Source organism: Blastochloris tepida (genome assembly GCF_003966715.1).
GTDB classification, from domain to species: domain Bacteria; phylum Pseudomonadota; class Alphaproteobacteria; order Rhizobiales; family Xanthobacteraceae; genus Blastochloris; species Blastochloris tepida.
The window spans coordinates 2,307,424-2,422,766 of the sequence record NZ_AP018907.1; the positions used below are offsets into that span (position 1 = coordinate 2,307,424).

The 115,343-nt window shown below is 69.8% G+C and carries 92 protein-coding genes (2 of these 92 only partly in view); 34 read left to right on the forward strand and 58 right to left on the reverse strand.

Annotation, left to right across the window (positions count from 1 at the left end; genetic code table 11):
• A protein-coding gene (locus BLTE_RS10695; protein ID WP_126400332.1) for a hypothetical protein crosses the window boundary here: on the forward strand, positions 1 to 821 show its 3' portion. It extends 343 nt beyond the left edge of the window; only the last 821 of its 1,164 coding nucleotides appear in the window; its start codon lies beyond the left edge, outside the window; the stop codon is at positions 819 to 821.
• A 56-nt stretch (positions 822 to 877) separates the two neighbouring features.
• On the opposite strand, the gene BLTE_RS10700 is transcribed toward BLTE_RS10695, so the two are convergent.
• Positions 878 to 4,171 (reverse strand): PAS-domain containing protein, encoded by a 3,294-nt coding sequence (locus BLTE_RS10700; RefSeq protein WP_126400335.1) that lies wholly within the window; start codon positions 4,169 to 4,171, stop codon positions 878 to 880.
• 901 nt (positions 4,172 to 5,072) lie between these two features.
• On the opposite strand from BLTE_RS10700, the gene BLTE_RS10705 reads away from it, so the two are divergent.
• Positions 5,073 to 7,229 (forward strand): sodium-translocating pyrophosphatase, encoded by a 2,157-nt coding sequence (locus BLTE_RS10705; protein WP_126400337.1) that lies wholly within the window; start codon positions 5,073 to 5,075, stop codon positions 7,227 to 7,229.
• Here BLTE_RS10705 and BLTE_RS10710 read toward each other — a convergent pair.
• From BLTE_RS10710 to BLTE_RS10730, 5 genes are all read right to left on the reverse strand, one after another.
• Positions 7,223 to 7,480: a hypothetical protein gene (locus tag BLTE_RS10710; protein ID WP_126400340.1), complete on the reverse strand. Its 258-nt coding sequence runs from the start codon at positions 7,478 to 7,480 to the stop codon at positions 7,223 to 7,225. The two genes, BLTE_RS10705 and BLTE_RS10710, sit on opposite strands and share 7 nt — an antisense overlap.
• 108 nt (positions 7,481 to 7,588) lie before the next feature.
• Entirely contained in the window at positions 7,589 to 8,683 is a 1,095-nt protein-coding gene (locus tag BLTE_RS10715) for a TRAP transporter substrate-binding protein (protein ID WP_126400343.1), read from the reverse strand.
• 463 nt (positions 8,684 to 9,146) lie between these two features.
• Positions 9,147 to 10,280: an Mrp/NBP35 family ATP-binding protein gene (locus tag BLTE_RS10720; protein WP_126400346.1), complete on the reverse strand. Its 1,134-nt coding sequence runs from the start codon at positions 10,278 to 10,280 to the stop codon at positions 9,147 to 9,149.
• Between the two features lie 118 nt (positions 10,281 to 10,398).
• Positions 10,399 to 10,608: a hypothetical protein gene (locus BLTE_RS10725; RefSeq protein ID WP_126400349.1), complete on the reverse strand. Its 210-nt coding sequence runs from the start codon at positions 10,606 to 10,608 to the stop codon at positions 10,399 to 10,401.
• A 93-nt stretch (positions 10,609 to 10,701) separates the two neighbouring features.
• Entirely contained in the window at positions 10,702 to 11,235 is a 534-nt protein-coding gene (locus BLTE_RS10730) for a thermonuclease family protein (RefSeq protein ID WP_126400353.1), read from the reverse strand.
• A gap of 185 nt (positions 11,236 to 11,420) precedes the next feature.
• Here BLTE_RS10730 and BLTE_RS10735 point away from each other — a divergent pair, with 185 nt between their 5' ends.
• Complete coding sequence (locus BLTE_RS10735; protein WP_126402153.1) at positions 11,421 to 12,965, forward strand: sensor histidine kinase; 1,545 nt, start codon at positions 11,421 to 11,423, stop codon at positions 12,963 to 12,965.
• A gap of 388 nt (positions 12,966 to 13,353) precedes the next feature.
• On the opposite strand, the gene BLTE_RS10740 is transcribed toward BLTE_RS10735, so the two are convergent.
• From BLTE_RS10740 to cobT, 10 genes are all read right to left on the reverse strand, one after another.
• Positions 13,354 to 14,274: an extensin-like domain-containing protein gene (locus BLTE_RS10740; RefSeq protein ID WP_126400356.1), complete on the reverse strand. Its 921-nt coding sequence runs from the start codon at positions 14,272 to 14,274 to the stop codon at positions 13,354 to 13,356.
• 90 nt (positions 14,275 to 14,364) lie between these two features.
• On the reverse strand, positions 14,365 to 14,676 hold the full coding sequence (locus BLTE_RS10745) for a helix-turn-helix domain-containing protein (protein ID WP_197723227.1): 312 nt from the start codon (positions 14,674 to 14,676) through the stop codon (positions 14,365 to 14,367).
• Between the two features lie 4 nt (positions 14,677 to 14,680).
• Positions 14,681 to 15,052 carry a type II toxin-antitoxin system RelE/ParE family toxin gene (locus tag BLTE_RS10750; RefSeq protein WP_126400362.1) on the reverse strand — a complete coding sequence of 124 codons (372 nt, stop codon included), beginning with the start codon at positions 15,050 to 15,052 and terminating at the stop codon, positions 14,681 to 14,683.
• Between the two features lie 267 nt (positions 15,053 to 15,319).
• Positions 15,320 to 15,583, reverse strand: a complete 264-nt coding sequence (locus BLTE_RS10755; RefSeq protein ID WP_126400365.1) for a hypothetical protein — start codon at positions 15,581 to 15,583, stop codon at positions 15,320 to 15,322.
• A gap of 188 nt (positions 15,584 to 15,771) precedes the next feature.
• Positions 15,772 to 19,512, reverse strand: coding sequence for a methionine synthase (gene metH, locus BLTE_RS10760; protein ID WP_126400367.1), 3,741 nt, complete (start codon positions 19,510 to 19,512; stop codon positions 15,772 to 15,774).
• A gap of 10 nt (positions 19,513 to 19,522) precedes the next feature.
• Complete coding sequence (locus BLTE_RS10765; RefSeq protein ID WP_126400370.1) at positions 19,523 to 19,960, reverse strand: VOC family protein; 438 nt, start codon at positions 19,958 to 19,960, stop codon at positions 19,523 to 19,525.
• Between the two features lie 17 nt (positions 19,961 to 19,977).
• Positions 19,978 to 20,229 (reverse strand): hypothetical protein, encoded by a 252-nt coding sequence (locus BLTE_RS10770; protein WP_126400372.1) that lies wholly within the window; start codon positions 20,227 to 20,229, stop codon positions 19,978 to 19,980.
• 40 nt (positions 20,230 to 20,269) lie between these two features.
• Entirely contained in the window at positions 20,270 to 21,178 is a 909-nt protein-coding gene (gene metF, locus BLTE_RS10775; RefSeq protein WP_126400375.1) for a methylenetetrahydrofolate reductase [NAD(P)H], read from the reverse strand.
• Positions 21,178 to 22,176 (reverse strand): metalloregulator ArsR/SmtB family transcription factor, encoded by a 999-nt coding sequence (locus BLTE_RS10780; RefSeq protein ID WP_126400378.1) that lies wholly within the window; start codon positions 22,174 to 22,176, stop codon positions 21,178 to 21,180. Before BLTE_RS10780 ends, metF begins: the two co-directional genes overlap by 1 nt.
• A gap of 339 nt (positions 22,177 to 22,515) precedes the next feature.
• Positions 22,516 to 23,562, reverse strand: coding sequence for a nicotinate-nucleotide--dimethylbenzimidazole phosphoribosyltransferase (gene cobT / locus BLTE_RS10785; RefSeq protein WP_126400381.1), 1,047 nt, complete (start codon positions 23,560 to 23,562; stop codon positions 22,516 to 22,518).
• A 404-nt stretch (positions 23,563 to 23,966) separates the two neighbouring features.
• Between cobT and BLTE_RS10790 the strand changes: the two genes are divergently transcribed.
• From BLTE_RS10790 to bla, 3 genes are read left to right on the forward strand one after another with little or no spacing between them, the layout of a single operon-like run.
• Positions 23,967 to 24,158, forward strand: a complete 192-nt coding sequence (locus tag BLTE_RS10790; protein ID WP_126400384.1) for a DUF1289 domain-containing protein — start codon at positions 23,967 to 23,969, stop codon at positions 24,156 to 24,158.
• Complete coding sequence (locus BLTE_RS10795) at positions 24,155 to 24,904, forward strand: retropepsin-like aspartic protease family protein (protein WP_126400387.1); 750 nt, start codon at positions 24,155 to 24,157, stop codon at positions 24,902 to 24,904. The genes BLTE_RS10790 and BLTE_RS10795 overlap by 4 nt, the downstream gene beginning before the upstream one ends.
• A complete protein-coding gene (bla, locus tag BLTE_RS10800; protein ID WP_126400390.1) occupies positions 24,901 to 25,773 on the forward strand; it encodes a class A beta-lactamase in 873 nt (290 codons plus the stop codon). The genes BLTE_RS10795 and bla overlap by 4 nt, the downstream gene beginning before the upstream one ends.
• A gap of 25 nt (positions 25,774 to 25,798) precedes the next feature.
• Here the strand turns inward: bla and BLTE_RS10805 are convergent, their stop codons facing one another.
• From BLTE_RS10805 to BLTE_RS10850, 10 genes are all read right to left on the reverse strand, one after another.
• Entirely contained in the window at positions 25,799 to 26,629 is an 831-nt protein-coding gene (locus tag BLTE_RS10805; protein WP_126400393.1) for a sulfite exporter TauE/SafE family protein, read from the reverse strand.
• A gap of 11 nt (positions 26,630 to 26,640) precedes the next feature.
• A complete protein-coding gene (dusA, locus tag BLTE_RS10810) occupies positions 26,641 to 27,636 on the reverse strand; it encodes a tRNA dihydrouridine(20/20a) synthase DusA (RefSeq protein WP_126400395.1) in 996 nt (331 codons plus the stop codon).
• Between the two features lie 229 nt (positions 27,637 to 27,865).
• Complete coding sequence (locus BLTE_RS10815) at positions 27,866 to 28,537, reverse strand: potassium channel family protein (protein WP_126400398.1); 672 nt, start codon at positions 28,535 to 28,537, stop codon at positions 27,866 to 27,868.
• Positions 28,530 to 29,861, reverse strand: coding sequence for a TrkH family potassium uptake protein (locus tag BLTE_RS10820; protein ID WP_197723228.1), 1,332 nt, complete (start codon positions 29,859 to 29,861; stop codon positions 28,530 to 28,532). Before BLTE_RS10820 ends, BLTE_RS10815 begins: the two co-directional genes overlap by 8 nt.
• Before the next feature lie 253 nt (positions 29,862 to 30,114).
• Positions 30,115 to 31,326, reverse strand: a complete 1,212-nt coding sequence (locus BLTE_RS10825; RefSeq protein WP_126400402.1) for a sodium ion-translocating decarboxylase subunit beta — start codon at positions 31,324 to 31,326, stop codon at positions 30,115 to 30,117.
• Positions 31,327 to 31,353: 27 nt separating this feature from the next.
• Positions 31,354 to 31,680 carry a hypothetical protein gene (locus tag BLTE_RS10830; RefSeq protein ID WP_126400403.1) on the reverse strand — a complete coding sequence of 109 codons (327 nt, stop codon included), beginning with the start codon at positions 31,678 to 31,680 and terminating at the stop codon, positions 31,354 to 31,356.
• Positions 31,681 to 31,850: 170 nt separating this feature from the next.
• Positions 31,851 to 32,258, reverse strand: a complete 408-nt coding sequence (locus BLTE_RS10835) for a biotin/lipoyl-containing protein (protein ID WP_126400405.1) — start codon at positions 32,256 to 32,258, stop codon at positions 31,851 to 31,853.
• Positions 32,255 to 32,386 carry a hypothetical protein gene (locus BLTE_RS18690; protein ID WP_280177349.1) on the reverse strand — a complete coding sequence of 44 codons (132 nt, stop codon included), beginning with the start codon at positions 32,384 to 32,386 and terminating at the stop codon, positions 32,255 to 32,257. The genes BLTE_RS10835 and BLTE_RS18690 overlap by 4 nt, the downstream gene beginning before the upstream one ends.
• Positions 32,387 to 32,411: 25 nt before the next feature.
• On the reverse strand, positions 32,412 to 33,974 hold the full coding sequence (locus BLTE_RS10840; RefSeq protein ID WP_126400407.1) for an acyl-CoA carboxylase subunit beta: 1,563 nt from the start codon (positions 33,972 to 33,974) through the stop codon (positions 32,412 to 32,414).
• A gap of 804 nt (positions 33,975 to 34,778) precedes the next feature.
• The gene (locus BLTE_RS10850) at positions 34,779 to 35,669 is read right to left on the reverse strand and encodes an IclR family transcriptional regulator (protein WP_126400410.1); all 891 of its coding nucleotides are present in this window, start codon (positions 35,667 to 35,669) and stop codon (positions 34,779 to 34,781) included.
• Positions 35,670 to 36,142: 473 nt separating this feature from the next.
• On the opposite strand from BLTE_RS10850, the gene BLTE_RS10855 reads away from it, so the two are divergent.
• Together BLTE_RS10855 and BLTE_RS10860 are read left to right on the forward strand one after the other, a co-directional pair.
• Entirely contained in the window at positions 36,143 to 38,275 is a 2,133-nt protein-coding gene (locus BLTE_RS10855; RefSeq protein WP_126400413.1) for an AMP-binding protein, read from the forward strand.
• 272 nt (positions 38,276 to 38,547) lie between these two features.
• Positions 38,548 to 39,948 carry a cation-efflux pump gene (locus BLTE_RS10860; protein WP_126400416.1) on the forward strand — a complete coding sequence of 467 codons (1,401 nt, stop codon included), beginning with the start codon at positions 38,548 to 38,550 and terminating at the stop codon, positions 39,946 to 39,948.
• On the opposite strand, the gene BLTE_RS10865 is transcribed toward BLTE_RS10860, so the two are convergent.
• The gene (locus BLTE_RS10865) at positions 39,938 to 40,951 is read right to left on the reverse strand and encodes a zinc-dependent alcohol dehydrogenase family protein (RefSeq protein WP_126402155.1); all 1,014 of its coding nucleotides are present in this window, start codon (positions 40,949 to 40,951) and stop codon (positions 39,938 to 39,940) included. The genes BLTE_RS10860 and BLTE_RS10865 overlap by 11 nt on opposite strands.
• Before the next feature lie 108 nt (positions 40,952 to 41,059).
• Between BLTE_RS10865 and pepN the strand changes: the two genes are divergently transcribed.
• Together pepN and BLTE_RS10875 are read left to right on the forward strand one after the other, a co-directional pair.
• Complete coding sequence (gene pepN / locus BLTE_RS10870; RefSeq protein ID WP_126400419.1) at positions 41,060 to 43,699, forward strand: aminopeptidase N; 2,640 nt, start codon at positions 41,060 to 41,062, stop codon at positions 43,697 to 43,699.
• A gap of 825 nt (positions 43,700 to 44,524) precedes the next feature.
• Complete coding sequence (locus BLTE_RS10875) at positions 44,525 to 46,798, forward strand: PAS domain-containing sensor histidine kinase (protein WP_174769543.1); 2,274 nt, start codon at positions 44,525 to 44,527, stop codon at positions 46,796 to 46,798.
• 292 nt (positions 46,799 to 47,090) lie between these two features.
• On the opposite strand, the gene BLTE_RS10880 is transcribed toward BLTE_RS10875, so the two are convergent.
• The 16 genes from BLTE_RS10880 to BLTE_RS10960 all read right to left on the reverse strand — a co-directional run bounded on the left by BLTE_RS10880 (position 47,091) and on the right by BLTE_RS10960 (position 67,607).
• Positions 47,091 to 50,063, reverse strand: coding sequence for a bifunctional [glutamine synthetase] adenylyltransferase/[glutamine synthetase]-adenylyl-L-tyrosine phosphorylase (locus BLTE_RS10880; RefSeq protein ID WP_126400422.1), 2,973 nt, complete (start codon positions 50,061 to 50,063; stop codon positions 47,091 to 47,093).
• A complete protein-coding gene (locus tag BLTE_RS10885) occupies positions 50,060 to 51,463 on the reverse strand; it encodes a sensor histidine kinase (protein ID WP_126400425.1) in 1,404 nt (467 codons plus the stop codon). The genes BLTE_RS10880 and BLTE_RS10885 overlap by 4 nt, the downstream gene beginning before the upstream one ends.
• Positions 51,447 to 52,172 (reverse strand): response regulator transcription factor, encoded by a 726-nt coding sequence (locus tag BLTE_RS10890; protein WP_126400428.1) that lies wholly within the window; start codon positions 52,170 to 52,172, stop codon positions 51,447 to 51,449. The genes BLTE_RS10885 and BLTE_RS10890 overlap by 17 nt, the downstream gene beginning before the upstream one ends.
• A gap of 334 nt (positions 52,173 to 52,506) precedes the next feature.
• Positions 52,507 to 54,057 carry a Do family serine endopeptidase gene (locus BLTE_RS10895; RefSeq protein WP_126400431.1) on the reverse strand — a complete coding sequence of 517 codons (1,551 nt, stop codon included), beginning with the start codon at positions 54,055 to 54,057 and terminating at the stop codon, positions 52,507 to 52,509.
• A 255-nt stretch (positions 54,058 to 54,312) separates the two neighbouring features.
• Entirely contained in the window at positions 54,313 to 55,281 is a 969-nt protein-coding gene (locus BLTE_RS10900; RefSeq protein ID WP_126396738.1) for an IS110 family RNA-guided transposase, read from the reverse strand.
• 266 nt (positions 55,282 to 55,547) lie between these two features.
• Positions 55,548 to 56,222 carry a response regulator transcription factor gene (locus BLTE_RS10905; RefSeq protein WP_126400434.1) on the reverse strand — a complete coding sequence of 225 codons (675 nt, stop codon included), beginning with the start codon at positions 56,220 to 56,222 and terminating at the stop codon, positions 55,548 to 55,550.
• Positions 56,223 to 56,270: 48 nt separating this feature from the next.
• Positions 56,271 to 56,771 (reverse strand): hypothetical protein, encoded by a 501-nt coding sequence (locus BLTE_RS10910; protein WP_126400437.1) that lies wholly within the window; start codon positions 56,769 to 56,771, stop codon positions 56,271 to 56,273.
• Between the two features lie 465 nt (positions 56,772 to 57,236).
• The gene (locus BLTE_RS10920; protein WP_126400440.1) at positions 57,237 to 58,178 is read right to left on the reverse strand and encodes a hypothetical protein; all 942 of its coding nucleotides are present in this window, start codon (positions 58,176 to 58,178) and stop codon (positions 57,237 to 57,239) included.
• A 274-nt stretch (positions 58,179 to 58,452) separates the two neighbouring features.
• Positions 58,453 to 58,851 carry a hypothetical protein gene (locus BLTE_RS10925; protein ID WP_126400443.1) on the reverse strand — a complete coding sequence of 133 codons (399 nt, stop codon included), beginning with the start codon at positions 58,849 to 58,851 and terminating at the stop codon, positions 58,453 to 58,455.
• Positions 58,848 to 60,203 carry a phage head spike fiber domain-containing protein gene (locus tag BLTE_RS10930; RefSeq protein WP_126400447.1) on the reverse strand — a complete coding sequence of 452 codons (1,356 nt, stop codon included), beginning with the start codon at positions 60,201 to 60,203 and terminating at the stop codon, positions 58,848 to 58,850. Before BLTE_RS10930 ends, BLTE_RS10925 begins: the two co-directional genes overlap by 4 nt.
• Positions 60,204 to 60,251: 48 nt before the next feature.
• On the reverse strand, positions 60,252 to 60,572 hold the full coding sequence (locus BLTE_RS10935; RefSeq protein WP_126400450.1) for a spike base protein, RCAP_Rcc01079 family: 321 nt from the start codon (positions 60,570 to 60,572) through the stop codon (positions 60,252 to 60,254).
• A 289-nt stretch (positions 60,573 to 60,861) separates the two neighbouring features.
• Positions 60,862 to 61,560 carry a DUF2793 domain-containing protein gene (locus BLTE_RS10940; protein ID WP_126400452.1) on the reverse strand — a complete coding sequence of 233 codons (699 nt, stop codon included), beginning with the start codon at positions 61,558 to 61,560 and terminating at the stop codon, positions 60,862 to 60,864.
• Positions 61,550 to 65,452 (reverse strand): baseplate multidomain protein megatron, encoded by a 3,903-nt coding sequence (locus tag BLTE_RS10945; protein ID WP_126400455.1) that lies wholly within the window; start codon positions 65,450 to 65,452, stop codon positions 61,550 to 61,552. The genes BLTE_RS10940 and BLTE_RS10945 overlap by 11 nt, the downstream gene beginning before the upstream one ends.
• 3 nt (positions 65,453 to 65,455) lie before the next feature.
• A complete protein-coding gene (locus BLTE_RS10950; RefSeq protein WP_126400457.1) occupies positions 65,456 to 65,887 on the reverse strand; it encodes an NlpC/P60 family protein in 432 nt (143 codons plus the stop codon).
• Positions 65,888 to 66,087: 200 nt separating this feature from the next.
• On the reverse strand, positions 66,088 to 66,981 hold the full coding sequence (locus tag BLTE_RS10955) for a DUF2163 domain-containing protein (RefSeq protein ID WP_126400460.1): 894 nt from the start codon (positions 66,979 to 66,981) through the stop codon (positions 66,088 to 66,090).
• On the reverse strand, positions 66,978 to 67,607 hold the full coding sequence (locus BLTE_RS10960; RefSeq protein WP_126400463.1) for a DUF2460 domain-containing protein: 630 nt from the start codon (positions 67,605 to 67,607) through the stop codon (positions 66,978 to 66,980). The genes BLTE_RS10955 and BLTE_RS10960 overlap by 4 nt, the downstream gene beginning before the upstream one ends.
• Before the next feature lie 368 nt (positions 67,608 to 67,975).
• Between BLTE_RS10960 and BLTE_RS10965 the strand changes: the two genes are divergently transcribed.
• Positions 67,976 to 68,224: an HP1242/YdcH family protein gene (locus BLTE_RS10965; RefSeq protein WP_126400466.1), complete on the forward strand. Its 249-nt coding sequence runs from the start codon at positions 67,976 to 67,978 to the stop codon at positions 68,222 to 68,224.
• A 39-nt stretch (positions 68,225 to 68,263) separates the two neighbouring features.
• Here BLTE_RS10965 and BLTE_RS10970 read toward each other — a convergent pair whose 3' ends face one another.
• Genes BLTE_RS10970 through BLTE_RS10985 form a run of 4 tightly spaced genes read right to left on the reverse strand, consistent with a single transcriptional unit; the run spans position 68,264 to position 70,404 of the window.
• Entirely contained in the window at positions 68,264 to 68,827 is a 564-nt protein-coding gene (locus BLTE_RS10970; RefSeq protein ID WP_126400469.1) for a phage tail tape measure protein, read from the reverse strand.
• Positions 68,827 to 69,012, reverse strand: a complete 186-nt coding sequence (locus BLTE_RS10975; protein ID WP_126400471.1) for a phage tail assembly chaperone — start codon at positions 69,010 to 69,012, stop codon at positions 68,827 to 68,829. The genes BLTE_RS10970 and BLTE_RS10975 overlap by 1 nt, the downstream gene beginning before the upstream one ends.
• Positions 68,991 to 69,380 carry a gene transfer agent family protein gene (locus BLTE_RS10980; protein ID WP_126400474.1) on the reverse strand — a complete coding sequence of 130 codons (390 nt, stop codon included), beginning with the start codon at positions 69,378 to 69,380 and terminating at the stop codon, positions 68,991 to 68,993. Before BLTE_RS10980 ends, BLTE_RS10975 begins: the two co-directional genes overlap by 22 nt.
• Positions 69,381 to 69,435: 55 nt before the next feature.
• A complete protein-coding gene (locus tag BLTE_RS10985) occupies positions 69,436 to 70,404 on the reverse strand; it encodes an IS110 family RNA-guided transposase (protein ID WP_126400477.1) in 969 nt (322 codons plus the stop codon).
• Positions 70,405 to 70,692: 288 nt separating this feature from the next.
• Between BLTE_RS10985 and BLTE_RS10990 the strand changes: the two genes are divergently transcribed.
• The gene (locus tag BLTE_RS10990; RefSeq protein ID WP_126400480.1) at positions 70,693 to 71,940 is read left to right on the forward strand and encodes a phage major capsid protein; all 1,248 of its coding nucleotides are present in this window, start codon (positions 70,693 to 70,695) and stop codon (positions 71,938 to 71,940) included.
• Between the two features lie 116 nt (positions 71,941 to 72,056).
• Here the strand turns inward: BLTE_RS10990 and BLTE_RS10995 are convergent, their stop codons facing one another.
• Positions 72,057 to 72,818 carry a S1 family peptidase gene (locus tag BLTE_RS10995; RefSeq protein ID WP_126400483.1) on the reverse strand — a complete coding sequence of 254 codons (762 nt, stop codon included), beginning with the start codon at positions 72,816 to 72,818 and terminating at the stop codon, positions 72,057 to 72,059.
• A 215-nt stretch (positions 72,819 to 73,033) separates the two neighbouring features.
• On the opposite strand from BLTE_RS10995, the gene BLTE_RS11000 reads away from it, so the two are divergent.
• From BLTE_RS11000 to BLTE_RS11020, 5 genes are all read left to right on the forward strand, one after another.
• On the forward strand, positions 73,034 to 73,597 hold the full coding sequence (locus BLTE_RS11000; RefSeq protein WP_126400485.1) for a head-tail connector protein: 564 nt from the start codon (positions 73,034 to 73,036) through the stop codon (positions 73,595 to 73,597).
• Positions 73,594 to 73,908 (forward strand): phage head closure protein, encoded by a 315-nt coding sequence (locus BLTE_RS11005; RefSeq protein ID WP_126400488.1) that lies wholly within the window; start codon positions 73,594 to 73,596, stop codon positions 73,906 to 73,908. Before BLTE_RS11000 ends, BLTE_RS11005 begins: the two co-directional genes overlap by 4 nt.
• A 194-nt stretch (positions 73,909 to 74,102) precedes the next feature.
• Positions 74,103 to 74,507 carry a DUF3168 domain-containing protein gene (locus BLTE_RS11010; protein ID WP_126400491.1) on the forward strand — a complete coding sequence of 135 codons (405 nt, stop codon included), beginning with the start codon at positions 74,103 to 74,105 and terminating at the stop codon, positions 74,505 to 74,507.
• 17 nt (positions 74,508 to 74,524) lie between these two features.
• The gene (locus BLTE_RS11015) at positions 74,525 to 74,932 is read left to right on the forward strand and encodes a phage major tail protein, TP901-1 family (protein WP_126400494.1); all 408 of its coding nucleotides are present in this window, start codon (positions 74,525 to 74,527) and stop codon (positions 74,930 to 74,932) included.
• A 260-nt stretch (positions 74,933 to 75,192) separates the two neighbouring features.
• On the forward strand, positions 75,193 to 76,161 hold the full coding sequence (locus BLTE_RS11020; protein ID WP_126399672.1) for an IS110 family RNA-guided transposase: 969 nt from the start codon (positions 75,193 to 75,195) through the stop codon (positions 76,159 to 76,161).
• A gap of 131 nt (positions 76,162 to 76,292) precedes the next feature.
• Here BLTE_RS11020 and BLTE_RS11025 read toward each other — a convergent pair whose 3' ends face one another.
• On the reverse strand, positions 76,293 to 77,663 hold the full coding sequence (locus BLTE_RS11025) for a DNA-packaging protein (protein ID WP_126400498.1): 1,371 nt from the start codon (positions 77,661 to 77,663) through the stop codon (positions 76,293 to 76,295).
• Positions 77,548 to 78,117: a hypothetical protein gene (locus BLTE_RS18125; RefSeq protein ID WP_160140590.1), complete on the reverse strand. Its 570-nt coding sequence runs from the start codon at positions 78,115 to 78,117 to the stop codon at positions 77,548 to 77,550. Before BLTE_RS18125 ends, BLTE_RS11025 begins: the two co-directional genes overlap by 116 nt.
• Positions 78,118 to 79,191: 1,074 nt before the next feature.
• On the opposite strand from BLTE_RS18125, the gene BLTE_RS11035 reads away from it, so the two are divergent.
• Together BLTE_RS11035 and BLTE_RS11040 are read left to right on the forward strand one after the other, a co-directional pair.
• Positions 79,192 to 80,616, forward strand: a complete 1,425-nt coding sequence (locus BLTE_RS11035) for an ATP-binding protein (protein ID WP_126400503.1) — start codon at positions 79,192 to 79,194, stop codon at positions 80,614 to 80,616.
• A gap of 125 nt (positions 80,617 to 80,741) precedes the next feature.
• Positions 80,742 to 81,215 carry an RT0821/Lpp0805 family surface protein gene (locus tag BLTE_RS11040; protein WP_126400506.1) on the forward strand — a complete coding sequence of 158 codons (474 nt, stop codon included), beginning with the start codon at positions 80,742 to 80,744 and terminating at the stop codon, positions 81,213 to 81,215.
• Positions 81,216 to 81,470: 255 nt separating this feature from the next.
• Here the strand turns inward: BLTE_RS11040 and ppk2 are convergent, their stop codons facing one another.
• Entirely contained in the window at positions 81,471 to 82,334 is an 864-nt protein-coding gene (gene ppk2, locus BLTE_RS11045) for a polyphosphate kinase 2 (protein WP_126400509.1), read from the reverse strand.
• Between the two features lie 243 nt (positions 82,335 to 82,577).
• On the reverse strand, positions 82,578 to 83,546 hold the full coding sequence (locus BLTE_RS11050; protein ID WP_126396710.1) for an IS110 family RNA-guided transposase: 969 nt from the start codon (positions 83,544 to 83,546) through the stop codon (positions 82,578 to 82,580).
• A gap of 295 nt (positions 83,547 to 83,841) precedes the next feature.
• Here BLTE_RS11050 and BLTE_RS11055 point away from each other — a divergent pair, with 295 nt between their 5' ends.
• The 6 genes from BLTE_RS11055 to BLTE_RS18130 all read left to right on the forward strand — a co-directional run bounded on the left by BLTE_RS11055 (position 83,842) and on the right by BLTE_RS18130 (position 94,014).
• Entirely contained in the window at positions 83,842 to 85,332 is a 1,491-nt protein-coding gene (locus tag BLTE_RS11055) for a hypothetical protein (RefSeq protein WP_126400513.1), read from the forward strand.
• 327 nt (positions 85,333 to 85,659) lie between these two features.
• Positions 85,660 to 86,859, forward strand: a complete 1,200-nt coding sequence (gene ccmI / locus BLTE_RS11060) for a c-type cytochrome biogenesis protein CcmI (RefSeq protein ID WP_244599957.1) — start codon at positions 85,660 to 85,662, stop codon at positions 86,857 to 86,859.
• A gap of 33 nt (positions 86,860 to 86,892) precedes the next feature.
• Complete coding sequence (gene ccmE, locus BLTE_RS11065) at positions 86,893 to 87,411, forward strand: cytochrome c maturation protein CcmE (RefSeq protein WP_126400516.1); 519 nt, start codon at positions 86,893 to 86,895, stop codon at positions 87,409 to 87,411.
• 43 nt (positions 87,412 to 87,454) lie between these two features.
• Positions 87,455 to 89,440 carry a heme lyase CcmF/NrfE family subunit gene (locus BLTE_RS11070; RefSeq protein ID WP_126400519.1) on the forward strand — a complete coding sequence of 662 codons (1,986 nt, stop codon included), beginning with the start codon at positions 87,455 to 87,457 and terminating at the stop codon, positions 89,438 to 89,440.
• A gap of 404 nt (positions 89,441 to 89,844) precedes the next feature.
• Positions 89,845 to 90,342 carry a cytochrome c-type biogenesis protein gene (locus BLTE_RS11075; protein ID WP_126402159.1) on the forward strand — a complete coding sequence of 166 codons (498 nt, stop codon included), beginning with the start codon at positions 89,845 to 89,847 and terminating at the stop codon, positions 90,340 to 90,342.
• Positions 90,343 to 90,714: 372 nt separating this feature from the next.
• Complete coding sequence (locus tag BLTE_RS18130; RefSeq protein WP_160140591.1) at positions 90,715 to 94,014, forward strand: caspase family protein; 3,300 nt, start codon at positions 90,715 to 90,717, stop codon at positions 94,012 to 94,014.
• 350 nt (positions 94,015 to 94,364) lie between these two features.
• On the opposite strand, the gene BLTE_RS11090 is transcribed toward BLTE_RS18130, so the two are convergent.
• Positions 94,365 to 94,886, reverse strand: coding sequence for a YcgN family cysteine cluster protein (locus BLTE_RS11090; protein ID WP_126400522.1), 522 nt, complete (start codon positions 94,884 to 94,886; stop codon positions 94,365 to 94,367).
• Positions 94,887 to 95,191: 305 nt separating this feature from the next.
• Here BLTE_RS11090 and BLTE_RS11095 point away from each other — a divergent pair, with 305 nt between their 5' ends.
• The 3 genes from BLTE_RS11095 (at position 95,192) to BLTE_RS11105 (ending at position 98,921) form a co-directional block, all read left to right on the forward strand.
• The gene (locus tag BLTE_RS11095; protein WP_126400525.1) at positions 95,192 to 97,378 is read left to right on the forward strand and encodes a transglycosylase domain-containing protein; all 2,187 of its coding nucleotides are present in this window, start codon (positions 95,192 to 95,194) and stop codon (positions 97,376 to 97,378) included.
• Positions 97,379 to 97,701: 323 nt separating this feature from the next.
• Positions 97,702 to 98,277: a DUF1214 domain-containing protein gene (locus tag BLTE_RS11100; RefSeq protein ID WP_244599958.1), complete on the forward strand. Its 576-nt coding sequence runs from the start codon at positions 97,702 to 97,704 to the stop codon at positions 98,275 to 98,277.
• A gap of 14 nt (positions 98,278 to 98,291) precedes the next feature.
• Positions 98,292 to 98,921 carry a DUF1254 domain-containing protein gene (locus tag BLTE_RS11105; protein WP_244599959.1) on the forward strand — a complete coding sequence of 210 codons (630 nt, stop codon included), beginning with the start codon at positions 98,292 to 98,294 and terminating at the stop codon, positions 98,919 to 98,921.
• Between the two features lie 7 nt (positions 98,922 to 98,928).
• On the opposite strand, the gene BLTE_RS11110 is transcribed toward BLTE_RS11105, so the two are convergent.
• Complete coding sequence (locus tag BLTE_RS11110) at positions 98,929 to 100,203, reverse strand: MFS transporter (protein WP_126400529.1); 1,275 nt, start codon at positions 100,201 to 100,203, stop codon at positions 98,929 to 98,931.
• Between the two features lie 232 nt (positions 100,204 to 100,435).
• On the opposite strand from BLTE_RS11110, the gene hisN reads away from it, so the two are divergent.
• Entirely contained in the window at positions 100,436 to 101,218 is a 783-nt protein-coding gene (gene hisN / locus BLTE_RS11115) for a histidinol-phosphatase (RefSeq protein ID WP_126400531.1), read from the forward strand.
• A 31-nt stretch (positions 101,219 to 101,249) separates the two neighbouring features.
• Here the strand turns inward: hisN and BLTE_RS11120 are convergent, their stop codons facing one another.
• Complete coding sequence (locus BLTE_RS11120) at positions 101,250 to 102,191, reverse strand: alpha/beta fold hydrolase (RefSeq protein WP_126400534.1); 942 nt, start codon at positions 102,189 to 102,191, stop codon at positions 101,250 to 101,252.
• Between the two features lie 355 nt (positions 102,192 to 102,546).
• Here BLTE_RS11120 and BLTE_RS11125 point away from each other — a divergent pair, with 355 nt between their 5' ends.
• Positions 102,547 to 103,017, forward strand: coding sequence for an Hsp20 family protein (locus BLTE_RS11125; protein ID WP_126400536.1), 471 nt, complete (start codon positions 102,547 to 102,549; stop codon positions 103,015 to 103,017).
• Between the two features lie 253 nt (positions 103,018 to 103,270).
• Here BLTE_RS11125 and BLTE_RS11130 read toward each other — a convergent pair whose 3' ends face one another.
• On the reverse strand, positions 103,271 to 104,341 hold the full coding sequence (locus BLTE_RS11130) for a hypothetical protein (protein ID WP_126400539.1): 1,071 nt from the start codon (positions 104,339 to 104,341) through the stop codon (positions 103,271 to 103,273).
• A 510-nt stretch (positions 104,342 to 104,851) separates the two neighbouring features.
• Here BLTE_RS11130 and gltB point away from each other — a divergent pair.
• Both gltB and BLTE_RS11140 read left to right on the forward strand, forming a co-directional pair.
• Complete coding sequence (gene gltB / locus BLTE_RS11135) at positions 104,852 to 109,570, forward strand: glutamate synthase large subunit (RefSeq protein WP_126402161.1); 4,719 nt, start codon at positions 104,852 to 104,854, stop codon at positions 109,568 to 109,570.
• A 4-nt stretch (positions 109,571 to 109,574) separates the two neighbouring features.
• The gene (locus BLTE_RS11140) at positions 109,575 to 111,002 is read left to right on the forward strand and encodes a glutamate synthase subunit beta (RefSeq protein ID WP_126400542.1); all 1,428 of its coding nucleotides are present in this window, start codon (positions 109,575 to 109,577) and stop codon (positions 111,000 to 111,002) included.
• Between the two features lie 138 nt (positions 111,003 to 111,140).
• Here the strand turns inward: BLTE_RS11140 and BLTE_RS18695 are convergent, their stop codons facing one another.
• Together BLTE_RS18695 and BLTE_RS11150 are read right to left on the reverse strand one after the other, a co-directional pair.
• Positions 111,141 to 112,460: an SGNH/GDSL hydrolase family protein gene (locus BLTE_RS18695; RefSeq protein ID WP_160140592.1), complete on the reverse strand. Its 1,320-nt coding sequence runs from the start codon at positions 112,458 to 112,460 to the stop codon at positions 111,141 to 111,143.
• A gap of 116 nt (positions 112,461 to 112,576) precedes the next feature.
• Positions 112,577 to 113,833 carry a lytic murein transglycosylase gene (locus BLTE_RS11150; RefSeq protein WP_126400545.1) on the reverse strand — a complete coding sequence of 419 codons (1,257 nt, stop codon included), beginning with the start codon at positions 113,831 to 113,833 and terminating at the stop codon, positions 112,577 to 112,579.
• 291 nt (positions 113,834 to 114,124) lie between these two features.
• On the opposite strand from BLTE_RS11150, the gene galU reads away from it, so the two are divergent.
• Both galU and BLTE_RS11160 read left to right on the forward strand, forming a co-directional pair.
• Positions 114,125 to 115,000 (forward strand): UTP--glucose-1-phosphate uridylyltransferase GalU, encoded by an 876-nt coding sequence (gene galU, locus BLTE_RS11155; protein WP_126400548.1) that lies wholly within the window; start codon positions 114,125 to 114,127, stop codon positions 114,998 to 115,000.
• Between the two features lie 141 nt (positions 115,001 to 115,141).
• A protein-coding gene (locus tag BLTE_RS11160) for an SPFH domain-containing protein (protein ID WP_126402163.1) crosses the window boundary here: on the forward strand, positions 115,142 to 115,343 show its beginning. The gene runs 800 nt beyond the window's last position; the window shows 202 of its 1,002 coding nt (coding positions 1-202); its start codon is at positions 115,142 to 115,144; its stop codon lies off the right edge, out of view.

Sequence of the window (115,343 nt, forward strand, 5' to 3'; positions counted from 1 at the left end):
TGTTCCACCGGCTGCATGGCGAGGCGGATTGCGCGGTGCGCCTCGATATTCCCGATGCCCGGACGATCGGGCTCGACCCTTCGCGCAGGCACCATGACGGCGGGGCGTTGGAGCGCTGCTATTTCGCCATCGGCGATGTGGTGATGCGCGCCTGCGGCCGCACGCTGTTCGTGCATGAGCGCGGCTTTCCGTTTGCGCTGGACGATCTCGCCGGCATCTGGCCGCGTCTGATGGCCGAGGCCGAGCGCCTGTTCGGCGAGGCCGCGCCTGCGGATTGGACGGCGTGCCTCTTTGCCTCAGGCGAGCATCCGCCCGGCCGGCCCGGCGCCGGCTTCGCGCTGCCGGGCGGCGCGCTGGTGTCGGTGAGCGCCGGCGACGACACGCTCGCCACGCCGCACACGCTGTGGCTGCTGCTGCATGAACGCCTGCACCACTGGCTTGGCTGCGCGATCGGCCGCGCCGGCCCGGCCGACGATTGGTTCTTCGAGGGCTTCACCAATTTCCTCACCTGCGAGGCGCTGCAGCGGGCGGGCCGGCTGTCGCGTCCCGAACTGGCGCGGCTGGTGCGGCTCAGCCGCCGCGCCGTCCGTGAAGCGACTGCGTCGATCGAGCCGCCGCTGGCGCATCGCGGCTTTCTCGCCGCCCGGCGCTGGCACGCGGCGCTGGTGCGCCAGGGCGCGGCGCTCCCCGAAATTCTGGCGCGGCTGGTGGCCGCACGGCGCGGCACGATGCTTGGCGGTGCGGACCTGCTGGCGGCGCTGGCACAGGCGAGCCCCGATGGCCATGTGCCCGAGGCGCTGCGCCGGCTGGCGGAGCAGTGAAGAGGTCTGGAGCATTCTCTTTCGCAAAACCGGCATCCCGTTTCGCGGAGAATGCTCTACAGCGCCAGCGTCCGGATGGTGGCGGCGAGGTTGATCGCGGTGGCGGGCTGCGGCCGGTCGAACAGATAGCCCTGCGCCTGGGTGCAGCCGGCGGCCCGAAGCAGCTTGAGCTGCTGCTCGGTCTCGACGCCTTCGGCGGTGGTGGCCATGCCCAGGCTGCGGGCGAGCCCGGCGATGGCGCAGACGATGGCTGCACAGTCCGGCCGCTCGGTGATCTCGCCGACGAACGACCGGTCGATCTTGACCTTGTCGAAGGTGAACATCCGGAGGTGGCTCAGCGACGAATAGCCGATGCCGAAATCGTCCAGCACCACCGAGACGCCGAGGCTGCGCAGCCGGCGCAGCTCGGCCAGGATCTCGTCGTCGTGCCGCAGCAGCACGGTCTCGGTCACCTCGATCTCGAGGCGCTGCGGCCTCACGCCGTGCTGCGTCAGCGCGCGGGCGACGCTGTCGAACAGCGTGCGCTTCTTGATGTGGCTCGGCGAGATGTTGACGGCGACCTTGACGTGGTCGGGCCACCGCGCCGCATCCCGGCAGGCGCGCTGGATCGCCCATTCGCCGAGTTGCACGATCAGGCCCGAATCCTCGGCGATGTCGATGAAGCGGTCCGGCGTCATGAAGCCGCGGGCGGGGTGCGGCCAGCGGACCAGCGCCTCCATGCCGCAGACGCCGCCATCGGCCAGCGACACGATCGGCTGGTAGTGCAGCTGCAGCGCATCGTCGGCGATGGCCTCGCGCAGCTCGCATTCGATCCGGCAGCGGTCGTGCGCCTCGCTGTCGAGCGCCTTGTCGTAGATGCGGAAGTCGTTGCGGCCGCCGCCCTTGACCTTGTAGAGGGCGAGATCGGCATTGCGCAGGAGCTGGTCCACCTTGTCGCCGTCCTGGGGCGCAATCACGATGCCGATGCTGGCGCCGACGGTGGCGTGGCGTCCTTCCAGATTATAGATCTCGCCCAGCACGGCGATGAGCCGGGTGGCGAGCGCAATGGCGCCTTCGCGCTGGTGGGGCACGCTGTCCTGGAGAATGGCGAACTCGTCGCCGCCGAGCCTCGCCACCACGTCGCCGGCCCGCACCTGCTGGCGCATCCGCTCGGCCACCATCTGCAGCAGGCGGTCGCCGGCCGCATGGCCGAGCGTGTCGTTGACCGCCTTGAAGCGGTCGAGGTCGATCAGGAGCAGGCCGACGTTTTCGCCGCGGCGGGCGGCGCGGGCGATCGCCGTTTCGACATGCGCCTTGAAGGCGGTGCGGTTGGCGAGGCCGGTGAGCACGTCGTGGTGGGCGAGATGGCTGATCTGGCGGGCGATGCGCTCGCGCTCGGTGACGTCCTCGTGCGTCGACACCCAGCCGCCCTCGGCGATCGGCGTGTTGACGATAAGGATGGAGCGTCCGTCGGCCAGCCGTACGGTGGTGCTGAAGGCGCGGCCCTGGCCGATCTCGCGCCGCAGCTCGCTCACGAACTCCTCGAAGCCGGGATCGCCGCCCATCCGGCGGCGGCAGGCGAGGATCGACTCGACACTGGCGCCGGCCTTCACGATGTCGGGCGACAGCCCGTACATCTCGACATAACGGTCGTTCCACACCATCAGCCGGCCTTCGGCGTCGAACATCGTCAGGCCCTGGCTCATGTGGGCGAGCGTGATCTGCAGCGCCGCCGACTTCTCGCGAGCGCGGCGCTCGCTGTCGCTCAGCAGCTTCTCGGCCGCCCGGCGCGCGGTGATGTCGACATAGGTGGTGATGAAGCCGCCGCCGGGGATCGGCGTGCCGCGCACCTCGATCACCGTGCCGTCCGGGCGCAGGCGCTCGAACATGTGCGGCTCGGCCCTGCGGGCCAGCTCCAGGCGCGCGCGCACCTGCTCGTCCGGATCGCCGGGGCCGTATTCGCCGCGCGCCGCATTGACGCGGAAGATCATCTCCAGCGTCGGCAGGCCCTCGGCGAACAGCGCGTCGGGCAGGTCGAGCAGCGTGCGGAACTGGCTGTTGCAGGCCACCAGATTGAGGTCGGCATCGAAGAACGAGATGCCGCCGGGAAAATTGTCGACCACCGCCTGCAGCGTCGCCGACTGGCGCTTGAGCTCGCTGACATCGACGCGCAGGCCCACCGTGTAGCCGGAGGGCGTGCGCCACTCGCGCAATTGCAGCCAGCGGCCGCCGGGCAATTGCTGGAGGGCGTCGCTGCAGCGCTGGCGGTGCAGCCGCAGGCGCTCGTCGAACCAGGCCGCCCTCTGGGCGTCGGTCTCCCCGGCCTGGGGGTACTGGCCGTTGCGCAGGCCGTAATACAGGATGGTCTCGAAGCGCTCGCCGGGGCGGATCGCCTCGGCCGACAGCGAATAGATGTCGCGATAGGCGTCGTTGCAGATCAGCAGCCGGTCGTTGCGGTCATAGACGGCGAAGCCGTCCGGAATCGCGGCGATCGCCTCGCTCAGCACGTCCTGCGCCTGCTTGCGGGCGGTGATGTCGGAGAACGAGGTGACCACCCGCGAGGGCATCGCGTCGCCCTGCTCGAAGATCGGCTCCGAATTGACCGAGATCCAGGTGATGGTGTCGTCGCCGCGGCGCAGCCCCATCACCACGTCGCGATGCTCCAGGCCGGTGGCCAGCGTGGCCATGGCCGGGAACTCCCGCACCGGAAAGTCGCTGCCGTCTTCGCGGATCGCCTGCCAGCGGAGCTTTCCGGCGACGAGCGTGTCATGGCTGAGGCCGAGGATGCGCTCGGCCGCCGGGTTGGCGGACACGATGCGCCCGCGCCCGTCGAGCACGAGAATGCCCTCGCCCAGCGCCATCATGGTCGAGCGGTAGAGCGCCTCGCTGCGGCGGTAGGCCTCCTCCACCTGCTTGCGCTGGGTGATGTCGATACCGATCGCGGTATAGCCGGCCGCGCCATCCCCGCCCCGCCGCGCGGTGACGGTGACGTCGGCCCACACATGGCCGCCCGCGGCGGTGCGCAGGCAGAGATCGCCCCGCCACGTCCCGGCGGATGCCAGCGCCCGGCGCATCCGGCGCACGGCCGCCGCGGCGCGGGCGAGCGACACGAACGCGCGAAAGCTGCGGCCGGTCAGGTCGGCGCGGGCATGGCCGCTGATGTCGCAGGCCTTGCCGTTGACCTCAATGATGCGGCCCTGAGCGTCGGCCACCACCACGAAGGCGGTGGCGTTCAGCGCATCCAGCAGGTGTGCGGAGTCGCCGGCCGGCGGAGCGCCGGACGGCGGCGTGCAGGGTCCCTCCCCGGCCTTCGGCGGCGGGGCGCAGATGGCGTCGTCGTTCGCCGCACCGATCCTGGGATTCGCAGTCACCGTCCGTTCCCGCGCCCTTGCCGCCGCACGAAATCAATCGCCGTGCAGTTTCGATCGCCGCGCAGTCGCCGGCCGGACGTCCTCTCGAACGTCATTTCGGGATATGGACTGCAACAAGCCTTGTTATTCTCATGACAATTCGTAAAGGCTGGATTTATTCGGTTTCAGAAAAGACAGATTACCGAATTCCGAAAGGAATAATTAAGCAAAAGACGTCGCTGCAGCGCAGCAAAGACTGCGGTCCAGTCGGTATAGCCGACACGTGTGCCGGCATGTTCGGCCCAAAGCATTCCGGGCAGGAATGGACCCCGGCCCTGCGGAAGAGACTGCGCAACTCAAGAGCTTATACCAACGGCCGCGAAAGCGGGCCGTTGGCTCCGGTCGCGGATTTTCGCGAAATCATTGATTTCACAAAAGAAAACCCGCGAGACTCGGCGGCCCCACGCGTCAGCGTCTGGGCCGCTGGCATTATACGGCTTCCTGTTGATCCCTTCGGGGCGCCGCAAACGGTGGCGCCGAAAATCCCTTGTTCGGCAACGGGGTTTGCACCGGTTGGAAGACCGTTCCCCGGCCCGGCCGACCGGGACCCGTATTATCCTTTAGTTTGGGGTTGCTGCCGAAACGCTGCGGGCCGCTACGCGCTCCCTCCCCGGTTTTTGCGGTAGCCTGCTGTATTGCCGTGGTTTTGTCCGCAATCATTCGCTGCACTGCAAACCCGAACCGACCGACTGTCCCCGGCGTGCTTGTGCGCGGCCATTGCGAAGAGTGGGCCATTTGCTAGAAAGCCGGCGCTTCTCGCCAGCAGCCGCGAGACCGTTCCAGCGGGGCGGGCGAACACGCCGGTCCTGCCGATCCGTTTGCGGCATGCGGCCCGGCCACTGACGAAACCAAGGTGGGGTGGATGACAGCTCTCGTACTCATAATCATCGGCGGCTTGCTGTCGATCGTATACGGCGTCTGGGCGACGAAGTCGCTCATGGCCGCCGATGCCGGCAATGCGCGCATGCAGGAGATCGCGGCGGCGATCCGCGAAGGCGCGTCGGCCTATCTCAAGCGCCAGTACATCACCATTTCGGTGGTCGGCGTGGTGATCTTCGGCCTCGTCGCGTGGCTGCTGTCGCCGACCGTCGCCATCGGCTTCGCCATCGGCGCGGTGCTGTCGGGCGCGGCCGGCTTCATCGGCATGAACGTGTCGGTCCGGGCCAATGTGCGCACCGCCCAGGCGGCCACCCAGTCGCTGGCTGGCGGCCTCGAGCTCGCCTTCAAGGCGGGCGCGGTGACCGGCCTGCTGGTGGCGGGCCTCGCTTTGCTCGGCGTCGCCGTCTACTTCACCGTGCTGACCCAGTTCATGGGCTATGCCCCCAGCGACCGCGTCGTGGTCGACGCGCTGGTGGCGCTGGGCTTCGGTGCCTCGCTGATCTCCATCTTCGCCCGTCTCGGCGGCGGCATCTTCACCAAGGGCGCCGACGTCGGCGGCGACCTCGTCGGCAAGGTCGAGGCCGGCATTCCGGAGGACGATCCGCGCAACCCGGCCACCATCGCCGATAACGTCGGCGACAATGTCGGCGACTGCGCCGGCATGGCCGCCGACCTGTTCGAGACCTATGCGGTGACCGCGGTCGCCACCATGGTTCTCGCGGTGATCTTCTTCGCCGGGCAGGAGGTGCTGAACTCCATCATCCTCTACCCGCTGGCGATCGGCGCGGTGTGCGTGGCGACCTCCATCGCCGGCACCTTCTTCGTCAAGCTCGGCCCCAGCCAGTCGATCATGGGCGCCCTCTACAAGGGCCTGATCGCCACCGGCGTGCTGTCGATCGCGGCGATCGCGCTCGTCAACGTCCTGCTGTTCGGCGGCTTCGCCACCGAGTTCAAGACCAATGGCGGTGTCGCCTTCACCTCGCTCGACCTGTTCGTCTGCGCGGTGATGGGCTTCGTCGTCACCGCGCTGATCGTGGTGATCACCGAGTACTACACCGGCACCGGCAAGCGCCCGGTGGTGTCGATCGCCCAGGCCTCGGTCACCGGCCACGGCACCAACATCATCCAGGGCCTCGCGGTCTCGCTCGAATCCACCGCGCTGCCGACCATCGTCATCATCGCCGGCATCCTGACCACCTACTCGATCGCCGGCCTGTTCGGCATCGCGGTGGCGGTCACCGCCATGCTGTCGCTGGCCGGCATCATCGTGGCGCTCGACGCCTTCGGCCCGGTCACCGACAATGCCGGCGGCATTGCCGAGATGGCCGGCCTGCCGAAGGAGGTCCGCAAGGCCACCGACGCGCTCGACGCGGTCGGCAACACCACCAAGGCCGTCACCAAGGGCTACGCCATCGGCTCGGCCGGCCTCGGCGCCCTGGTGCTGTTCGCCGCCTACAGCGAAGACCTGAAGTACTTCATCGCCAATTCGGCGACCTTCCCGTACTTCGAGGGCGTCTCGGTCGACTTCTCGCTGTCGAACCCCTACATCGTGGTCGGCCTGCTGTTCGGCGGCCTGCTGCCGTATCTGTTCGGCGCCATGGGCATGATGGCGGTCGGCCGCGCCGGCTCGGCCATCGTCGAGGAAGTGCGCAGGCAGTTCCGCGAGAAGCCGGGCATCATGGACTACAAGGAGAAGCCCGATTACGGCCGGGCCGTCGACATGCTGACCAAGGCGGCGATCAAGGAGATGATCATCCCGTCGCTGCTGCCGGTGCTGTCGCCTGTGGTGGTCTATTTCGCGATCTACTACATCGCCGGCGGCGGCGCCGCGGGCAAGTCGGCGGCGTTCTCGACGGTCGGCGCGCTCCTGCTCGGCGTCATCGTCACCGGCCTGTTCGTCGCCATCTCGATGACCTCGGGCGGCGGCGCGTGGGACAATGCCAAGAAGTCGTTCGAGGACGGCTTCACCGACAAGGACGGCAAGGTCCACCAGAAGGGCTCCGAGGCCCACAAGGCGTCGGTGACCGGCGACACCGTCGGCGATCCCTACAAGGACACCGCGGGCCCGGCCGTGAACCCGATGATCAAGATCACCAACATCGTCGCGCTCCTGCTGCTCGCCATCCTGGCGCATCACTGACGCGGGTTTCCGGTTGATCCCTTCGGGATACCGGAAACGCACTCGCCGAAAAATCCTTGATCCGGAAGGGATTTTTCGGCGATCGGAAAGCGGTTCTCCGGCTTGTTCAGCCGGAAACCGCATGAGCCTGACGACCGGTTGATACGGAAAGCGCCCGGCGGGAAACCGCCGGGCGCTTTTTCGTTGCCGATCGTGCTGGACGTGTTGGTGTCGGGCCGGGATCCTCTTGTGTGCCGCGTCATCTCGGGCAAGCAGCGAAGCTGCGTGACCCGGGATCGTGTGCAGAACGAGGCACCCCTTCCGGAGGACGGCCCCGGCTCGCGGGCCTTCGGCCCTTGGCCGGGGCGACAGGCACCCGCTCAGCCGCCGCGGGCGCGGGTGCGGATCATGAAGGTGTCGTAGGTGTATTCGGCCACCTGCCACCACAGATACTGGTCGGCGCGGGTGGCGACGACGCTGTCATAGATCTTCTTGAACTCGGGATTGGCGGCCGTCACCTCGGCATAGACCTCGTTGGCGGCCTTGTAGGCGGCTTCCATCACCGGCTGCGGGAACGGACGCAGCTGCGTGCCCGCCGCCACGAGGCGCTTCAGCGCCGCCGGGTTGAGCGAGTCGTAGCGCGAGCCCAGCCAGTCATTCTGCATGGCGGACGCCGTGCGCACCACCGCCTGATAGGACTTGGGCAGCTCGTTCCACTTCTCGATGTTGATGAGATTGTGGATCATCGAGGCGCCTTCCCACCACGCCGGGTAATAGTAGTACTTGGCGACCTTGTAGAGACCGAGCTTCTCGTCGTCATAGGGGCCGACCCATTCGACGGCGTCGATGGTGCCCTTTTCCAGCGAGGGATAGATGTCGCCGGCCGCGGTCTGCTGCGGCACCACGCCGAGCTTGGAGAGGATCCGCCCGGCGAAGCCGCCGACCCGGAACTTCAGGCCCTGCAGATCGGCGACGTCGCGGATCTCCTTGCGGTACCAGCCGCCCATCTGGGCGTTGGTGCTGCCGCCCGGGAAGCCGATGACGTTGTATTTGGCGAGGAACTCGTTGGCGAGCTCATTACCGCCGAGATGGGTGAACCAGGCGTCCGCCATGCGGGCATTGAGGCCGAACGGCATGCCGGTGAGCAGCGCAAACGTCGGGTCCTTGCCGAGATAGTAGTAGCAGGCGGTGTGGCACATCTCGACGGTGCCATTGGTGGTGGCGTCCAGCGCCTGCAGCCCTGGCACGATCTCGCCGGCCGCGAACACCTGGATCTGGAACTTGTTGTCGGTCATCTCGGCGACCGCCTTGGCGAACACCTCCGAGGACGCGAACAGCGTGTCCAGCGACTTCGGGAAGCTCGAGGCGAGGCGCCATTTGACCTCCGGGGCGGACTGGGCGATCGCCGGGGCGGCAAGCGAAGCCGAGGCGGCGGCTCCAATCCCGGCGGTTTTCACGAATTGGCGGCGGTCCATCTTCTCGTTTCTCCTCACTCAGGGCGCCTCGTTGTCCGGCTTCCGGCATCCCGAAGGGATCGGCCGGAAGCCGCATCAACCGGCCTGTGCCGGCGTTGCGGACGAATCGGCGACAGGCGGAGGCCGGCCGCGCCGGCCGGACGTTCCACCACAATGGGTATTTCCGTCCCTTCGCGCCGGGCCCGCCGGCGCAAACCGTGCTCCCAAGCCCCGGCGCACTCTATCCCATGTTCGGCGAAATGGAATCCGGCGCGCCCAGGGGGCGGCGGACGCGGACGCCCGCCGCAGCACCTTGCGGCAATTCGGATTTTCCGGACCGGCGAACTCCGGCAAGAGGGACCATACGGTTTCCGGCTGATCAAGCCGGACAACCGTATTCCGATCGCCGAAAATCCCGTTATCGAACAAAGGATTTTCGGCGAGATCGTTTCCGGTATCCCGAAGGGATCAACCGGAAACCGTATCAAGCCTCGATCACGATGCGCGGCGCCGGCCGCCCCACCGCGCCGGCGGAAAGCTGGCCCCACACCTGCTCGGCGATGGCGCGGTAGATCTCCGCGTGCGGCCCCTGCGGCTCGGACGCCATCAGCGGCCGGCCGGAATCGGAGGTCTCGCGGATGGCCATGTGCAGCGGCACCTCGCCCAGGAATGGCACGCCGAGCCGCCCAGCCTCCGCCCGCGCGCCGCCATGGCCGAAGATGTCCGACCGGGTGCCGCAGTTCGGGCACAGGAAATAGCTCATGTTCTCGACGATGCCGAGGCAGGGCACGTCGACGCGCTTGAACATCGCGATGCCGCGCCGGGCATCGATCAGCGCCAGATCCTGCGGCGTCGAGACGATCACCGCACCGGCCAGCGGCACCTGCTGGGCGATGGTGAGTTGGGCGTCGCCGGTGCCCGGCGGCATGTCCACCACCAGCACGTCGAGCGTGCCCCATTCCACCTCGCGCAGCATCTGGGTGATGGCGCTCATCACCATCGGCCCGCGCCAGATCATCGGCGTGTCCTCCTCGACGAGGAAGCCGATCGACATCACCTTGAGCCCGAAGCCGTCGAGCGGGCGCAGCATGCGGCCGCTCGCCATGTCCGGCCGGCCGTGGATACCGAGCAGCTTGGGCATCGACGGGCCGTAGATGTCGGCATCGAGCACGCCGATCTTGAGCCCGAGGCTCTGCAGGCCGAGCGCCAGATTGGCCGCGGTGGTCGACTTGCCGACGCCGCCCTTGCCGGAGGCGACCGCGATGATGTGGGACACGTTGGGGATGCCCTGGCTGCGGATGCCCGGGGCCGCCGCCGGCCGGGCCGGGGCCGCGCCGGCGGCCCGCTCACCGGCCGCGCGTTCATGGCCGGGGGCGCGCTCGGCGGTCAGCGCCACGAAGGCGTCGGTCACGCCCGGCACCGCCTTGGCCGCCACCTCGGCGGCCTGGCGCACCAGCTCCCACGCCTTGACCTGCGGTGCGGCGACGGTGAGCGAGAAGGCGACCTTGCCGTCGGTGACGACGATGTCGGAGAGCACGCCCGCCTCGGTCAGCGGGCGGCCGTCCGGGGTGCGGATGGCAGCGAGTGCAGCGCGCACCTGTTCGGCGGCGACAGACATGAGGTCCTCCTGATGCGGAATGCGGAACGCCGGCCGCGGCGGCCGGCTTCCGTGTGACATGGTCTTCGGCGGCGCAAGCCGGGCGGCCTGCAGCCAGGATTGCGCTCCCCGCTCGCGCTCAATCGCGCTTGAGGTAATGCCAGCCGAGATAGCCGCCAACGCCGAGCGCGATCACCAGCATGACGACGTTCTGGACGTCCTCGCTCAGGGTGGCTTCGCGCCGCATCTCGGCATAGCGCTGCGCCATGTCCGGATTGGTCGTGAACAGGATGGCGGACACGATGATCGTCGCGGCCAGGAGGCCGATCAGAAGATAACCCTGTTTCATGCCCCGAACATGGTGTGTTGCGCGGCGGACGTAAAGGGGTCGGACGGGTTCATACCGTTTCCGGTATCCCGAAGGGATCAACCGGAAACCGTGTCAATGCGGCGGGTGCGGGTGGCTGCGCCGCCATTCCGACGGCCGCACGAACCGGCCGGCCCACAGGCCGCGCCCGCCGATGCGGGCCTGGACCTCCTCGACGAAATAGCCGCTCTCGGCCACCGCGAGCCCGTCCCGCACCATCTGCCGGGCGAGGTCGGCGCCGCCCGCCTCGCACTCCGATACCGCCCGGCGGTAGCGGTCGGTGTCGCGCACCCGGCAGCGGATCAGGCGATACTCGGCCAGATCGGCCAGCCGGCGGCGGGCGGCCTCGCCGCACGGCCAGGACCGGCCGTCGCGCTCGCAGGTCTGCGACCGTTCGGGCGCGTCGATGCCGTAGAGGCGGATTTCGGCATTGCCGATGCGCAGGCTGTCGCCGTCGATCACCCGGGCGATGCCGGACACCTCACCCGATCCGCCGGTCCAGGTGGGCGAGCCGCCGAGCGTGCCGAGCCACGCCACGCCGAGCGCGAGAACAAGCGCGCCGGCAATGTCGAGCGGCAGCGGCCAGCGGCGGGCGAATCGGAAGGCCATGCGCCGAGATTACCGCCCCCCGCGTTAACGTCCCCCGCGTCAACGTCCCCTCGCTGCCGTGTTGAGGCGAAGGCGACAGCGTTAACCATGTCCATCAGGGGCGCCTTAACCATCTTCGTTCAATCTCGCTTCATGAACGGGGTGGGGAAGGCGTGGTGACGGCGACCGGTTCGGAGCGGCGCGAGATGGACGATGCCGTGCGCGCCGCGAACGAACGGCGGCGCGCTACGGCGCGGCGCGTGCGCGAGGCCCGCGACCGGCTGACCTCGACCACCGGCACCCGCCCGGCGTTCGACCTGGAGCTGACGCGGCTGTTCGCCAAGAGCCGGCTGACGGCGGCGCTGCCGATGCTGCTGCTGATCGTGGTGGTCGGCCTGTCGTCGGCGATGTGGAGCGGGCCGCTCACCGCCGCGGCGTGGACCGCCCTGGTGCTGGCGATCCACGGCATCGCCATCCTCGTCTGCCGCAAGTTCGTCGATTCGGACGCCAGCCCGATGCGGGTGCGGCAGACCCGCGTGCTGCTGACCGCGCTCGACTTCCTGCTCGGCGCCTCGTGGGTGGTGCACGTCATGCAGCTTCACGGCAACGGCACGCCCGGCGCCGGGGAGTTCACCCTGTTCGCCATGCTGCTGTTCACCACCGTGCTCAGCCTGCTGTCGGCCGGGCTGCCGAGCGCGGCGATCGCCGGCACGCTGCCGGTGACCGTGGCGCTGGTGACGATCTACGCCACCTCCGGCCGGCCGCAGGACTATGTTCTCGCCGGCATCGCCGCCGCCGGCCAAATCTATTACTACGCGCTGGCGCGCCACCTGCACGCCAACGCGCTGGCGATGCTGGAGGCGCGGGCCGAAAAGGAGGCGCTGATCGGCGAGCTGGAACAGGCCAAGGCGCGCTCCGACGAGGCGGCGCGCCGCGCCGAGGCGGCCAATGTCGCCAAGTCGCGCTTCCTGGCGCAGATGAGCCACGAGCTCCGGACGCCGCTCAACGCCATTCTCGGCTTCTCGGAGGTGATGAAGACCGAGGTGCTGGGCCCGCACAAGGTGGCGACCTACAAGGAATATTCCGCCGACATCCACGCCTCCGGCCAGCACCTGCTGACGCTGATCAACGAGATCCTCGACCTGTCGCGCATCGAGGCCGGGCGCTACCAGCTCAACGAGGAATCGGTGCCGCTGGTGGCGGTGGCGGAGGATTGCGTGCGGCTTCTGTCGATGCGGGCCAAGACGCGCGGCATCAAGATCACCGAGCTCTACGAGACCGACCTGCCGGCGCTGTGGGCCGACGAGCGCGCGCTGCGCCAGATCACCCTCAATCTGCTCTCCAACGCCATCAAGTTCACGCCGCAGGGCGGCGAGATCTGCATCAAGGTCGGCTGGACGGCCTCGGGCGGGCAGTACCTCACCGTCAAGGACAACGGCCCCGGCATCCCCGAGAACGAGCTGCCGGTGGTGCTGTCGTCGTTCGGCCAGGGCTCGAACGCCATCAAGAGCGCCGAACAGGGGGCGGGACTCGGCCTGCCGATCGTCCAGAGCCTGGTCGACCTGCACGGTGGCACGTTCACGCTGGCCTCCAAGGTGCGCGAGGGCACCGAGGTGATCGTCACCTTCCCGGCGAGCCGGGTGATGTCGGCGCTGCCGCCGGTGGACGACCCGGTGCCGCTGGTGCCGCCGGTCGAGCCGAAGCCCGCCGATACCCGCGCCAATCCGGCCAGGATGTTCGGGCTGTTCTGACCCGCGTGCCGTCCCGAACGGCGCGTACGGCGCAATAGCGAAGCGTATTGCGCCGATCCGTGACGCAAGGCTGATGGCGGACGTGGCGGATTACGCTTCGCTAATCCGCCCTACACACTGAAAATTTGGGCGGGGCGCGCGGGGTTTCTCTGTCGTCCCGGCAAGCGCGCAGCGCGCGCGACCCGGGACCGTCAGCCGGAAAGGAGGTCTTTTCCGGAGAACGATCCCGGCTCTCGCTGCGCTCGGCCGGGATGACGAAGCCCGAGCATCGTAGGGCGCAATCGCGAAGCGTATTGCGCCGAGACGAGCAGCGAAAGTGGCGGATTACGCTTCGCTGATCCGCCCTACTCGCTCTCGGCTTTGCCTCGGCCGGGAATGACCGCGCCGCTCAGTCCGAGCCGGGGATGGCGGTGGGCATCCGGCCGCCGGGCATCGCCTCGTCGATCGACTGCGGATCGATCGGCCGCTGCGCGACCGGCCGGGGCGGCGGCAGCGCACTCTGGCGGATCGCGCCGGTCGGCATCGCATCCGGCCGGCCGGCAGCGATGCCGGCAACGGGAACCGGGCCCCGGGCGGGATCCGGGCTCCTGTTGAGCTCCGGCCCCTTGCGCACCATCAGGTCGGCCGGCGACGGACCGGTCGGCAGCACGCCGGGCTTGCAGATGTCGCGCGACTTGCGGCGGGCCAGATCGACGTGGATGTGGTCGTAGTGGAAAATGTTGGAGCCGGGGCCGAGCACGGTGGTGAAGCGCCTGCAGGCGGCGCCGGCCACCTCGCGCAGGAAGCCCTTCTCCTCCGGCGTACCGCGGGTCCAGTGGTCGCGCACCGAGACCACCCGCTCGTCGGCCAGCCTGAACGAGCCGATGTCGAGCGCATTGCCGAAGGCGTGCTCGGAAATCTTGGCGCCCGCCTGGCCGTTCTGGCCGCGGCACGAATAGGACGACATCTGCCGGATCTCGACCACCGGCTGGCCGAACCAGCGCATCGCCGCGGGCTGGATGCTCTCCGACACCCACGCCTGCAATTGCGGGATGATCGGGCAGGCCAGGGTCGCCTGCGGCTTCACCGCGATGAAGCCGTCGGCGAAGGCGGAGACCTTGAACGGCCGGGTCATGCCGCAGGCCCCTTCCCCGTCGATCTCCGAGGCCGGCCGGATATGGTCGCTCGGCCTCACCTGCCCTTCGGAGATGCAGGCGACTTCGGCTTCCGTGCGCCAGGGCTCGCGCTGCTCGAACATGCGCAGCCCGCAGCCGGCAACGACGCTGGCGACGGCCGCCGCCACCACGATGCGGGGAATGACTCGCGACATGGCGCGGAGAATGCGGACGATTCCGTTGACGAATCCTCAACCACGGCAGCCTTCGCGCCATGCCGTCGCGGTCACAGCGCCGTGGCTCAATCAGAGAATGGCGGCGATGCCCTTCCGGCTCGCAAGCGTCAGCAGCTTCAGCGATGGCCCGCCGGGCTTCTTCTCGCCGCGCTCCCATTTGCTGACCAGCGAGGACGTGACATTGAGAGCCAGAGCGAAGGTCGCTTGGCTCATATTGGCCGCTTCTCGGATCGTGCGGATGTCGCTCGGCGTCAGGTCAACGACCGGCGTCAGGCACGCGACATCAAAGTTGCGCATTGTCTCCTTGTCGAGCGCGCCGACACGCTCGAGCCCGGCCATCGCCTGATGAATGGAGCGCAACGGCCGGCTGCGGTACTTCACCCCACTATTCATTGTTCAACTCTATCCATTCGCCGGCTGCCACCAGGGCGGCGATCTTGTCCTGAGGCAGAGCCGCAATGATCTTCGCCGCTTCGCGAAACGTGCTCTCCTCCACTGGCGTCAGGGACGATTTCTCGTTCTTCCCGAAGAGATGCACGAAGACTGCCAGATCACCTTTCCGAAAGACCGCAATCGCCCGGAACCCTCGCGACCGGCCCGATCGGATGCGCGCAACACGCTGCTTGATCAGAAACTTCCCCAGTTCGGCATCGATCAACCCCGCCTCGGCGCGAGAAACCGCCTCGAACAACGCCGTGTCTGGGACATCATTTCGACTTGCGTCCTTGGCGAAATCCTTGGTTTTGAAAGCCCGCATTGAAATCCTCTGAAGTATGATTCATTCGAAATGAGACCTGAAACGTAGATCAGCCCAAACGGACCACGTGGCTCTATAGCACCGAGTGCCATAGTGGTCAACGGCAGCAAGACGGGCCCGCAGGCGGCCTCGGCAGCGCGCAGGATGGAATGACTCTCGCGTAGCGGCGTTGCCGCCCTCGCCCCGCCGCCCGCCTTCATCGACCGTTCATAATTCGTTTGTGCGTTGCAAAAAGGAAACAGCGGCCGATCCCAGCGGCTTGCCGAATCACCCCGTCACAATAGAGGTATTATGGTAGAGATGCGCGCGGCGCTGCAGCGATGAATTCGTTTCGGCCGCCCGGCCGATCCTGGTAGTTTTCCGCTCGTTAACAAAGGGAGGTGCCTGGTGGACATCGCCTACAAGCTGAACGTCCTGGCTGCGGGAGTGGCCTTCGCCTTCGTCGGCGCCATTCTTCTGCGCATGATCTGATGCTTGTGTCGTGTCGCGCGGTTCCGCGGCAAACCGGACAAATCCGACCTCGAAATCCAACCCAATGAATACCGACCACGGCCGGGGTCCTCTGCCCCGGCCGATGCATTTTGGGGGAGCACTCTCATACGGTTTCCGGTTGATCCCTTCGGGATACCGGAAACGGTCTCGCCGAAAAATCCCTGATCTGAAAGGGATTTTTCGGCAAACAGCATACGGTTCTCCGGCTTGATCAGCCGGAAACCGTATCACTCCGCGGCGGCGCGGCGCAGGCCGGGCTGATAGGCCAGCACCGGCGCCAGCCAGCGCTCGGCTTCCTCCACGCTCCAGCCCTTGCGGCGGGCGTAATCCTCCACCTGATCGCGCTCGATCTTGGCCACGCCGAAATAGTGCGCCTCCGGATGGGCGAGATAGAGCCCGCACACCGAGGCGGCCGGCGACATGGCGAAGCTCTCGGTCAGCGTCACGCCGATCCGCTCGGCGCCCAGCAGGTCGAACAGAACCGCCTTCTCGGTGTGGTCGGGCTGGGCCGGATAGCCCGGCGCCGGGCGGATGCCGCGATAGCGCTCGGCGACGATGTCGTCGGGCGTCAGCGCCTCGTCGGCGGCATAGCCCCACAGTTCGCGGCGCACCTTGAGGTGCAGGTGCTCGGCGAAGGCTTCGGCCAGCCGGTCGGCCAGCGCCTTGAGCAGGATCGACGAATAGTCGTCGTGCGCGGCCTTGAAGGCGGCGCTCCTCGCCTCCTCGCCCAGGCCCGCAGTGACCACGAAGCCGCCGACATAATCCGGCAGGCCGTTCTCCAGCGGCGCCACGAAATCGGCGAGCGCGGTGTGGGCGCGCGTCTCGTCGCGTCGGGCGATCTGCTGGCGCAGCGTGTGCAGCGTGGCGAGCGGCAGATAGCGCGTGTCGTCGCGGAACAGCATGATGTCGTCGTCGATGCGGTTGGCCGGCCAGAAGCCGACCACCGCCCGCGCGGCGAGCCATTTCTCGGCGACGATGGTCGCCAGCATGGCTTTCGCGTCGGCGAACAGCGCGCGCGCCGCCGGCCCCACCGTCTCGTCGTCGAGGATCGCCGGATAGCGGCCCTTGAGATCCCAGGCGTGGAAGAACGGCGTCCAATCGATGAACGGCACCAGCGCCGCGAGATCGTAGTCCTCGAACACCCGCGTGCCGAGGAAGCCCGGCCGCGGCGGCGCATAGCCGGCGAAGTCCGGCTTGAACGGGTTCGCCCGTGCCGCCTCGATCGGCAGGCGCTCGTTGCGCATGGCGCCGCGCGCGTGTGCCTCGGCGATCTTCGCGTATTCCGCCTTGAGATCGGCGATGTAGGTGCCGCGGGTCTGCGGGTTCAGCAGTGAGGCGGCGACGCCAACGGCGCGGCTGGCGTCGGTGACATAGACCGCCTGGCTCTTCTCGTATTGCGGGGCGATCTTCACCGCGGTGTGGACGCGGCTGGTCGTGGCCCCGCCGATCATCAGCGGCACCTCGAAGCCCTGGCGCTCCATCTCGGTGGCCACTGTCACCATCTCGTCGAGCGAGGGGGTGATGAGGCCGGACAGCCCGATGATATCGGCCTTCATCTCGCGCGCGGCGTCGAGAATCTTCTGCGCCGGCACCATCACGCCGAGATCGACCACCTCGAAATTGTTGCACTGGAGCACGACGCCGACGATGTTCTTGCCGATGTCGTGGACGTCGCCCTTCACGGTGGCGAGCAAGATCTTTCCGGCTGACGAGCCCTCGCCGCTCTGGCCGCGCTCGGCCCTCTCGCGCTCCATGAACGGCATGAGATAGGCCACCGCCTGCTTCATCACGCGCGCCGACTTCACCACCTGCGGCAGGAACATCTTGCCGGCGCCGAACAGATCGCCGACCACGCCCATGCCGGCCATCAGCGGCCCCTCGATGACGTGCAGCGGCCGTTCGGCTTGGCTGCGCGCCTCCTCGGTGTCGGCCTCGATGAACTCGGTGATGCCGTGCACCAGCGCGTGCTCCAGCCGCTTCTCGACCGGCTGCTGGCGCCACGACAGGTCGGCTTCCTTGACGGCCGCGCCGCCCGTGCCCCGGAAGCGCTCGGCCAGCGCAACCAGCCGCTCGGTGGCGTCGGGCCCGCGGTTCAGCACCACGTCCTCGCAGGCCTCGCGCAGTTCGGCCGGCAGATCGTCATAGACCGCGAGCTGGCCGGCATTGACGATGCCCATGTCCATGCCGACCTTGATGGCGTGGAACAGGAACACCGCGTGCATCGCCTCGCGCACCGGCTCGTTGCCGCGGAACGAGAAGGACAGGTTCGACACGCCGCCCGAGACGTGGGCGTGCTTGAGATTCTCCCGGATCCAGCGCGTCGCCTCAATGAAGTCGACGCCGTAATTGGCGTGCTCCTCGATGCCGGTCGCCACCGCGAACACGTTGGGATCGAAGATGATGTCCTCGGGCGGAAAGCCGTGGGCGGTGAGGAGATCATAGGCGCGCCGGCAGATGCCGATCTTGCGCTCGAAGGTGTCGGCCTGGCCGGTCTCGTCGAACGCCATCACCACGGCGGCGGCGCCGTAGCGGCGCAGCGTCTCGGCGCGCTTCAGGAACTCCGCTTCGCCCTCCTTCAGCGAGATCGAGTTGACGATGGGCTTGCCCTGCACGCACTTCAGCCCGGCCTCGATCACCGTCCATTTGGAGGAGTCGATCATCACCGGCACCTTGGCGATGTCCGGCTCCGAAGCGACGAGGTGCAGGAACGTCACCATCGCCTCCTCGGAATCGAGCAGGCCCTCGTCCATGTTGACGTCGATCACCTGCGCGCCATTCTCCACCTGATCGCGCGCCACCGCGAGCGCGGTGGTGTAGTCGCCCTCCTTGATCAGGCGGCGGAAGCGCGCCGAGCCGGTGACGTTGGTGCGCTCGCCGACATTGACGAACGGGATCTCGGGCGTCAGCGTGAACGGCTCAAGCCCGGCGAGGCGCAGCAGCGGCGCGATCTCGGGTATGGCGCGCGGCGGCTTGCCGGAAACCGCGTTCGCGATTGCCGCGATATGGTCGGGCGTGGTGCCGCAGCAGCCGCCGACGATGTTGACGAGGCCCGCCTCGGCGAACTCGCCGACCAGCGCCGCCATCGCTGCCGGGCTCTCGTCATAGAGGCCGAATTCGTTGGGGAGACCCGCGTTGGGATAGGCGCACACCAGCGTATCGGCGATGCGGCCGATCTCGGCGATGTGGGCGCGCATCTCCTTGGCGCCCAGCGCGCAGTTCAGCCCGATCGAGAACGGCCGGGCGTGGCGCAGCGAATACCAGAAGGCGGTCGGCGTCTGGCCGGAGAGCGTGCGGCCCGACAGGTCGGTGATGGTGCCGGAGATCATCACCGGCACGTCGCGGCCGCGCTCGGCCAGCACCTCCTCGATCGCGAACACCGCGGCCTTGGCATTGAGCGTGTCGAAGATGGTCTCGACCAGCAGCAGGTCGGCGCCGCCGTCGAGCAGGCCGCACACCTGCTCGGCATAGGCGATGCGCAGATCGTCGAAGGTCACGGCGCGGAAGCCGGGATTGTTGACGTCCGGCGAGATCGAGGCGGTGCGGTTGGTCGGCCCCAGCGCACCGGCGACGAAGCGCGGGCGGCCGTCCTCGGCCTCGGCGGCGTCGGCCGCCTCGCGGGCGAGGCGAGCGCCCTCGCGGTTCAGCTCATAGGCCAGCGACTCCATGCCGTAGTCGGCCTGGGCGATGGTGGTGGAGGAAAACGTGTTGGTCTCGACGATGTCGGCGCCGACGCGAAAATAGGCGAGGTGCACGGCGCGTACGTCGTCGGGGCGCGTCAGATTGAGCAGGTCGTTGTTGCCCTTGAGGTCGCGCGGCCAGTCCTTGAAGCGCTCGGCGCGGAAGTCGGCTTCCGTCAGCTTGAGCTGCTGGATCATCGTGCCCATGGCGCCATCGAGCACCAGGATGCGTTCGCGCGCGGCCTCGTTGAGGCGGACGCGGGCGAGTGACGGGGCGGCAGAGTCGGGCATGGGCTGAACTCTATGCAGCGGGCTGAGGCAGCACCAGGGCGCCGTCCGCAGCGAGCGGGAAGAAGGGATTGAAGGCCACCTCCCAGAGATGGCCGTCGGGATCGGCGAAATAGCCGGAATAGCCGCCCCAGAACACAGTCTGGGCCGGCTTGACGAGCTTCGCTCCGGCCGCGACCGCGCGGGCGAGCACGACATCGACCTCGTCCGTGGAGCGGCAATTGTGGGCAAACGTGATGCCGGCGAAGCCGCCGCGCGCAGGCGGCTGCTGCGCATCCTCGGCCAGCGCGTCCCACGGATAGAGCGCCAGCGCGATCCCGCCGAGCTGGTAGAACGCGATGCCCTCGCCCGGCACGTCGGCGCGCGCCCAGCCCAGGCCCTGCTCATAGAAGGCCTGGGCACGGGCAAGGTCGGCGACGCCGAGGGTGATGAGGCTGAGGCGCTGGTCCATGGCCGGTCTTCTCGCGGTCAGGAGCGCGTTTCGAGCGCGGCGAGGCGGCGCTCGATCTCGGCGAGCCGTTCCTCGACCTCGGCCGCGGCGTAGCGGCCGAGCACCGACTCGCCGAACGCCGCCTGCTTGACGTTGTCGATCTTGATGTCGAGAGCGGCGATCCGCGCCTCGACGGCCCTGAAACCGGCCGCCATCTCCCCCCGCATGCCCGTCATGTCGGCGCGGATCTCACGCAGCGGCGACAGCACCAGATTGTCCGGCTCGACCATGGCGATCTCCCGAATTCCTGCCCCCACTATAAGGGAACGCTCACGCCGCCGCCTGTGCCGCGACCGGCCGCAGGCCCAACAGGTGGCAGATGGCATAGACCAGATCGGCGCGGTTCATGGTGTAGAAATGGAACTCGGTGACGCCGTGGTCCACCAGATCGAGCACCTGCTCGGCCGCCACCGCCGCCGCGATCAGCTCGCGGGTCCGGAGGTCGTTGTCGAGCCCCTCGAAGCGGCGGGCCAGCCAGCCCGGCACCTCGGTGCCGCAGCGTTCGGCGAAGCTTTTGGCCTGCTTGAAGTTCATCACCGGCAGGATGCCCGGCACGATGGGAATGTGGAGGCCGCGGGCGGCGACGCGGTCGCGATAGCGCAGGAAGTGGGCGTTGTCGAAGAAGAACTGGCTGATGGCGCGGCTGGCGCCGGCCTCCACCTTGGCCTTGAGCACGTCGAGATCGGCCTCGATCGAGGCGCTCTCGGGGTGCTTCTCGGGATAGGCCGACACCGACACCTCGAAATCGGCGATCCTCTTGATGCCGGCGACGAGGTCGGTCGAATGGGCGTAGCCACCGGGGTGCGGCTCATAAACGGTGCCGGGGCCGGCGGGCGGATCGCCGCGCAGCGCCACGATGTGGCGCACGCCGGCCGCCCAATAGGCGTGGATCACCGCGTCGATCTCCTCGCGCGTCGCGGCGACGCAGGTGAGGTGCGCCGCCGGCTTCAGCGCGGTCTCCTCGACGATGCGCTTGACGATGGCGTGGGTGCGCTCGCGCGTCGATCCGCCCGCGCCATAGGTCACCGACACGAAGGCGGGATTGAGCGGCGCCAGCCGGGTGATCGACTCCCAGAGCTGGGCGTCCATCTCCGCCGTCTTGGGCGGAAAGAACTCGAACGACACCGAGATGCCGGGGCCGCCCACGAAGCGGGAGGGGCGACAGGAAGAAAGGGTCATCACGCAACCTCGCGGTTTCGGTCTTCGGCGCGGCCGGCGCGCCGATCGCGCCCGACCCACAACAGAACGGTGAGCTTGTCGCCCTCGCCGCCCGGCGGCTCCAGCGCCCGCTCGGCGATCACGTCGAGGCCGGCCGCCTGCATCCAGCCCGCCACCTCCGAAGGCGCGAAGCCGAGGCGGCGGTGGCCGAACTCGCTGCGCAGGAACTCCTGGGTGTGGGCGGCGAAATCGACCACCAGCAGCCGGCCGCCCGGCGCCACCAGCGAGGCCGCCTGCCGCAGCGCGCCGGCCGGGTCGTCGAGATAGTGCAGCACGCTATGGACCACCACGAGGTCGAAGGAGGCCAGGACGAACGGCGGCGCGAACAGGTCGCCCTGGCGCACCTCGGCATTGCGGATCCCGGCCTTCTCCAGATTGGCGCGGGCGATCGCCAGCATCGCCGGGCTGGCATCGAGCCCCACGGCGTGGCCGACCTTCGGCGCCAGAAGCTGCAGAATGCGGCCGGTGCCGGTGCCGAGATCGAGCAGCGTGCCGGCCGGCTGGGTGCCGGCGGCCTCGACGATCGCCTGCTCCACCGCCTCCTCGGCGACGTGCAGCGAGCGGATGCGGTCCCACTCCGGCGCGAGGCGGGCGAAGTGCGCCTGGGCCGCGGCGGCGCGGGCGGCGCGCACCTCGGTGAGCCGCGCCCGGTCGCGCGCCACCACCGGGTCGGCGGGATCGACCAGACCGAGCAGCGCGTCGGCGGCGTCCGCGCCCGGGCCGCGCCCGGCCTTGCGGTAGAACGCCCAGGCGCCCTCGCGGAAGCGCTCGACGAGGCCGGCCTCGGCCAGGAGCTTGAGATGGCGGGAGATGCGCGGCTGCGACTGGCGCAGGATGTCGACCAGCTCGGTCACCGTCAGCTCGGCCTCGGCGAGCAGCAAGAGCAGACGCAGCCGCGTCGCCTCGCCGGCCGCCTTGAGACCCTCAAGCGCCTGCTGGAACGAGAGCGGCTCGGCCATCCATCACCTCTAAAGACATAAACATATCTTTATGAGGATCAGGCCGGTGTCAAGACGGACGGCCGAAATGGAGGTCGTCGCCCCCGACAAGCGAAGTGCGAGCCGGGGCCGTGGCCAAGGTCGTCGTCCCGGACAAGCGAAGCGCGATCCGGGACCGTTTGCAGGTGGGGGACATTTTCCGGAGAACGATCCCGGCTCTCGGCTTCGCCTCGGCCGGGATGACGCGGAAGCGTAGGGCGCAATAGCGAAAGCGTATTGCGCCGAGGAATCTGCGGAAGTGCGGAATACGCTACGCTATTCCGCCCTACCGAGTTCGTCCGGGGTGAAAACCCTGTACCGTCACGTGCCCTTGGTGGCAACGCCGGCCGATTCGAACGTCGCCATGTCGCGCCAGCACGCTAAGGCGCCCTTGACGATGCCGGCGGCGATCGCCGCGCCCGACCCCTCCCCCAGCCGCATGCCGAGATCGAGCAGCGGCGTCTTGTTCAGGCGGCGCAGCACCTCGACATGGGCGGGCTCGGCCGAGCAGTGGGCGGCGAGGCAGTGGTCGAGCGCGCGGGCATCCATCGCATGCAGCACGGCTGCCGCCGCGGTGGTGACGAAGCCGTCGAGGATCACCGGCACGCGCTGGTGGCGGGCGGCCAGGATGGCGCCGGCGATCGCCGCCACCTCGCGGCCGCCGAGGCGGCGCAGCACCTCCAGCGGATCGCCGTCGCCGGCCCGGTGCAGGGCTACCGCCTCGCCGATCACCTGCGCCTTGCGCCGCACCCCCTCGTGGTCGAGCCCGGTGCCGGGGCCGACCCAATCCTGCGGCTGGCCGCCATAGAGAGCGTGGTAGATCGCCGCGGCGATGGTGGTGTTGCCGATGCCCATCTCGCCGACGCACAACAGGTCGATGCCGCCGGCGATCGCCTCCATGCCATAGGCCATGGTGGCGGCGCAGGCCGGCTCGCTCAGCGCCGCCTCGGCCGAGATGTCCGGCGTCGGCTGGTCGATGGCGAGGTCGAACACCTTCAGCCCCAGGCCGTAGGCGGCGCAAAGCTGGTTGATGGCGGCGCCCCCGGCCGAAAAATTGTCGAGCATCTGGCGGTTGACCGAATCCGGAAACGCCGAGATGCCGCGGGCGGTGACGCCGTGGCTGGCGGCGAAGATCGCCACCAGCGGCCGCTCGACCATCGGCCGGGTCGAGCCCTGCCAGGCGGCGAGCCACTCGACCAGCGCCTCCAGCCGGCCCAGCGAGCCCGGCGGCTTGGTCAGCTCGGCGTCGCGGGCGCGGATGGCGGCCACCGCCTTCTCGTCCGGGCCCGGCATCTGGGCGACGAGGCGGCGGATGTCGTCGAAGGGAAGGCCGGTGGGACCGGCGGCTTCGGACGAACGTTCGGACATGGGTCTGGCTCCGGGGCGTGAGGCAGGGCGATCGGGCGGGCGGCGCGGCGGCGGCTTGCGGCCCTGCGAAGGGGTGTGGGCAGGCGTTGCGGGCCGGGCGCGCGTCGCCGGCCGATGCTGCCCAGCGGCGCGGTCGGCGCCAGCGTGGCGCGACCTATAGCGGCCGGCGCGCGGGCTGGGCAATCCAGCCACCGGTTGCGGCAGCCCGCTGCCGGCCTGTCAGGCGAGGCCGGGCGAACGCCCCTTGGTCCGGCGGCGCATCGATTTGCGGGTTTTCCGCCGGCTATTTTCAGGTTATCAGCGGCGGCTTACGGGCGCCTGCGCCGCAGCGGGCGGTGATTGCGGTCGCGACCTGAGCCATTATGGTCCCGATGCCAGCTTCGGAATCGCCCGACAACAGCCCGATGACCCCAGCCAGCCCCTGCATCAAGGTCTGCACCCTCGATCCGGCGTGGCGGCTGTGCATCGGCTGCGGCCGCACGATCGAGGAGATCGCCGGCTGGCGAACCATGTCCCAGGCCGAGCGCGAGCGGGTGATGGGGGAATTGCCGGCGCGGCTGGCGCGCCTCGCCGCCCGCGACGAGGGCGCGCTGTGAAATCCTCGCGGCCGTTCGTCATTCTGGTCACCGCGGTGGCCGTGCTGGTGCTGGGGTTCGGCGCCCGCGAGCAGAGCGGCATCATCGCCGGCATGGCGATCGCCGATCTCGCCGGGGTTTCCTGGCGGCTCGCGCTGGTGGCGATCGCCGGCACCCTCGCCTATCTGATGTATCACGGCCAGCTTATCGAGGTGCTGCGCACGGTGCTGGTCTATGTCGGGCTCGTGACCGTGCTGGCGCTCGGCTACACCTACCGGATCGAGATCGCCGCGCTCGCCCACAAGCTGCTCGGCGAGAGCATTCCCGATATCGTCCAGGCCGGCCGGGACGATGCGCCGCGCGTCGAGGTCAAGCGCGGGTCCGGCGGCGACTTCTCGGTGCCGGCCGAGCTCAACGGCAAGCGGGTGCGGATGATCGTCGACACCGGCGCCACCGCCGTGGTGCTGACGATCGATGCCGCGCGGGCGGCCGGCCTGCCGCTCGATTTCCTGCGCTACGACGTGCCGGTGGAGACCGCCGGCGGCCGCACCAAGGCGGCCTCGGTGGTGATCGAGAAGCTCGCCGTCGGCGGCATCGTTGCGCGCAAGGTGCCGGCGCTGGTCGCCGAGCCGGGCAACAACCTCAAGATCAGCCTGCTCGGCATGACCTTCCTCAGCCGGCTCGACTCGTTCGAGGTGCGCGGCGACAGGATGGTGATGCGCGCCCGGCCGGAGGGGGGAGACGGATTTCCGAAGGTGGTGCCATGATCTCCCGCCGCACCCTGCTTGCCGGCCCGCTGCTCGCCGCGGCGGCCGTGGGCTGTGGGCCGGCGCAGGCCGACAGCGGGGACGCGTCCCTCGCGGCACAACTCGCCGGCCTTGAGCGGGCGCACGGCGGCCGACTCGGCGTCGCCATTCTCGACACCGGCAGCGGGCGCGCGGCGGCCCATCGCGGCGACGAGCGGTTTGCGCTGTGCAGCACCTTCAAGCTCCTGGCCGCCGGCCTGGTGCTGGCGCGGGTCGACCGCGGCGAGGAACGCCTCGACCGGCGGATCGCCTATGACGCGGCGGCGCTGGTGCCCTATTCGCCGATCACCGGGCCACATGCCGGCGAAGGCTTGACGGTCGGCGCGCTGTGCGAGGCGGCGGTGACGCTCTCCGACAACACCGCCGCCAACCTGCTGCTCGACAGTTTCGGCGGCCCGGCGGCGCTGACCGCCTATCTGCGCAGCCTCGGCGATGCCGCCACGAGGCTCGACCGCCGCGAGCCGGCGCTGAACGAGGCCACCCCCGGCGATGCGCGCGACACCACGACGCCGCTCGCCATGCTGCAGACCCTGCGCACGCTGGTGCTCGGCGAGGCGCTCTCAGACCCCTCGCGGGCGCAGCTTGCGGCGTGGCTCCGCGCCAACAGAACCGGCGACAAACGGCTGCGCGCCGGGGTGCCCAAGAACTGGCAGGTCGGCGACAAGACCGGCTCGGGCGGCCACGCCGCGACCAACGATGTCGGCATCCTGTGGCCGCCCGGCGGACGCCCGCCCATTCTGGTCGCCGCCTATTACGCGGAGTCACCGGCCATCGAGGACGCCCGCGCCGCCGTGCTGGCCGAGGTCGGACGGCTCGCGGCGGGCATCTGACCGGCGGCGCAGGTAAATCTCGCCCCTACAGCAGGATGTCGGCCAGAAAGCGCAGGCACACCACGGTGAGGAACACGCCGAAGGCGATCTCCAGCTTGCGCCGCGGCAGGCGGTGGGCGAGCCGCGCGCCATAGGGCGCCGCCAGCGCCGCGGTCGGCGCGATCATGGCGGCGCCGATCAGCGACACGTAACCGAGCGAGAACGGCGGCAGCATCGCCATCTTCGGCCAGCCGGCGATGACGTAGCCGAGCGCGCCGGGCAGCGAGATCAGCACGCCGAGGCCCGACGACGTCGCCACCGCGCTGTGGATCGAGCGGTTGTAGAGCGCGAACACCATGTTGGCCATGGCGCCGCCGCCGACGCCCATCAGGGTCGAGGCCAGCCCGATGCCGAAGCCGTAGAAGCCGAGCGTCCGACGCCCCGGCAGGTCGTCGGCGAGGCGCCAGTCGTCGCGGCCGGAGAAGGTCTTGATGACGATGGTGGTGGCCACCACCACGAAAACCAGCTTGAGCACCAGCGCCGGGGCATGGGCGGCAACCACGCCGCCGGCCATCACGCCCGCCACCACCGGCACCGCCCACACCTTCAGCACATCCATCCGCACCGCGCCCTTGGCATAATGCGAGCGGAACGACTGGATCGAGGTCGGGATGATGATGGCGAGCGAGGAGCCCACCGCAAGGTGCATCCGCACCTCCTCCGGCACGCCCATCATCTGGAACACCTGATAGAGCACCGGCACGATGACGGCGCCGCCGCCGACGCCGAACAGCCCGGCCATCAGGCCGGTGACGATGCCGGCCGCCAGCAGCGCGGCCGACAGAGCGGCGAGTTCGCCAAGCGGAATATCGATCATGGGGATCCCGTTTATGCGGCGATGTCGCCCTGCCCGCCGCGGAGCTCGGCCAGCGCGGCGCGGATGACTTCGACATCAGAACCGGGCTTCGTCGCCCCCTCCGCCAGCAGGCGGCGGAAGCGGCGGGCGCCGGGCACGGCGTGGAAGGCGCCGACCATGTGGCGGGTGACCGCCGACAGCCGCCCGCCGATCTCGAGGTGACGCCGGCTATAGGGAATCATGCGCTCGACCGCCTCGGCCATGTCGGCCACCGGCGCCGGCTCGCCGAAAAGCTCGGGATCGACGGCAAGAAGCCGCCACGGCTCCTGATAGGCGGCGCGGCCGAGCATCACCCCATCGACATGGTCGAGATGCGCCCGCGCCTCCTCCAACGTGGCGATGCCGCCATTGAGGATGATGTCGAGAGTGGGCCGCGCCCGCTTCAGCCGGTAGACGCGCTCATAATCGAGCGGCGGCACGTCGCGGTTCTGGCGCGGCGACAGCCCCTCCAGCCATGCCTTGCGGGCATGCACGATCAGCGCATCGACGCCGGCTGCCACCGCCGCCTCGGCCAGCGCATCGAGCGCCTGCTCGGGATCCTGGTCATCGACGCCGATGCGGCACTTCACGGTCACCGGCAGGCTCACCGCCGCCTTCATCGCCGCCACGCAGTCGCCGACGACCTGCGGCTCGCGCATCAGGCAGGCGCCGAAGCGGCCGTTCTGCACCCGGTCGGACGGGCAGCCGACATTGAGATTGACCTCGACATAGCCGAAGCCCTCGGCGATGCGCGCGGCCTCGGCCAGATCCTTCGGCTCGGCGCCGCCAAGCTGGATCGCCACCGGCTGCTCCTCGGGCGAGAAGCCGAGCAGCCGCCCCCGGTCGCCATGGATCACCGCGCCGGTGGTGACCATCTCGGTATAGAGCAGCGCGTGGCGGGTCAGCTGGCGGTGGAAGAACCGGCAATGTTTATCGGTCCAGTCCAGCATCGGCGCAACAGCAAACCGCCGCATATTGGTGTTGCTCATGTTTATTGAATTGCAGACCATTTTCTGTTGCAGATGCGACAGCGCCGACGCAAGCGCCAGATCGAACCTTACACTCGCCTTTCCTTCATGACCACGGCACCTGGCGAAGCCGCGATCGGCGCTGCGCGACATCGCGCGCGCCTTACAACATGGCCCACCGTTCGATTTCGCGGCTGGCGTGATGCGTATGGCTGGAAACTGGGTCGGTCGGGACACCGGAGGGGCGACATCAGGTTATCGCAGCGAACGCCTCCACCAATTTGGTAGGGCCCGACACGATGAGGAGGTCGCCTCGCTGGATCATCGTCTCCGGCCGCGCATAGCCGAAATCGGCCCTGGGCCGCTTCACGCCCACGACGGTGACGCCATACTTGCTGCGCAAGGCGGACTCGGCGAGCGTCTTGCCTTCCGTCTCGTGCGGCGCGGAGGTCTTGGCAATCGCGAAACCGTCGTCGAACTCGATGAAGTCGATCATCTTCCCGGTCACAAGGTGCGCCACGCGCGCGCCCATGTCGGCCTCCGGGTAAACCACGTGATGGGCCCCGGTGCGCTCCAGGATACGCCCGTGCTTGGGACCGTTCGCCTTGGCCCAGATGTCTGGAACACCAAGTTCACAAAGTGCCAGCACGGTGAGTACGCTCGCCTCGAGGTCGGAGCCGATGCCGACCACGGCCCGTCCGAATTCATGCACGCCGAGACGACGCAGCGTGTCGCCGTTGGTGGAGTCGGCCTGCACCACATGGGTAAGCCGGTCCGCCCAGGATTGCACCAGGGCGGCGTTCTCGTCGATGCCGAGGACGTCGTGTCCGAGCCGCAGCAGCGACCCGGCCACGGCGCCGCCGAAGCGGCCGAGGCCGATGACGACGACTGCGTCGTCGCGCGGGGATGAACTGCTAGCCAACAATTGGGCGTTCCTCCGGATAGCGATAGAGCGTCTTCTTGGTGTTCAGGGCCAAGCTCGTCGCGGCGGTGATGGTGCCGACCCTGCCGACGAACATCAGAAACATGATGACCAATTGCCCGGTCGGAGGCAGTTGAGCGGTGATACCGGTCGACAGCCCCACTGTGGCGAAGGCGGAGATCACCTCGAACACGACGTCCTCCAGGGCGAAGTCGCTGACGCTCAGGAGGGCCAGGGTCGCCGCCCCCACGAGGACGACGGCCAGCAGGACGACTGAGAGCGCCTGTCGCTGGACATTTCTGGAGATGCGCCGACCGAAAGCGTTGACGTCGGGCTCACCGCGGATTTCCGCCCAGACCACCAGCGCAAGCACCAGGAAGGTTGTTACCTTGATGCCCCCGGCGGTGCCTGCGCTGCCGCCTCCGATCAGCATGAGCCCGTAACTGACGGCAAGCGTTTCGGGCCGAAGCTGGCCGATATCGAAGGCGTTGAAGCCCGCGGTCCGGGTCATGCTGGAGTGGAAAGCTGCACCGAGCAGCTTGGCCGCAGGATCGAGCGTGCCGAGGGTCGCTGGGTTGCTCCACTCGTACGCCAGCACGATGAGCATGCCGCCGGGCAGCAGCATGCCGGTCCCGAGGAGCGTGATCTTCGTGTGCAACGACCATCGTGCGGGCCGGCGCGGGTCTCGGCGGATGTCGCTGAGCACCGGAAAGCCGATACCGCCCAGGATCACGGCAACCATGATCGGGCCGAGAACCAGAGGGTCGGCGGCGAAGCCGACCAGATTGTCGGAGTAGGTCGAGAAACCAGCGTTGTTGAACGCGGACACCGCATGGAACAGCCCGTGCCACGCTGCCGCGTCCCATGGCTCCCCGTAGGCATAGTGCAGCCGGACGCAAAGGAATGCGGCCATTGCCAGCTCGATGACGACCGTCACCAGGAGGATCAGCCGCAGCAACGCTAAGATGTCGCCGGGCGCCAGGCTGCGGGTTTCCGCCTGCGCGATCAGACGAGAGGTGAGCTTTAGCCGCCGCGAGACCAGATAGCCGAGCAGGGTCGCTCCGCTCATGATCCCGAACCCGCCGATCTGAAACAGGGCCAAGATAACGCCCTGCCCGAACCCTGACCAGTAGGTGGGCGTGTCCTCGACAATCAGCCCGGTGACGCACACCGCCGAGGTGGCGGTGAACAGCGCCGTCAGAAACGGGGCGCCAGCCTCGTTTGCGCTGGAAATGGGGAGCATCAGAAGGCCGGTGCCCGCGAGAATGGCGAACAAGAAGGCCATAGGCACCAGCCGGGCGGGATGCTGAAGCGTCTTCGGCAAAGCGGTGGTCCCCTGGCATCGTTCGGCGGAAACGGGGGCGCCTCGCCTCGAATGTCCGGGCGAGGTCGTCCGGAGAGGAGCGCGGGCCGTCGAGGCCGCGGGCGGTCCTCTGCCGATGGGGCTGGCATCTGCTCCGAGCCGTGGTCATGCCGGAAGCCGCCCTCTGCAGGCGAGTAGTGTCTCGGCCCTTCGCGGTCAACTCGTCATGGCCGGGATATAGCCGCTCCCGGGTCGCGGATCATCCCCCTCCCGCTCACGCCCCCCGGAGCAGGCTGATCAGGATGGCGGCGAAGATGGCGCTGGTGATGACGCCGCTGATGCCGGCGCCCAGCGCGTGCGGCAGGATGATGGCGTTGGGGTTGTCGTGGCTGACGATCTTCTGCGCCACCTTGGCCGTGGTCGGCACGCACGAGACCGCGGCGATGCCGATCACCGGGTTGTACTTGCCGCCGCTGAGCCAATAGAGCACGTAGCCGCCGAACAACCCGCCGATCGCCGAGAACGTCAGCGCCATGATGCCGAGAACGAGCAGGATCAGAACCTTGGGATCGAGAATCGTGCCGGCCTCGCACAGCGCGCCCAGCACCAGCCCGAGGAAGAAGGTGGCGCCGTAGAGCACCTGATTGGAGAGCAGGTCGCGAAACTGCACGAGCCCGCTTTCGCGGACGATGACGCCGAGAAACAGGCTGAGGAACAGGGGCGAGGCCACCGGGAACAGCAGCGAGAACAGAATGCAGGCGATGACCGCGAACACCATCTTCTCGGAGCTGGAAATGGTGCGCTGCTTCTCGGTGGGCATCTGGATGGCGCGCAGGCGCTTGGGCACCAGCGCCTTCACCAGATAGGGATAGCCGCCATAGGTGAGGCCGAGATAGAGATAGCCGACCACGGTGATGGCGACGAAGATCTCGGGCGCCAGGATCAGCGAAGCGAACAGCACCATCGGGCCGTCGGCGCCGCCGATGGTGGCGGTGGCCGCCGCCTCCCTGATCGGCAGGCCGAGCATGACGCCGATCGGCAAGGTGATCAGCGTGCCGAGCTCGGCGCACACCGCCAGGAACATGCTGCGGAGCGGCCGCTGCATCACATAGCCGACATCGAGCAGCGTGCCGATGCCGAGGAAGACGAGGCAGGCGATGAGGCCGTTGGAGAACATCAGCGTGTAGATCGGCTGCAGCCAGTTGATCTGCAGCACATTCACCACCGCCTCGGTGCCGCTCGCCAGCGGATCGAGAAACAGCGTGCCGGTCTTGCCGTCCTGCAGGAACAGCACGCCGGCATTGACGGTGGCCATGCCGAGCCCCATCGGCACCATCAGCAGCGCCTCCAGCACGCCCTTGTGACCGAGATAGATCAGCGTGATGCCGAGCGCGATCAGGAACAGCCGCCCGACCACGATGTGCGTCTCGGCGGCGGCGAGCGTCGCGATGCCCTGGAACAGGTCGAGAAACGAGATGTCGAGCATGGCGGCTCCTTGCGGGGATGGGGCCCGTCAGCGGCGGGGGGCGTGCGAGGTGTGCAGGCGCGTGCGCGTCTCGCGCGTCCAGTCCTGCCCGTTCGTGGCCTCGCCGAGATGGATGATGCGATGGCGGCCGGGCAGCGCGGCATGCACCGCGGCGGCGATCACCGCTGCCACCTCGGCGCGGTCGTCGCGCACCGGCATGGCCAATGCGGGCGCCTCGCGCGCCGGCGCGCGGCTGCTGCGCGCCAGCACCGTGACGATGACGCGGATCAGCCCGGCGCACAGCGCGGCGATCACCGCCATCAGCACGAAGGCGGTGGCCGACGTCTTCACTGCGATCAGCGTCATCTCGTCCATGCGGGCTCCTCCGTTTGCAGATCCGTCTGCCGGTCCGCCTGCCAGTTTCGTCTGAATTGCCCGGCCACCGAGCCGGATGGATCGATGGGCCAGTTTCCCCGAACGCATTGACCCGCGTCCGCATCAACTTGGCCGCGCCGCACACCGGTGTCGGCGGATCGGAGATCCGATCAGGCGATGGTCACCAGCGGCTGGTCGCTGTCGACCGCATCGCCCGCCTTCACCAGCACGGCGGTGACGGTGCCGGCCTTGAAGGCGAAGATCGAGGTCTTCATCTTCATCGCCTCCAGCACGCAGATCTCCTGGTCGGCGGCCACCGCGTCGCCGGCCTTGACGGCGACCGACAGCACGACGCCGGCCAGCGGCGCGCGCTGCGCCTCGCCAGCTCCCGGCGCCACCGGCGCAGTGGTCGCAGCAGATGCCGCAGCAGGTGCCGCCGCCTTGGGCGCGGCGACCGCCGCCGCTGGGGGGGCCGTGGGCAGCGGCGTGTGCGGCCCGGTCGCGCCCTGGTCGGTCACCTCCTCGACGACGACGTCATAGACCTTGCCGTCAACGGTGATGCGCAGATGTCGGATCATGTTGGGTTCCCTGAACGGTCTTCCTGAGCGGTGTTCCCGGCGCTGGTCAGCAGCACCGGCAGGAGCGCCACGATCTGCCGCCGCGCAACCGGATCGGTGAGGACGAAGGCGAGGTTGGGTTCGGTCATGGCCGGGCCAGCGTTCGGGCGCGCGTCACAGCGGGATCAGGCCGTGCTTCTTGGGCGGACGCAGTTCTCGCTTGGCCAGGAGCTTGCGCAAGCCCAGCGACACCATCGCCCGCGTCATCTCCGGCTCGATGATGTCGGTGATGTAGCCCTTCGACGCCGCCAGATAGGGCGAGGCGAACTCGGCGCGGTAGTGCTCGACGAACTCTTTGCGCTTGGCCTTCTTCAGCTCGGGATCCTCGATCGCCTTGAGCTCGCGGCTGTAGAGGATGTTGACCGCACCATCGGCGCCCATCACCGCGATCTCGGCGGTGGGCCAGGCGAACACCACGTCGGCGCCCATCTCCTGGCTGCACATCGCCAGATACGAGCCGCCATAGGCCTTGCGGGCGACCACGGTCACCTTCGGCACGGTGGCGGCGGCGTAGGAGAACAGCATCTTGGCGCCGTGGCGGATGATGCCGCCGCGCTCCTGGTCGATGCCCGGCAGGAAGCCCGGCACGTCGACGAAGGTGACGAGCGGGATGTTGAAGGCGTTGCAGAAGCGGATGAAGCGCGCGCCCTTGTCCGACGAGTCGATGTCGAGGCAGCCGGCCTTTTCCATCGAATTGTTGGCGAGCACGCCGACCACCAGCCCCTCGATGCGGCCGAAGCCGACGATCAGGTTCCTGGCGAAGCTGGCATGGATCTCGAACAGCTCGCCGCCGTCGAGCACGCGGCGGAGGATGGCGTGCATGTTCATCGGCGTCGAGGGATCGGACTCGACCAGCGCGTCCATGCCCTCGTCGGGGCCGAAATCGATCTCCGGCCGCGGCGCGTGCGGCGGATCGGCGGTGTTGTTGCTCGGCAGATAGGACAGAAGCTGCTGGGCGAGCGCGATGGCGTGGGCGTCGTTCTCGGCGAGCAGGTGGACGTTGCCGGACACCGCGGCGTGCATGTCGGCGCCGCCGACATCGTTCATGCTCACGTCGCGGCCCGACACCGCCTTGATCACCTGCGGGCCGGTGATGAACATCTGCGCATTGGTGCGCGTCATGATGATGAAGTCCATCAGCGCCGGCGAATAGGCGGCGCCGCCGGCGCAGGGGCCGGCGATGATGGCGATCTGCGGCACCACGCCCGACAGCTCGACATTGCGGTAGAACACCTCGCCGTAGCCGGACAGCGCGTCGACGCCCTCCTGGATGCGGGCGCCGCCCGAGTCCTTGAAGCCGACCAGCGGCGTGCCGTTCTTGAGCGCATAGTCCTGCGCCCAGACGATCTTGCGGGCGTGCATCTTGCCCAGCGTGCCGCCGACCGACATGAAATCCTGGCTGAAGGCCGCGACCTGCCGACCCTCGACATGGCCGGTGCCGACCACCACGCCATCGGCGGGGATGTCCTTGTCCGCCATGTCGAAGGCGCTGCAGCCGTGGCGGATGTGGGCGCCGTATTCCTGGAAGGTGTCGGGCTGGAAGAAGGCGTCGAAGCGCTCGCGCGCGGTCATCAGACCCTTGTCGTGGCGCTCCTTGATCTTCTTGTCGCCACCGGCGGCGAGAAGCTTTTCGCGGCGCTGCAGCAGCGTGGCGCGCAATTCGGCGTCGAGCGACATGATCGAACCCGTTCCCTGGACAATGCGTCGTTGGACCATCAATCGGCCGAACACCATTTCCGCGCGGCCACCACGATTCCATCCTATAGCCATCCGCCGCCCAAGGACCAGCCGATAACGGCAGGCGCGGGCCAGCAACGGCCGGTGCGGACGTGGCGCGTTGACGCGATCCGGCCGCGCCGATCCGATGGCGGAATTTGACGACTGGATGACGGTTTGGAGCGGCTCGAATGCGCAGCATCGCCGTGGTGCGGTGCGGACACCGCAACGGCGCGTGCGACCGCTCCACGAACCAGTCCGCAGCCCCGCTCGCCCGCCGCGCATAGAACGTATCCCGGCTCACCTCGTAGCGCCGGCAGAGCTCCGATACGCTCCACGCCCCTGTGTCGTCGTCCGACAGCATCCGGATCCGCTGCTCCATCCGACAGGTCTCCAAAAATGGCATCGAAGGTCCTCCCTCCAATGCACCGTGACCTGTCGACCATCTGCCCGGTCTGAACTGTCAGGACTCTACCCGGTCCGTACCCCTTCGCGCCCCCCACCCCCGACCCCTCCCCACCATTCACTGCGTTCATGGGGGGAGGGGAGAAGAGGCATCCCGCTTCTCCCCTCCCCCCGCGAGCTTCGCGAGCGGTGGGGAGGGGTCGGGGGTGGGGGGCTTCTTCGAGGGGCGCGCAGCGAAGCCGGAATCCAGAAATTGGCGTGAACTCGTCTCGGTCTGTCACCGGAAGCCCGACCCGCCGGCGATGACAGCGCCTCGCTGCCGGGAGCCGTTGGAGCGGCGTTGGCCCGGACACGTTCCGTCTAGGCGGCGGTGTTGCGCTCCGGCGGCAGGCGGCCGGGACGAAGCTCGTTGGCGAGCGCCGACGGCTCGCCGCCGAGCTGCAGCGACAGGCTGACGGCGGCGGCCTTGACCTCGCTGCACACCCTCGCAACCGCATCGTCGGTGGCGCGCAAGGTCGGCAGGGCGCAGCACAACGCGCCGATGACCGCGCCGGTATGGTCGCGAATCGCCGAGCCGATGCACAGCACGCCGGGCTGGAACTCCTCGCGCACGATGGCATAGCCGTTGCGCCGCACCAGCCGCAGATTCTCGATCAGCTCGTCCTTGGAGCAGATGGTGTGCTCGGTGAAGCGGCGCAGCCCCTTCTCCTCGATGATGCGGCTGAGCTCGGTCTCCGGCACCCAGGCCAGGATCGACTTGCCGCTGCCGGTGGCGTGTGCGGCCTCGGCCTTGGCACCCTCGTCGAGGGCGACGCGCACGGCGTGCCGCGACTCGATCATCGCCAGCGTCACCAGATCGCTGCCGCGCAGCACGTCGAGGCTGACGGTCTCGCCGGTGGACTGGTTGAGCGCACGCAGCGCCGGCAGCGCCGTCTTGACCAGATCGATCATGGCTGCGCGCGAGCGCGACAGCTCCAGCGTCTTGTTGCCGAGGAAATAGGTGCGTCCGCGCGGGTTCTGCCCGACATAGCCGCGGTCGAGCAGCGTGGTGATGAGGTGGTGGCAGGTCGAGATGTTGAGATGCGCCGCCCGGGCGATCTCGTTGAGGCGCATCTCGTCGGTACCGGTCGCCAGCACTTCGAGAATGTCGAGCGCGCGCTCGACAGATTGAATGGTGCGCCGCTCCTCGTGCGGTGCGGTCGGCGTGACCTTCGGATCGAGCGTCGGGTCGTGCGGGGGCTGGTCAATCAAGGACTTAAGTCCTCTGTTGAAAACCGGACAAGGATCGTCTGGCCGTCCCGGCGTGTCAAGAAACCTCGATAATATGGGAGGATTTCAAACATCGTGAAACTTATTGCGCCGGACGGCGGCATTTCTTCAAGATTCTTCTCCGCTGTTGCGCACCTGCCGGCAATCATTCGCATCGCAGCAAAGCCGCCTTTTGCGCTGCAGCGACGATTTTTCACATCCCCCGTCGTGCGAAGGTGCCCGCTTCGCCTAAATTGCCTCTCGCATGACGGTCCGAATGAGGGTCCGAGCCGCGTCGTCCCGTCCCCGCCGGGGACGCGCCCCGTTGAAACAAACTGCGCAATCGTTCGAACCGGCTTTGCGACAGGGAATGCGATAAGGGGAACCCGGAGCGTCCGTGTGATTTCGCAAGATCCCCGGGCGGTGGCGTGTTCTCCCTTCAGTTGCCGCCGTCCGGCGGAATCGAGGTTGGGTTGATGGCGGTGGTTCGCGGTCTTTTGCGGGTGGTGCTGCGGGGTCTGTTCCGGTTCCAGGTGTGCGAAGACCGGACTCTGGCGACGGAGCCGGGGCAGCGCCGGATCTATCTGGTCTGCCATGCCAGCCATCTCGACCCGCTGTTCGGCCTTGCGCTGTTCGGCACGGGGGCGCTCCACGTCCTGCCGCCGGACACTGCGGCAAAATGGTACGTGCGCTGGATGCTGGCCGCCGGGCTCGCGGTCACCGCCCCGGCCGGGCTCGGGCAGGCGCTGGCGCTGCGGCGGCTCGCCGCCAAGCGGGCGGCCCTCGTGGTCTATCCGCCCGACCGCTCGGTGCTGGACGAGGCCGGGCAGCGGACGCTGGAGGCGATCGGCCTCGCCGCCCAGCGCACCGGCGCCGACATCGCCGCCGTCCGGCTCTGCGGCGCCGAGCGCACGCACGCCACGCTGCGCCGGCCGCACGAGATCAACCGCCACCTGCTGCCGAAGATCACCGCCCATATCGGCTCGCCGGTCAGGCCCGATCCGGGTGCCTCCCGCGGCCGGGTGCGCCGGGTCGCCGCCGGCCGGGCGCTCTATTTCGCGCTGTCCGAGTTCCGCTTCCGTACCTCCGACACCGAGCGCACCCTGTTCTCGGCGCTGCGCGAGGCCGCGGGCCGCTACGGCACCCACCATCCGGCGCTGACCGATTCGAACGGCGCCGCCTTCACCTACCGGACGCTGTCGATCGGCGCGCTGGTGCTGGGCCGGGCGCTGCGGCCCTATTCGCGCCCCGGCGAGGCGCTGGGCGTGCTGCTGCCCAATGCCGCGGGCACCGCCGTCACCTTCTTCGCGCTGCAGGCCACCGGCCGGGTGCCGGCGATGCTCAACTACACCGCCGGCGCCGCCAACATCCTGGCCGCCTGCCGCGCCGCCGAGGTGCGCACGGTGCTGAGCTCGCGCACCTTCATCGAGCGGGCGCAGCTCCAGGCGCTGACCGCCGCGCTGGGCACGACGATGAAGATCGCCTGGCTGGAGGATCTGCGCGGCGGCATCGGCCGGCTGCAGAAGCTGCGCGGCCTGATCGACCACGTGTTCTGGCGGCCGCGCGGCACGCCGGGCGAGCCGGCCGCCATCCTGTTCACCTCGGGCTCGGAAGGCTCGCCCAAGGGCGTGGTGCTGTCCCACCGCAACATCCTGGACAATTGCGCCCAGGTGGCGAGCCGCATCGATTTCGGTCCGGAGGACAAGCTGCTGAGCGTGCTGCCGGTGTTCCACTCGCTGGGGCTCACGGCGGGCATGATCCTGCCGCTGGTGGCGGGCGTGAAGCTGCACTTCTACCCCTCGCCGCTGCACTACAAGCAGGTGCCCGAGCAGCTCGCCTCGACCCGCGCCACCATCTTCTTCGCCACCGACACCTTCCTCGCCGGCTATGCCCGCAACGCCGCGCCCGACGCCTTCCGCACGGTGCGGCTGATCGTCTCCGGCGCCGAGCCGGTGCGCATGGACACCCGCCGCACCTATCGCGAGCGTTTCGGCCTGCAGCTTCTCGAAGGCTTCGGCATGACCGAGATGGCGCCGGTGGTGGCGGTGAACACGCCGATGTTCAACCGCGACGGCACGGTGGGGCCGCTGGTGCCCTGCATCGAGACCCGGCTGGAGCCGGTGCCGGGGCTGGAGGGCGGCGGCCAATTGTGGCTGCGGGGGCCGAACATGATGCTCGGCTACCTCAATGCCGACCGGCCCGGCCAGATCCAGCCGCCGCCCGGCGGCTGGCATGATTCCGGCGACGTGGTGGACATCGACGCCGACGGCTACGTCACCATTCGCGGCCGGGTGAAGCGCTTCGCCAAGATCGCCGGCGAGATGATCTCGCTCACCGCGGTGGAGGCGATGATCTGCGAATTGTGGCCCGAGGACAGCCACGCCGTGGTGTCGGTGCCCGACCCGCGGCGCGGCGAGCGCGTCGTGCTGCTGACCACCCGCGTCGCCGCCCAGCGCGGCGACGTCGCGGCGTTCGGCCGCAGCAAGGGCGTGAGCGAGCTGATGGTGCCGAGCGAGGTGATCATCATCGATCAGGTGCCGCTGCTGGGCTCCGGCAAGACCGACCACGTCGCCGCCCGCCGGCTCGCCTGCGACCGCATGTCGGCGTGAGGTCCGGGCCGCTATTGTGGCAGGCCGGAATGCGCGCGGGGGACCGTTTTCACAAGCCTGTCGCCCCGGACCGAGCGCAGCGAGGCGCCGGGGCCGCCATCCGGAAGGGGGCCTTTCCGGCAGACGATCCCGGCTCGGCGCTCCGCGCCGTCCGGGCTGACACCCCGCGGAACGGGACGACCCCGGGTCGTGCGCGCTTGCCCGGCACGCCGGCACAGCCTGCGACCCGAGGTCGGTTGACGGCCCTCCCCGTCCCCGCCTAAGCCTCCGCCATGGCCAGCGAGAAGGAACGCGTCACCACCGTGTCGATGGTTGCGAGCGGCGCGCTCGCGGCCGCGAAGTTCGGCGTCGGCGTCGCCATCGGCAGTCTGGCGCTGATCAGCGACGCGCTGCACAGCCTGATCGACCTCGGCGCCACCATCGTCACCTGGGTCGCGGTGCGCCTCGCCGACCGGCCGCCCGATGCCAAGCACCAATACGGCCACGGCAAGATCGAGAGCCTCGCGGCGCTGATCCAGACCGCGCTGCTGCTGCTGGTGGCCGGCGGCGTGCTGGTCGAGGCGGTCACGCGGCTGCGCGGCGAGACCGAGCCGATGGCGTTCACGGTGATCCCGTTCATCGTGCTCGGCATCGAGATGGCGGTGAATGGCTGGCGGGCGCTGGAGTTGCGGCGGGTGGCGATCAAGACCAAGAGCCAAGCGCTGGCCGGCGACGCCATGCACTTCGCCTCCGACTTCTTCGGCTCGATCCCGGTGCTGATCGGCATCGCGCTGTCGTTCGCGGGCTATGGCTGGGGCGACTCGGTGGCGGCGATCGCGGTGGCGATCCTGATCTCGATCCTGGCGGTCCGGCTCGGCCGGCACACCATCGACACGCTGCTGGACACCGCGCCGGCCGGCGCCGCCGAGCGCGTCACCGCGGCGCTGCACGACGTCGAGGGCGTGGTCGGGGTCGACCGGGTGCGCACGCGGCAGGTCGGGCCGCAGCATTTCGTCGAGGCCACGGTGCAGGTGCCGCGGACCCATTCGCTGGAGCGCATCGCCGACACCAAGACGGCGATCCGGGCGGCCATCGCCGGGCTGCTCGACAATGCCGATGTCACCGTCACCACCGTGGCGGTGGCGCTCGACGACGAATCGATGCTGGAGCGCATCCAGGTGATCGCCGCCCATCGCGGCCTCGCGATCCACCACGTCACCGTGCACCATCTGCCCGAGCGGCTGGCGGTGGCGCTCGACCTGGAGGTGGACGGGGCGATGAGCCTCGGCCGCGCCCATCAGGTCGCCACCGAGCTCGAACAGGCGATCCGCGACGAGCTCGGCGCCAAGGTCGAGGTCGAAACCCACATCGAGCCGCTGCAGACCCAGGGCCTCGCCGGGCAGGAGGCCGACAGCCGCACCGTCGCCGAGCTGCTGCGCACGCTGATCGAGGGCGATCCGCTGCTGTCGGACGTTCACAATGTGCGGCTGCGTCGCACCCGCGACGGGCTGGTGGTGAATTTCCACTGCCGCGCCGACGAGGCGGCGGCGGTCGCCCAGGTGCACGCGGCGGTCGACGCGCTGGAGCGGCGGCTCAAGACCGCGATGCCGGAGGTGACGCGGGCGATCGGCCACGCCGAGCCGATCCGCCACAAGCCGGCCCCGGCCGAAGACGCGCGATCCGTTATGGAATGAGCACCGCCGCGCCGACCAGCCGCCCCGCGCGCAGATCGTCCAGCGCCGCGTTGGCCCGCTCCAGCGGATAGCGGGTGATGTCGGTCTGAAGCCCCGCGCGCGGCGCCACGTCCAGGAACGAGCGGGCATCGTCGCGGGTGAGGTTGGCGACCGACACCACCTGCCGCTCCTCCCACAACAGGCGGTAGGGGAAGCTCGGAATGTCGCTCATATGGATGCCGCCGCACACCACCCGCCCGCCCTTCCGGACTGCCTTCAGCGCCGCCGGCACCAGGGCGCCGACGGGGGCGAAGATGATGGCGGCATCGAGCAGCTCGGGCGGCAGCTCGTCCGAGCCGCCGGCCCACACCGCGCCGAGCCTTCGGGCGAAGTCCTGCGCGGCGGCATCGCCCGGGCGGGTGAAGGCATAGACCCGCCGGCCCTGCCAGCGGGCGATCTGCGCCAGGATGTGGGCGGCGGCGCCGAAGCCGTAGAGACCGAGGGCAGCGCCCTCTCCGGCCAGCCCTTCCCCGGCCAATCCTTCTCCGGCCATCCGGTAGGCGCGCCAGCCGATCAGCCCGGCGCACAGCCACGGCGCGAGATGGGCGGCATCCCCCTCCTCCGGCAGCGGCACCACGAAGCGGGCATCGGCGACCACGTGCGAGGCATAGCCGCCATCGCGCGTGTAGCCGGTGAAGCGCGGCCGGTCGCACAGGTTCTCGCGGCCGGCGGCGCAATAGGGGCAGGTGCCGCAGGTGAAGCCCAGCCAGGGCACGCCGACGCGGGCGCCCGGCGCCGGCGCGGCGACGCCCGCGCCCAAAGCCGCGACGCGCCCCACCACCTCGTGGCCCGGCACCAGCGGCAGGGCCGGGTCCGGCAGCTCGCCATCGACGACGTGCAGATCGGTGCGGCAGACGCCGCAGGCCTCGACCGCGACCAGCGCCTCGCCCGGCCCCGGCTGCGGGGTCGGGCGCTCGCGCAGCCTCAGAGGGCTGCCCGGCCGCTCCAGCACCATCGCGCGCATCTCAACCTTCACCTTGCCGGCCGTCGCCGTGCCGCCGGCGCTCACCCTGCGTCTTTCTAACGCGGGCCGAACAGTCTACATCCAATGTTCCCAATCCCGAGAGCACCGATGCGCACCGAGGCTGCCCGCCCCGTCCGTCTGACGGACTACCGCCCCCCCGACTGGCTGGTCGACACGGTCGACCTCGACGTGAGGCTGCACCCGACCGAAACCCTGGTGACGGCGAAGCTGGCGCTGCGCCCCAATCCGGCCGGGCGGCCGGACGCGCCGATCGTGCTCGACGGCGACGGGCTGGCGCTGACCTCGATCGCGCTCGACGACTGGCCGCTGCGCCCCACCGCCTTCGAGGTCACCGCCAGCACGCTGACCATTCCGGTACCGCCGCCGCGGCCGCTGGTGCTGACGCTGGCCACCCGCATCGACCCGTCCGCCAACACCCAGCTGATGGGGCTCTACCGCTCGCGCGGCACCTACTGCACCCAGTGCGAGGCCGAGGGCTTCCGCCGCATCACCTATTTCCCCGACCGGCCGGACGTGCTGGCGGTCTACACCACCCGCATCGAGGCCGAGCGCGCCGAGGCGCCGGTGCTGCTCGCCAACGGCAATCTGGTCGAGGCCGGCGACATCGCCGGCACCAGCCGCCACTACGCGGTGTGGCACGACCCCTTCCCCAAGCCCTGCTACCTGTTCGCGCTGGTCGGCGGCAATCTCGCGGCGGTGCGGGACCGCTTCGTCACCGCCTCGGGCCGCACGGTCGATCTCGCCATCCATGTCGAGCCCGGCAATGAGGGCCGCTGCGGCTACGCCATGGATGCGCTGAAGCGCGCCATGCGCTGGGACGAGACCGCGTTCGGCCGCGAATACGACCTCGACCTTTTCAATATCGTCGCGGTGTCGGACTTCAACATGGGGGCGATGGAGAACAAGGGCCTCAACATCTTCAACGACAAATACGTTCTCGCCTCGCCCGATACCGCCACCGACACCGACTATGCCAATATCGAGGCGATCATCGCCCACGAATACTTCCACAACTGGACCGGCAACCGCATCACCTGCCGCGACTGGTTCCAATTGTGCCTGAAGGAAGGGCTCACCGTCTTCCGCGACCAGGAGTTCTCGTCCGACCAGCGCTCGCGGCCGGTAAAACGCATCGCCGACGTGCGGCTGTTGAAGAGCCACCAGTTCGCCGAGGACGGCGGGCCGCTGGCGCACCCGGTCCGCCCGGAAATCTACAACGAGATCAACAATTTCTACACGGCGACCGTCTATGAGAAGGGCGCCGAGGTCATCCGCATGCTGAAAACCCTGCTGGGGGCGGAGACCTTCCGAGCCGGCATGGACCTCTATTTCGCCCGGCATGACGGCCACGCCGCGACGGTGGAGGATTTCCTCGCCTGCTTCGCCGAGGTGTCGGGGCGGGATCTGGCGCCGTTCGCGCTGTGGTACGCCCAGGCCGGCACGCCCGAGGTCACGGTTACCGGCAGTTACGACAGCCGCGAGCGCAGCTACCGGCTGGAGGTGGCGCAGATCGTGCCGGCGACGCCCGGCCAGCCGGCCAAGCAGCCGGCGACCATCCCGCTCAAGCTCGGCCTCGTCGGACCGGACGGCGCCGACCTGCCGCTGGCGCTCGACGGCGGCGGCCGGCACGACGGGGTGATCGAGATCGACCGCGCCCATCAGGTGTTCGTGTTCCGCGACCTGCCGGCGCGGCCGGTGCCCTCGCTCAATCGCGGCTTCTCGGCGCCGATCAAGCTCACCGCCAATCTGACCGAGGACGACCTCTTGTTCCTCGTGCGCCACGATTGCGACCCGTTCAACCGCTGGCAATCGGCGCAGACGCTGGCGATGCGCCATCTGCTCGCCGCGGCCGCCGCCCGGCGCGACCAGCGCCAGCCCGACTCCGCTGCGGCGCTGATCGCCGCGCTCGGCCCGGCGCTCGATGATGCCGGGCGCGACCCGGCCTTCGCGGCGCAGGTGCTGACCATGCCTTCGGAGGCCGACATCGCGCGCGAGATCGGCAGCGACGTCGATCCCGACCTCGTGTTCGCGGTGCGCAGCGAATTGCGGGCGGCGCTGGCGCGGGCGCTGTCGGCGCGGCTGCTCGCCTCGCTCGGCGACGCCGATGGCCGCCCCTACACGCCCGACGCCGAAGGCGCCGGCCGGCGGGCGCTGCGCAATGCCTGCCTCGATCTCCTGGCGGCGGCCGGCGAAGCCGCGGCGTTCGAGGCCGCGCTCGCCCAGTTCGAGACCGCCGACAACATGACCGACCGGTTCGCGGCGCTGTCGGTGCTGACGCTGAACGGCGCCCCGGCGCGCGAGACGGCGCTCGCCCGCTTCTACGAGCGCTATGCGAGCGACCATCTGGTGGTCGACAAGTGGTTCGCGCTGCAGGCCTGCATTCCCGAGGCCGGCACACTCGATCGGGTGCGGGCGCTGATGGTGCACCCCGCCTTCTCCACCGCCAATCCCAACCGCGTGCGCTCGCTGATCGGCTCGTTCGCCACCGCCAACCAGACCCAGTTCAACCGGCCCGACGGCGCCGGCTTCGAGCTGGTGGCGGGGCTGGTGCTGGAGCTCGATCCCAGGAACCCGCAGGTCGCGGCGCGGCTGCTCGCGGCCTTCAAGAGCTGGCGGGCGCTGGAGCCGGTACGGCGCGCCGCCGCCGAGGCCGTGCTGCGGCGGATCGCGGCGACGGAGGCGCTGTCGTCGGACGTGCGCGATATTGTCGAGCGCTCGCTGGGTTGAAGCCCTATTCGGTCTCTGCCTGATCGGCTCGAACGGGCCGCCGGCCGCGCGCCGCTTCTGCCCTCTCCCACCCGGGCCGCGCTTGCGCGCGCCCGGGCGGGCGCAGGCTCTTGTGGGAGAAGGTGGCGCGACCGAACGTCAGCGAGGTCGTGCCGGGTGAGCGGTGCCAACGGCTTACGCTTGAAGACTCACCCCTCACCCGCCTCGCGATCTGGCGATCGCTCGCCACCCTCTCCCACAAGGGGCTACGGCATTCACGGATCTGATTCTGTGCTGAGCCATCAATGGCTTAATGGACAGGCTGCGGATGTCTCATCGAGAACGCGGTGGATCGGCAGTTACCGGGGACCGCAGGATTGAACTCGTCATGCCCGCGCTTGTCGCGGGCATCCACGTCTTGAAAACCTATTTGAAAACAAAGACGTGGATGGCCGGGACAAGCCCGGCCATGACGACGGCGGGCTTGTGCCAGACGCCGCAGGCGCAAGTCACGCCGAAAGAGATCGCGTTTCGGCTCGATCTCTCTCGGCCCAGGCGATTCAGATCCGTGAATGCCGTAGCCCACAAGGGGAGAGGGAAAAAGAGGCCCGGCCGATCCGCCGAAAACCGTCGCGAATGCCTCAAGTTTCACGGCTTTGCCGGCCCTGCCGGGGCGCAGTGTTGCGCAATTTCATCGCTCGCGCACGCGTCGAGTCACAACCGCCCACTGCACGCGTAAGTGCTGGACAAGGTACCCCCGATTCGATTCCAATCCACAGTGATTCGGAGAGATGCGGCAGTCCCTCCAGCCTATTTCCATCGACTATTTTCATCGGAGGCAGGGCGATGGCTCGCACCCGGGCAGCCAACGCGTCCGTGTGTCATCCGCATGTTCGCGGCATTGCGCAGTCGCTCGCCTGCCCTGCGTACCGGCGCAGGCTGAAGCTTGAGCCTGTGCTGCGCCGCGCAGTTCCCGTCCTCATCCTGCTGTTCCTGGTGACGATCGGCATCGGTGCGCTGGTGCAGATCAATGATGGCCGTTTCCGGGCGGTCGCGGTCGCCAAGAACGACATCGAGATGATCGCCCACGCCGTCACCGATGATCTGCTCGCGGCCGCATCCAGCGCCAGCGCCGCGCTGATGATGTCGCTGCCGAAGACCGCAAGCGGCCGCACCGTGCTGGTCGCCGACCGCACCGGCCGCATCGTCGGCGCCTGGCCCGATCCGCGTCTCGCCAAGGGCCATGCGCTCGCCGACGTGCTCGGCACCGGTCAGCCGCTCACCGCCTTCGCCGAGCAGGCCGGCGTGCTGCAGGTGGTGCTGGCCGACGGCACCGAGGCGCTGGCCATGGTGCGCTCGCTCAAGGGCCATTACGGGCAGGTGGCGGTGATCCAGGGCGTCGATGCCGCGCTGGACGAATGGCGCTCGGACGCGGCGCTGCTGGTCACGCTGTTCTCGACCACCGGCGGCATTCTGCTGATCCTCGGCTTCGCCTTCCACTGGCAGTCGCTGCGCGCGCACGAGGCCGACGCCATCTACGAGACCGTGCGCCAGCGCGTCGACACCGCGCTCAATCGCGGCCGCTGCGGGCTGTGGGACTGGGATCTGGCGCGCGGGCGGATCTTCTGGTCGGACTCGATGTTCCAGCTTCTCGGGCTCGCGCCGCGCGGCGAGATGCTGTCGTTCGGCGAGATCGCCGGGCTGGTGCATGCCGAGGACGGCGACCTCTACGAGCTTGCCACCCAGCTCGTCGGCTCCGAGGACGGCGCCATCGACCGGGTGTTCCGCATGCGCCACGTCTGCGGCGAGTGGCTGTGGCTGCGCTTCCGCTGCGAGGTGGTGCGCGACGAGGGCGAGGCCGAGCCGCGCCTCGTCGGCATCGCCGTCGACATCAGCGAGCAGAAGCGGCTCGTCGACGCCACCGAAACGGCGGATGCGCGCCTGCGCGACGCCATCGAGGCGATCTCCGCCGCCTTCGCGCTGTGGGACGCCGACAAGCGGCTGGTGCTGTGCAATTCGCAATATCAGAAGCTGCACGGCCTGCCGAACAGCCACGTGCAGCCCGGCACCGAGCTGCAGCAGGTCACCGCCGCCAGCCGCTACGCCATCATCCGCACCCACATCCACGACCATGGCGGCGACGAGGCCGGCTGCCGCACCTTCGAGGCGGAGCTCGAGGACGGCCGCTGGTTCCAGATCGCCGAGCGCGTCACCAAGGACGGCGGCTTCGTGTCGGTCGGCACCGATATCACCGCCCGCAAGCGGCACGAGGACCGGCTGCTCGACAGCGAGCGGCGGCTGATGGCGACGGTGGCGGACCTGCGCAAGTCGCAGCAGACGCTCGAAACCCAGACCCAGCAGCTCGCCGACCTCGCCGGCAAGTACGCCCGCGAGAAGACCCGCGCCGAGGAAGCCAACCGCGCCAAGTCCGAATTCCTGGCCAATATGAGCCACGAGCTGCGCACGCCGCTCAACGCCATCATCGGCTTCTCCGAGATCATGGAGAACGGCATGTTCGGCGCGCTCGACCCCAAATACAACGAGTACTGCCAGGACATCCGGCTGAGCGGCCAACACCTGCTCAATGTCATCAACGACATTCTCGACATGTCGAAGATCGAGGCTGGGCGCATGCTGGTCCATCCCGAGCCGGTGCGGCTCGACGCGGTGGTGGCGGAGACGCTGCGCGCGGTCTCGGAGCCGGCGATCGACAAGAGGCTGGCGGTCGCCGCCCGCATCGATCCCGGCACGGTGCTGCACGCCGACCGCCGGGCGGTGAAGCAGATCATGCTCAACCTGATGTCCAACGCCGTGAAGTTCACGCCCGAAGGCGGCGCGGTCACCGTGCGGGCGCGCGCCTGGGGCGGCACCGCGCTGGTGGTGATCGAGGATACCGGCATCGGCATCCCCAAGGCCGCCATGGCCCGGCTCGGCCGCCCGTTCGAGCAGGTGCAGAGCCAGTTCACCAAGAGCCACAAGGGCTCCGGCCTCGGCCTCGCGATCGCCATGTCGCTGGTCGAGCTGCACCGCGGCGCGGTCAAGATCCGCTCGACCGAGGGCCGCGGCACCAAGGTGATGCTGCGCCTGCCGCTCCACCCCGCGCAGCGCGCGGCGGCGTAACCGGGTCGGTTCGCCGTCGTCCCGGGCAAGGGCCGCAGGCCCGCGACCCGGGACCGTTTGCAGGAAGGGCCTTTATCCGGCGGACGATCCCGGGTCTCGCTTCGCTTGCCCGGGATGACGAAACACGAAAAGCGACAGCCGGGATGACGCGGGGGGAGAGTCGTAGAATTGCAGGGCGGAATAGCGCAGCGTATTCCGCCGACCTCAGCCGACGCACAAATGGCTGAATACGCTGCGCTATTCCGCCCTACCAGGTTCAGGTCGTCCTGACGCGGAGCCCGCCCGCGCCCCCTCACGCCGGGGTGACGCCGAGGATGCGGTCGAAGGCGGCGCGCACGCGCGCCTGCGTCTCGCGCAGGTGCGCCTCCAGCGTCGGGAAATCGGGCACGTCGCCGGCCCGCGCCAACAGCGTCAGCAGGTTCGGCCCGGCGGCGGCGGGGTCGAACGGCGCGGCGAGGCACAGCCGCAAAACCTGCGTGAGGTTCTGGTAGAGACGCGCCGCGTCGCGCAGCGTCTCGGCATCGGCGGCCGGGATCAAATTGTGGCGGGCCGCCGCATCGAGCACCCGGCCGGTGTTGGTGTCGAACAGCTCCGGCAGCTCGGCGCCGTGCACGAGCTGCAGATACTGGGCGATGAATTCGAGATCGACCAGCCCGCCGGCGGCGTGCTTGAGATCCCACGGATCGTTCTCGCCCTTCTCCTCGGCGATGGCGCGGCGCATCTCCACCACGTCGCCGGCGGTGGCGACCGGCTCGCGCGGCCGCGCCAGCACATCGCGGATGGAGGCCTCGACGCGGGCGGCGAAATCGGCCGGACCCGAGATCACCCGCGCCCGCGTCAGCGCCATGTGCTCCCAGGTCCAGGCCTCGGTGAGCTGATAGCTGCGGAAGCTCTCCAGCGAGGCGGCGAGCGGCCCCGAGCGGCCGGAGGGGCGCAGCCGCATGTCGACGTCATAGAGGCTGCCGACATTGGTCTGCACAGTGAGGGCGTTGATCAGCCGCTGGGTGAAGCGGGCGAAATACTGCGCGCCATAGAGCGGACGGGCGCCGTCGGACTCCGGCTGCTCGGGATCGAACTCGTAGAGCACGATGAGATCGAGATCGGAGCTTGCGGTCATCTCGCGGCCGCCGAGCTTGCCGAGCGCCAGCACCGCCGTCGACATGCCGGGCACGCGCCCGTGCAGCGCGGCGAAGCGCTCCAGCACATGGGCGTGCAGGAAGCGCACCAGCGCCACCGCGAGGCGGGCATAGGCCTCGCCGGCCTGCGTCGCGGTGAGCGTGCCCGACAGCACGCGCACGGCGATCAGCACCTTCTGCTCCTGGCCGAGCAGGCGGATGCGGTCGAGGAAATCCTCGTCGCTCACCGCGTCGGCCAGCGTGTCGGCGAAGCGCTTCTCCTGGGTGGCGCGGTCGGGCAGCGGGCCGAAGAAGGCGGGGTCGAGCAGCGCATCGAGCACCTGCGGCCGGCGCGCCAGCATGTCGGCGACGCGCGGCGCGGTGCCCATCACCGAGGCCAGAAGCTGCACCAGATCGGGATTGCGCCGCAGCAGCGTGAACAGGCGCAGCGTGCCGGTCAGCGCCGAGACGAAGCGGTCGAAGGTGGCGAGCGCGACATCCGCATTGCCGCTCTTGGCGAAGCCGTCGAGCAGCGCCGGCACCAGCTCGGCGAGCAGCGCGCGCGGCGGCTCGCTGCGCAACGCCCGCGGCCGGCCGGCCAGCCATTCGCGCACGATGAAGCTCGCCGCCAGCGGATCCTTGAAGCCGAGGCCCTTGAGCGTATCGAGGGTCTCCTTGTCGTCGCGATCTTCGGGGAAGCGGAAGGCGCCCTCGACCTGGGCGGCCGGCGGCGCATCCTCGAACAGGCCGGCATAATGGCGCTGCACCACGCGCAGATGCGGCAGGATGGCCTCGGCGAAGGCGTCGCGCCCGTCATAGCCGAAGAAGCGGGCGAAGGCGTCGAGCGCGGCCTTCTCCTCCGGCAGCGACTGCGTCTGCTCGTCGGCGACCATCTGCAGCCGGTGCTCGACCGCGCGCAGGAAGACGTAGGCGTCGGCCAGCTCGTCGCGCGCCTCGGCGGCGATCCAGCCGCCCGCGGCCAGCGCATCCAGCGCCGGCAGGGTCTGGCGCAGCCGCAGGTGCGCGTTGCGGCCGCCGACGATGAGCTGCTGGGTCTGGGCGAAGAACTCGATCTCGCGGATGCCGCCGCGGCCGAGCTTGACGTTGTGGCCCTCCACCGCGATCTCGTCATGGCCGCGATAGGCGTGGATCTGCCGCTTCATCGAATGGACGTCGGCGATCGCCGCGTAATCGAGGAAGCGCCGCCAGACGAAGGGCGCGAGCTCCTCCAGGAAGGCCGCGCCCACCGCGAGGTCGCCGGCACAGGGGCGCGCCTTGATGTAGGCCGAGCGCTCCCAGGTCTGGCCCTCGCGCTCGTAGTAATTGAGGCCGGAATCGGTGGCGATGGCGATCTGGGTGGAGGCGGGGTCGGGGCGCAGGCGCAGATCGACGCGGAACACGTAGCCGTCGGCGGTGCGCTCCTGCAGCAGCTTGACCAGCCCGCGGGTGACGCGCACGAACAGCGGCCCGGCCTCGGCGCCGCGGCCGAGCGGCGCGCGGTCGCGATCGTAGAACACCACGAGGTCGATGTCCGACGAGTAGTTCAGCTCGCCGGCCCCCATCTTGCCCATCGCCAGCACGGCATAGCCGGAGCCGACCTCGGGTGCGGCGGGATCGGGCGGCACCAGCTTGCCCTCGGCCGCGGCGGCGGCCAAGAGCCGGCGCACCGCCGCCTGCACGGCGGCGTCGGCGATGTCGGTCAGCGCGCCGGTGACGTGGGCGAGGTCCCACACCCCGCCGATGTCGGCGAGCGCGATCAGGAGCGCCGCCTCCTGCTTCATCAGCCGCAGCGCGCGCATCGCCCCGGCATCGTCGGCCGCCGCCGCCACCGCGGCGCGGGTCTCGGCGATCAGAGCGGGCAGCCGCTCCTCCGGCGTGCCGGTCAGCAGCCGGACGAGGCGGGGCGGATCGTTCAGCGCCAACTCGAACAGGAAGGGCGAGCCGCCGGCAAGGCCGGCGAGCAGCGGGCGAACCAGCGGGGTCGCCCCGGCCAGTGCGGCGAGGTCGCCGTGCTGCAGGAGGTCGTCCAGGCGCCGCTCCGCCTGGGCTGGATCGGCCACCTGAGGTACGGTGGTCAGGCGGGCGGCAAGCGCCGACGCCGCAAGCGCCGGTCCGGCGGCGGTTGATCTGGGAGCAGCAGGGCGAGTCATGCCGCCTGTGTAGCACCCCGCGGCAGCAGGATCACCACCCTCAGGCCCGGGGAATTGTCGGCAAGGGCCAGGATACCGCCATGCAGGCGGGCCACCGCCGCCGCCAGCGACAGGCCGAGCCCGGAGCCCGGCCGCGAGCGCGAGGATTCCAGGCGCACGAATCGCTCGACCGCCCGTTCGCGGTCGTCGGCGTCGATGCCGCGGCCGCGGTCGGAGACCGTCAGCTCGACAATGTCGCCATCGTTGCGGACGGCGATGGTGATCTCGCGCTCGCCGCCCTCCCCCGCCTCCGGCAGGCCGTATTTGAGGGCGTTGTCGATCAGATTGGCCAGCGCCTGACCGATCAGCTCGCGATTGCCGCTGAGCGGCACCGGCTCGGGCGCATCGACGATCAGGGTCGCCGCCTTCTCCTCGGCCACCGGCTCGTAGAGCTCGCCGACGGTCTGGGCGACCTCGGCGGCGTCGAGCTCGGTCATCTCGGCATCGACGCGGCCGGCCTCGGCGCGGGCGATCATCAGCAGCGCGTTGAAGGTGGCGATCAGGCCGTCGGCCTCGGTGATGGTGTCCTCCAGCGCCGCCCGCCAGTCGTCCTCGGTCTCGGCGGTGCGCAGCGCCTCCTCGGCGCGGTTGCGCAGCCGGGTCAGCGGCGTCTTGAGATCGTGGGCGATGTTGTCGGACACTTCCTTCAGCCCGCGCATCAGGCCCTCGATGCGCTCGAGCATGGCATTGAGCGAAGAGCCCAGCCGGTCGAACTCGTCGCCGGTGCCGGCGACCGGCAGGCGTTCGCTGAGATTGCCGGCCATGATCGCCTTGGCCGAGGCGCCGATGGCATCGACGCGCCGCAGCACGCGGGTGGTGACGAAGGCGCCGCCGGTGATGCCCAGGATCATCACCACCGCCAGCGCCCAGCGCATCGGCCGCGCCAGCACGGCATGCACCCGCTCGCGCTCCTCGAGGTCGCGGCCAATGACGAGGCGGAAGCCGCCGGGCAGCACGAAGGCGCGGGCCATGGCGCGCATCTCGCGGCCGTCGGCCTCCTCCATGCGGCGGTAGCGGATCTCCGCCCAGTCTTCGGCCGACAGGTGGCTGCCGGGCAGCTCGGCGATGTTGCCGGCCAGCGTCTCGCCCTGGAAGGTGGTGAGCAGATAGATATTGGAGCCGGGCTGGCGCGAGCGCCAGTCGATCACCGCCGCCAGCCGGCGGATGCCGGCGCGGGTGTAGATGTCCGACAGCGCCGCGATCTCGGCGTCGAGCGTCTCCTGGACCTGGCTGAACAGCAGCACCTGGGTGTGCCAGCCGAGATAGGCGACCAGCGTCGCGGCAAAGGCCAGGAACACGGCCAGATACGCGGCCATGATCTTGAAGGCGGTGGTGCGGAGAAGCTTACCGAATGCCGTCACGGATCACGTATCCCGCCCCGCGCATGGTGTGCAGCAGGGGCTTGGAGAAGCCCTTGTCGATCTTCGAGCGCAGCCGCGAGATGTGGACGTCGATGACGTTGGTCTGCGGGTCGAAATGATAGTCCCAGACGTTCTCCAGCAGCATGGTGCGGGTCACCACCTGCCCGGCATGGGTCATCAGATATTCGAGCAGGCGGAACTCGCGCGGCTGCAGCACGATCTCGGTGCCGGCGCGGGTGACCCGGCGGGCCAGACGGTCGAGCTCGAGATCGGCGACCTTGAGCACGGTCGCCGCCGCGGCCGGGGTGCGGCGGCGGGCCATCGCCTCGACGCGGGCGAGCAGCTCGGAGAAGGCGTAGGGCTTGGGCAGATAGTCGTCGCCGCCGGCCCGCAGGCCGCGCACCCGGTCGTCGACCTGCCCGAGGGCGGAGAGGATCAGCACCGGGGTCTGGCGGTCCTCGGCGCGCAGCGTCTCGATCACCGACAGGCCGTCGCGCTTGGGCAGCATGCGGTCGACCACCAGCACGTCATAGTCGCCCTCGCGGGCCATGTGCAGCCCCTCCTCGCCATCGGCGGCATGGTCGGCGAGGTGGCCGGATTCGCTGAACGCCTTCACGATGTACTCGGCGGCGGCGATGTCATCCTCGATCACCAGAATGCGCATGACGGGCTCCAGCGGCGCCGCGACGGCGACTCGACAACCAGACATCGCACTATCCTCTTCCAGGCCGGGCCGTAAAGCACGGCCCCGGCGCGTCGAAACCTCCTGGCCGGCCGGCACCGGAATGGCGGGAGACAAGGCAGCCTCCCCCTACCCTTGAAAAGGCGATGGCGGGAGGCCGAAGCCTCCCGCCACCCGAGACCTGAGAGAGTATGGGCGGGAGGCCGAAGCCTCCCGCCACCCTGAAACGAAGAAGTATGGGCGGGAGGCCGAAGCCTCCCGCCCATGGCACCCGGCGGTAAGGGGGCGACGGGGAACTCCGCCGGGCGCAACGTCTGTCGGTCGGGGACGGACCGAGCAGTGGCACCTGTAGACGGTCGGCTTAAGACTGGCCGACCTGAAGAGCGACGAAGCGGCTGGAGCCGCCGGTCTTGACCCGCACCAGCACGGTGCGGCGCTTGTCCTTGCGGGCCGCGTCGAGCGCATCGCGCACGTCGCTGGCGCTGGTCACGGCGCGGCCGTTGACGTCGAGGATCAGGTCGCCGTCGCGCAGGCCGGCGGTGGCGGCGGGGCTGTCCGGCTCGACGTCGCGCACCGCCACACCCTTGCCGCCCGGCCCTGGGGCCAGCGTGAGGCCGAGGCGCGGCAGGTCGCGGCCGTCGGAGTCGTCCTCGCGGTCGCCGCGCTGGGCGCGCTGGTCGTCGGGGAACTTGCCCGGCGTCAGCTCGACGGTGCGCTCCTTGCGGTCGCTGACCACGGTGAGCTTGATCGGCTCGCCCGGCTTCTCGGCGGCGATCTGCTTGGCGAGATCACGGGCGTCCTTCACCGGCTTGCCGTTGACCGCGGTGATGACGTCGCCGCTCTTGATGCCGGCCTTGGCGGCGGGGCCGCCGGCCTGCGGCTCGGTCACCAGCGCGCCCTGCGCCTTGGCGAGGCCCAGGCTGTCGGCAAGGTCGGCGTTCACCGGCTGGATCTGCACGCCGATCCAGCCACGGGTGACCGTGCCGCTCTCGCGCAGGCTGGTGACGACCGTCCGCACCGTGTCGGCGGGGATGGCGAAGGCGATGCCGACGCTGCCGCCCGAGGGGGAGAAGATGGCGGTGTTGACGCCGATCACCTCGCCGTCGAGGTTGAAGGTCGGGCCGCCGGAATTGCCGCGGTTCACCGGCGCGTCGATCTGGACGAAGTCGTCATAGGGGCCCGAGCCGATGTCGCGGCCGCGCGCCGAGACGATGCCGGCGGTGACCGTGCCGCCGAGGCCGAACGGATTGCCGACCGCCACCACCCAATCGCCGATGCGCGGCGTCTTGGTGCCGAGCGTGACGAACGGGAACGGGCCGTCGCCGTCGATCTTGAGCAGCGCGAGGTCGGTGCGCGGATCGGTGCCGACCACCTTGGCGTTCAGGGTGCGGCCGTCATCGGTCACCACCTCGACGCTCACGGCGTTGTCCACCACATGGTTGTTGGTGACCACATAGCCGTCGGGGGTGATGACGAAGCCGGAGCCCTGCGACTGGCCGAAGCGGTGCGGCGGGCGCGGCGGGCCGAAGCCGTGCGGCGAACGGCCGAACCGCTCGCCGAAATCGCGGAAGAAGCGGTCCATGCCCGGCGGCGTCGCGTCGTCCTCGTCGAACTGCATGCGCTCGGCGACCGGCTGCGACTTGACCTTGACGCTGACCACCGCCGGGCGCACGCGCTCCACCACATCCGCAAAGCTGAACGAGGCGGCGGTGAGGCGGTTCGGCGTGCTCTGGAGCTGGGCGGTCTGGGACTGAACCTGGCTGTCGGCCATCGCGACGTCGCGCACGATCAACGGCGACAGGCCGGCCGTGCCGGCGCCGAGCAGCGCCAGCATCGCCACGCCGGCCAGCAGACGGCCGCGACGGCGCGCCGGCGGCAGATCGAACTGGGGGGAGTTCGCAGGGCGGGACATGAGTGTCGTCTCTCCGTTCAGGGCGTTGCGCCCCGGTTCGATGGAGAGATTGCCGCCGCGCACCTTACCGCGGGCTGGAGCATCGATGAATAATTGTTAATCTGCCCAACGCCGTAAGGTTAAGCTGGCGGGCGCGCGCAATGGAATGCGGGATCGTCGTTCCCGCGCCGCGTCATCCCGGCCGAGCGAAGCGAGGGCCGGGATCGTCCTCTCCGTGTCTTGTCATCCCGGACGGCGCGCAGCGCCGAGCAACTGTCATGCGGTTTTGGGGTCTCGCCAGGGTTTGTTGTCTCGAATCATGGCGTTGAGGATGGTCAGGAGCTTTCGAGCGATGGCGATGAGGGCGACCTTGGCGGGTTTTCCGCGGGCTTTGAGGTCGGCGTAGAGCTGTTTGGCCCACGGGTTCCAGTGGATGGCGGCGAAGGCGGCGAGATAGCAGGCGCGCTTGAGCGCGCGGCGTCCGGCCTCGATATGGGCCGGCCGCCGCGCTTTGCCGCTGTCGTTGCGATAGGGTGCGCAGCCGCCGATGGCACCGGCTTGGCGGGGGGTGAACCGGCCGAGTTCGGGAGCTTCTGCGAGCAGGACGCGGGCCGTCTTGTTGGCGATCCCCGGCACCGAGGTGATGATCTTGGCCTTGGCGTCCATCGCCGGATCGGCGGCGATCAACGCCTCGATGGCCTGTTCGGCCGCGGCGACGGTCTCGCGCAGGGCGGCGATTTCGGCATCGAGCCGGGCGGTGATGGCCGCCAGGGTGGGGTGGGCCTTGCGGTTCTCGAGGCGGCGGATGTCGGCCTCGGCGCGGGTGATTTCGCGCACCCAGGCGGTCAGGTCGCTCTGCGCTTGCGAGGGCTCCGGGAACGGCCGGCAGGGGTGATGCAGCATGAAGGCGCGGATGATGCGGGCGTCGAGCGGATCGCTCTTGGCGCGCTGGCCGCAGGCCTTGGCGAACTGGCGGCAGCGCCAGCTGTCGACCTGCAGCACGGTGAGGCCGGCCTCGCGCAGCACCGCGACCGCCAGGCGTTCATAGCCGCCGGTCGGCTCCAGGCCGGCGGTGGTGAGCCCGGCCTTCACCAGGCGCCTGGCCAAGCGCTGGAGAGCCGCGGGGGTGTTATCGACGCGCTCGACCTTGGTGTCGTCGAAGGCGATGTCGAGCCAGTCCTTGGAGACATCGATGCCCACAAGGTGGGTGGCAAACGGCGTCGGGTGTGGCAGCATGACAAGCATCCCAGGCTTGGAAGCGGGGTCAAAAGCCCCGTGCAACTGTTCGGGTTGGCTTGGGACGGACGGCCGCTTCTGCTCGCGACGGCCTCGAAGGCTCACCCGGGATACGGCGTGCCGCCCGCACCGGCTCGGGGTGGCCACCCCGAGCCGGTGCACCCATCAAAGCACAGTTCGCCGTTCCAAGCCGGGATCGCTATCCGGATAAGGCCCCCTTCCTGCACACGGTCCCGGATCGCGGGCCTGCGGCCCTTGTCCGGGACGACGGCCTCTCAATCCCTCATCGCGGCCGGGGCCGTCACCATATAGCCGAGGCCGCGCACGGTCTGGATCACATCGACCCCGAGCTTCTTCCTCAGGCGGCCGACGAACACCTCGATGGTGTTGGAATCGCGGTCGAAATCCTGGTCGTACAGGTGCTCGACGATCTCGGCGCGCGACACCACCCGGCCCTGCTGGTGCATCAGATAGGCGAGCAGCCGGTATTCGTGCGAGGTGAGCCGCACCGGCGCGCCGGCCACCGTGACGCGCCCGGCGCGGGCGTCGAGCCGCACCGGGCCGCACGTGAACTCGCTGGTGGCCTGGCCGGCGGCGCGGCGCAGCAGCGCGCGCAGCCGCGCCAGCACTTCCTCCATGTGGAAAGGCTTGGGCACGTAGTCGTCGGCGCCGGCATCGAAGCCCTGCACCTTCTCGCTCCAGCGGTCGCGGGCGGTGAGGATCAGCACCGGCATGGTGCGGCCGGCCTGCCGCCACGCCTCCAGCACCGAGATGCCGTCCATCTTCGGCAGGCCGAGATCGAGCACGACGGCGTCATAGGTTTCCGTGTCGCCGAGGAACCGGCCCTCCTCGCCGTCATAGGCGCGGTCGACGGCATAGCCCGCCGCCTCCAGCGCGGCGGCGAGCTGGCGGTTGAGATCGGGGTCGTCCTCGATGACAAGCAGGCGCATCCGCGGACTATTGCGCAGCCTTTTCGGCAGGATCGCGACGGCGCGCGGCTATTTCCGGCCCATCACCTCCTTCAGCGTGTGGCCGCCCATCAGGAAGGTGGTGACGATGCCGGCATAAGCGACAAAGGCGGCGAAATCGGTGGTCAGCGTTTCGCCGGTGATCGCCTGCACCACCGGCCCGACCAGAAGCTGCCACAGGCCCAGCACCGGCACCGACCAGCCGGCGAGCCGCCGCCAGCCATAGCCGGTCCAGCCCTCGGACTTCTCGTCGCGCGCAAGCTGGGTGGCGAAGGCGAGCTGGGCATGGGCGTAGGCGATCAGCTCCGGCCCGTACTCGCGCTCGATGCGCTGGACGATCTGGGCTGCGACGGCGGGGTTCTCGTCGATGGCGGCGCCGATCGCCTCCGGCGTCGCCGGCACGCCCAGCGCGCCCCCCAGCGCGCCGCCGATGCGCTCGCCGATGGCGGCGCCGGCCGGCCCGCCGACGAGCCCACCCAGCAGCGAGCCGCCGACCCGGGCGAGCGGTGCGGCAAGAGATGTCCAGTCCATGCCAACTCCCTTTTGTTTGGCGATATCCAATTTGACAAACTCCATATACCATTTTAGATTGTAAACGACTTACGCAACAACTATGGGGTCGGCAATGCCCAGCTCACCTACAGGGTGTTTAAGGACGCAATTCTGAACAGGAGGCAGGTCACCTGTATCTATCAGGGACGGCACAGAGAGATTTGTCCTCACATCCTTGGTCACACTGACGGACACGAGCAGGCGCTGACCTTCCAATTCGGCGGAGAGAGTTCTAGAGGTTTGCCGCCCGGTGGCGAGTGGCGATGCATGGACCTTCGGCAAGTCGAGAACGCAAAGACTCGCGACGGCGAATGGCACACCAACTTTAATTACACACAACATCAGTATTGCGTAAAAATAATAGACATAAAGGCCGATCTGTAAATTTATATTTGAATTATATGTAATAGTTTGCGCGCGACGCGAGACATTGTGGCGCCTCTTTCATTTCGCCGTCTGTGTCCAATCGTCTACGACCGCTGCGGGAAGCGCGACCCGCTCAGCGGCCCAGCGTTCGGCGTTGGCGACCGCGGTGCCGAGGGCCACGGCCGCCCGCCGGTGCCAGCCGCTGCGCCAGGCGAGCCACAGCGCCAACGCCAGCAGCGCCAGCGCCGCGGCCGTCAGTCCGAACGCCATCCAGTCGAAACCCGCCACGGCATCGGCGGGCGCGGTCTCGCCGGCCTGCCGCACGGTCTCGGCGCCGCCGGCCCCTGCCCCCGCCGTCGCGGCCCCGGCGCCGGTGCGCTTCGCCCTGGCCGCGGCGTCGGCGGCCCCGGCTTCGAGATCGGCCTTCGCCGGCAGCGCCGGGGTCGGCGCGCCGCTCGCCGCGTCAAGCGCCAGCACCCGCTGGATCAGCGGCATGACGCCCGGCTGGCGGTCGTCCGCGCCGGGGTCGAACGCGCCGTCGGCGACGTACTTGCCGGCCTGTTGGTGGTTGCTGCCCGCCCAGAGATAGGGCGAGCGCAGGCCGCGTCTGCGATAGCCGAAGCCGTTGTAGCGCTCGGCTTCGAACGCCTGCCGGGCCGGCGACCAATCGGCGATGCGGTGCAGCCCCTTCAGCACGCACAACGCATCGAACGCGCTGTCGGCGAAGCTGAAGGGCGGCGCGGCCGGCGCCGGAAGGCGGCCCGCCGGCACGTGAATGGTGCGGGCCGTGAGCGGATCGCCATTGTGCAGGTGGCGGCCAGTGCGGCAGGAGGACTCGCGCTCCAGCACCGCGCCGAGCCACGGCCACGGCACGCCGGTTCGCGCGGAGGCCGCGAGCAGCATCGGCTTGATCTTGAGGATCCGCCTGGCGGCGGCGTCGATGCGCGCCGGGTCGGTCACGGTCATCGTGGCGCAAAGCCTCTCGGCCTCCGCCCGGTAGGCGTCGGTGAAGGACGTCATGTCGATCTCATGAAAAAGCCGCCCCGAGGGGCGGCGGATCAGGCTAGAGCATTTTCCGCACAAGTGGATACCGGTTGTGCGAAAGAAAATGCGACAAACCAGAAACTTAGAGCGTCCGATCTGATGCAGTCAGATCGGATCACGCTCTAAGGCGCGGACTCTCGGTAGGAAGGCGCAAACGCGAATGGCCGGGACGAAGCCCGGCCATCACGACGTCATACGAACGGCCCGCCTTGGCGGCCGTTGGTGTCAGGTCAAATCCGCAGAAGCCCGGTCACGCCGCCGGCAGCACGAACTCGCTCTGCATGCCCGCCCACACCGGGCTGATGCACATCGGCAGATCGACGTCGTTGGTGGTGCGCTGGCGGATCACCACGCCGGTGTCGCGGTTGCGCATGACGATGGCTTCCGGATTCTCCCACAGCGCCTCGTCGATGCCGTTGGTGGTGACCACCGCATAGACGCCCTCAAGGATCGCCTCGGCCGGATCGTAGGCATAGACCGGGAGGCCGTCATCGGCGACGGCGACCACCGGCGGGGCGATGGCGAGCGGCCCGAGCACGATCCGCTCACCGACCCGCCACGCCGGCGGGCGCGGCGCCTCGCGACATGGAAACATCTCGGCGAGGTCCGTCGCGTCGTCGAAACGGAAAAGCGTGTCGTATTCGCTCATGCCGTGTATCTCGCACTTTCAGCGTTGGTGTCGTCGGCGGTGAGGACGCTCGAGCGGATGGCCCACTCCCTGGCGACGCCGGACATGAAGCCCGCGCCGCCATTGTGGACCTGGCCCAGGCCGATCGCCGCCGGCAGGTCGAAGACGCATCTACGTTCGCTGGCGCCTGCAAAGATTCCGTTAACCGACAATCTGTTGTCGGCGGCCGCCGCACTGAACGTCGCCACCGCGCGGCAGACATTGCCCGCCGCGACGCCCGCCGCAGGGCCGGCGGTGGCCACGCCCTCGCCGTCGCCGACGACGAGCCGCGGACCCCTGGCGGTGCCGTGCGCGCGCAAGGCGAGGCGCGTGCTGCCGGCGTCGTCGATGCCGAGCGCGTAGGCTTCGCCGGCATAGATGGCGTCGAGCGGCACGCCGGGGACGAACTCCGCCACCAGCGTGCCGCTCGTGGGCAGCGAGAGCCCCGAGGTCGGGCAGCGGAAATCGTCGGCGGCGCGGGTGGCGGCGCTGCCGGTGGTCAGGATCGGCGAGGTCGCGGCCGTTCCGACTTCGACTTGCGGGCAGCCGAACTTCAGGGTGAAGTCGATCGCGGCGCCCGGGCCGTTGTTGAAGACGAACATGAACTGGCCGGTTCCCGTCAGCGTTCCCGCGGTCACGGCTGCGCACGAAGAGCGGTTCGACGACAGACGCCCGCTCGTGATCGAAAGCTGCGCGCTGTTGATGTCGGTCTGGCCGCTCGGCGACAGATTGTAGCGCAGCTTCAAGACCCGCGACGTCAGCACGCTCAGCGAGCCGCTTACCAGCTTGATGAACGCCGATGCCGCGTAGGGTGTCGCGGTGAGAAGGCCGAAAATCCCGCCGAACACGATGGTGCCGTAGTTGTCGGCATTCGTGCCGTAGAACCGGATGGTCACGCAGGGAATGCCATCCTCGGTGGCGATCTCGACGATCTCCTTCGTCAGACCTGTGCCGCCGGAGGTCGACCAGCCCGCCGGCAGCGCGCCGCCGGCGCCGAGAATGCCGAGAACGGCCCCCTGCATCGCGCTGTTGGCGATGTGGTTGGTCGCCGCCGGCTCGATGGTCATGCCGGCATCGGTGATGCGCGGCTGGTTGCTCGCAAAGATGTGCACCGCACCGGAGCGGTCGGCGGCCCAGGCCGAGCCGGTGCGCGAATAGGTGAGACAGCCGAGCGCGATCAGCGTCTCGATCGTGCCCTCGACGACGGCACCCGAGCCGAGCCGCACCATGGCGCGGTTGGTGCCGGGCAGGATGCGCAGCACGTCGTCGGGGCGATACCAGGGCGCGCTGCGGCGCCGGGCGAGCGTCGGCAGGTCAAGTCCGGTTCCGAGCATGTCAACCTCGCGCGTCCCGGCGGATGGGTGTCGAGACCGGAATCCGCATCAGACATAGCCCTGCACAATGAGGCCGGCCGGAAAGCCGGTGGCCCGCACCAGCCGCGCGCCGATCGGGATGTCGCAGACGCCGGGCGCCACCGAGATCGGCGTGAGCGTCGCATCGTCGGGCGCGTCGATATCGACGATGCTGAAGGTGGCGAGGCCGTTGGTGAGCGCCACCGTGCTCGGCACCGTCACGCGCAGCGCCCGCACATAGGGATTGAGCTGGTTGGTGTCGTGCGGGGTGATGGTCACCAGCCGGCGGCCCGGCGCCGCCGCCGAGACGGCATTGCGCGCGAACGGATCGCGATCGGCGGAATAGGTCATGGCATGGCTCCTGGGTGAGAGCGAGGGGGAGATTGTCGTCCCGGACCGAGCGCAGCGAGGAGCCGGGACCGTTCGCAGGAAGGGGTGCCTTTTCTTGAGGACGATCCCGGGTCTTCGCGTTGCGAAGCCCGGGATGACGCGACCCGTAGGGCGCAATAGCGACAGCGTATTGCGCCGAGGCGGCAGCGGAAGTGGCGGAATACGCCTTCGCTATTCCGCCCTACCGAGGCTTCGCCTCGCCCGGGATGACGACGCACGAAGTGCGGGATGACGCGGCGCAGGCTGCCGCTCACGCGGCCGGGGCGGTGAAGCCCAGCGCATAGAGCACGAGCCGCACCCTGCCGCCGGTGAAGGCGCCGCCATTGGCGGTGATCACCACCGGCGTGTCGGCATAGAAGCCGGTGGGGCCGATGATGCCGATATTGCTCGCGCCCTCATCGAGGCCGAGCAGGTCGCCGAACTTCGCCGGCTCGCCGGCAATGCCCACCTTGAACGAGGTTGCGCCGGTGATGGCTTGAATCGTGCGCGCCGCAACGCCGAGGCAGGTGCGGCGGCTCTCGATCACCAGCGACGATGTCACCGACGCGCCGGACAAGGTCACCTCCGCCTCGATGGCGTGCAGCGACAGCGCGCCGCCATGCGCGGTGCGGGCAAGGCCCGGCAGCCACGCGCCAGCGAGAAAGCTCAGCACCACGCCCTCGTCGCGCACGAAGGCCTGCCAGCCGTCGCGCGGGGCGATGAAGCGCCAGCCGCCATCCGCAGACACCGCGATGGCGCCGCCCTGCCCGGCCCACTCGCCGGCACCGCCGCCGGCCACCACGAAGCGCTGGCCGTCGGTCGGCGTAGCCGGCGGCGCGGCGAGCGTGCGGCTTTCCACCGCGCACTGCACCAGCGCATCGAGCATCAGCAGCGCCTCGTTGAGCGTGACGTGCTTCTGCGCCTGACCGGCGGCGAGAAACGGCAGTGCGAGATTGGGACTATCGGACATCGCGCGTCACCTCGGCGGCAAGGCCGCGGCCGGCGGTCGCCGACATCTGCACCACGCGCAGCGACAGCGTCGTCTGCGGCGTGCCGAAATCGGCGTGCTCGGATGCGGCGGGATAGAGCACAAACGGCGACGCGGCCTGCAGCGTGCGTTTCACCGCGCCGCCGTCGAGAATGTCGATCTCGTAGGCTTCAACCGCCTCGCCGAGCGGCACCTCGGCGAGGTCGAAGCCGTCGCCACCGATGCGGGTGCGGCGGATCCAGGCGATCGTGATGCCTGCCGCCGTGCGCCGCGCGTTGACGCGCACCGGCGCCAGCGGCTTCAAGGCGACCGCGGTCGGCGTCGCGACCAGCTCGGTCACCGCGTCGTCGGCATGGTCGCGGCCGGCGGGGCCGACGCGCCAGATCACCGGGCGGCCGATGCGGGCGACGTCGCTCTCGACCGCCGTCAGCGCGCGGTCGATCACCACGAACGGCGCGCCGGCCGGCAGCGCTTTCACCGCGTGCTCGGTGCCGAGCTGGCCGCGCAGCAGATGCGACAGGCGATAGATGCCCGCCGCCACCAGCTCGGCGTGCGCGAATTGGATCACCTCCCAGCTGCCGTCCGCGTGCCGGAGCGCCGCGGCATTGCCGCCGTCGAGCACGGACGACTCCGGCAGGGCTGCGAGCGCGCCGCCGGCAAGCTGCACCCGCACCGAATGCGCGCGGTCCCAGCGCCACAGCGGACCGGGCGCGAGATCGTCCAGCGTCTCGCCGACGATCGCCGGCAGCGCCGCCTGGGCCACCGCCTCGAAGCTCGCGCCATCGGTGGAGCGCCACAGCGTCATGGCGCCCGGCCAGGGCGTGGCGAACACCGCCAGATGCTGCAGCACCGGCGGCTCGGCCAGCGCCGGCAGATCGAGCGCATGGACGGCCGGCGGACCGAGCGCGGGGGCCACCTCCGGCGCGCGGGCGCTGCCCGGCCGCACGGCGATGTCGAAGGCGTCGGGGTCGATGCCGCGCGCGCTCACCTGCCGTGCCTCCTCGTCGACGATCGCGGTGATCTCGACGAGGCGTTCCTGGTTGCGATGGACGAGCCGCACCACGTCGCCCGGCATCAGGTCGAGCCGGCTTTTCGGCAGCGCGAAGCTCGCGGTCTCGCGGCCGGCCCAGGCGTCCTGCAGCCAGCGCTCGGCGAGCCGCTCGGCCTCGGCGTCGAAGGTGACGATGGCGAGATCGGCGTGGCTGACGCGGCGGCTCGCACCGACGAGGCGGCGCGAGCGGGCGGCGGCACGGCGGTAGTCGGCCTCGGCGTCGGTGTAGCCGAGGGTGATCTCCAGCGGCAGCTCGCTCTCCTGGCCGCGCACCAGCTTGAGCAGATCGCCCTCTACCGGCAGCACCAGATCGTCTTCGTTGAGGGTCGCCACCGCCTCGCCGCCGCGCGGGCGGAACACCAGCGCCCCGCCCGCTTCCAGCGCCGAGAAGCCGCAGGCCAGCGCCAACGGCTCCAGCGCGTCGCGCGCCGACATCGGCCGGTCGATCACATAGCCGTCGAGACTGCCCTTGAGCGCCGTGGCATCGGCCGCGACATCCCAGCCGGCGAGCACGGCCTCGACCAGCCCATCGAGCGTGGCCTGCCCCAGCCGGCCGGTCAGCCAATGGCCGGTCTCCCAGTTCGGCCCGTCCGACCACACGTCGGTGGCGTGCGGAAACCACGGGTGCGGGCGGGCATCCCAGGTCCACAGATGAACCGCCGCGGGATCAACCATGTGCAGGCCCGCGGGCGAGCGCGGATTGGTGTCGTCGCCGGCGCCGAACGCCGGATCGAATGCCTGAAGCGACACCTCCAGCACGCGGCGCTGGATGAGATCGTCGCGCCGGCCGTTGGAGAACGGCGGCAGCGTGCCCTCCGACGATTTGGCGTCGGGAAAGCAGCTCGGCCGGTTGGCGCCCTTGTCCACCGCCGGGCAGCCAAGCTCGGTGAACCAGATGGGCTTCGACATCGGCACCCAGGCGGTGGGCGTCGAAAGCTCGCTGCCGCCCGCGCGCTCATGGTGGGCATTCATCCACCAGCCAACGAGATCCTTCTGGCGGAACACCCAAGGCTTGCCGAACGCGCCATCGGTGATCGGCGTGCGGATCTGCGCCTGCCGCGCGGCGTCATCGGCATAGAACCAGTCGAACGCCTCGCCGCCGCTTATGTTGGCGGCGAGATAGGTGCGCTCGTGCGGCGTGGCGGCGCGCGCGGAGTCGAGGTGCACGCCGTCGCGCCAGTCGGCAAGCGGCGGGTACCAGTCGATCGCCACCATGTCGATGTCGGGCGAGGCCCACAGCGGATCGAGCGGGAAGCGCACCTCGGCGCCGCTATCGCGCACGTCGGCGCCGTATTCGCTCCAATTGGCGGCGTAGGAGATCTTGGTGCCGCTTCCGGCAAGCTTTTTCACCTCGGCGACGAGCGCGACAAGCTGGTCCACCGCCGGATAGGCGCCGGGGCCCGAGCGCACCCGCGTCAGCGCCTCGAATTCGGAGCCCACCAGGATGGCATCGACGCCGCCCGCGGCCTTGGCCAGCGCCGCGCAGTGCAGCACCATGCGGCGCAGCGTCCTCTCGTTCGGACCGGAATAGGAGACCGCGCTGCCCGAGACCGTGAAATGATCGGCGCGGGCGCTGCCGAACAGCGCCGCCACCTGCGTCGTCGCAGCAGCGGTGCCGTCCGGCGAGCCCGGCCGTCCGGGGGCCGGATCGCAGGTGATGCGGCCGCGCCAGGGAAAAGCGGGCTGCGACGCGCCGCCGGTCCACGGGTCGGCGAGCGTGTTGTCCGCGGCAATGTCCATCATCACGAACGGCACCAGCGTCACCTTCAGCCCGCGCGCCTTCATCTCGGCGATGGCGCGCAGGATCGAGCCGTCGGCGGGCGTGCCGCCGAAGGCCGGGCGGCCGTCCACCCGCGACACCTGCGTGGCGCTGGCGCGAGTGCGGCCCGCCACCGACCACGCGGCGCCGGTGGTCGATTTGCTGGTGCGGTCGACGCGGGGCTCGACGCGGCAGTGGCCGGCGCGCAGATCGGTGCCGAACCAGGTCACCACCAGCGCGATGCGCTCCAGCGCCGGGCAGAGCGCCTGCAGCCGGTCGAGCGACACGACGAGATCGGTGTCGGCGCCCGGCGCGTGGCGGTTCTCGGTCTCGTAGGCGCCGCGACCGACGACGCGGGAGACGGCGCGGGTGTCGTAGCCGAACTCGGTGGCGCCGGGGATCAGCGTCACGGCGCGGATCATGGTCTCCAGCCGGCCGACCGGACGGATGACCTCGACCTGGATCTGCGGAATGCGGTTGCCGAAGGCGGCAAGCGGCAGGCGCTCGAACACCAGATAGGCGAGCCCGCGATAGGCCGGCGCCCCACTCGCCCCCTGCTTGGCGAGGATCAGCGGATCGGGCTCCTGGGTCTCGCTGCCGGGGTGGAGGCGGACGGTCAGCGCCCGCATGTCCAGCGCCTTGCCGTCGGCCCACACCCGGCCGATGCCGGCGACCGGGCCCTCGCAGAGCCCCAGCGCGAAATTGGCGTAGTAGCGATAGGTGGTCTCGGTGGTCTCGACGCTGCTGCCCCCGCCGCCCTTGCCGCCGCTGGTCTCGGTGCGGGTGGAGACCACCTCCTGCAGATTGGTCGCCCAGATCAGCTCGCCCGCCAGCCGCGCGCGGCCATAGAGGCGCGGAATGGCGGCGCCCTCGGTCGAGCCCATCACTTCGAGATCGTCGAGGCGCGGGCCTTCGCTGGCGCGGTGGGTGGTGGTGCCGAACAGCGCCTTGTCGATCAGCCCGCCGCCGAGTCCGCCCAGCGTGCGGCCGAGAACGGCGCCGACCGGCCCGCCGAATGCGGCGCCGATCGCGCCGCCGATCGAGGACAGGATCAGCGAGGCCATGGTTCAGCGCTCCGGAAAGGCGAAGACGAAGGCGAGGCGGCGGCGCCACCACGCGGTGAGCGCGACCTCGGCCACCGCCGCGCCGTCATGGGCGTGAACCATGCGCGCGGGTTCGGTCAGAATGGCCGCGTGCTTGGCCGGCAGGCCGGCGCGCCAGCGGAAGATCAGCACGTCGCCGGGCTGGGCATCGTCGAGCGCGCGCGGCACGAGGTGGCGGCCGGCGGCCTCGGCCAGCGCCTCGCGGCCCGCCGCTTCCGCCCAATCAGGGGTGTAGGCCGGGGCGATCTCGGGCTCGGAGCCGTAAAGCTCGCGCCACACCCCGCGCACCAGGCCGAGGCAATCGCAGCCCACGCCGATGACGGAAGCCTGATGGCGATAGGGTGTGCCGATCCAGCGCCGCGCGGCAGCGACGGCGGCGATGCGGATGGGGGACATGGGAAGACCCTTCAAGGGCTGATGGGGGAGCCGCCGCCTGTCGTTCCCGGCGAGCACCGCGACAGCGGTGCGAGGGAAGGGAACCCACGATCCGCGACGGTCCCAAGGCATTGGTGCGTGTCTGCGAGAGGCCGAGCCCTGGGTCCCCTTCCCTCGCGCGCCTTTGGCGCGCTCGCCGGGGACGACAGCCCTACCGACGCCTACGAACTGCGAGCCCGGCCGTCATTGCCGGGCTCGCCGGCCACCGCATAGCGGATCACCACATCGTTGCCGGGAATGTGCGGAAAGCCGCGGAAATTGACGGCGTTGGCGAAGCGGTCGCGGCAGGTGGAAAAGCGCTTGTCGCAGCCGGCGGAAAGAACGAACGCATCGCCCGCCGCCATCGGCTGCGGCGGCTTCTGCCACAGCGCCAGCGCCACGCCCGCGGCGTCCGTGCGGTGCGTCCGGATCTCGACCGCGAGGCCGGCATTGGCACCGCTTTGCCACACCAGCCGGCCGCCGGTGAACCAGCCATCGGCGAAGGCGGCGAGCCCTCCGGCGAGAAGCCGCGTCGCCGACGACACGGAGGCCACCGTGCCGGCGGCGCGAAACGTGGCGGTCGCCAGATCGACGCCGCAGCGCCCGTCGCCGAGGTCGGCGTCGCAGGCCGCGGTGTAGAGCCGGCCGCGCGTCTCATCGAGCCGGCAGGCAAGGGCGCGCACCTCGACGGTGAAGGCAGCACCGGTGCGCGTCACCTCGCCAAGCTCGCCCGCGCGCAGCAGCACGCGACGCTCCGGCGCACTCCAATCGACCAGCCACAGCTCGATCGTCGCGCCGTCGAAGCGGCCGGCGGCGAGGTCGTCCTCGCTGAGCGTGTCGTCGGCGAGCGCGCCGGCCAGTTCGTGGGCGTCGGCGGCGAAACCGAGAGAACTCGTCACCTCCGAGCCGTCGAACCCGGCGCCGGCACGGCAGAGGATGCCGGCGACGTCGAGGTCGGCGTCGTGCTCGGTGAAGCCCACCACCACGCCGTCGCGCCGCCGCACGATCCAGCAGCGGGCGAGCGTGGTGGCGCCGCCGGCGAGCGCCGCGGCAAGCGTTTCGGGAAGCGTCCTCACAGCCGGATCTCCACCACCGGAATGGACGGGATCTCGCCGGCCGCGAAGGCCGAGAGATCGATGTCGAGCCGGTCGGCATCGAAGCGCACCGGCACGTCGAACAGGAAGCCGGCACTGACCACCACGCCCATGGCCGGGGCAGCGGCGAAGGTGACGAGGCCGGTCGCCGAATCGACCGCGAACCCCGCCGCCTGCGCGACGCCGCCCAGCGCAACCTGCACGCTGCCCGCGACCGGCTTGACGATGGGGCGCACATAGGGCGCGTGCGCGCCGCCATAGGTCTTCACCAGCTGGAAGGCGGTGCGGATTCCATCGCCGACCCCCAGCGGCTGGTCGGTGGCCGCGACCGCCCCGTCCGGCGGGCCGGAGGCATGGTCGAGCCGGTCGCGCCAGCGGAAGCCGTAGAGCCGGCCGCGCCGCTCCTCGAAGAAGGCGACGACGCCGGCCAGCGCCGTCAGCGACTTGACGCCGTAGCCGGCGTTCCAGCGCCGTCGCGAATGCGCCCAGCGGGCGTTGCGCTCCTCGCGGCCGGAGCCGAGCGAGACGATCTCGGTCTTGCGTTCGGGGCCGCCGCGGGCGCCCAGCGCCACATCGAGCGGGAACAGGATGTCGTGGAAGGCGGGCACGTGTTGCTCCCATCCGGAAATCGGCCATGATGCGGGTTTCCGGCCGGTCCCTTCGGGATGCCGGAAGCGGCCTCGCCGAAAATCCTTGATCGGATGAGGATTTTTCGGAGATCGGAATACGGTTCTCCGGCTTGATCAGCCGGAAGCCGTATGATCCATCGCAATGCGGACCCCGCGCGGGCCGCCGCAGACTTCGTGCAATATCCGGAAGATCCTCGGATGATCCGGATTCCGATTCTGGCGGAACCGCCCGTTCGACAAACGGGTTTTCCGCCGGCAGGACTGCGAAACGCCGGCCGTTCCGGCCGGTTTTCGCAACATCTCCGCGCCGCGACCCAATCCGCGCCGCGACACAAGGAGTGCGAGTGATGAGCCACGTTCGCCACGAGCTCGACGAGGAATTCCCCGCCGATGCCGAAACCATCCGCCGCCTGGCCGGCGAGAACGCCGAATTCGCCGCGCTGGCGGAGCGCTATCATCTCGTCAATGGCGAAATTCATCGCATCGAGACTGGCGAAGACCCTGCCTCCGACGTGCGCTGGGAGGATCTGAAGAAGGAGCGGCTGATGCTGAAGGACAGCATCGCCAAGCAGATCACCACCCTCACGAAAGCCTGACAATTACCACTTTAAGGCGAAACCGCCGGCTGCGGACCCTCACAAGGTTCGCTGGCCGCGCGCCACGGCGCGGGCGAGCAGGCTCGCGATCTGCGCCTCCGAGCGGCGGAAACTCGCCGCATCCGCGGTCGTCACATTGACGACGACCGACGCGGGTGCGGCGCCATTCGTATCCGTGCGCACGCCGAGCCGGCCATCGGCGCCGCGCGCCAGCGGCACGATGGCCTCGGCGCCGCTCTCGCCCATCAGGCCAAGCCCCGCCGGCATCGCGAACAGCGACGGTGCGCCGACCACGCCGCCCTTGGCGAAGGCGGTGACCTCGCCTGCACCCGAGGCCGCGAACGCCCCATGCGTCAGGCCGGCGAGGTTCGCGGCGATCAGCTTGCCCGCGGCGTCGGCGCCGATCTTCAGCAGCCGCAGGCCGAGCGTCTTCAGCACGTCGTCGAACGCCTTGCCCTCGGTGGTGGCCGCCTTCATCGCCGTCGAGATGGCGGAGCCGAAGCTGCGGGCGGCGGCGGAGAGATCGGCCATTTCATTGCGCGCATCCGACAGCGTGGCGGTGGCCTCGCGCAGATCGGCCGCGGCGAAATCGTCGTCGTCCATCACGGTCTCCCATCCGGATGATGCGCCATCAGCGCCTCGAGCGTCGCGCGGTCGAGCGGCGGCGGCGCATCGCGCATGAGGGCGCGCGCGGCATGCGCGAGTTCGCACGGCGTCGCCGCCCACACCGCATCCGGCGGCCAGCGCAGCACGCCGAAGGCGAAGCTCAGCCAGCGCCGCCAGGGCACGAGGCCGCGTCCATCGCCCGGACCGCCGCCGGTCCGGGCTGGGGAGGGTTTGGCGCGTCCTCCGGCGCGAAGGTGGCGACGAGAAGATCGGCGGCGAGCCGCACCAGCCCGCGCGCGCCCTCGGGGTGGGTCAGCGCCAGCACCTCTGCCTCGCCGATCGCCTCGCCCGCGCCGCGCAGGCCGGCGCCGATGATGGCCGCGACCTCGCGCGCCGCCAGCCGCCCGCCCTCGAAGCGCGCGGCGAGCGTTGCAAGATCGGGCGCGCCCAGCGCCTGTTCGAGTTCGGCCAGCGCGCCGAGCGTCAGCACCAGGCGCCGGCGGCGGCCGGAGAGCTCCGCCTCGATCTCGCCGCGGTATCGGTTGGGCATGATGGGTCTCGCAAGCTGTCGTCCCGGGCAAGCAGCGAAGCTGCGCGAGCAACTGTCATGCGGTTTTGGGGTCTCGCCAGGGTTTGTTGTCTCGAATCATGGCGTTGAGGATGGTCAGGAGCTTTCGAGCGATGGCGATGAGGGCGACCTTGGCGGGTTTTCCGCGGGCTTTGAGGTCGGCGTAGAGCTGTTTGGCCCACGGGTTCCAGTGGATGGCGGCGAAGGCGGCGAGATAGCAGGCGCGCTTGAGCGCGCGGCGTCCGGCCTCGATATGGGCCGGCCGCCGCGCTTTGCCGCTGTCGTTGCGATAGGGTGCGCAGCCGCCGATGGCACCGGCTTGGCGGGGGGTGAACCGGCCGAGTTCGGGAGCTTCTGCGAGCAGGACGCGGGCCGTCTTGTTGGCGATCCCCGGCACCGAGGTGATGATCTTGGCCTTGGCGTCCATCGCCGGATCGGCGGCGATCAACGCCTCGATGGCCTGTTCGGCCGCGGCGACGGTCTCGCGCAGGGCGGCGATTTCGGCATCGAGCCGGGCGGTGATGGCCGCCAGGGTGGGGTGGGCCTTGCGGTTCTCGAGGCGGCGGATGTCGGCCTCGGCGCGGGTGATTTCGCGCACCCAGGCGGTCAGGTCGCTCTGCGCTTGCGAGGGCTCCGGGAACGGCCGGCAGGGGTGATGCAGCATGAAGGCGCGGATGATGCGGGCGTCGAGCGGATCGCTCTTGGCGCGCTGGCCGCAGGCCTTGGCGAACTGGCGGCAGCGCCAGCTGTCGACCTGCAGCACGGTGAGGCCGGCCTCGCGCAGCACCGCGACCGCCAGGCGTTCATAGCCGCCGGTCGGCTCCAGGCCGGCGGTGGTGAGCCCGGCCTTCACCAGGCGCCTGGCCAAGCGCTGGAGAGCCGCGGGGGTGTTATCGACGCGCTCGACCTTGGTGTCGTCGAAGGCGATGTCGAGCCAGTCCTTGGAGACATCGATGCCCACAAGGTGGGTGGCAAACGGCGTCGGGTGTGGCAGCATGGCAAGCATCCCAGGCTTGGAAGCGGGGTCAAAAGCCCCGTGCAACTGTTCGGGTTGGCTTGGGACGGACGGCCGCTTCTGCTCGCGACGGCCTCGAAGGCTCACCCGGGATACGGCGTGCCGCCCGCACCGGCTCGGGGTGGCCACCCCGAGCCGGTGCACCCATCAAAGCACAGTTCGCCGTTCCAACCCGGGATCGTCATCCGAAGGCAGCACCAATCCTGAATACGGTCCCGGCTCGGCGCTGCGCGCCGTCCGGGACGACGCATCTGACCGTTCAAACCAAAGGATCCGCTCATGACCGTCGCCTCGCCCGAGACCAAGGCCATCACCCCTGAGATGCAGGCCGCGCACGATGCGCTCAACGACACCTTCGCCGCCTATCGCGACGCCAATGACGAGCGGCTCGCGGCGCTGGAGCGGCGTTCGTCCGCCGACGTGCTGAGCGAGGAGAAGGTGGCGCGCATCGACGCCGCGCTGGAGCGCCAGCAGGCGATCCTCGACGAGCTGGCGGTGAAGGCGCGCCGCCCGGCGCTCGGCACCGGCGAGCGCGCGGGCGACGATGCCGCGCGCCGCGAGCACAAGTCGGCGTTCGATGCCTATGTGCGCACCGGCGAGACCGCGGGCCTGAAGCGGCTGGAGAAGAAGGCGCTGTCGGCCGGCACAGGCGCCGACGGCGGCTACACCGTGACCGTCGAGGTCGAGCGCGAGATCGGCCGGCGCCTCGCCGCCATCTCGCCGATCCGCGCCATCTCCGGCGTGCGCGAGATCTCGCTTGGCACCTATCGCAAACCGTTCATGACCACCGGCTTCTCCGCCGGCTGGGTCGCCGAGACCGGCGCCCGCGCCCAGACCAATACGCCCACGCTCGACGAGCTGGCGTTTCCCGCGGCCGAGCTCTACGCCATGCCGGCGGCGACACCGACGCTCTTGGAAGACTCCGCCATCGACATCGAGCAGTGGATCGCCGCGGAAGTGGAGACCGCGTTCGCCGAGCAGGAGGGCACGGCGTTCGTCACCGGCGACGGCAACGGCAAGCCCAAGGGCTTTGTCGCCTGCACCACCGTCGCCAATTCGGCCTGGCAGTGGGGCAAGCTCGGCTTCGTCGCCACCGGCGCCGCCGGGGCGTTCCCGGCGGCCAATCCGTCCGACGTGCTGGTCGATCTGGTCTATGCGCTGCGCGCCGGCTATCGCCAGAACGGCACCTTTGTGATGAACCGCAAGACCCAGAGCGCAGTGCGCAAGTTCAAGGACGCGCAGGGCAACTATCTGTGGCAGCCGCCGGCGAGCGCCGATGGCCGCGCGTCGCTGATGACGTTCCCCATCGTCGAAGCCGAGGACATGCCGGACATCGGCGCGAATGCGCTTGCCATCGCGTTTGGCGATTTCCGCCGCGGCTATCTGGTGGTCGACCGCCAGGGGGTGCGGATTTTGCGCGATCCCTATTCCGCCAAGCCCTACGTGCTGTTCTACACCACCAAGCGCGTCGGCGGCGGCGTGCAGGATTTCGACGCCATCAAGCTGTTGAAGTTCGCCGAGAGTTGACGGGAGCCGTCATCCCGGCGTGAGGTCGGTAGGGCGGAATAGCGAAGCGTATTCCGCCGTTCCTGTTTCGCACCTCGGCGCAATACGCTTCGCTATTCCGCCCTACGTGACCGCCGTCACTCCCCCAGCCGGCCGCCGAGCTTCTTCGCCGCGCCGGGCAGCCAGTCGGCCATCGCGCCGGTGGCGGTGATCGCGCTGGCGGCACCGCAATTGCGCCCGCCGTCGCCGGCGCTCCAGGCGATGATGCCGGCGAGCGCCGGCCGGCCGTTCTCGCTGGTCAGCGCAGCGCCGCCGGAATCGAGATCGCAGGCGCCGGCCGGCTTGCTGCCGGTGGGCGCGAGCTTCACCTGCGCGGTGACGTAGCGCAGCAGCACCGTGGTCGGCACCTGCCGCAGCACGCCGCCGCTGCGCGGATTGCCCTCTTCCGACAGGCCGAAGCCGGCGAGCGTGATCGGCGTGCCCACCGCCGGCAGGCCGGGCGCGCTTGAAAGCGCGATCGGCCGGAACTGCGCGGGCAGGGGGCTGCGGGTGCGCACCAGCGCCACGTCGGGCGAGGGCTTCCGCTGCTGATAGTGCGCGCGGGTCCAGGCCGGGTGGATCGCCGCGCCGTCGATCTCCACCACGGTCGGGGTGGCGCCGCCGCGCACCAGCACGGCGTAGGCGCCGGGCTGGTCGACGCAATGGCCGGCGGTGAGCACCAGATTGCGGCCGACCACCACGCCCGAGCAGGCGCCGTGGTTGGAGACGACCTCGACGAGGTGCGCCTTGAGCGCCGGATCGGCCGGCGCGCCACCGACGATGGCCTGCACCGGCATGACGGCTGCGGGCGTGATGAGGGCGGCCAGCGCCGCGCCGAGAGCAAGCTGTTTCGCGGTCATGTGTTGGTGTGGCGCGCTCCCGTCGCGAAGTCAAATGGCAGTGCGCAAGACGCGCTGTCGCCCCCGGCGAGCACCGCGAAAGCGGTGCGAGGGAAGGGGGCCCATGCACCAAGCCGCGGGCGGCTCTCACCCGCTTGCCGTCCTTGGGTTCCCTTCCCGAACGCCTTCGGCGTTCGCCGGGAACGACCGGTCATGTCCATCCTGGGATTCCTGAAATGCCCCTGTCTCTTCTCACCCCGCCCGCGGCGGAGCCGGTGACGCTTGCCGCGATGAAGACCTATCTGCGCGTCGAGCACGACGACGAGGACGAACTGATCTTGGGCCTCATCGCGGCGGCGCGGCGGGCGTGCGAGGCGGCGACGCGCCGTGTCCTCATCGCCCAGGCCTGGCGGCTCACCCGCGCGCGCTGGCCGCGCGACGGCCAGATCGACGTGGCGCTGGCGCCGCTGATTTCGGTCGTCGCCGCGCGCATCCGCAACGCCGACGGCGGCGAGAGCGCGATCGATGCCGCTCGCTTCCGCGTGGTGGCGGGCGCCGCCCCCGGCCTCATTCTGGCGCGGCATCCGCTGCCCGCGCCGGCAGCCGGCGGCGCCATCGAGATCGACATCACGATCGGCTATGGCATGGAGGCCGCCGCGCTGCCGGCCGATCTGGTCGAGGCGGTGCGCCGTCTCGCCGCCCATTTCTACGACAGTCGCGGCCTGCCGGCGGATGGTGCCGCCGCGCTGCCGGCCGATGTGGCGGCGCTGCTCGCGCCCCATCGCGTGGTGTCGCTGTGACCGCGGCGGCCGATCTTTCCACCCGCCTCGTCATCGAGGCGCCGCACGAGGTGCCGGACGGTGCGGGCGGCGTCACGCGCACCTTCGTCGATGCCGGCCGGCTGTGGGCGAAGCTTGCGCCGCTGGCGATGGACGCGCGGGTGATTGCCGACAGCAGCCTCGGCGTGCTCACCCACCGTGCCACGGTGCGTGCGCGCGCGGAGCTTTCCACCGCGCATCGCCTGCGCCTCGGCGCGCGCCGCTTCCGCATCCGCGCCGTGCGCGACGCTGGCCGCTTCCTTGAGCTGTTGCTGGAAGAGGAGCGGGGGTGATCGCCGATGCGCGGTCGCCCCCGGCGAGCACCGCGAGAGCGGTGCGAGGGAAGGGGGCCCATCGGTTGCGCCGACGCCGAAGACCGAAGGCGTTTCGTCCTGGGTTCCCTTCCCTCGCATGGCTTCGCCATGCTCGCCGGGAACGACGGCGTCGTGCCTGCCCGCCTGTGCTCGCATGTATTCAAGGAGCCCCCATGTCCGCCGCTGTCGCATTGCGCGCCGCGATCTTCGCCGCGCTCGCCAATGATGCCGCGCTCGCCGCCGTGCTGGGCGGCGCCAAGATTCATGACGAGCCGCCGAGGACGCTCGACTTTCCCTTCGTCACGCTGGGCGAGGCGGAGATGCGCGACGCCGCGACCATGACGGAAGGCGGCGAGGAGACCACGCTGACGCTACACGTCCATTCGCGCCAGGGCGGCCACCGCGAGGCGCACGCCGTGGTCGGCGCGGTGATGGAGGCGCTGATCGACGCGCCGCTGCCGCTCGCCGGCCATCATCTGGCGAATCTGCGCGTCGCCACCGCCGATGTGCGCCGCGGCGAGGACGGTCGCACCTATCACGGCCGCATCCGCCTGCGCGCGGTGACCGAGCCGGCGTGATTTCAGGGGAGACGACGATGCCCGCCCAGAAAGGCAAGGATCTGCTGCTCAAGGTGAACGATGGCGGAAGCTTCGTCACCGTCGCCGGCCTGCGCACCAACCGCTTTGCGCTCAACGCCCAGACCATCGACGTCACCCACGCCGAGAGTGCCGGCCGCTGGCGCGAGCTGCTGTCGGGCGCGGGCGTGCGCAAGGCCAGCGTCGCCGGCTCCGGCATCTTCAAGGATGCCGCGTCGGATGCGCGCCTGCGCCAGCTCGCCTTCGACGGCGAGGTCGCGAGCTTCCAGCTCGTGGTGCCGGATTTCGGCGTCATCGAGGGACCGTTCCAGATCACCGCGCTGGAATATGCCGGCCGCTTCGACGGCGAGGTGACGCACGACATTGCGCTGGAATCGGCCGGCGCGCTGAGCTTCACCGCGCTGTGACTCTGTCATCCCGGACGGCGCGCAGCGCCGAACCGGGATCGTCCTCCGAAAAGGCACTTCATCCTGAACACGATCCCGGGTTGGAACGGCGAACTGTGCTTTGATGGGTGCACCGGCTCGGGGTGGCCACCCCGAGCCGGTGCGGGCGGCACGCCGTATCCCGGGTGAGCCTTCGAGGCCGTCGCGAGCAGAAGCGGCCGTCCGTCCCAAGCCAACCCGAACAGTTGCACGGGGCTTTTGACCCCGCTTCCAAGCCTGGGATGCTTGCCATGCTGCCACACCCGACGCCGTTTGCCACCCACCTTGTGGGCATCGATGTCTCCAAGGACTGGCTCGACATCGCCTTCGACGACACCAAGGTCGAGCGCGTCGATAACACCCCCGCGGCTCTCCAGCGCTTGGCCAGGCGCCTGGTGAAGGCCGGGCTCACCACCGCCGGCCTGGAGCCGACCGGCGGCTATGAACGCCTGGCGGTCGCGGTGCTGCGCGAGGCCGGCCTCACCGTGCTGCAGGTCGACAGCTGGCGCTGCCGCCAGTTCGCCAAGGCCTGCGGCCAGCGCGCCAAGAGCGATCCGCTCGACGCCCGCATCATCCGCGCCTTCATGCTGCATCACCCCTGCCGGCCGTTCCCGGAGCCCTCGCAAGCGCAGAGCGACCTGACCGCCTGGGTGCGCGAAATCACCCGCGCCGAGGCCGACATCCGCCGCCTCGAGAACCGCAAGGCCCACCCCACCCTGGCGGCCATCACCGCCCGGCTCGATGCCGAAATCGCCGCCCTGCGCGAGACCGTCGCCGCGGCCGAACAGGCCATCGAGGCGTTGATCGCCGCCGATCCGGCGATGGACGCCAAGGCCAAGATCATCACCTCGGTGCCGGGGATCGCCAACAAGACGGCCCGCGTCCTGCTCGCAGAAGCTCCCGAACTCGGCCAGTTCAGCCCCCGCCAAGCCGGTGCCATCGGCGGCTGCGCACCCTATCGCAACGACAGCGGCAAAGCGCGGCGGCCGGCCCATATCGAGGCCGGACGCCGCGCGCTCAAGCGCGCCTGCTATCTCGCCGCCTTCGCCGCCATCCACTGGAACCCGTGGGCCAAACAGCTCTACGCCGACCTCAAAGCCCGCGGAAAACCCGCCAAGGTCGCCCTCATCGCCATCGCCAGAAAGCTCCTGACCATCCTCAACGCCATGATTCGAGACAACAAACCCTGGCGAGACCCCAAAACCGCATGACAGTTGCTCGCGTTGCTCGCCCGGGACGACGAAAACCCGCAGGGCGCAAAGGCGAAGCGTCTTGCGCCGATCACGACGCAGGGCCGGCAACGCAATGGCGGATTACGCTTCGCCAATCCGCCTAGCCTCGCTCACACCCGCCGCACCCTTGGCTGGGTGTCGGGCTCGGTGAGGCTGGTGAGCGCCCACACCAGCGCGTCGAGGCGGTCGGGCGAGCGGCCATCCGACAGGCCGTCATGGGCGAAGTCGGCCATCTCGTCCTCAAGCGCCGGGAAGGCGCCGGCGTGCGCCACTTTGCCCTGCTCGTAGAGCTGGGCGATCGGCTCGGCGCGCAACCATTTGCCGCGGCGGGCGTGGACGAGGCGCACCGGCACCGATGAATCCGCATCCGCGAACACGCTGCGCACCATCTCGCCGCCCTGGTTGGCCTCGGCGATCAGCGCATCGGCTTCGAGCCGATGATAGAGCGCGAGCGCCCGCGCCGCCCATTGCGCCGGGCGCAGGCCGCGCGCGGTGTCGTCGGCGAGCACGCAGAGCCGGCCGTCCTCGGTGCGCCCCGCCGCGACGATGCCGCAGGCGTCCGAGGTGCGGTGGGCGGAGGCCGGCGGATCGACCGCCACGACGATGCGGGCCAGCGGCGGCGGCACGGCGATGCGGCAGCGCTCGATCAGGTCGCGCGGAAACAGCGTGCCGGCGCGGTCCTCGATCAGCTCGCCCATCAGCTCCTGGCGGCCGAGCCGCGTGCCGCGATAACGGCCGACGATGGCATCGAGAAAGCCCGGCGCGAGGTTCAGCGCGTTCTCGGCGGTGGTCATGCGCGCCACCGCCACGCGCGGGTCGGCGACCAGCCGGCGCACGATCGGCACGGCGCGCGGCGTGGTGGTGACCACCTGGCGCGGCGCCTCGCCCAGACGAAGTGCGAACTGCAGCATGTCGAACGCCTCCTCGGCGCGGCTCCATTTGGCGATCTCGTCGCACCAGGCGGCGGCGAACTGCGGGCCGCGCAACTGCTCGGGATCGTCGGCGGAAAAGGTCTGCGCCACCGCGCCGTTCGGCCATTCCAGGCGGCGGCGCGAGGGCAGCCAGCGCGGCCGCTCGAAGCGGGCATGGATGCGCAGCAGGCCGGAGACGCCCTCCACCATCACCTCGCGCACGTCGGCCGCCGTCTCGCCGACCAGCGCGATCGGCGAGGTCGGCGCGCGCGCGGCCGGCGGGCGGCCCAGCGCCAGCGCCCGCACCCATTCGGCGCCGGCCCGGGTCTTGCCCGAGCCGCGCCCGCCCAGCATCAGCCAGATCGTCCACGGTGCGCCATCGGCGGCGGCCGCGGGCGGCCACTGCGCCGGGCGCGCCCAGGAGCGCCATTCGTGCAGGAAGTCGTCGAGCTGGTCATCCGTCAGGCGGGCCAGGAACTCCCCCTCCCGGCCGCTCGCCTTCCAGCTCCGCCAGACGGCGCGCCAGCTCGGTCCGCAGCCCGGAATAGTCGCGAGGCAGGGTTCGGTCATCGGAGTCTTCAGCCGGCGTCTGGGCCGGCGTTCGCACGGCCTTCCTGTCGAGCGCGGTGAGGCGCTCGATGGTGCGGGCGAGCACGGCAAGGGTGCGCGCCTCGCGCTCGGGCACGAGGTCGGCGCTTCTGGTGGCGAGGCGGTCGGCGGCGGCAGCGACCTGCTCCTCGCAGGTGGCGAGCAGCTTGGTCACCATCGCCTCGCGCTCGCGGCAGGTGGCAAGCCCGGTGCAGGCGAAGCCGCGGTGGCGGCCGGGGCCGGCCTCGCCGCTGCGGCCGAGCCCGACCGGGCCGCGCCGCCGCTGCCAACCTTGGGCGATGGCGAGCTGGTTGAGCCGCCACAGCGACAGGCCGGCACCGGCGGCCAGAGCGGGCAGAGCCGGACCGCGGCGGTCCTCATAGAGGACGCGCAGGCGTTCGAGCTCCTCCGGCGCGGGCGGCGCGGACGAGACCATGGCAGAACCGGTTGTGCGTGAAATGAGGGCGGTGTTTGGGGGCCTCCCCCGGGCAGGACGGCCGGGGCGGGGACACCATCCACCGCACCCGGCCGTCTCCTTCCGAGGAGAGGAAGGCCCGAAGAGGCGAGGCTATCCCGGTTGATGAGGGCGCTGGCTGAGGACGCACCCGGGATAGCCTTCGGCTGCTCCGTAAGGAGCCCCGCCGCGCGCGGGGGAGCACGGCGGGGGCTCTTGGCGGGCGGTTTCACCCACCGAAGCGGCGGCGCCAAGCCGAGGGGCGTATGGCGGCGCCAACCGCACTTGCGGAGCGTGCTGACCTTGTACCCCAGCAGCGCGCGGCTGTCAAGGACTAAATGCCAATCCTGGGAAAAAAGGCTGCGACAGGCGGTCGCATCCCTGGTATAAAAGTACCCCGCCGAACACCCTTTCGGGGGAAATCGGCGCTGCTGCGGCCCTTCCTGCGGCGTTTTGCCCCGCAGCATTCGCGGTTTTTCCGGGGTGGTCCGCCGCCCCGCGCGCCGGGGACTCGCACCCCGCCTGCGCCGCCCAGCGGAACGGCGAGCGCGCAAGCTCGACCGCTGGGCGCCGCAGCTTCCCGCAGTGCGAACGGCCGCTTCTCAACCACAGCGCGCAGCGTCGCGCCGAAAGCCTGGCCGGCCGCCGGCCGGCAGGGTGATATTACCTTCGGCCGGCAGGGATTATCTTCGGCATTTCAGCGCATTTCCGGTCATCGTCCGGCGGTGCGCGGCTTGTCCGGATGACGATCCCGACTCGGCGCTGCGCGCCGTCCGGGATGACAAGGCTCGGGAGAGATCGTCGTCCCGGGCAAGCACCGAAGGTGCGGGACCCGGGACCGTCTGCCGTCATGTCGTCGCCCCGGGCGAGCGGCTTTGGCCGTGAGACCAGGGACCGTTTTCAGGAAGGGGCGCTTTATCCGGAGGACGATCCCGGCTCGGCGCTGCGCGCCGTCCGGGATGACAAAACACGGAGAGACCGATCCCGCCGCCGCGCATAATCCCGGCGCATTCGCCGGCCACCAACATCGCCGCACCCACCGCCAGCCCCCCGCGCATGACCGACGCCGCCCCAGAGCCCGCACAACGCCCCGCCCCGAAGCCCGCGCCGCCCGCCCGGGCCAGCGCCTCGCTGGCGCTGCGGCTGTTCGTGACGGCGGCGATCGTCACCACCCTGGTGCTGGCCGTGACCGGCGCCGGCCTGTCGCAGCTCTATTCCGACTCGGTGGAGCGGGCGTTCGACCGGCGGCTCAACATCTATCTCAAGGCGCTGGTGGCCGAGGTCACGGTGTCGGAGGCCGACGCCGAGGACGGCGATCTCGGCGAGCCGCTGTTCGATCTGCCGCTGTCGGGCTGGTACTGGCAGGTGGCGCGCCTCGACAGCGACCCGCCGGCCGCCCGCGCCTCGCGCTCGCTCTACGACCACGCGCTGGAGCGGCTCGACGCGCGCGACCTGGAGCCGGACGCCGACGGCGTGCGCCATGGCTATGCCGCGGGTCCGCGCGGCGAGACGCTGCGGGTGGCCGAGCGCACGCTCGACCTCGGCGAGGGCGGCCGGCTGCTGGTCGCGGTCGGCGGCGATGCCGGCGAGATCGCCGAGGAGGCCGCCCTGTTCGACCGGGCGCTCGCCGTCACCTTCGGCGTGCTCGCCCTGGCGCTGATCGTCTCGGCGCTGGTGCAGGTGCGCTACGGGCTCAGGCCGCTGCAGGCGCTGTCGCGCCGGCTGGTGGCGATCCGCGCCGGCTCGGCCGAGCGGCTGGAGGGGCCGTTCCCGCGCGAGATCGCGCCGCTCGCCGACGAGCTCAACGCGCTCATCGCCGCCAATCGCGAGATCGTCGAGCGCGCCCGCACCCATGTCGGCAATCTCGCCCATGCGCTGAAGACGCCGCTGTCGGTGCTGCTCAACGAGGCCGATGGCCGCGACGACGCGCTGGCCGCCAAGGTGCGCGAGCAGGTCACGTTGATGCGCCGCGACGTCTCGCGCCATCTCGACCGCGCCCGCACCGCCGCCCGCGCCGCCAACGCGGCGAGCCTCACCGAGGTTGCGCCGGTGATTTCCGGGCTGGTGCGCACGCTGGAGAAGATCCACGCCGAGCGCGCCCTCGCCTTCGCCATCCGGGTCGATCCCGGCGTGCGCTTCCGCGGCGAGCGGCACGACCTGGAGGAGATGCTGGGAAACCTGATCGACAACGCCGCCAAATGGGCGGCGGGCCGGGTGGAGATCGAGGTTTTTGCCGAGCCTGCGCCCGGCGCGGAGCGGCGGTTCCTGCGGGTGGTGGTCGATGATGACGGGCCGGGCCTCACCGCCGACCAGCGCGCATTGGTGGTGAAGCGCGGCCGCCGACTCGACGAGACCAAACCCGGCTCGGGCTTCGGGCTCGCCATCGTGGTCGAGACCGCCGCCGATCATGGCGGGCGGCTGGTGCTGGGCAGCGCGCCGATCGGCGGCCTCAGGGCCGAGCTGATCCTGCCGGCGGGGTGAGGGTGTCTCGCGACACGCCCGCACCGCCCCTCCCCTCCAGCCCAGCTTTCGCCGGAATCGCGCCCTACCCGGGCGGCCCGGCCGCGATGCGGCCGGGTATCCAACGGTTTTTGCGGAGTTTCCCGATGTCCGTCCGCCAGTCCCTCGCCGCGGCCGCCACCGTCCTTGCGCTCGGCGGCTGCGCCACCAATGATGGCGGCCCCGGCCCCAAGACCGTGGTCGGCGCCGGCACCGGCGCCATCATCGGCGGGCTGGCCGGCAGCGCCATCGGCCGCGGCGACGCCGGCTCGGTGGTGGCGGGCGCGCTGATCGGCGGCCTGCTCGGCGGCGCCATCGGGGCCTCGCTCGACGAGCAGGACCGCCAGCGCGCCTATGCCGCGGAAATGGACGCGCTGGAGAGCGGCCGCTCGGGCGCCCCGGTGGCGTGGCGCAACCCGGACAGCGGCCATTACGGCACCGTCGTGCCGGGCCCGGCGTTCGACCGCGGCGGCCGCAACTGCCGCGAATACACCCACACCATCTATATCGACGGCCGGCCGCAGACCGCGCGCGGCACCGCCTGCCGCCAGCCCGACGGCACGTGGCAGCCGATGAATTGAGGCGGGCGGGGCGTCCCGACAGAGGGCATAGGGCGTAGGGCGGGATAGCGCAGCGTATCCCGCCAGCAGCAGCCAGAACGGCGCAATACGCTTCGCTATTGCGCCCTACGGGCCTTCGTCATCCCGGACGGCGCGCAGCGCCGAGCCGGGATCGCGCGCAGAAAGAGGGCCCCCTTTCTGAAAACGGTCCCGGGTCGCGCAGCTGAAGCTGCTTGCCCGGGACGACAGCCTCTCCCCGCGCCGCATCGCCCCGCCTCAATAGACCTGCTCGACGCGCTTCACCTGATAGCGCGGCTCCTCGTACTTGCCGCGCTTCTGGCGCTTGGGCAGCTCGATCCTGTCGCGCTTGATGTGCTCGTAGGGCACGGTCTTGAGGATGTGGCGGATGATGTTGAGCCGCGCCCGCTTCTTGTCGTCGGAGGGCACGAGATGCCACGGCGCCCAGGCGGTGTCGGACTTCTCGAACATCTCGTCGCGCGCCGCCGAATAGTCGTACCAGCGCTTGTAAGATTCCAGGTCCATCGGCGACAGCTTCCAGGTCTTGCGCGGATCGTTGATGCGGCCCTCCATGCGGCGGGTCTGCTCGTCCTCGCTGACCTCCAGCCAGAACTTGATGAGGATCACCCCGGATTCGACGATCGCCTTCTCCACCGCCGGCACGGCTTCGAGGAAGCGCCGCGCCATCTCCTCGGTGCAGAAGCCCATCACCCGCTCGACGCCGGCGCGGTTGTACCAGCTGCGGTCGAAGATCACGACCTCGCCGGCCGCCGGCAGATGCGGCAGGTAGCGCTGGATGTACATCTGCGACTTCTCGCGGTCGCTCGGCGCCGGCAAAGCGATGACGCGGAAGGTGCGCGGGCTCACCCGCTCGGTGATCGCCTTGATCGAGCCGCCCTTGCCGGCGCCGTCGCGCCCCTCGAACAGGATGCAGACCTTGAGCCCTTCGCGCTTGACCCATTCCTGCAGCGCCACCAGTTCGCCGTGCAGGCGCGCCAGCTCGGCCTCGTAGTCCTTGCGCTTGAGCTTGCCGGGTTTGGCGGCGGATTTCGCGGCCGGCTCGCCGGTGTCGGCGGGGTGAAGCTGCGTGTCGTTTGACTTGTCGTTCGACTTCTTGCCCATGGCACGACCTCCCGGTGACAGGACCTCCCGGCCGGCAACGGTGCGAGGCGAGCGGAGCGGTGTCAATCGGCGTGTGCGCTTCCGAATCGTCATCCCGGGCGAGCGTCAGCGGGACCCGGGATCGTCATCCGGAAAAGAGCCCCCTTCCGGAACACGGTCCCGGGTCGCGGGCCTTCGGCCCTTGCCCGGGACGACAGCCTCTCTCCGCCGCGTCATCCCGGGCGAGCAACGCGAGAGCAACTGTCATGCGGTTTTGGGGTCTCGCCAGGGTTTGTTGTCTCGAATCATGGCGTTGAGGATGGTCAGGAGCTTTCTGGCGATGGCGATGAGGGCGACCTTAGCGGGTTTTCCGCGGGCTTTGAGGTCGGCGTAGAGCTGTTTGGCCCACGGGTTCCAGTGGATGGCGGCGAAGGCGGCGAGATAGCAGGCGCGCTTGAGCGCGCGGCGTCCGGCCTCGATATGGGCCGGCCGCCGCGCTTTGCCGCTGTCGTTGCGATAGGGTGCGCAGCCGCCGATGGCACCGGCTTGGCGGGGGGTGAACCGGCCGAGTTCGGGAGCTTCTGCGAGCAGGACGCGGGCCGTCTTGTTGGCGATCCCCGGCACCGAGGTGATGATCTTGGCCTTGGCGTCCATCGCCGGATCGGCGGCGATCAACGCCTCGATGGCCTGTTCGGCCGCGGCGACGGTCTCGCGCAGGGCGGCGATTTCGGCATCGAGCCGGGCGGTGATGGCCGCCAGGGTGGGGTGGGCCTTGCGGTTCTCGAGGCGGCGGATGTCGGCCTCGGCGCGGGTGATTTCGCGCACCCAGGCGGTCAGGTCGCTCTGCGCTTGCGAGGGCTCCGGGAACGGCCGGCAGGGGTGATGCAGCATGAAGGCGCGGATGATGCGGGCGTCGAGCGGATCGCTCTTGGCGCGCTGGCCGCAGGCCTTGGCGAACTGGCGGCAGCGCCAGCTGTCGACCTGCAGCACGGTGAGGCCGGCCTCGCGCAGCACCGCGACCGCCAGGCGTTCATAGCCGCCGGTCGGCTCCAGGCCGGCGGTGGTGAGCCCGGCCTTCACCAGGCGCCTGGCCAAGCGCTGGAGAGCCGCGGGGGTGTTATCGACGCGCTCGACCTTGGTGTCGTCGAAGGCGATGTCGAGCCAGTCCTTGGAGACATCGATGCCCACAAGGTGGGTGGCAAGCGGCGTCGGGTGTGGCAGCATGGCAAGCATCCCAGGCTTGGAAGCGGGGTCAAAAGCCCCGTGCAACTGTTCGGGTTGGCTTGGGACGGACGGCCGCTTCTGCTCGCGACGGCCTCGAAGGCTCACCCGGGATACGGCGTGCCGCCCGCACCGGCTCGGGGTGGCCACCCCGAGCCGGTGCACCCATCAAAGCACAGTTCGCCGTTCCAACCCGGGATCGTCATCCGGAAAAGGCTTCCGAACGATTTTCCGCATGGAACAAACCGCTTCTTAAACGAATGCAACATAGTCTGCGGCCATCGGCATCAAGGAGCGAGCGACCGGCATGGCTGCGCCATCCAACGGGACACCGCAGGAGATCGAGAAGCTGCGCCGTTATCTGAACGGGCTGTCGCCGGAGGCGTGCGCCAAGGTTGCGGCGGAGCTGGAGCGCGAGGCGCGGGCCGGCGGCCGGGCCGGGCTCGACGTGGTGCTGCAGGAGCTGCATGCCGGCCTGCGCGGCCGCTTCCCGGCCGAGCAGGAGCGCCGCGAGCTTGCCAATGCGCCGCAGCGCCTGTTCTTCCAGCCGCTCGGGCCGTTCCTGATCGACGAGACGCCCGCGGCCAAGGTTCGCGGCCGCATTCCCCGCGCCAGCCTGGCCGCGGTGTGGACCTGGATCGCCCGCGACCTCGTGCCGGTCGATGCCAAGACCTATTCCGAGGCGGTCACCGCGCTGATGCCGGATGACGAGGCGGCCGCGGCCAAGCTCGCCAAGAGCTTCCAGGACCATGTGCTGGCGCGCATGCGCGCCGTGCTCGATCAGGCCGGCCGCGACGAGGTGGCGGCGCGCCGGCTCGCCGCCCAGTTCCGCTCGCAGCGCGAGGTCGAGGAGCTGCGCGATATCGTGGCGGTGCTGCGGGCGCGCGACGCGCTGACGGCCATCGCCAGCCGGCTGCCGCCGATCATCCGCAACCTCGCCGACGAGACGATGACCGGCGTGCGGGCGGTGTTCAACGCGCCGCTGACCCGCCACCCCGAGGTGTTCCCCTACGCGCTGGTGGTGCTGATGGGGCGGCTGGTCCAGCCCTGGCAGATCCTGCGCTTCGCCGCGCGCATGGCCGAGACCGACTCGGCGGCCAAGATCGCCGAGATGCCGGCCGCCGCCGCCGCGGTGGAGCTGGCCTTCGCCGAGCTGGAGCGCCGCGCCCCCGACCTCGGCCCGGCGCTCCGGCGGCGCGACATGGGCACCTTCGCCCAGACGCTGAAGGACGTGCACGACTTCGTGCGCGGCTTCCGCACCGAGCTCGATCTCGCCGCCGGCTCGCCCTGGGCCAAGCGGCTTGCCGCCGTGCGCAAGGACGTGGCGAGCCTGCTGTCGGACGAGATCGCCGCCGCCTCGGCCGAGGTGCGCCGCCTGCTCAAGCCGCGCAACCGCCGGGAGGCCGCCGCCGAGCCGCTGATCCCGGCACCCGACGTGGCCGCCGCCGAGGACGGGGTGGAGCTGGTGCTGCTCTGCCGCAACTATGCCAGCGAGATCGCCCTCAACGAGGCCACCCAGCGGGCGATGTCCGAGCTGAACGCGCTGCTCGATGCCGGAACCTCGGCGCTGATCGACAGCCTGCGCGCGGCCGGCGACGCCGAGCGGGCGTTCCGCCGTTCGCAGCTCGACCTCGCGGTGGCGCTCGCCCGGCGGGTGCTCGGCGACACCTTCGCCCAGCTGCTCGCCAAATCGGTCGAGCTTGCCGCACAGGGCCGCCCTGCCGAAAACGGCCGGCCCGCCGAGCCGGCGCCCGCCTCCGGCGCCGTGATGGAGCGACGACGAGTCGCGCGGTCTTGACGACGACGCATTCCTCCCTTTGATGCTCCGCAAAGGCTGACGACCTCCGGCCGCGTAAGACGGCTGCCGGAAGATCCTGTCGCGATCCCGAGCCGCGGTCGCCGAAGATCCCTGTTGCAGAACGGGATTTTTGGCGGCCGACCATCGATCGCCGGCCGGGTCGCGCCGGTGGCCGGCCGTTGGCCGCCGCAAGCCCCGCTCCCGCATAAGTAGTTTTGCGAGATCGGTTTTTGGGGATCACGCGGCGATCTCCCGGCACCCATATAGGGTCGCGGGCAGCCGCGTGGCCGGGTTCGCGCCTGCGGTCGTGAGTTGCGGAGGGGGAGAATGCTGTCATTCTGGGTTGCGATCGCCGTGATGACCGGCGTCGCCGCGCTGGCGGTGCTGGTGCCGCTGCTGCGACGGCAGGAGGCGGCCGCCGCCCCCGACCTCGCCGTCTATCGCGACCAGTTGAGCGAGATCGAGCGCGACCTCAAATCCGGCCTGATCAGCGCCGACGAGGGCGAGGCCGCCCGCATCGAGGTCAAGCGCCGCCTGCTCGCCGCCGCCGACCGCAGCGGCGCCGAGGGCGCGGCCAAGCGCGGCCGCCGCAAGCGCTGGGCGCTGGTGTTCAGCGGGCTGGTGTTCGTGCCGATGCTGTCGATCGGCGCCTATTTCATCATCGGCGTGCCCGAAATGCCCGACCAGCCGCTGGCCGCCCGCCTGCAGGCCCCGGCCGACCACCAGAACTTCGCGGCGCTGGTGCAGCAGGTCGAGGCGCGGCTGGCGCAGAACCCCGACGACGGCCGCGGCTGGGAGCTGTTGGCGCCGGTCTATCTGCGCTCCGGCCGCTACCAGGACGCGGTGAAGGCGCGCCAGAACGCGCTGCGGCTGCTCGGCGCCACCGCCGATCGCGAGGCCGACCTCGGCGAGGCGCTGTTCGCCGCCGGCGCCGACATCGTGACGGCGGACTCGCGCGCCGCCTTCGAGCGGGCGCTGACGCTCGATCCCAAGCAGCCCAAGGCCCACTATTTCCTCGGCGTCGCCGAGCAGCAGGCCGGCAATGTCGAGGCCGCCGCCGCCCGCTGGCGGGCGCTGCTCGCCGCCTCGCCGCCCGATGCGCCCTGGCGCAGCGTGGTCGAGCAGTCGCTGGTCGAGCTCGCCACCGCCACCCAGCCGCAGCCGGACAAGCTCCAGTCCGCCGCGCCCCAATCCGCCTCGCCTCATCCCGACAAGCCGCTGCCGGGACCGCGCGTCGAGAACGCCGCGCGGCTGGCCGAGCAGCAGGCGGAGAAGCAGGCGGGCGAGCTGCCGCCCGAGGTGCACCTGTCGATGATCCGCGCCATGGTCGAGGTGCTGGAGCAGAAGCTCAAGACCGACACCGGCGACGTCGAGGGCTGGATGCGGCTCGTGCGCTCCCATATGGTGCTCGGCGACAGCGAGAAGGCCAAGACGGCGCTGGCCTCCGCCCGCACGGCCCTGGCGGGCGACGCCGACAAGCTCAAGCGCCTCGACGACTACGCCAAGGAACTCGGCCTCGGGGGCTGATCGACATGTCCATTGCGCAAGGGTGAGCCGGCCATGACCCGCAAGCAACGTCGTCTCGTTCTGATCGGATCGGCCCTGGCCGTGCTGGCGGTCGCCACCGGACTGGTGCTGAGCGCGCTGAACGACTCCATCGTCTTCTTCAACTCGCCCACCGACGTGGTCGAGAAGGGCGTGCAGCCCGGCACGCGCATCCGGCTCGGCGGGCTGGTCGAGAACGGCACGGTCGAGCGCGGCGAAAAGCTCGCCGTCAGCTTCCGGATCACCGATGGCAACAAGGCCATCCCGGTGACCTATACCGGCATCCTGCCCGACCTGTTCCGCGAGGGCCAGGGCGTGGTGACCGAGGGCAGCATGGGCCCCGACGGCATCTTCCGCGCCGACAGCGTGCTCGCCAAGCACGACGAGAACTACATGCCGCGCGAGGTCTCCGACGCGCTGAAGAAGCAGGGCTACTGGCAGGGCAACGAGGCGGCGGGGGGAGCCGCCAAACCCGGCGCAACGCCGCCGGGCGCCGCGCCGGCCAATGCCCCGGCGCCGACTGTGCAGCATTGATGACGATCCGGATCGCTGACGATCCCGCAGCAAGGATGAGCGCATGACCGCCGAACTCGGCCACTATGCCCTGGTGCTGGCGCTGGCGCTGGCGCTGGTTCAGTCGACTTTGCCGATCTGGGGCTCGCGCACCGGCGACGATGCGCTGATGGGCACCGCCGCCCCGGTGGCGCTGGCGCAGGCGCTGTTCGTCTCGGCCTCGTTCGCGGCGCTGACATGGGCCTACGTCACCAGCGACTTCTCGGTCTCCAACGTCTACGAGAACTCGCACTCGGCCAAGCCGATGATCTACAAGATCAGCGGCGTGTGGGGGAACCACGAGGGCTCGATGATGCTCTGGGTTCTCATCCTGGCGCTGTTCGGCGCGCTGGTGGCGCTGTTCGGCAAGAACCTGCCGCAGACGCTGAAGGCCAATGTGCTGGCGGTGCAGGCGTGGGTGGCCACCGCCTTCCTGCTGTTCATCCTGCTCACCTCCAACCCGTTCCTGCGCTACGACCCGGCGCCGATGGAGGGGCGCGACCTCAACCCCATCCTGCAGGATGTCGGCCTCGCGATTCATCCGCCGCTGCTCTATCTCGGCTATGTCGGCTTCTCGATCTGCTTTGCCTTCGCGGTCGCGGCGCTGATCGACGGCCGGCTCGATGCCGCCTGGGCGCGCTGGGTGCGGCCGTGGGCGCTGACCGCCTGGATCTTCCTCACCCTCGGCATCGCCATGGGCTCGTACTGGGCCTATTACGAGCTTGGCTGGGGCGGCTGGTGGTTCTGGGATCCGGTGGAGAACGCCTCCTTCATGCCGTGGCTGATCGGCACCGCGCTGATCCACTCCGCCATCGTGATGGAGAAGCGCGAGGCGCTGAAGGTCTGGACGGTGCTGCTCGCCATCCTCGCCTTCTCGCTGTCGCTGCTCGGCACCTTCCTGGTGCGCTCGGGCGTTCTCACCTCGGTGCATTCGTTCGCCACCGATCCGGCGCGCGGCGTGTTCATCCTTCTCATCCTGGTGCTGTTCATCGGCGGCTCGCTGTCGCTCTATGCGTGGCGGGCGCCGACGCTGAAGCAGGGCGGGCTGTTCGCGCCGATCTCGCGCGAGGGCGCGCTGGTGTTCAACAACCTGTTCCTGTCGGCGGCGTGCGCGGCGGTGCTGGTGGGCACGCTCTATCCGCTGGCGCTTGAATCGCTCACCGGCGAGAAGATCTCGGTCGGCGCGCCGTTCTTCAACTCCACCTTCGTGCCGCTGATGATCCCGGTGCTGATCGCCATGCCGTTCGGCCCGCTTTTGGCGTGGAAGCGCGGCGATCTTCTCGCCGCCACCCAGCGGCTGCTGTTCGCCATCGGCGTGGCGGTTGTCGTCACCATCCTGATCTATGGCTTCGTGCAGGGCGGGCCGGTGCTGGCGCCGCTGGCGGTGGGGCTCGCGGTGTTCGTCATCATGGGCGCGCTGGCCGACATCGCCGAGCGCGCGGCGCTGTGGCGGGTGCCGCTCAAGGTCAGCCTCGCCCGCGTCCGCGGCCTGCCGCGCTCGGCCTGGGGCACGGCGGTGGCGCACATCGGCATGGGCCTCGTCATCCTCGGCATCGTCGGCGAGAGCGCCTGGAAGACCGAGGTCGTGCAGCGCATGAAGCTCGGCGACACCGTCACGGTCGGCCGCTACGCGCTGACGCTCGACTCGCTGTTCCCGCGCAACGGCCCCAACTACCAGGAGGGCGTGGCGCGCTTCGTCGTCGCCCAGGACGGCAAGACCATCGGCACCATGGAGGCGGCGAAGCGCGTGTTCACGGCGCGGCGGATGCCGACCACCGAGGCGGCGCTGCTCACCCACGGCTTCTCGCAGCTCTATGTCGCGCCGGGCGAGACCATCACCGAGAGCGCCATCGACGTGCGCATCTACGACAAGCCGCTGGTGCTGTGGATCTGGCTCGGCTGCGTGGTGATGGTGATCGGCGGCGGCCTGTCGCTGTCCGACCGCCGCTTCCGCGTCGGCGCGCCGCGCACCTCGCGCGCCCGCAAGGGCGCGCTGCAGCCGGCGGAGTGAGCGGCCGGCCGAACGCAGGCCCGGTGAACGCAGGCCGGGTGAACGCAGGCCGGGCGAGCGCGTTCTTTCTTCCCTCTCCCCTTGCGGGAGAGGGTGCCGAGCGAACGAAGATCGCGAGGCGGGTGAGGGGTGAAACTGCCAGCGTGCGTCCGCATGCACCCCTCATACGGTTTCCGGTTGATCCCTTCGGGATACCGGAAACGGTCTCGCCGAAAATCCCTTGTTCGATAACGGGATTTTCGGCGATCAGAATACGGTTCTCCGGCTTGATCAGCCGGAAACCGTATCACCCGGCTCGGATTTCGCTTCGCGCAATCCTCGCCACCCTCTCCCGCAAGGGGAGAGGGAAGAAGAGGCTGCTTCTGCCGATGATGGCGCCGTCATCTGGAGGTCGATTGAAGGTCATGGTCCCGGCATTCAACACCGTCTCACGCAAGCATTGGCTCCGCGGCGCGATTGTCGCGCTGGCCCTGGCGGCCCCCCTGCCCGCGCTCGCCGTGCAGCCCTCCGAGATGCTCCCCGACCCGGCGCAGGAGGCGCGGGCGCGCGAGATCTCGAAAGAGCTGCGCTGCATGGTGTGCCAGAACCAGTCGATCGACGATTCCGACGCCGGCCTCGCCAAGGACCTGCGCATCCTGGTGCGCGAGCGCATCCAGGCCGGCGATTCCGACCAGCAGGTGCTCGAGTTCCTCACCTCGCGCTATGGCGACTTCGTGCTGCTGCGGCCGCCCTTCGACCTCGCCACCGCGCTGTTGTGGCTGAGCCCGGCGGCCATCCTGCTGGCCGGCGGCATCGGCATCGCGTTCGCCGCCCGCCGCCGCCGCGCCACCGCCGCCGCCAAGCCGGCCGGCCTGAGCGCCGAGGAGGAGAAGCGCGTCGCCGAGCTCATGCGCGGCGAGTGAGGCGGTTTCCGGCCGATCAGGCCTTCGAGCCGTAGTCCGGTCGCCGAAAACCCTCCTTCCAAGAAAACCCTCCTTCCAAGCAAGGGGGGTTCGGGGAGATCGTTTCCGCCATCCCGAAGGGATCAACCGGAACCCATATGAGGCGCGGGCCCGCCCGAAGACCGGACTCAATCCCAGGTTCAGGGTACAATCCTGGGCCGCACGCATCCTGCATTCCCCATCGCAAACACTGACGCAGGCCGGCGCAAGACCTTGCGGAAATTGACGATCCGCAAGGTTGTTGCCGGCAAAATCGTTACCGTGCCGTCCGTCGGCCATTCTGCCGCCCCCTTCAGGGGCCGACATTGCGTTCGTCGAGACATGAGGCCGGCCATGCGTTGCCTGCGCGGATGCGTCCTTTCCGTTCTGTTCTGCCTCGCCGCTTTGGCGATGGCGCTCGCGCCGGCAGCGGCCCAATCGCCGCAGGCGCCACCATCGGCACCGCGCAAGCTGGCGCTGGTGATCGCCAACGGCACCTATGCCCACGCCCCGGCGGTGCGCACCGCCGCAGCCGATGCCGGCATCGTCGGCGAGACGCTTGCGGCCGCCGGCTATGAGGTGATGTCGCTCGCCGACGTGCGGCAGGCCGACATCGGCCGGGCGCTGCGCGACTTCCTCGACGCACTGGAGGATGCCGGACCCGAGACCACGGTGTTCGTCTATTACGCCGGCCACGCCGTCCAGACCGGCGGCGACAATTATCTGGTGCCGGCGGACGCCGAGATCCGCGCCGACGCCGACATCGTGTTCCAGGCGTTCCGGCTGAACGACTTCCTGGAGGAGCTGGCGCGCATTCCGGCGGCGGCGCGGGTGGTGGTGATCGATGCCGCGCACGATCTCGGCCTGCCCAAGGACGCCGCGGTGCCGGCCGGCCTCGCCCTCAACCCGGTGACCGCCGGCATGGCGGTGGGCTTCGCCGCCGCGCCCGGCGCGCTGGTGGTCGAGAGCGACGGCCAATACGGCGTCTATGCCACCAGCCTCGTCACCCAGATGCGCCAGCCGGGCCAGGAGCTCGGCGACATCCTCACCAACGCCCGCATCGCCGTGAACCAGGCGACCCAGAGCGTGCAGACGCCGTGGTTCGTCGACCAGATCGAGGGCGGGCTCTATCTGTTCCCGCCGCAGCCGGCGGCGCCGCCCGAGCCGGCGGCCGCGCCCGTGCCGATGCCCGCCCCCGCGCCGCCGCCCCCGCGCACCGCATCCTCGCGCGAGGCGCTGCAGGCGATGGGCCCGGACGACGCCTATCTCGCCGTGGTGGCGGTCGACCGGCTGGAGCCCTACCAGTGGTTCGTCGAACTGTTCCCCGACCACCCCAGCACGCCGCAGATCTGGGAGATCATCGAGACCCGCCGCGAGCAGATCCTGTGGCGGCGCACGCTGGCCCAGAACACCCGCAACGCCTACTGGAACTATCTCAAGCGCTATCCGGACGGCGCCCACGCCGCCGAGGCCGAAGACCGGCTGGAGGTGCTGTCGGCGCCGCGCCGGCCGCCGCCCACCTATGTGGTGGAGCCCGAGCCGCTGCCGCCGGACTGGACCGACGAGGCGGTGGGCCTCGCCGAGGTGGTGCCGCTCGGCATTGAGCCGCCGCCGCCGGTGTGGGGCCTGTTCACACCGTTCTTCGTCCGCCGGCCGCCGCCGCCGCCCTGGTGGTTCGACCGCCGGCCGCCCGGCTTCCGGCCGCTGCCGCCGCCTCCCCCGCCGCCGCCGCCCCCGCCCTGGGGCTTCGGACGGCCGGGCTTCGGGCCGGGCTTCGGACCTGGAGGTCCGGGTTTCGGGCCGGGAGGACCTGGGGGACCGGGCTTTGTCGGAGGGCCGGGATTGCGCCCGCCGCCGGATCGCTTCCCGCCGGGCGGGCGGCCGGTCGGCCCGCGCCCGCCGGCCGATCCGATCGGCGCGTTCCGTCCGCCGGGCGGGCCGCGGCCGGACGGCGTGCGTCCGCCGCCGCCGGGGGGACGCCAGCCGCCGGGCGGTCTGACGATACCCGGACGCCGCCCCGATGGCGGCCGCGGGCCGGGACCGGGGGGATTCGGACCGGGTGGGCCGGGAGGACCTGGAGGACCGGGAGGACCGGGCGCGGGACCGGGCCCGATGCCGGGCCAGGGAATGCCGGGACAGGGGATGCGGCCGGGCGGAGGCCCCGGGGCAATGCCGGGCCAAGGCATGCGCCCGCAGCCGGGCAGCCTGCCGGCGGTGCCGGGCGGCGTTCCCGGCGGACGGCCGGGCGCCGGCCCCGGGCCGATGCCGGGTCAGGGTCCGGGCGCGGGTCCGGGTTCAGCTCCAGGCCAAGGCGTCGTGCCGCCGCGGCCGGATGGCGGCCGCCGGCCGGACGGTCTCACCATGCCGGGCTCGCACCAGCGTCCTGGCGGCATGCCACCAGTTCCGGGCCAGGGCGGACGGCCGCAGCCGGGTGGCGCGATGCCCGCTCAAGGCGTGATGCCGCAGCAGCCGGGCAACCTGCCGCCGGTGCCCGGACAGGGCATGCGACCCACCCAGCCCGACCGGCCAATGCCGGGTCAGGGCATGCGGCCGCAGCCGGGCGGCCTGCCGCCGGTGCCGGGCCAGGGCATGCGGCCCACCCAGCCCGACCGGCCGATGCCGGGCCAGGGCATGCAGCCGCAACCGGGCAATCTGCCGCCGGTGCCGGGCCAGGGCATGCGACCCACCCAGCCCGACCGGCCAATGCCGGGTCAGGGGATGCGGCCGCAGCCGGGAAACCTGCCGCCGGTGCCGGGCCAGGGTGCACGGCCGTCACAGCCGGATCGGCCGATGCCGGGACAGGGCATGCGGCCGCAGCCGGGCGGCCTGCCGCCGGTGCCGGGTCAGGGCATGCGACCCACCCAGCCCGATCGGCCGATGCCCGGACAGGGCATGCGGCCGCAGCCGGGTAGCCTGCCGCCAGTGCCCGGACAGGGTGCGAGACCTTCGCAACCGGACCGGCCGATGCCGGGTCAGGGGATGCGGCCGCAGCCGGGTAGCCTGCCGGCGGTACCAAGCCAGGGTGCACGGCCGTCACAGCCGGATCGGCCGATGCCCGGCCAAGGGATGCGGCCTTCCCAGCCCGACCGGCCAATGCCGGGCCAAGGCATGCGGCCTTCCCAGCCCGACCGGCCGATGCCGGGTCAAGGCATGCGGCCCTCGCAACCCGACCGGCCGATGCCGGGTCAAGGCATGCGGCCCTCGCAGCCGGACCGGCCGATGCCGAGTCAGGGGATGCGGCCGCAGCCGCCGAGCGCGCCCCAGGCCCAGCCGAGCCGGCCGGTCGGCCCACAGCGTGCGGTCGCTCCGCCGCAGGTGCGTCAGGCCCCGCCGCCGCAGCGTGCCGCTCCGCCGCAGGTGCGTCAGGCTCCACCGCCGCAGCGTGCCGCTCCGCCGCAGGTACGTCAGGCTCCGCCGCCGCAGCGTGCCGCCCCGCCGCAGGTGCGTCAGGCTCCGCCGCCGCAACGGGCCGCACCGCCGCAGGTGCGTCAGGCCCCGCCGCCGCAACGGGCCGCACCACCGCCACAGCGCGCCGCACCGCCGCCGCAACGTGCTGCACCGCCGCCGCAACGTGCCGCGCCGCCGCATCAGCGGGCCGCGCCGCAGCGCTGCCCGCCCGGTACACACCCGGCGAATGGTGGCTGCGCGAGGTGATACGGTTTCCGGCTGATCAAGCCGGAAACCCGTATTCCGATCGCCGAAAAATCCCTTCCAACTCAAGGATTTTTCGGCGAGACCGTTTCCGGTATCCCGAAGGGATCAACCGGAAACCGTATGAAACGCTTTCCGGCCGGGCGCCCGGTGTCCGGCCGGCCGATCGCCCTCCGGCGGGCGCAGGCGCACGCCGCGGTGCGGGTCAAGCCATTGCGTGAAAAGTCGAAATGCCGCCGCTGCGGTCCGCGGACGGCCCGTCCTGCCAAGCCGTGTTACCATCCGGCATGATCGATCGGACTCTGCCCCAGATCCGCCGCCCCGCGCTGGCGGCCCGCAACGGGACCGCCGGTTCAGCCGGCGGTGGGCACGCGAGATGTTGTGTCCGGGCGGCGGCGGGCGCGCCGCGGCAGGCGCAGCGGCCAATCGACCACGAAATCCTCAAGCTGGGAGGCCGGCACGTCGGTCTCGTTCGCCGCCACCTTGCCGCGCACGCTGACGCCGGCGGCATGGACGGTCTCGCGGTCCCCAGATACCAGCGGATGCCACCAATAGAGGTCGCGCCCTTCGGCGATCAGCCGGTAGGCGCAAGTCGTCGGCAGCCAGCCCAGCGTACGCACCTCCTGCGGCGTCAGGCGCACGCACTCGGGCACCTCCTCGGAGCGGCTGGGATAGTCGATGCAGCGGCAGGTCTCGGCATCGAGCAGGCGGCAGCCGACCTCGGTGTAGACGACGCGGCCGGTGTCCTCGCATTCCAGCTTGGCGAGGCAGCAGCGCGCACAGCCGTCGCACAGGCTCTCCCACTCGGAATCGCTCATCTGGTCCAGGGTCTTGGTCCGCCAGAACGGCGGCGCGGGGCGGTCGGGCGCATGCATGGCGCGATGTTATTCCGCGGCCGGACCGCCCACAACGGCGCTGGCGCCCGGTCAAGGAAAAGCCCCGATTGCCGGCCAGGGAAGCCCTTGCGTCGAAGCACCGTTGAAGGCATCACTCCTTCGGGTCGGGTTCGGGTTCCGCTGATCGACGCGGGATCGGAAACTGCTGCGGGGTGCCGGTTCCGCGACGGCGGGGCGTACGCCGAACACTCTGTTTGACGCGACGGCCTTCTTGGCGCGACGCCCTGTTTGGCGCGACACCCTGTTTAGCGCAACACCCTGTTTAGCGCGGAGGCAGACGACCGGTGCGCGAGCTTCTGTCCAACGAGTTCAAGGCCAGGGTCCGGCGGGCCCTGCTCGATCTCGATTCGCGCATCGACAGCGCGACCTTCGGGCTGTCGACCCGGCTGCGCGACGGCTGGGAGAATTTCTCGGCCTTCATGGACCGCTTCCATGTCGGCGGCTGGAAGCGTTGGGTGTTGATCGAGCCGCTCTCCGAGGCGGTGACGCTCGGCACCGTCGGCGCGGTGCTGATGCTGGCGCTGGCCGTTCCGGCGTTCCGCGAGACCACGCCGGACTGGCTGAAGCGCACCGAGCTGGCTGTTACCTTCCTCGACCGTTACGGCAATGAGGTCGGGCGCCGCGGCGTGCGCCAGAACGATACTGTGCCGCTCGAGGAATTCCCCGACCATCTGATCAAGGCCGTGCTCGCCACCGAGGACCGGCGCTTCTTCGAGCATTTCGGCATCGATGTCGGCGGCACGCTGCGCGCCGTCACCGCCAATGCCCGGGCCGGCGGCGTGGTGCAGGGCGGCTCCTCGCTCACCCAGCAGCTCGCCAAGAACCTGTTCCTGTCCAACCAGCGCACCATCGAGCGCAAGATCAAGGAAGCGTTCCTGGCGCTGTGGCTGGAGCAGCACCTCACCAAGAACCAGATCCTCAAGCTCTATCTCGACCGCGCCTATATGGGCGGCGGCGCATTCGGCGTGGACGCCGCGTCGCAATACTATTTCGGCAAGTCGGCGCGCGACGTGAACCTTGCCGAGGCGGCCATGCTCGCCGGCCTGTTCAAGGCGCCGACCAAGTTCGCCCCGCACGTCAACCTGCCGGCGGCGCGCGCCCGCGCCAATGTGGTGCTCGACAATCTGGTCGAGGCCGGCTTCATGACGGAAGGTCAGGTATTCGGCGCCCGCCGCAACCCGGCGACGCCGATCGAGCGGCGCGACGAGAAGGTGCCCAACTACTATCTCGACTGGGCGTTCGGCGAGGTCGAGGAGATCACCGAGACGCTGCCGAAATCGGTGACCGAGCGGGTGTTCGTGGTGCGCACCGCGCTCGATCCCAACATCCAGTACGTCGCCGAGACGGCGGTCGAGGAGAAGCTGCGCCAGTTCGGCCGCGAGTATGGCGCGAGCCAGGCGGCCACCGTGATCATGGACGTCGACGGCGCGGTGCGCGCCATGGTCGGCGGGCGCGACTACGGCGCCTCGCAGTTCAACCGCGCCACCGACGCGTTGCGCCAGCCCGGCTCCTCGTTCAAGCCCTACGTCTACGCCACCGCCTTCATGAACGGCCTCAAGACCACCACGACGGTGCGCGACGAGCCGATCTGCCTCGGCAACTGGTGCCCGCAGAATTACGGCCGCTCCTATGCCGGCACGGTGACGCTGCACTACGCCCTGCAGAAATCGATCAACACCATCCCGGTGCGGCTGTCGGTGATGCTGGGCAAGGGCAATGCCAAGGCCGGCCGCGCCAAGATCATCGAGACCGCCCACCGCCTGGGCATCTCGACGCCGCTGCCGGATTCCTCGTCGCTGCCGATCGGCGCGGCCGAGGTGACGGTGATCGACCAGACCCAATCGTTCGCCGCCTTCGCCTCCGGCGGCATGAAGGTGACCGCCCACGCTACGCTGGAGATCAAGACGCCGACCGGCGAGACGGTTTGGCGGTTCGACCGTGACGGGCCGAAGTCCGAGCGCGTGCTGCCGCAGCAGGTGGCCGAGGATATCAACCGCGTGCTCAAATCGGCGGTGGAGGACGGCACCGGCCGGCGCGCCATGCTCGACGGCATCAGCGCCTCGGGCAAGACCGGCACCACCAACGGCTATCGCGACGCGTGGTTCGTCGGCTACACCGGCAATTATGTCGGCGCGGTGTGGTACGGCAATGACGACCACTCGCCGACCAACAAGATGACCGGCGGCACGCTGCCGGCGATGACGTGGCAGCAGATCATGGCCTATGCCCACCAGGGCATCGAGCTGAAGACGATGCCGGGCCTCGGCGGCGACGCCAAGCCGCCCAAGGGCGATACGCCGGTGGCCCAGTCGGGCGGCGACCAGCCCGGCCCGCAGCGGCCGATCACGCTGTCGACCAAATCCAGCGCCACGCTGAACCGCATCGAGAAGCTGATGCGCGACTCCGCGGCGCCGGTGAAGCCGACCGCCGCCGCCACCGACCGCCCCACCGGCGCGCTGGGGCGCAATTAGAGCATTTTCCGCAAAAGTGGATACCGGTTTTGCGAAAGAAAATGCGACACACCAGAAACTTGGAGCGTCCGATCTGATGCAGTCAGATCGGATAACGCTCTGGAGCGACATGCCGGTTGTCGCCGGTTTCTGCGTTAAATTATTGATGTGTAATGTATTTTTTGATCCTGTCGGCCGCCCGGGTGCGGCCGGCTGCGGCGCCCGGCCCCAGCGGAACGATTTGCCGGCGCGGGCGGCGCTGCTATAGGGATCGCACGTACAAGGATCGCACGGGCCGCGCCGTGCGGGTCCGGGTCAATCTGCGGCACATTGGACGGAATTTCGTGGGGCCCTTCTCGACCCTCGTCAGCTTCCTGGTGGCGGCGGTCACGGCGCTCGTCCTGACATGGTTCGCCGTCAGCGGCCTGTCCGATTTCGACACCGTGCGGATCGGCGCCTGGACCGCCGCGCCGCGGCACGGCACCGCCGAGGCCGACCCCTATGCGCGGGCCACCTATGCCAGGTTCGGCACGCTGCCGGTCAGCCTCGCCGACGGCCTCGTCTTCATCGCCCGGCGCGACTCGGCGGGAAACCCGCTCGACGGCCGCTGCACCATCCGCATCACCGGCCGGGTGCCGCAGTCGCGCGTGTGGACGCTGACCGTCACCGACGACAAGGGCGCGCTGATCGACAATCCGGCCGGCCGCTACGGCTTCACCTCCACCGAGCTGGTGTGGGAGAGCGACGGCAGCATCGACATCGTGGCGGCGCCGCGGGCGCGGGCGGGGAACTGGCTGCCCACCGGCGCGGCCACCGGCGTGCTGTTCGTGCTGCGGCTCTACGACACCCAGATCGGCTTCGCCTCCCGCACCAGCGACGCGCCGCTGCTGCCAGCCATCCGCCAGTCCGATTGCCCATGATGCGATTGCTTACGATGCGATGGCCCTTCTTCCGCTGGCCCTTCTCCCGGCCGCAGGCGGCCCGCCCGGCGCGGCCGCGCGTGCCGGTGGTTCAGGTGCCGATGCGCTGGGTGCTGCCGGTGGTGACCGGGCTGGTGGTCGGGCTCGCGGCGCATCTGGTGGCGATCCTGATCATGCCCTATCAGGCGCCGGCCGATGCGTGGGCGCGCATCGCCACGCTGGGGCCGGCCAACACCGTGGTGCTGGTGCCGCCCTCGGCCGCCGATTCCGAGCTGATGCCGTTCCTCGATCCGGCCTTCGCGACGGCTGCCTGCCGCTACGACCTCTCGGCTGGCCCGCTGAAGCTGCGCGTGCCGGTGACGGCCGACTACACCTCGGTGTCGTTCTATACCCGCCACGGACAGACGTTCTACGGCATCAGCGACCGCGCCGCCGGGCGCAAGATGATCGACGTCGACCTGATGACGCCGCAGCAGCGGACGCTGCTGCCCTCTGACGAGGAGATCACCGCCGCCGACCGGCTGATCGTCGAATCGCCGTCGAAGACCGGCATTGCCATCATCCGCGCTTTGGTGCGCGAGGCCGGCGCGCGCCCGGAGATCGAGACGCTGCTCGTCCGCGCCACCTGCGGCCCGGCGAGCTGACATTGCCCTAAACCTCTTCGTGGCGCGGGTCGCGGGCCCGGACATAGACGACCATCAGCGCCAGCATCGCCAGCCCCTGCAGGGCGAACACCATGTGATAGGCGGCGGCCGGATAGGCGCCATTGGCGGTGGGATAGAGATCCACCACCACGCCGGCCACCGCCTGCCAGACGAACACCCCGCCCATATTGGCGAGATTGAGCAATGTGATGCCGCGCCCGACGAGATGCGGCGGGAACAGCGACTTGCCGTGCGCCATCATCACCGGCGTGAACGCCGCCATCAGCCCGAAGGCGGCAAACCACACCGGCAGCCAGCCCTGCGGCAGCGGGCCGGCGAGCGGCAGAACCAGGAGCAGGAGGGCGGAGCCGATCGCCCCGATCATGGTCGGCCAGCGGTAGCTGTCGAGCAGCCGGTCGGAAATGCCCCAAAGGAAGGAGCCGCAGATCTGCGCCACCGCCATCAGCAGCAGCATGTCGCCGCGCTGGGCAAGTTCGAAGCCATAGACGTCGGTGAGATAGGGCCCGCCCCACAGGCCCTGGATGCTGGCATACATCGCATAGGCGCAGGTGTGCAGCAGGAACAGCCGCCAGACATCTCGGATGCGGATGACGTGCACCACGCCGCGAATGCTGTCGGCGAGCGAATCCTTGTTGTGCGGCGCGACCTTGCCGGGAGGATTGTCGCGCACCACCACGGCCGCCACCACGGCGCTGACCACGGTGATGGCCGCCACCACCAGGAACGGCGTCCGCCAGCCGAACGCCTCGGCGGCGCGGGCCAGCGGCGCGGTGGCCAGCAGCGCCCCCAGGCTTCCCACCGCCATCTGGATGCCGAGCAGGGTGGAGAAGCGATCGGGCGGGAACCACCGCGCATAGACGGCGAGCGGCGCCATCAGCAAAGCAGCGCAGCCCAGGCCCATCAGCACCCGCGCTCCCAGCAGCCCGGCGAAACTGCCGGCCAGCGCGAACAGCAGGGAGCCGGCGATCGCCAGCGACACCGAGCCGAGCAGGCAGGCGCGCGGGCCGAACCGGTCGAGAGCGATGCCGAGCGGCAATTGGGCGGCCGCGAACATCAGGAAGAACAGGCTCGACAGCAGCCCGATCTCGGCGGCGTTCAAGCTCAGCTCGCGCGCCAGATTGGGGGCGATCACCCCGATCGAGCCACGCAGGAACTGGCTGATCACATAGATGCCGGCGCAGGTCGCGACGAGCACCACCACGGTGACGACCGGCAGGCGGGCCCCTCGGTTCTCGGCCCCGGATGCCTCACCTTCCGTCAAAGAACGCCTCCGGACTGGCCATGCTTCCTCTTTCGCGGGACAACCTGCTTAGCCCAGATGCGAATGCTTATCCAAGTTCGCCTTCCTGGTGAGACCCAGGCGAAGGTGCCGCAGCCGGGCCCGCGCATTGGCTGGACCACAACAATGGCGCCAACCTCCCCCGGCCGCCATTGCAGCGGGCGGCGAGGCTTTCTATAGGTCGCCACCAGCTTGCCACCGAGGATGACCCTTCATGCGCGCCGTCGATTTCGCTGCCTTCGTGGACGAACTCGCCACCGTCTCGGCTGCGGCCATCCTGCCGTTCTTCCGCACCGCCATCGGCGTCGACGACAAGCGCAAGCGCGGGCAGTTCGATCCGGTCACCGACGCCGACCGCGCGGGCGAGGTGGCGATGCGCAGCCTGATCAGCCGCACCTTCCCCGAGCACGGCATCCTCGGCGAGGAGTTCGGCCGCGAGCGCGCCGACGCCACCTGGGTCTGGACGCTCGACCCCATCGACGGCACCAAGTCGTTCATCGCCGGCATCCCGGCCTGGGGCACGCTGATCGGGCTGATGCGCGAGGGCACGCCGGTCTACGGCATGATGCACCAGCCCTTCATCGGCGAGCGCTTCACCGGCGACGGCGCCGCCGCCAGATACCGCGGCCCGGCCGGTCCGCGCGATCTGGTGGTGCGGCCCTGCCCGGCGCTGTCGGACGCGGTGCTGTTCACCACCAGCCCGCTGCTGTTCGCCGAGCCGGACCTGGAGGCGTTCCGCCGCGTCGAGCGCGAGGCGAAGCTGTCGCGCTATGGCGGCGACTGCTACGCCTACTGCATGGTGGCGGCCGGGTTGATCGACCTCGTGATCGAGACCGGTCTCGACGACCATGACATCGTGCCGCTGATCCCGATCATCGAGGGCGCGGGCGGCATCGTCACCAATTGGGAGGGCGGCTCCGCCGCCAAGGGCGGCCGGGTGGTCGCCGCGGGCGACCGCAAGCTGCACGAGGCGGCGCTGAAACTGCTGAACGGGTGAGCCTATCTCGGGCCGAAGACGCGACCGTCCGTCACGCCCGCGAGCCGGGCACGAAGGCGTCGAACGCCGCCCAGAACTGCTCGCGAACCGTGTCGCGCTCCTGCAGGATCTCGTGGCGCGCGCCGGGGATCACCAGCCCCGCCCCGCCCAGCAGCCTGAGGGCGAACCGGTCGGCCTCGGGCGTCGCGACGATCTGGTCGTTGCCGGCGGAAACCAGCAGCAGCGGGTGGCGCAGCGACGAGGGATAGGCCGGGTCGGCGAACTCCTCGGTCACCCGGAAGGCGGCATCGACCCAGGCGATGGTCGGCGACCCCAGCCCCAATCGCGGATATGTCCGGGCGATCTCGGCGTTGCGGGCGTAGCGCGCGGCATCGGAGGTGAGCCGGTTGACCTCGAACGGCCGGCTCAGCATGTCGGTGGGCTTGCCGCCCGGCACATAGAGCCCGCCGAGCCCGGCCGAACGGAAGAACTGCGCGGCGCCCCGCGCCAGTCGTCCGCGCTTCAGCCGGATCTGGATCATCGGCGAGACGGCGACCGTGCGCTCGAACCAGCGCCGGCCGCGCTTGGCGGCGCGAATCAGGATGGTGCCGCCCATCGAGTGGGCCAGCGCGAAAAAGGGCGGCGGGCAGTCCGGATAGACCACTTCGCGGACGAACGTCTCGATGTCGAGTTCGTAATCGTCGAACGAGCGCACGAAGCCCTTGCGCGGGTTCTTCAGCAGCCGGTCGGAGCCGCCCTGCCCGCGCCAATCCAGCATCGCCACCGCGAACCCGCGCTGGCGCAGATTCTCGACCGTCTCGAAATACTTCTCGATCTGCTCGGCGCGGCCGGTGAACAGGCACACCGTGCCGCGGCGCGGCGTGACGATCGGCGCGAAGCGCGCGAACCGCAAGCCGACGCCGTCACGCGTCTGGATGCGGCCGCAGACGGCCTCGCTCGGGACGGGATTGGTGGGCGTGGGGAAGAGTTCCATCGGCGGCCTGTTCCGGCGCGGCCGGATCGACTCCAGAACGTTACGGCTGTCCCGCGGACTTCTTGCGATCCTCGGACCGCCGCTCGCTGAAAACCCTTGTTCGGGAACGGGATTTTCGGTGAACGGACTGCGGGAGTCCGGCCTGAGCGGCCGAATTTCGTCTTACACCAATCGGCGGGACAGCCGCAACGACGGGCCGCATTCATCAGGCCCGATCCGCGCGTGCCGCCCCTCTTGCGCGCCCTGAGGACGCTTCCCATCTCCAGGACGCACAGGCCCCGCGGGCTGTGCGAATCGGGACCGGCTCAGGAGAGCGGTCCATCACACATGTCGCTCGATTTGAAGAGGATATGCCATGCGTACGTTCGATCTCGCCCCGCTCTATCGCTCCACCATCGGCTTCGACCGCCTGTTCTCGCTGCTCGACCAGAGCGCGGGCGCCGAGTCGACGCCGTCCTACCCGCCCTACAACATCGAGCGGACCGGCGAGAATGCCTACCGCATCTCGATTGCCGTCGCCGGCTTCACCGGCGAGGATCTGTCGATCGAGGCCCGCGAGCAGAGCTTGACCGTCCGCGGCGACAAGCGCCCCGACCAGGCCAAGCCCGAATTCCTCTATCAGGGCATCGCCGCGCGGGCGTTCGAGCGGCGCTTTCAGCTCGCCGACCATGTCGTGGTCCAGGGCGCCCGGCTTGAGCACGGCCTGCTCCACATCGACCTCGTGCGTCAGATTCCCGAGGCGATGAAGCCGCGCACCATCCCGATCAGCACCACCGGCGACACGCCGAAGACCATCGACGCCGCCCCCGAGAAGGTGGCTGCCTGATCCACAGCTTCCTTGTCTGTCTGATACGGTTTCCGGCTGATCAAGCCGGAGAACCGTATTCAGATCGCCGAAAATCCCGTTATCGAACAAGGGTTTTTCGGCGAGACCGTTTCCGGTATCCCGAAGGGATCAACCGGAAACCGTATGAGACGTCCGGCGCCCGGGGAAACCCGGGCGCTTTTTCGTTCCGTCAGCACTCTGCCGAGACGGCAGGGCTCCCTTTGACTCGCGGGGCCTGCCCCCGCGAGGAGGGTCACTCCAGTCCCTGGACCGGCGGGAAGGTGATGGCCGGGGCGGGCTTCTTCGCAGGGGCCGGCGGCGGGGTCGGCGCCGCCTCGGGCTTGGCCGACCGCCGCTGCGCCCAGATCGGACGGTCGGAGTCGGTGCCCGGCACCGCCGGCTTGGCCTTCTCGGCCGGCTTGCCGTCCGCAGGCTTGGCGTCCGCGGGCTTGGCGTCCACCGGCTTTGTCTCTGTCGGCTTGGCTCTGGCGGCCGGCTTGGTGTCGGCCGGCTTCGTATCCGCTGGTTTGGCTGCCGATGCGGGCGGCTTCGCCGACGGCGGTTTGGCCGCCTCAGGCTTTGCCGCCTCAGGCTTGGCTGCGTCAGGTTTGGCCGCGTCGGGTTTGGCGTTCGCCGGTGCCGAGGCCGTGCTGCCCGCGGCCGGCTTGTCCGCCTTCGCGGGCGGCGGCATGGCCGGGCCCGAGGCGGGCGGCATCGACGGGGTCGGCGACGCCGAGCGCGGCAGCGGCGGCAGGCTCGGCGCGGACGCGGCCGGCTCCTGCGGCGGCGTCACCGAGCTTGGAGGCGACGCGACCGGCGGCGGCGGCACCGGCGGGGACGCAACCGGAGACTTGGCGGCGGGCAGCGGGCTGGGCTCGGCTTCCCGCGCAGGCGGTGCGACCGGTGGCCGCGACGCCTGCCGCGGCCGGGACCGTGTTGTCGGCGGCGGCTCGTCGCGCCGCGGGTCAATGATCGTGCCCAGCGCCTCGCGTTCGACGATCCGGCCGGTGGCCGAATCCACCACCAGTTCGACTCGCCAGCCGCGACGGTCGGTGGCGCGCACGCGGTAGACCGGCCCGGTCAGGCGCGGACGGCCCACCTGCGTGAAGCCCTTCGAGCGCACGATGGTCTCGATCTCCCACGGCGGCAGCTCGTCGCGGAAACGCCCGAACGGCACCGCGGCCGGCGGCACCGGCCGGTAACGCGGCTCCGGCGGCCACGGCCGGCCGTAATAATAATAATTCTGCGCGGAAGCCTGGACCGCACCACCAAGCAACAGCATGGCCGTCGCGACGATCCGCACCGGGCCGAGTGACACAGTCATTGACCTTACGCCTCCGACTTCTCGTCTCTAGGACGCCGCATTCCGCCGTCCCCGGCCATGTCAGCCACCGGAATGCGGCAGGCATAGGACGAATCTCGGGCATCGTACGTATCCGGCAAGACCCCCGGTCCGGCAAACCCGCGCCTTGCGCAATGCGCCATGCAATGGCATTGCGTCAGGGGAATGCCGGCCGTACGTTCATTGCGTGCCCGCGGCGTTCTGCGAAACGGAGGGGCCGTCTCCCGTGCCGGGATGCCTGCCCGTGCTCTTGTGTCGGGCGAAGGCTTCTGGCATGTTCGCCCGCCGATATAGGACAGCCCTGCTGTCCCATCACGACCGCCCCCAACGTGGCAACGCGGGCGGCATCGGTGAACCGGCTTTCCGCCGAAGATGATCGGGCGGCCGCCGGCTTGCCGCGGTCACCGAAAACCGAACGGCGCCTCGCTCTCGGGCGAGGCAGAATGCGTCGGCTGACGACGCGAGCGAGGATGAACCATGGGCGCGCACCAGATGCGGAGCGATCTTGAGCGGCAGAGCGATCTCGGACGCGACGCCGGGAAAACGCCGCTCGTGGTGCGCGATCCCGGCCTGCCGAAGGCGGCGGGCCTCTATGATCCGGCCCATGAGCGCGATGCCTGCGGCGTTGGCTTCATCGCCAATATCAAGGGCCAGAAGTCTCACCAGATCGTTCAGGACGCCCTGAAGATCCTGGTCAATCTTGAGCATCGCGGCGCGGTCGGCGCCGACCCGCGCGCCGGTGACGGCGCCGGCATCCTGATCCAGATGCCGGACAAGTTCTTCCGCAAGACGGCGGCCGAGATCGGTATCGATCTGCCCGAGCCGGGCCATTATGCGGTTGGCTACATCTTCCTGCCGGTGGACCCGGCGGGCCGCGCCAAGGTGCAGGAGATCTTCGCCCGCGTGCTCACCGACGAGGGCATGACCCTGCTCGGCTGGCGCGACGTGCCGACCGACAACCGCTGCCTCGGCGAGAGCGTCAAGCCGACCGAGCCATTCCACGCGCAGCTGTTCATCGGCCGGCCGAAGGACATCGCCTCCGAGGACGATTTCGAGCGGCGGCTGTTCGTCGCCCGCAAGGTGGTGTCGAACGCGATCTACGGCATGGGGGACCCCAGCACCGAGGGCTACTACCCGGTGTCGCTGTCCTGCCGCACCATCGTCTACAAGGGTATGTTCCTGGCCGACCAGCTCGGCGCCTATTATCCGGACCTGCACGATCCGGACATGGAATCGGCGCTGGCGCTGGTGCATCAGCGCTTCTCGACCAACACCTTCCCGGCGTGGTCGCTCGCCCATCCCTATCGAATGATCGCCCACAATGGCGAGATCAACACGCTGCGCGGCAACGTGAACTGGATGGCGGCGCGCCAAGCCTCGGTCGATTCCGAGCTGTTCGGCAACGACATCTCCAAGCTGTGGCCGATCTCCTATGAGGGACAGTCGGACACCGCCTGCTTCGACAACGCGCTCGAATTCCTGGTGATGGGCGGCTACTCGCTGCCGCACGCCATGATGATGCTGATCCCCGAGGCGTGGGCCGGCAACCCGCTGATGAACGAGGAGCGCCGCGCCTTCTACGAGTATCACGCGGCGCTGATGGAGCCGTGGGACGGCCCGGCGGCGGTGGCCTTCACCGACGGCCGGATGATCGGCGCCACGCTCGACCGCAACGGCCTGCGCCCTGCCCGCTTCCTGGTCACCAGCGACGACCGCATCATCATGGCCTCCGAATCCGGCGTGCTGCCGGTGCCGGAGGAGATCATCGTCCAGAAGTGGCGGCTGCAGCCGGGCAAGATGCTGCTGGTCGACCTGGACGAGGGCCGCATCGTCGCCGACGACGAGATCAAGAGCCGCCTTTCGACCGCCAATCCCTATCCGGAGTGGCTGTCGCGCACCCAGATCGTGCTGGAGGATCTGAAGCCGGTGCAGCTGCGCGACCAGCGCGCCGACGTGTCGCTGCTCGATCGCCAGCAGGCATTCGGCTACACTCAGGAAGACCTGCAGATCCTGATGGAGCCGATGGCCGTCACCGGCCAGGAGGCGGTGGGCTCGATGGGCAACGACACGCCGATCTCGGCGCTGTCCGACTGCCCGAAGCCGCTGTTCACCTATTTCAAGCAGAACTTCGCCCAGGTCACCAACCCGCCGATCGACCCGATCCGCGAGGAGCTGGTGATGAGCCTCGTCTCGTTCATCGGGCCGCGGCCGAACATCTTCGACCTCGAAGGCTCCTCGCGCCGCAAGCGGCTGGAGGTTCGCCAGCCGATCCTGACCAATGAGGATCTCGAGAAGATCCGCTGCATCGGCTTCCTCGAGGACAAGTTCGACACCAAGACCATCGACATCACCTACCCGGCCGAGAAGGGCGCGGCGGGCATGGACGATGCGCTGGAGCGGCTGTGCGACCGCGTCGAGGCTGCCGTGCATGGCGGCTACAACATCGTCATCCTGTCGGACCGCCAGACCGGGGCGGACCGCATCCCGATCCCCTCGCTGCTCGCCACCGCGGCGGTGCACCATCACCTGATCCGCAAGGGGCTGCGGACCTCGGTCGGCCTCGTGGTCGAGAGCGGCGAGCCGCGCGAGGTGCATCACTTCGCCTGCCTCGCCGGCTATGGCGCCGAGGCGATCAACCCGTATCTTGCCTTCGACACCCTGATCTCGATGAAGGACAAGTTCCCCGAGGAACTGTCCGACAAGGAGATCGTCAAGCGCTACATCAAGTCGATCGACAAGGGCCTGCTCAAGGTGATGTCCAAGATGGGCATCTCGACCTACCAGTCCTATTGCGGCGCCCAGATCTTCGACGCCGTCGGACTGCGCTCCGAGTTCGTCGACAAATACTTCACCGGCACCGCCACCCGCATCGAGGGCGTCGGCCTCCCCGAGGTCGCCGACGAGACGGTGCGCCGCCACTGCCGCGCCTTCAGCGAGGACCCGGTGCTGAAGGGCGCGCTCGAGGTCGGCGGCGAGTACGCCTTCCGCACCCGCGGCGAGGCGCATGTGTGGACGGCCGAGACCATCTCGCTGCTGCAGCACGCGGTGCGCGGCAACGCTCAGGACAAGTACAAGGCGTTCGCCAAGGCGATCAACGAGCAGAACGAGCAGCTGCTCACCATCCGCGGCCTGTTTCGCATCCGCGGCGCCGAGGAGGTCGGCCGCCGTCCGGTGCCGATTGAGGAGGTCGAGCCGGCGAGCGAGATCGTCAAGCGCTTCGCCACCGGCGCGATGTCCTACGGCTCGATCTCGCGCGAGGCGCACACCACGCTCGCCATCGCCATGAACCGCATCGGCGGCAAGTCGAACACCGGCGAGGGTGGCGAGGAGCCCGACCGCTTCAAGCCGCTGCCGAACGGCGACACCATGCGCTCGGCGATCAAGCAGGTGGCGTCCGGCCGCTTCGGCGTGACGACGGAGTACCTCGTCAACGCCGACATGATCCAGATCAAGATGGCGCAGGGCGCCAAGCCCGGCGAAGGCGGGCAGCTGCCCGGCCACAAGGTCGACGCGGTGATCGCCAAGGTGCGCCACTCGACCCCCGGCGTCGGCCTGATCTCGCCGCCGCCGCACCACGACATCTATTCGATCGAGGATCTGGCGCAGCTGATCTTCGACCTGAAGAACACCAACCCGGCCGCCGACATCTCGGTGAAGCTGGTGTCCGAGGTCGGCGTCGGCACGGTCGCCGCGGGCGTCTCCAAGGCGCGCGCCGATCACGTCACGATCTCGGGCTATGAAGGCGGCACCGGCGCCTCGCCGCTGACCTCGATCAAGCACGCAGGCTCGCCCTGGGAGATCGGCCTTGCCGAGACCCACCAGACGCTGGTGATGAACCGGCTGCGCGGCCGCATCGCGGTGCAGGTCGATGGCGGCCTGCGCACCGGCCGCGACGTGGTGGTGGGCGCCCTGCTCGGCGCCGACGAGTTCGGCTTCGCCACCGCGCCGCTGATCGCCGCCGGCTGCATCATGATGCGCAAGTGCCACCTCAACACCTGCCCGGTCGGCGTCGCGACGCAGGATCCGGTGCTGCGCAAGCGCTTCCGCGGCACGCCCGAGCACGTCATCAACTACTTCTTCTTCGTCGCCGAGGAAGTGCGCGAGCTGATGGCGGGCCTCGGCTACCGCACCTTCAGCGAGATGGTCGGCCAGATGCAGATGCTCGACCGCCGTGCGGTGATCGAGCACGCCAAGGCCAAGGGCCTCGACTTCTCGAAGCTGTTCCACAAACCGGAAACCGGCAGCGACGCTGCGATCCACAACTGCGAGAAGCAGGACCACAAGCTCGGCAACGTGCTCGACCGCGAGCTGATCATCCACGCGCAGGCGGCGCTCGACCGCGGCGCGCCGGTGAAGATCGACCTCGCCGTCCGGAACACCGACCGTTCGGTCGGCGCCATGCTGTCGGGCGAGGTCGCCAAGCGCTACGGCCACGCCGGCCTGCCGGCCGACACCATCCAGATCAAGCTCACCGGCACCGCCGGCCAGAGCTTCGGCGCCTTCCTCGCCCACGGCGTGACGCTGGAGCTGGAGGGCGAGGCCAACGACTATGTCGGCAAGGGCCTGTCGGGCGGCCGCATCGTGGTCTATCCGGCCCGCAAGGCGAAGCTGCTGACACCGGAGGAGTCGATCATCGTCGGCAACACCGTGCTGTACGGCGCCATCGAGGGCGAGTGCTACTTCCGCGGCGTCGCTGGCGAGCGTTTCGCGGTGCGCAACTCCGGCGCGGTCGCCGTCGTCGAGGGCGCGGGCGACCACTGCTGCGAATACATGACCGGCGGCGTGGTGGTGGTGCTCGGCCGCACCGGCCGCAACTTCGCGGCCGGCATGTCGGGCGGCATCGCCTATGTGCTCGATGAGGACAGTTCGTTCGCCACCCGCTGCAATCTCTCCATGGTCGAGCTCGAACCCGTGCGCGACGAGGAGGAGATGATTGCCCGCCACTATCACCAGTCCGGCGGCGACCTCACGGCCCACGGACGGGTCGACGTGATGAGCGACATGACGCGCTTCGATGCCGAGCGCCTCTACCAGCTCATCGCCAACCACGCGCGCTACACCGGCTCGGCGCGTGCGGAAGCAATCCTCGCCAATTGGGCCGAAATGCTGCCGAAGTTCAGGAAGGTGATGCCGGTCGAGTACCGCCGCGCGCTCGAAGAACTCAAGGCGCGCGAGTTGGAGGCGCCGCGGCTCGCGGCCGCCGGGAGCTGACGAGATGGGCAAGGTTACCGGCTTCCTGGAGATCGACCGTCAGGACCGGCGCTATGCGCCGGCCAGCGACCGCATCCGCCATTTCCATGAGTTCGTGATCCCGCTGTCGGAAGAGGCGACGCGCGATCAGGCGGCGCGCTGCATGAACTGCGGCATTCCGTTCTGCCATTCCGGCTGTCCGGTGAACAACCAGATCCCGGACTGGAACGACCTCGTCTACAAGGAGGAATGGCGCGAGGCGCTGCGCAACCTGCACTCCACCAACAATTTTCCGGAGTTCACCGGCCGCGTCTGCCCGGCGCCCTGCGAGGCGGCGTGCACGCTCAACCTCACCGACACGCCGGTGACGATCAAGACCATCGAGTGCGCGATCGTCGACCGCGGCTGGCAGGAAGGCTGGATCGTGCCCGAGCCGGCCTCGACCAGGACCGGCAAGAGCGTCGGCATCATCGGCGCCGGGCCGGCGGGCCTCGCTTGCGCCCAGCAGCTCGCCCGCGCCGGACACGAGGTCCACGTCTATGAGCGTTGGGGCAAGGCCGGCGGCCTGCTGCGCTACGGCATCCCCGACTTCAAGATGGAGAAGCACCTCATCGACCGCCGCGTCGCCCAGATGGAGGCGGAAGGCGTGGTGTTCCATTACAATTGCGAGGTCGGCGTCAGCGTGCCGCCCAGCCAGTTGATGGGCCGCCACCACGCGCTGGTGCTCGCCGGTGGCGCCGAGAAGTCGCGCGACCTGCCGATCCCCGGCCGCGATCTCGCCGGCATCCATTTCGCGATGGACTTCCTGCCGCAGCAGAATCGCCGCGTCAGCAAGGAGCCGATGCCGACCAACAGTGCGCCGCCCATCCTGGCCGGCGGCAAGCATGTGGTGGTGATCGGCGGCGGCGACACCGGGTCGGACTGCATCGGCACCTCGGTGCGCCAGGGCGCGCTGTCGGTGGTTCAGCTCGAGATCATGCCGCGGCCGCCGGAGAAGGAGAACAAGCTGCTGACGTGGCCCAACTGGCCGCTCAAGCTGCGCACCTCCTCCAGCCACGAGGAAGGCGCCGAGCGCGAGTTCTCGGTGATGACCACCAAGTTCACCGGTTCCAAGAACGGCCAGGTCGAGAAGCTGCACTGCGTGCGGCTGGACGACCGGATGCAGCCGATCGCCGGCAGCGAATTCGAGCTGCGGGCCGACCTCGTGCTGCTGGCGATGGGCTTCGTGTCGCCGCTCCATGAGGGCCTGCTGGAATGGCTCGGCGTCGCGATCGACAAGCGCGGCAATGTGCAGGCCGACACCAACGACTATCGCGCGAGCATCGACAAGGTGTTCGCCTGCGGCGACATGCGCCGCGGCCAGTCGCTGGTGGTGTGGGCGATCCGCGAAGGTCGCCAGTGCGCCCATTCGGTGGACCAGTTCCTGATGGGCACGACGACGCTGCCGCGCTGAGGCAGCCGGCGGCGCGTCAGACGGCTTCCGGCTGCCCCCTTCGGGACACCGGAAGCGGTCTCGGCGGAAACCGCTGATTGGAACTGGATTTTCCGGCAACAGGACGACGAAAGCCGGCCCCACGGGCCGGCTTTCGTATTACGGCGTCGCCTTGCCCGGCTCGGCCGGCGTTGCGGCGGCGGGCGTCGCGGTGGTTGGTGTCGCGGCAGCAGGTGTCGCGGTGGCGCCCGGCCAGACGAAGTCGTCGGCGCGCCCGGCTACCGGCGGCGGGGTTTCGCCGCGCACCAGCACCTGCGTCACGATCGGATCACTGCTCTGCATCGAGCGGGCCGGCGTCGCCCCGGCCAGCGGACCGGACGGGCCGGTGGCACCGACCAGCGGCACCACCGGCCCGGCGACCGGGCGGGCCAGCGGCTGCGGCTGCGGCACCTGCGGCGTGACGGCGGTTGCCGGTACGTCGGGTGAGGGCGCGGCAGGCGGCGGCGTCTGCTCGTTGGTCTCGGCCGGCGCGCGGGGAATGCGCTGGTCCAGCAGCAGGCGGATGTCGCGCTCGACGAAATGGGCGAGCTTGCGGCCGCCGGCTCGGGTGAAATGGATGCCGTCCGAGTTGCGCAGGCGGCGCTTCTGGCCGTCGAGCGCCGGCCCCGAAGTGACGAACTGCCCCTGCTCGTCGACAAAGCCGTCCCACACATCGACAAACGGCACGCCGGCACGCGCCGCGCGCTCGCGAATGATCTCGTTGTAGAACTGCATGTCCTGCGACAGCCGCCCGCTCTTCATCGCCGGCAGGCCGACCCAGAACAGCGGGATGTTCTTCGCCTTGAACAGTGCCATCAGGTCATCGACGCGGCGAGTATAGGCCTGAACCCAGCGCTCGGAACGCGGCTCGAAGGTGGCGCCGGTCTCGTCCTGCGCCGCCTGACGTTCGTTGATACCGATCACCACCACGCCGACGGTGACCTTGTCGGAGGCCAGCATCTCCTGGGCAGCCGCGATCCAGTCGGCCGGATCCTTGCGGATCAGGCTGGTGTCCGGCCGCGCCTTGTTGAGAACGGCGACCTCGGGAAGGTCCTGGACGAACGAGTCGGCGAGCCCCTTGGCCAGCGGCTCGGCCAGCGAGTCGCCGAACACGGCGATGTATTCGAGGGCCGGGCTGGTTCGGGCCTCGTCCGCTTCCGTGGCCGACGCATAGGCGGTGCCCTGCGGCTCGGTGCTGGGCGGCTCGAGCGGCTTGGACTGCCGGGCCGGCGCATCGAGGTTCGTCGGCGGCGACCAGCGCATGCGCGGCACGTAGCTCCGCTCGGTGCGGAACGGGTCCCGAAGGGTGAAGTAGCGGTCGTCGCGCTCCTGGGCGGCGAGCGGCGTTGCCGCCAGAACCAGGGCGGTCAGGCCCCAGGCGGTCAAACCACAGGCGACCAAGCCCCAAGCGACCAAGACGGCGATGCGGCCTCGCACCATGACGACCTCCCGAACGGCCTGACGGCGGGCGGCCCCACGGACCGCGCGCCACATCAGTCGTGTCGGTTCTTGCCGACCATTTCAAGGCCGTCGTTCAAGACCGCGTGCCGCCGGCCTCACCGCTTGATGTGGGCCAGCACCTCGGCGGTGGGGAAACCGTCCGGCACCAGCCCAAGCTGGGCCTGCACCTGACGCAGCGCCTCGCGCGTCTTGCCGCCGATCTTGCCGTCCGGCTGGCCGATGTCATAGCCATACCCCAGCAGCAATTCCTGCAGCTCGAAACGCTCGGTGCGCGACAGAAGCTGAGCCCCCCGCGGCCAAGGCTGCACGAACGGCCCGCCGCCGCGCATGCGGTCGGCCAGATGGCCGATCGCCAGCGCGTAGGCTTCGGCGGGGTTGTAGCGCATGATGACGCGGAAATTCTCCAGCATCAGGAAGGCCGGCCCCTGTGCGCCGGCCGGCAGCAGCAGATAGGCCTGATCGCCGGGACGCGGGAACATCTGGCCCGCGACCCGCCGCACGCCGAGGCGGCTCCACTCGGCAAGGCTCATGCGCCGCGAGCGGTCGGCGAGCAGGAAATTGAACCCGGCCGGAAGCTCGACCTCGTAGCCCCAGGTCTGGCCGGTCACCCATTTCTCGGCCCGGAAGCGGTTGGCGGTCGAGGCCAGCGCATCCGGCACGGAATCGACCAGATTGGCGTGGCCGTCGCCGTCGAAATCGACCGCGTAGCGCAGATAGCCGGTGGGCATGAACTGGGTCATGCCGAACGCGCCGGCCCAGGAGCCGCGCATGTGCTCCAGCGGCACGTCGCCGCGCTGCAGGATGGCCACGGCCGCCAGGAACTCGTCACGGAAATAGGCCTGCCGGCGGCCGATGCAGGCGAGCGAGGCGGTCGAGCGCACCACGTCGCGGCTGCCCATGCCCTCGCGGGTGCCGAAATTCGACTCGATTCCCCAGATCGCGGTGATCAGGTAGCGATCCACGCCCCACTGCTGCTCGATGGCATCGAAGGTCGCCTTGTGGAGCGCCAGCATCTCACGGCCCTGGCGGATGCGGGATTCGGTGACCAGCGTGTCGACGTACCACCAGATCGGCCGCTCGAATTCCGGCTGGCCATCCATGAGCTTGAACAGGCTCATGTCGGGCTGGACCGACCGCATCACCCACTCGTAGGTGGCGCGAGAAATGCCCTTGCGCTGCGCCTGCGGCCACAGACCGGCGAGGCACTCGCCGAAATTAGCCTCCGCCTCGGCCAGGGCCTGCGGCGTCATCAGGGGATGGCTAGGCGTCACGCTGCCGACGACCTGAGCCGTGGCCGGCGCACACCACAGGACGGCAGCCGCAAGCGCGGCGAGACGGACAGTCGAGCGCATGGAACCCCCCAGCTTCGGGATACATGAGCCTCCGAAGCTGGCGGTATTGTGATGAACGCTTCGTTAAGAGCATCATCGCGACGCCCTGCCCTCACCCGGCGGTCTCCCTAACGGTCATCCGAGGCATTCCGTCAGGACTTGATTCAGCTCGTGCGGCAGAAATACCGGTTGAACCATCGCCATATTCGAGCGCGCGTCACCATTTTTCCCATATTTGCCTGAAGATGCCGCTGCTCGCGACGGTCAGGGCGCCACTGCGAGCCGTTCGTCCTTCCGCCCGTCGCGTCCATCATGACCCTTCCGATTCGCAAGGCCGTGTTCCCGGTCGCGGGCCTCGGCACCCGCTTTCTCCCTGCGACCAAGGCGATGCCCAAGGAGATGCTGACCGTCGTCGACCGGCCGGTGATCCAGCACGTCGTCGACGAGGCCCGCGAGGCGGGCGTCGAGCATCTCATATTCGTCACCGGCCGTAACAAGGGCGTGATCGAGGACCATTTCGACCGCCAGTTCGAGCTGGAGGAGACGCTTTCCGACCGCGGCAAGCGCGGCGAACTCGACGCGCTGTCGCGCGACCAGCCGGGCCCCGGCGCCACCAGCTTCACCCGCCAGCAGAGCCCGCTCGGCCTTGGCCACGCCGTGTGGTGCGCGCGCGAGCTGGTCGGCAAGGAGCCGTTCGCGCTGCTGCTGCCGGACATGCTCCACCACGGCCGCGTGCCGTGCCTCAAGGGCATGATCGATGCCTACAGGAAGCAGCCCGGCAATTACGTCGCGGTCTATGAGGTGCCGCAGAGCCAGGCCCACCAATACGGCATCGTCGGCATCGAGGCGGGGAGCGGCCGCGTCGCCAAGATCACCAAGATGATCGAGAAACCGCCGGCCGGCACCGCGCCCTCCAACCTGGCCATTTCCGGCCGCTACATCCTGAGCGCGGAAATCTTCGATCTCCTGGCCAAGCAGAGCCGCGGCGCCGGCGGTGAGATCCAGCTTACCGACGCGATGATCAAGCTGTCCGAGACGCAGCCCTTCTACGCCTACACCTTCGATGGCCGTATCTATGACTGCGGCTCCAAGGTCGGCTTCCTGGTGGCCAACGTCGCCTATGCGCTGGCGCGCGACGACATCGCCCCGGCCTTCCGCCACGAGCTGGCGGCGCTGCTGACGGATTGAACCTCCGGGCCAAGCTGGTCGACAGCACACGGTCGGCAATATCCGGAACGGCGGCATCCTTCGGCTGCTGCCGTTCCGCCTTGCCGGCGTCCCCTGCCCCCGCCAAGATTGCGCACCGCTCACCAGGATCAGCCCATGCCCATGCTCTCCGGCTTCGATCTCTTCGTCCTGATCTTCGTCCTGCTCATCATCCTGACGCTGTTCGCCGGGGTGAAGACGGTGCCGCAAGGCTATGAGTGGACCGTGGTCCGCTTCAACAAGTACACGCGCACGCTGATGCCCGGCCTCAATCTGATCGTGCCGTTCATCGACCGCATCGGCTCCAAGGTGAACATGATGGAGC

Bases quoted from the DNA above. Each gene is read 5' to 3' on its own strand.
- BLTE_RS10705 (WP_126400337.1), top strand. From the start codon at position 5,073: ATGACAGCTCTCGTACTCATAATCATCGGCGGCTTGCTGTCGATCGTA.
- BLTE_RS10715 (WP_126400343.1), bottom strand. From the start codon at position 8,683: ATGGACCGCCGCCAATTCGTGAAAACCGCCGGGATTGGAGCCGCCGCC.
- BLTE_RS10720 (WP_126400346.1), bottom strand. From the start codon at position 10,280: ATGTCTGTCGCCGCCGAACAGGTGCGCGCTGCACTCGCTGCCATCCGC.
- BLTE_RS10725 (WP_126400349.1), bottom strand. From the start codon at position 10,608: ATGAAACAGGGTTATCTTCTGATCGGCCTCCTGGCCGCGACGATCATC.
- BLTE_RS10730 (WP_126400353.1), bottom strand. From the start codon at position 11,235: ATGGCCTTCCGATTCGCCCGCCGCTGGCCGCTGCCGCTCGACATTGCC.
- BLTE_RS10735 (WP_126402153.1), top strand. From the start codon at position 11,421: ATGGACGATGCCGTGCGCGCCGCGAACGAACGGCGGCGCGCTACGGCG.
- BLTE_RS10740 (WP_126400356.1), bottom strand. From the start codon at position 14,274: ATGTCGCGAGTCATTCCCCGCATCGTGGTGGCGGCGGCCGTCGCCAGC.
- BLTE_RS10750 (WP_126400362.1), bottom strand. From the start codon at position 15,052: ATGCGGGCTTTCAAAACCAAGGATTTCGCCAAGGACGCAAGTCGAAAT.
- metH (WP_126400367.1), bottom strand. From the start codon at position 19,512: ATGCCCGACTCTGCCGCCCCGTCACTCGCCCGCGTCCGCCTCAACGAG.
- BLTE_RS10765 (WP_126400370.1), bottom strand. From the start codon at position 19,960: ATGGACCAGCGCCTCAGCCTCATCACCCTCGGCGTCGCCGACCTTGCC.
- BLTE_RS10770 (WP_126400372.1), bottom strand. From the start codon at position 20,229: ATGGTCGAGCCGGACAATCTGGTGCTGTCGCCGCTGCGTGAGATCCGC.
- metF (WP_126400375.1), bottom strand. From the start codon at position 21,178: ATGACCCTTTCTTCCTGTCGCCCCTCCCGCTTCGTGGGCGGCCCCGGC.
- BLTE_RS10780 (WP_126400378.1), bottom strand. From the start codon at position 22,176: ATGGCCGAGCCGCTCTCGTTCCAGCAGGCGCTTGAGGGTCTCAAGGCG.
- cobT (WP_126400381.1), bottom strand. From the start codon at position 23,562: ATGTCCGAACGTTCGTCCGAAGCCGCCGGTCCCACCGGCCTTCCCTTC.
- BLTE_RS10790 (WP_126400384.1), top strand. From the start codon at position 23,967: ATGACCCCAGCCAGCCCCTGCATCAAGGTCTGCACCCTCGATCCGGCG.
- bla (WP_126400390.1), top strand. From the start codon at position 24,901: ATGATCTCCCGCCGCACCCTGCTTGCCGGCCCGCTGCTCGCCGCGGCG.
- BLTE_RS10805 (WP_126400393.1), bottom strand. From the start codon at position 26,629: ATGATCGATATTCCGCTTGGCGAACTCGCCGCTCTGTCGGCCGCGCTG.
- dusA (WP_126400395.1), bottom strand. From the start codon at position 27,636: ATGAGCAACACCAATATGCGGCGGTTTGCTGTTGCGCCGATGCTGGAC.
- BLTE_RS10825 (WP_126400402.1), bottom strand. From the start codon at position 31,326: ATGCTCGACATCTCGTTTCTCGACCTGTTCCAGGGCATCGCGACGCTC.
- BLTE_RS10830 (WP_126400403.1), bottom strand. From the start codon at position 31,680: ATGGACGAGATGACGCTGATCGCAGTGAAGACGTCGGCCACCGCCTTC.
- BLTE_RS10835 (WP_126400405.1), bottom strand. From the start codon at position 32,258: ATGATCCGACATCTGCGCATCACCGTTGACGGCAAGGTCTATGACGTC.
- BLTE_RS18690 (WP_280177349.1), bottom strand. From the start codon at position 32,386: ATGACCGAACCCAACCTCGCCTTCGTCCTCACCGATCCGGTTGCGCGG.
- BLTE_RS10840 (WP_126400407.1), bottom strand. From the start codon at position 33,974: ATGTCGCTCGACGCCGAATTGCGCGCCACGCTGCTGCAGCGCCGCGAA.
- BLTE_RS10855 (WP_126400413.1), top strand. From the start codon at position 36,143: ATGGCGGTGGTTCGCGGTCTTTTGCGGGTGGTGCTGCGGGGTCTGTTC.
- BLTE_RS10860 (WP_126400416.1), top strand. From the start codon at position 38,548: ATGGCCAGCGAGAAGGAACGCGTCACCACCGTGTCGATGGTTGCGAGC.
- BLTE_RS10865 (WP_126402155.1), bottom strand. From the start codon at position 40,951: ATGCGCGCGATGGTGCTGGAGCGGCCGGGCAGCCCTCTGAGGCTGCGC.
- pepN (WP_126400419.1), top strand. From the start codon at position 41,060: ATGCGCACCGAGGCTGCCCGCCCCGTCCGTCTGACGGACTACCGCCCC.
- BLTE_RS10875 (WP_174769543.1), top strand. From the start codon at position 44,525: ATGGCTCGCACCCGGGCAGCCAACGCGTCCGTGTGTCATCCGCATGTT.
- BLTE_RS10880 (WP_126400422.1), bottom strand. From the start codon at position 50,063: ATGACTCGCCCTGCTGCTCCCAGATCAACCGCCGCCGGACCGGCGCTT.
- BLTE_RS10890 (WP_126400428.1), bottom strand. From the start codon at position 52,172: ATGTCTGGTTGTCGAGTCGCCGTCGCGGCGCCGCTGGAGCCCGTCATG.
- BLTE_RS10895 (WP_126400431.1), bottom strand. From the start codon at position 54,057: ATGTCCCGCCCTGCGAACTCCCCCCAGTTCGATCTGCCGCCGGCGCGC.
- BLTE_RS10900 (WP_126396738.1), bottom strand. From the start codon at position 55,281: ATGCTTGTCATGCTGCCACACCCGACGCCGTTTGCCACCCACCTTGTG.
- BLTE_RS10905 (WP_126400434.1), bottom strand. From the start codon at position 56,222: ATGCGCCTGCTTGTCATCGAGGACGACCCCGATCTCAACCGCCAGCTC.
- BLTE_RS10910 (WP_126400437.1), bottom strand. From the start codon at position 56,771: ATGGACTGGACATCTCTTGCCGCACCGCTCGCCCGGGTCGGCGGCTCG.
- BLTE_RS10920 (WP_126400440.1), bottom strand. From the start codon at position 58,178: ATGACGTCCTTCACCGACGCCTACCGGGCGGAGGCCGAGAGGCTTTGC.
- BLTE_RS10925 (WP_126400443.1), bottom strand. From the start codon at position 58,851: ATGAGCGAATACGACACGCTTTTCCGTTTCGACGACGCGACGGACCTC.
- BLTE_RS10930 (WP_126400447.1), bottom strand. From the start codon at position 60,203: ATGCTCGGAACCGGACTTGACCTGCCGACGCTCGCCCGGCGCCGCAGC.
- BLTE_RS10935 (WP_126400450.1), bottom strand. From the start codon at position 60,572: ATGACCTATTCCGCCGATCGCGATCCGTTCGCGCGCAATGCCGTCTCG.
- BLTE_RS10940 (WP_126400452.1), bottom strand. From the start codon at position 61,560: ATGTCCGATAGTCCCAATCTCGCACTGCCGTTTCTCGCCGCCGGTCAG.
- BLTE_RS10945 (WP_126400455.1), bottom strand. From the start codon at position 65,452: ATGGCCTCGCTGATCCTGTCCTCGATCGGCGGCGCGATCGGCGCCGCA.
- BLTE_RS10950 (WP_126400457.1), bottom strand. From the start codon at position 65,887: ATGTCCCCCATCCGCATCGCCGCCGTCGCTGCCGCGCGGCGCTGGATC.
- BLTE_RS10965 (WP_126400466.1), top strand. From the start codon at position 67,976: ATGAGCCACGTTCGCCACGAGCTCGACGAGGAATTCCCCGCCGATGCC.
- BLTE_RS10970 (WP_126400469.1), bottom strand. From the start codon at position 68,827: ATGGACGACGACGATTTCGCCGCGGCCGATCTGCGCGAGGCCACCGCC.
- BLTE_RS10980 (WP_126400474.1), bottom strand. From the start codon at position 69,380: ATGCCCAACCGATACCGCGGCGAGATCGAGGCGGAGCTCTCCGGCCGC.
- BLTE_RS10985 (WP_126400477.1), bottom strand. From the start codon at position 70,404: ATGCTTGCCATGCTGCCACACCCGACGCCGTTTGCCACCCACCTTGTG.
- BLTE_RS10990 (WP_126400480.1), top strand. From the start codon at position 70,693: ATGACCGTCGCCTCGCCCGAGACCAAGGCCATCACCCCTGAGATGCAG.
- BLTE_RS10995 (WP_126400483.1), bottom strand. From the start codon at position 72,818: ATGACCGCGAAACAGCTTGCTCTCGGCGCGGCGCTGGCCGCCCTCATC.
- BLTE_RS11000 (WP_126400485.1), top strand. From the start codon at position 73,034: ATGCCCCTGTCTCTTCTCACCCCGCCCGCGGCGGAGCCGGTGACGCTT.
- BLTE_RS11010 (WP_126400491.1), top strand. From the start codon at position 74,103: ATGTCCGCCGCTGTCGCATTGCGCGCCGCGATCTTCGCCGCGCTCGCC.
- BLTE_RS11015 (WP_126400494.1), top strand. From the start codon at position 74,525: ATGCCCGCCCAGAAAGGCAAGGATCTGCTGCTCAAGGTGAACGATGGC.
- BLTE_RS11020 (WP_126399672.1), top strand. From the start codon at position 75,193: ATGCTTGCCATGCTGCCACACCCGACGCCGTTTGCCACCCACCTTGTG.
- BLTE_RS11025 (WP_126400498.1), bottom strand. From the start codon at position 77,663: ATGACCGAACCCTGCCTCGCGACTATTCCGGGCTGCGGACCGAGCTGG.
- BLTE_RS18125 (WP_160140590.1), bottom strand. From the start codon at position 78,117: ATGGTCTCGTCCGCGCCGCCCGCGCCGGAGGAGCTCGAACGCCTGCGC.
- BLTE_RS11035 (WP_126400503.1), top strand. From the start codon at position 79,192: ATGACCGACGCCGCCCCAGAGCCCGCACAACGCCCCGCCCCGAAGCCC.
- BLTE_RS11040 (WP_126400506.1), top strand. From the start codon at position 80,742: ATGTCCGTCCGCCAGTCCCTCGCCGCGGCCGCCACCGTCCTTGCGCTC.
- ppk2 (WP_126400509.1), bottom strand. From the start codon at position 82,334: ATGGGCAAGAAGTCGAACGACAAGTCAAACGACACGCAGCTTCACCCC.
- BLTE_RS11050 (WP_126396710.1), bottom strand. From the start codon at position 83,546: ATGCTTGCCATGCTGCCACACCCGACGCCGCTTGCCACCCACCTTGTG.
- BLTE_RS11055 (WP_126400513.1), top strand. From the start codon at position 83,842: ATGGCTGCGCCATCCAACGGGACACCGCAGGAGATCGAGAAGCTGCGC.
- ccmI (WP_244599957.1), top strand. From the start codon at position 85,660: ATGCTGTCATTCTGGGTTGCGATCGCCGTGATGACCGGCGTCGCCGCG.
- ccmE (WP_126400516.1), top strand. From the start codon at position 86,893: ATGACCCGCAAGCAACGTCGTCTCGTTCTGATCGGATCGGCCCTGGCC.
- BLTE_RS11070 (WP_126400519.1), top strand. From the start codon at position 87,455: ATGACCGCCGAACTCGGCCACTATGCCCTGGTGCTGGCGCTGGCGCTG.
- BLTE_RS11075 (WP_126402159.1), top strand. From the start codon at position 89,845: ATGGTCCCGGCATTCAACACCGTCTCACGCAAGCATTGGCTCCGCGGC.
- BLTE_RS18130 (WP_160140591.1), top strand. From the start codon at position 90,715: ATGCGTTGCCTGCGCGGATGCGTCCTTTCCGTTCTGTTCTGCCTCGCC.
- BLTE_RS11090 (WP_126400522.1), bottom strand. From the start codon at position 94,886: ATGCATGCGCCCGACCGCCCCGCGCCGCCGTTCTGGCGGACCAAGACC.
- BLTE_RS11105 (WP_244599959.1), top strand. From the start codon at position 98,292: ATGCGATGGCCCTTCTTCCGCTGGCCCTTCTCCCGGCCGCAGGCGGCC.
- hisN (WP_126400531.1), top strand. From the start codon at position 100,436: ATGCGCGCCGTCGATTTCGCTGCCTTCGTGGACGAACTCGCCACCGTC.
- BLTE_RS11120 (WP_126400534.1), bottom strand. From the start codon at position 102,191: ATGGAACTCTTCCCCACGCCCACCAATCCCGTCCCGAGCGAGGCCGTC.
- BLTE_RS11125 (WP_126400536.1), top strand. From the start codon at position 102,547: ATGCGTACGTTCGATCTCGCCCCGCTCTATCGCTCCACCATCGGCTTC.
- BLTE_RS11130 (WP_126400539.1), bottom strand. From the start codon at position 104,341: ATGACTGTGTCACTCGGCCCGGTGCGGATCGTCGCGACGGCCATGCTG.
- gltB (WP_126402161.1), top strand. From the start codon at position 104,852: ATGCGGAGCGATCTTGAGCGGCAGAGCGATCTCGGACGCGACGCCGGG.
- BLTE_RS11140 (WP_126400542.1), top strand. From the start codon at position 109,575: ATGGGCAAGGTTACCGGCTTCCTGGAGATCGACCGTCAGGACCGGCGC.
- BLTE_RS18695 (WP_160140592.1), bottom strand. From the start codon at position 112,460: ATGGTGCGAGGCCGCATCGCCGTCTTGGTCGCTTGGGGCTTGGTCGCC.
- BLTE_RS11150 (WP_126400545.1), bottom strand. From the start codon at position 113,833: ATGCGCTCGACTGTCCGTCTCGCCGCGCTTGCGGCTGCCGTCCTGTGG.
- galU (WP_126400548.1), top strand. From the start codon at position 114,125: ATGACCCTTCCGATTCGCAAGGCCGTGTTCCCGGTCGCGGGCCTCGGC.